This is a genomic window from Streptomyces sp. NPDC005262 (genome assembly GCF_042872425.1).
Taxonomy (GTDB): Bacteria; Actinomycetota; Actinomycetes; order Streptomycetales; family Streptomycetaceae; genus Streptomyces.
In genome coordinates this window covers 346,029-456,792 of the sequence record NZ_JBIAKK010000003.1, presented here as the reverse complement: position 1 = coordinate 456,792, position 110,764 = coordinate 346,029, and the positions used below count along the sequence as shown (strand labels likewise).

At 68.8% G+C, this 110,764-nt stretch carries 111 protein-coding genes, 4 pseudogenes and 1 riboswitch (2 of these 116 only partly in view); of the genes and pseudogenes, 51 read left to right on the top strand and 64 right to left on the bottom strand.

Annotated features, from left to right (window positions below; genetic code table 11):
- From ACFYP5_RS12010 to ACFYP5_RS11995, 4 genes are all read left to right on the top strand, one after another.
- Positions 1 to 341: the 3' portion of a LytR/AlgR family response regulator transcription factor gene (locus ACFYP5_RS12010; protein WP_389033909.1), read on the top strand. It extends 442 nt beyond the left edge of the window; only the last 341 of its 783 coding nucleotides appear in the window; its start codon lies off the left edge, out of view; the stop codon is at positions 339 to 341.
- A 62-nt stretch (positions 342 to 403) separates the two neighbouring features.
- Complete coding sequence (locus ACFYP5_RS12005) at positions 404 to 766, top strand: hypothetical protein (protein ID WP_052189755.1); 363 nt, start codon at positions 404 to 406, stop codon at positions 764 to 766.
- The gene (locus tag ACFYP5_RS12000; RefSeq protein WP_389033907.1) at positions 763 to 2,244 is read left to right on the top strand and encodes a cation acetate symporter; all 1,482 of its coding nucleotides are present in this window, start codon (positions 763 to 765) and stop codon (positions 2,242 to 2,244) included. The genes ACFYP5_RS12005 and ACFYP5_RS12000 overlap by 4 nt, the downstream gene beginning before the upstream one ends.
- Positions 2,245 to 2,306: 62 nt before the next feature.
- Positions 2,307 to 3,536 (top strand): sensor histidine kinase, encoded by a 1,230-nt coding sequence (locus ACFYP5_RS11995; RefSeq protein WP_389033905.1) that lies wholly within the window; start codon positions 2,307 to 2,309, stop codon positions 3,534 to 3,536.
- Positions 3,537 to 3,572: 36 nt separating this feature from the next.
- Here the strand turns inward: ACFYP5_RS11995 and ACFYP5_RS11990 are convergent, their stop codons facing one another.
- The gene (locus ACFYP5_RS11990; protein WP_389033902.1) at positions 3,573 to 4,106 is read right to left on the bottom strand and encodes a hypothetical protein; all 534 of its coding nucleotides are present in this window, start codon (positions 4,104 to 4,106) and stop codon (positions 3,573 to 3,575) included.
- Positions 4,107 to 4,234: 128 nt separating this feature from the next.
- Between ACFYP5_RS11990 and ACFYP5_RS11985 the strand changes: the two genes are divergently transcribed.
- Entirely contained in the window at positions 4,235 to 4,435 is a 201-nt protein-coding gene (locus ACFYP5_RS11985) for a zf-HC2 domain-containing protein (RefSeq protein WP_389033900.1), read from the top strand.
- Here ACFYP5_RS11985 and ACFYP5_RS11980 read toward each other — a convergent pair.
- A complete protein-coding gene (locus ACFYP5_RS11980; RefSeq protein ID WP_389033898.1) occupies positions 4,366 to 4,938 on the bottom strand; it encodes a sigma-70 family RNA polymerase sigma factor in 573 nt (190 codons plus the stop codon). The genes ACFYP5_RS11985 and ACFYP5_RS11980 overlap by 70 nt on opposite strands.
- A gap of 227 nt (positions 4,939 to 5,165) precedes the next feature.
- Positions 5,166 to 5,570 (bottom strand): glycoside hydrolase domain-containing protein, encoded by a 405-nt coding sequence (locus ACFYP5_RS11975; protein WP_389033895.1) that lies wholly within the window; start codon positions 5,568 to 5,570, stop codon positions 5,166 to 5,168.
- Positions 5,571 to 5,645: 75 nt separating this feature from the next.
- Between ACFYP5_RS11975 and ACFYP5_RS11970 the strand changes: the two genes are divergently transcribed.
- Positions 5,646 to 6,398, top strand: coding sequence for a hypothetical protein (locus ACFYP5_RS11970; protein ID WP_389033892.1), 753 nt, complete (start codon positions 5,646 to 5,648; stop codon positions 6,396 to 6,398).
- A 39-nt stretch (positions 6,399 to 6,437) separates the two neighbouring features.
- Here the strand turns inward: ACFYP5_RS11970 and ACFYP5_RS11965 are convergent, their stop codons facing one another.
- The 5 genes from ACFYP5_RS11965 to ACFYP5_RS11945 all read right to left on the bottom strand — a co-directional run bounded on the left by ACFYP5_RS11965 (position 6,438) and on the right by ACFYP5_RS11945 (position 9,647).
- On the bottom strand, positions 6,438 to 6,899 hold the full coding sequence (locus ACFYP5_RS11965; RefSeq protein ID WP_030923553.1) for a universal stress protein: 462 nt from the start codon (positions 6,897 to 6,899) through the stop codon (positions 6,438 to 6,440).
- Between the two features lie 202 nt (positions 6,900 to 7,101).
- Positions 7,102 to 7,755, bottom strand: coding sequence for a class F sortase (locus ACFYP5_RS11960; protein WP_389033889.1), 654 nt, complete (start codon positions 7,753 to 7,755; stop codon positions 7,102 to 7,104).
- Positions 7,756 to 8,026: 271 nt separating this feature from the next.
- Complete coding sequence (locus tag ACFYP5_RS11955) at positions 8,027 to 8,557, bottom strand: hypothetical protein (RefSeq protein WP_389033886.1); 531 nt, start codon at positions 8,555 to 8,557, stop codon at positions 8,027 to 8,029.
- 166 nt (positions 8,558 to 8,723) lie between these two features.
- Positions 8,724 to 9,500 carry a hypothetical protein gene (locus tag ACFYP5_RS11950; RefSeq protein ID WP_389033884.1) on the bottom strand — a complete coding sequence of 259 codons (777 nt, stop codon included), beginning with the start codon at positions 9,498 to 9,500 and terminating at the stop codon, positions 8,724 to 8,726.
- Positions 9,501 to 9,515: 15 nt separating this feature from the next.
- Entirely contained in the window at positions 9,516 to 9,647 is a 132-nt protein-coding gene (locus ACFYP5_RS11945; RefSeq protein WP_389033879.1) for a hypothetical protein, read from the bottom strand.
- A gap of 564 nt (positions 9,648 to 10,211) precedes the next feature.
- Between ACFYP5_RS11945 and ACFYP5_RS11940 the strand changes: the two genes are divergently transcribed.
- From ACFYP5_RS11940 to ACFYP5_RS11930, 3 genes are all read left to right on the top strand, one after another.
- A complete protein-coding gene (locus ACFYP5_RS11940; protein WP_389033876.1) occupies positions 10,212 to 11,189 on the top strand; it encodes an SCO0930 family lipoprotein in 978 nt (325 codons plus the stop codon).
- 202 nt (positions 11,190 to 11,391) lie between these two features.
- Positions 11,392 to 12,210, top strand: a complete 819-nt coding sequence (locus ACFYP5_RS11935; RefSeq protein WP_389033874.1) for an SAM-dependent methyltransferase — start codon at positions 11,392 to 11,394, stop codon at positions 12,208 to 12,210.
- A complete protein-coding gene (locus ACFYP5_RS11930; protein WP_389033871.1) occupies positions 12,207 to 14,381 on the top strand; it encodes a putative bifunctional diguanylate cyclase/phosphodiesterase in 2,175 nt (724 codons plus the stop codon). The genes ACFYP5_RS11935 and ACFYP5_RS11930 overlap by 4 nt, the downstream gene beginning before the upstream one ends.
- Positions 14,382 to 14,430: 49 nt before the next feature.
- Here the strand turns inward: ACFYP5_RS11930 and ACFYP5_RS11925 are convergent, their stop codons facing one another.
- On the bottom strand, positions 14,431 to 15,321 hold the full coding sequence (locus ACFYP5_RS11925) for a LysR family transcriptional regulator (protein WP_389033869.1): 891 nt from the start codon (positions 15,319 to 15,321) through the stop codon (positions 14,431 to 14,433).
- Between the two features lie 94 nt (positions 15,322 to 15,415).
- On the opposite strand from ACFYP5_RS11925, the gene ACFYP5_RS11920 reads away from it, so the two are divergent.
- The 3 genes from ACFYP5_RS11920 to ACFYP5_RS11910 are packed head-to-tail and all read left to right on the top strand — an operon-like array spanning position 15,416 to position 18,817.
- Positions 15,416 to 16,123 (top strand): succinate dehydrogenase, encoded by a 708-nt coding sequence (locus tag ACFYP5_RS11920; protein ID WP_389033867.1) that lies wholly within the window; start codon positions 15,416 to 15,418, stop codon positions 16,121 to 16,123.
- A 1-nt stretch (position 16,124) separates the two neighbouring features.
- Positions 16,125 to 18,074: a fumarate reductase/succinate dehydrogenase flavoprotein subunit gene (locus ACFYP5_RS11915; RefSeq protein ID WP_389033864.1), complete on the top strand. Its 1,950-nt coding sequence runs from the start codon at positions 16,125 to 16,127 to the stop codon at positions 18,072 to 18,074.
- Positions 18,071 to 18,817 carry a succinate dehydrogenase/fumarate reductase iron-sulfur subunit gene (locus ACFYP5_RS11910; protein WP_030980404.1) on the top strand — a complete coding sequence of 249 codons (747 nt, stop codon included), beginning with the start codon at positions 18,071 to 18,073 and terminating at the stop codon, positions 18,815 to 18,817. The genes ACFYP5_RS11915 and ACFYP5_RS11910 overlap by 4 nt, the downstream gene beginning before the upstream one ends.
- A gap of 93 nt (positions 18,818 to 18,910) precedes the next feature.
- Here the strand turns inward: ACFYP5_RS11910 and ACFYP5_RS11905 are convergent, their stop codons facing one another.
- Both ACFYP5_RS11905 and uvrA read right to left on the bottom strand, forming a co-directional pair.
- Complete coding sequence (locus tag ACFYP5_RS11905) at positions 18,911 to 22,096, bottom strand: glycoside hydrolase N-terminal domain-containing protein (RefSeq protein WP_389033861.1); 3,186 nt, start codon at positions 22,094 to 22,096, stop codon at positions 18,911 to 18,913.
- Between the two features lie 315 nt (positions 22,097 to 22,411).
- Entirely contained in the window at positions 22,412 to 24,835 is a 2,424-nt protein-coding gene (gene uvrA, locus ACFYP5_RS11900; protein WP_389033859.1) for an excinuclease ABC subunit UvrA, read from the bottom strand.
- Between the two features lie 172 nt (positions 24,836 to 25,007).
- On the opposite strand from uvrA, the gene ACFYP5_RS11895 reads away from it, so the two are divergent.
- Positions 25,008 to 25,496, top strand: coding sequence for a hypothetical protein (locus ACFYP5_RS11895; RefSeq protein ID WP_389034465.1), 489 nt, complete (start codon positions 25,008 to 25,010; stop codon positions 25,494 to 25,496).
- Positions 25,497 to 25,579: 83 nt separating this feature from the next.
- Here ACFYP5_RS11895 and ACFYP5_RS11890 read toward each other — a convergent pair whose 3' ends face one another.
- Entirely contained in the window at positions 25,580 to 25,795 is a 216-nt protein-coding gene (locus ACFYP5_RS11890) for a dodecin (protein WP_388738581.1), read from the bottom strand.
- Positions 25,796 to 25,997: 202 nt separating this feature from the next.
- On the opposite strand from ACFYP5_RS11890, the gene ACFYP5_RS11885 reads away from it, so the two are divergent.
- The 3 genes from ACFYP5_RS11885 to ACFYP5_RS11875 all read left to right on the top strand — a co-directional run bounded on the left by ACFYP5_RS11885 (position 25,998) and on the right by ACFYP5_RS11875 (position 29,178).
- Positions 25,998 to 27,254, top strand: coding sequence for an extracellular solute-binding protein (locus ACFYP5_RS11885; RefSeq protein WP_389033856.1), 1,257 nt, complete (start codon positions 25,998 to 26,000; stop codon positions 27,252 to 27,254).
- Between the two features lie 194 nt (positions 27,255 to 27,448).
- Entirely contained in the window at positions 27,449 to 28,330 is an 882-nt protein-coding gene (locus ACFYP5_RS11880; RefSeq protein WP_389033854.1) for a GNAT family N-acetyltransferase, read from the top strand.
- Positions 28,327 to 29,178, top strand: coding sequence for a lysophospholipid acyltransferase family protein (locus ACFYP5_RS11875; protein ID WP_389033852.1), 852 nt, complete (start codon positions 28,327 to 28,329; stop codon positions 29,176 to 29,178). Before ACFYP5_RS11880 ends, ACFYP5_RS11875 begins: the two co-directional genes overlap by 4 nt.
- On the opposite strand, the gene egtD is transcribed toward ACFYP5_RS11875, so the two are convergent.
- Genes egtD through egtA form a run of 4 tightly spaced genes read right to left on the bottom strand, consistent with a single transcriptional unit; the run spans position 29,121 to position 33,500 of the window.
- Complete coding sequence (gene egtD / locus ACFYP5_RS11870; protein WP_389033849.1) at positions 29,121 to 30,083, bottom strand: L-histidine N(alpha)-methyltransferase; 963 nt, start codon at positions 30,081 to 30,083, stop codon at positions 29,121 to 29,123. The two genes, ACFYP5_RS11875 and egtD, sit on opposite strands and share 58 nt — an antisense overlap.
- On the bottom strand, positions 30,080 to 30,835 hold the full coding sequence (egtC, locus tag ACFYP5_RS11865) for an ergothioneine biosynthesis protein EgtC (RefSeq protein ID WP_389033846.1): 756 nt from the start codon (positions 30,833 to 30,835) through the stop codon (positions 30,080 to 30,082). The genes egtD and egtC overlap by 4 nt, the downstream gene beginning before the upstream one ends.
- Complete coding sequence (egtB, locus tag ACFYP5_RS11860; RefSeq protein WP_389033843.1) at positions 30,835 to 32,169, bottom strand: ergothioneine biosynthesis protein EgtB; 1,335 nt, start codon at positions 32,167 to 32,169, stop codon at positions 30,835 to 30,837. Before egtB ends, egtC begins: the two co-directional genes overlap by 1 nt.
- On the bottom strand, positions 32,166 to 33,500 hold the full coding sequence (egtA, locus tag ACFYP5_RS11855; protein ID WP_389033840.1) for an ergothioneine biosynthesis glutamate--cysteine ligase EgtA: 1,335 nt from the start codon (positions 33,498 to 33,500) through the stop codon (positions 32,166 to 32,168). Before egtA ends, egtB begins: the two co-directional genes overlap by 4 nt.
- Before the next feature lie 149 nt (positions 33,501 to 33,649).
- Between egtA and ACFYP5_RS11850 the strand changes: the two genes are divergently transcribed.
- On the top strand, positions 33,650 to 34,486 hold the full coding sequence (locus ACFYP5_RS11850) for a TIGR02452 family protein (protein ID WP_389033838.1): 837 nt from the start codon (positions 33,650 to 33,652) through the stop codon (positions 34,484 to 34,486).
- 250 nt (positions 34,487 to 34,736) lie between these two features.
- Here the strand turns inward: ACFYP5_RS11850 and ACFYP5_RS11845 are convergent, their stop codons facing one another.
- From ACFYP5_RS11845 to ACFYP5_RS11835, 3 genes are all read right to left on the bottom strand, one after another.
- Entirely contained in the window at positions 34,737 to 35,222 is a 486-nt protein-coding gene (locus tag ACFYP5_RS11845; RefSeq protein ID WP_389033836.1) for a type II toxin-antitoxin system PemK/MazF family toxin, read from the bottom strand.
- Positions 35,223 to 35,361: 139 nt separating this feature from the next.
- A complete protein-coding gene (locus ACFYP5_RS11840; protein WP_389033834.1) occupies positions 35,362 to 36,891 on the bottom strand; it encodes a flotillin family protein in 1,530 nt (509 codons plus the stop codon).
- Between the two features lie 160 nt (positions 36,892 to 37,051).
- The gene (locus ACFYP5_RS11835; protein ID WP_389033831.1) at positions 37,052 to 37,270 is read right to left on the bottom strand and encodes a hypothetical protein; all 219 of its coding nucleotides are present in this window, start codon (positions 37,268 to 37,270) and stop codon (positions 37,052 to 37,054) included.
- A gap of 49 nt (positions 37,271 to 37,319) precedes the next feature.
- Here ACFYP5_RS11835 and ACFYP5_RS11830 point away from each other — a divergent pair, with 49 nt between their 5' ends.
- From ACFYP5_RS11830 to ACFYP5_RS11820, 3 genes are all read left to right on the top strand, one after another.
- On the top strand, positions 37,320 to 38,342 hold the full coding sequence (locus ACFYP5_RS11830) for a LacI family DNA-binding transcriptional regulator (RefSeq protein ID WP_389033829.1): 1,023 nt from the start codon (positions 37,320 to 37,322) through the stop codon (positions 38,340 to 38,342).
- Positions 38,343 to 38,462: 120 nt separating this feature from the next.
- Positions 38,463 to 38,789: a hypothetical protein gene (locus tag ACFYP5_RS11825; protein ID WP_389033826.1), complete on the top strand. Its 327-nt coding sequence runs from the start codon at positions 38,463 to 38,465 to the stop codon at positions 38,787 to 38,789.
- A 292-nt stretch (positions 38,790 to 39,081) separates the two neighbouring features.
- Positions 39,082 to 40,518: an aldehyde dehydrogenase family protein gene (locus ACFYP5_RS11820; protein WP_389033823.1), complete on the top strand. Its 1,437-nt coding sequence runs from the start codon at positions 39,082 to 39,084 to the stop codon at positions 40,516 to 40,518.
- Positions 40,519 to 40,596: 78 nt separating this feature from the next.
- Here the strand turns inward: ACFYP5_RS11820 and trxA are convergent, their stop codons facing one another.
- On the bottom strand, positions 40,597 to 40,971 hold the full coding sequence (gene trxA / locus ACFYP5_RS11815; protein WP_030933996.1) for a thioredoxin: 375 nt from the start codon (positions 40,969 to 40,971) through the stop codon (positions 40,597 to 40,599).
- Positions 40,972 to 41,086: 115 nt separating this feature from the next.
- Here trxA and ACFYP5_RS11810 point away from each other — a divergent pair, with 115 nt between their 5' ends.
- The gene (locus ACFYP5_RS11810) at positions 41,087 to 42,529 is read left to right on the top strand and encodes a dihydrolipoyl dehydrogenase family protein (protein WP_389033820.1); all 1,443 of its coding nucleotides are present in this window, start codon (positions 41,087 to 41,089) and stop codon (positions 42,527 to 42,529) included.
- 152 nt (positions 42,530 to 42,681) lie between these two features.
- Here ACFYP5_RS11810 and ACFYP5_RS11805 read toward each other — a convergent pair whose 3' ends face one another.
- From ACFYP5_RS11805 to ACFYP5_RS11785, 5 genes are all read right to left on the bottom strand, one after another.
- Positions 42,682 to 42,837, bottom strand: coding sequence for a DUF6131 family protein (locus ACFYP5_RS11805; RefSeq protein WP_389033817.1), 156 nt, complete (start codon positions 42,835 to 42,837; stop codon positions 42,682 to 42,684).
- Positions 42,838 to 42,990: 153 nt separating this feature from the next.
- Complete coding sequence (locus ACFYP5_RS11800; RefSeq protein ID WP_389033816.1) at positions 42,991 to 43,305, bottom strand: hypothetical protein; 315 nt, start codon at positions 43,303 to 43,305, stop codon at positions 42,991 to 42,993.
- Between the two features lie 256 nt (positions 43,306 to 43,561).
- On the bottom strand, positions 43,562 to 44,116 hold the full coding sequence (locus tag ACFYP5_RS11795; protein ID WP_389033814.1) for a hypothetical protein: 555 nt from the start codon (positions 44,114 to 44,116) through the stop codon (positions 43,562 to 43,564).
- Between the two features lie 180 nt (positions 44,117 to 44,296).
- Entirely contained in the window at positions 44,297 to 44,797 is a 501-nt protein-coding gene (locus ACFYP5_RS11790) for an Asp23/Gls24 family envelope stress response protein (RefSeq protein WP_389033812.1), read from the bottom strand.
- Positions 44,798 to 45,031: 234 nt separating this feature from the next.
- Positions 45,032 to 45,628, bottom strand: coding sequence for a histidine phosphatase family protein (locus ACFYP5_RS11785; protein ID WP_389033810.1), 597 nt, complete (start codon positions 45,626 to 45,628; stop codon positions 45,032 to 45,034).
- A gap of 127 nt (positions 45,629 to 45,755) precedes the next feature.
- Positions 45,756 to 45,904, top strand: a riboswitch (adenosylcobalamin (AdoCbl) riboswitch).
- 3 nt (positions 45,905 to 45,907) lie between these two features.
- Here ACFYP5_RS11785 and ACFYP5_RS11780 point away from each other — a divergent pair.
- Both ACFYP5_RS11780 and ACFYP5_RS11775 read left to right on the top strand, forming a co-directional pair.
- Positions 45,908 to 46,126: a CbtB domain-containing protein gene (locus tag ACFYP5_RS11780; protein ID WP_030980799.1), complete on the top strand. Its 219-nt coding sequence runs from the start codon at positions 45,908 to 45,910 to the stop codon at positions 46,124 to 46,126.
- A 28-nt stretch (positions 46,127 to 46,154) separates the two neighbouring features.
- Positions 46,155 to 46,928, top strand: coding sequence for a CbtA family protein (locus ACFYP5_RS11775; RefSeq protein ID WP_389033807.1), 774 nt, complete (start codon positions 46,155 to 46,157; stop codon positions 46,926 to 46,928).
- Positions 46,929 to 47,017: 89 nt separating this feature from the next.
- Here the strand turns inward: ACFYP5_RS11775 and ACFYP5_RS11770 are convergent, their stop codons facing one another.
- Positions 47,018 to 47,566, bottom strand: coding sequence for a GNAT family N-acetyltransferase (locus tag ACFYP5_RS11770; RefSeq protein ID WP_389033804.1), 549 nt, complete (start codon positions 47,564 to 47,566; stop codon positions 47,018 to 47,020).
- Between the two features lie 205 nt (positions 47,567 to 47,771).
- Between ACFYP5_RS11770 and ACFYP5_RS11765 the strand changes: the two genes are divergently transcribed.
- The 3 genes from ACFYP5_RS11765 to ACFYP5_RS11755 all read left to right on the top strand — a co-directional run bounded on the left by ACFYP5_RS11765 (position 47,772) and on the right by ACFYP5_RS11755 (position 50,292).
- On the top strand, positions 47,772 to 48,521 hold the full coding sequence (locus ACFYP5_RS11765; protein WP_389033802.1) for an SDR family oxidoreductase: 750 nt from the start codon (positions 47,772 to 47,774) through the stop codon (positions 48,519 to 48,521).
- 97 nt (positions 48,522 to 48,618) lie between these two features.
- Positions 48,619 to 49,515 (top strand): SDR family oxidoreductase, encoded by an 897-nt coding sequence (locus tag ACFYP5_RS11760; RefSeq protein ID WP_389033799.1) that lies wholly within the window; start codon positions 48,619 to 48,621, stop codon positions 49,513 to 49,515.
- A 33-nt stretch (positions 49,516 to 49,548) separates the two neighbouring features.
- On the top strand, positions 49,549 to 50,292 hold the full coding sequence (locus ACFYP5_RS11755) for a TetR/AcrR family transcriptional regulator (protein ID WP_389033798.1): 744 nt from the start codon (positions 49,549 to 49,551) through the stop codon (positions 50,290 to 50,292).
- A 124-nt stretch (positions 50,293 to 50,416) separates the two neighbouring features.
- On the opposite strand, the gene ACFYP5_RS11750 is transcribed toward ACFYP5_RS11755, so the two are convergent.
- Positions 50,417 to 50,773, bottom strand: coding sequence for a tetratricopeptide repeat protein (locus ACFYP5_RS11750; RefSeq protein WP_389033796.1), 357 nt, complete (start codon positions 50,771 to 50,773; stop codon positions 50,417 to 50,419).
- Positions 50,774 to 50,939: 166 nt separating this feature from the next.
- On the opposite strand from ACFYP5_RS11750, the gene ACFYP5_RS11745 reads away from it, so the two are divergent.
- Complete coding sequence (locus ACFYP5_RS11745) at positions 50,940 to 51,905, top strand: pirin family protein (protein ID WP_389033793.1); 966 nt, start codon at positions 50,940 to 50,942, stop codon at positions 51,903 to 51,905.
- 531 nt (positions 51,906 to 52,436) lie between these two features.
- Here the strand turns inward: ACFYP5_RS11745 and ACFYP5_RS11740 are convergent.
- Positions 52,437 to 53,393, bottom strand: coding sequence for a helix-turn-helix transcriptional regulator (locus tag ACFYP5_RS11740; RefSeq protein WP_389033790.1), 957 nt, complete (start codon positions 53,391 to 53,393; stop codon positions 52,437 to 52,439).
- Between the two features lie 192 nt (positions 53,394 to 53,585).
- Between ACFYP5_RS11740 and ACFYP5_RS11735 the strand changes: the two genes are divergently transcribed.
- Positions 53,586 to 54,791 carry an MFS transporter gene (locus tag ACFYP5_RS11735; protein WP_389033788.1) on the top strand — a complete coding sequence of 402 codons (1,206 nt, stop codon included), beginning with the start codon at positions 53,586 to 53,588 and terminating at the stop codon, positions 54,789 to 54,791.
- Positions 54,792 to 54,877: 86 nt separating this feature from the next.
- Positions 54,878 to 55,315 (top strand): GFA family protein, encoded by a 438-nt coding sequence (locus ACFYP5_RS11730; protein ID WP_389033786.1) that lies wholly within the window; start codon positions 54,878 to 54,880, stop codon positions 55,313 to 55,315.
- 42 nt (positions 55,316 to 55,357) lie between these two features.
- Here the strand turns inward: ACFYP5_RS11730 and ACFYP5_RS11725 are convergent.
- From ACFYP5_RS11725 to ACFYP5_RS11715, 3 genes and pseudogenes are all read right to left on the bottom strand, one after another.
- Positions 55,358 to 56,059, bottom strand: a pseudogene (locus ACFYP5_RS11725) (transposase); the annotation flags it as partial.
- Positions 56,060 to 56,226: 167 nt separating this feature from the next.
- Positions 56,227 to 57,135 carry an aminoglycoside phosphotransferase family protein gene (locus ACFYP5_RS11720; protein WP_389033784.1) on the bottom strand — a complete coding sequence of 303 codons (909 nt, stop codon included), beginning with the start codon at positions 57,133 to 57,135 and terminating at the stop codon, positions 56,227 to 56,229.
- Between the two features lie 1,237 nt (positions 57,136 to 58,372).
- Positions 58,373 to 58,819, bottom strand: coding sequence for an anthrone oxygenase family protein (locus ACFYP5_RS11715; RefSeq protein ID WP_389033781.1), 447 nt, complete (start codon positions 58,817 to 58,819; stop codon positions 58,373 to 58,375).
- A gap of 91 nt (positions 58,820 to 58,910) precedes the next feature.
- On the opposite strand from ACFYP5_RS11715, the gene ACFYP5_RS11710 reads away from it, so the two are divergent.
- Complete coding sequence (locus tag ACFYP5_RS11710) at positions 58,911 to 59,489, top strand: TetR/AcrR family transcriptional regulator (RefSeq protein WP_389033778.1); 579 nt, start codon at positions 58,911 to 58,913, stop codon at positions 59,487 to 59,489.
- A gap of 82 nt (positions 59,490 to 59,571) precedes the next feature.
- The gene (locus tag ACFYP5_RS11705; protein WP_389033776.1) at positions 59,572 to 60,258 is read left to right on the top strand and encodes a DUF1963 domain-containing protein; all 687 of its coding nucleotides are present in this window, start codon (positions 59,572 to 59,574) and stop codon (positions 60,256 to 60,258) included.
- Positions 60,259 to 60,429: 171 nt separating this feature from the next.
- Here ACFYP5_RS11705 and ACFYP5_RS11700 read toward each other — a convergent pair whose 3' ends face one another.
- A complete protein-coding gene (locus ACFYP5_RS11700; RefSeq protein ID WP_389033773.1) occupies positions 60,430 to 60,870 on the bottom strand; it encodes a DUF4259 domain-containing protein in 441 nt (146 codons plus the stop codon).
- Between the two features lie 274 nt (positions 60,871 to 61,144).
- A complete protein-coding gene (locus tag ACFYP5_RS11695; RefSeq protein ID WP_389033771.1) occupies positions 61,145 to 61,921 on the bottom strand; it encodes a DUF6928 family protein in 777 nt (258 codons plus the stop codon).
- A 604-nt stretch (positions 61,922 to 62,525) separates the two neighbouring features.
- On the opposite strand from ACFYP5_RS11695, the gene ACFYP5_RS11690 reads away from it, so the two are divergent.
- A complete protein-coding gene (locus ACFYP5_RS11690) occupies positions 62,526 to 62,681 on the top strand; it encodes a hypothetical protein (protein WP_389033768.1) in 156 nt (51 codons plus the stop codon).
- A gap of 737 nt (positions 62,682 to 63,418) precedes the next feature.
- Positions 63,419 to 64,876 (top strand): VCBS repeat-containing protein, encoded by a 1,458-nt coding sequence (locus tag ACFYP5_RS11685; RefSeq protein WP_389033766.1) that lies wholly within the window; start codon positions 63,419 to 63,421, stop codon positions 64,874 to 64,876.
- Between the two features lie 1,323 nt (positions 64,877 to 66,199).
- Here ACFYP5_RS11685 and ACFYP5_RS11680 read toward each other — a convergent pair.
- The 6 genes from ACFYP5_RS11680 to ACFYP5_RS11655 all read right to left on the bottom strand — a co-directional run bounded on the left by ACFYP5_RS11680 (position 66,200) and on the right by ACFYP5_RS11655 (position 70,124).
- Positions 66,200 to 66,583, bottom strand: a complete 384-nt coding sequence (locus ACFYP5_RS11680) for a DUF5958 family protein (protein ID WP_389033763.1) — start codon at positions 66,581 to 66,583, stop codon at positions 66,200 to 66,202.
- A 199-nt stretch (positions 66,584 to 66,782) separates the two neighbouring features.
- Positions 66,783 to 67,652: an IS5 family transposase gene (locus ACFYP5_RS11675; protein WP_389033761.1), complete on the bottom strand. Its 870-nt coding sequence runs from the start codon at positions 67,650 to 67,652 to the stop codon at positions 66,783 to 66,785.
- A gap of 737 nt (positions 67,653 to 68,389) precedes the next feature.
- A complete protein-coding gene (locus tag ACFYP5_RS11670) occupies positions 68,390 to 68,659 on the bottom strand; it encodes a barstar family protein (RefSeq protein WP_389033759.1) in 270 nt (89 codons plus the stop codon).
- Between the two features lie 199 nt (positions 68,660 to 68,858).
- Positions 68,859 to 69,080 carry a hypothetical protein gene (locus ACFYP5_RS11665; RefSeq protein ID WP_389033756.1) on the bottom strand — a complete coding sequence of 74 codons (222 nt, stop codon included), beginning with the start codon at positions 69,078 to 69,080 and terminating at the stop codon, positions 68,859 to 68,861.
- 191 nt (positions 69,081 to 69,271) lie between these two features.
- Entirely contained in the window at positions 69,272 to 69,538 is a 267-nt protein-coding gene (locus ACFYP5_RS11660; RefSeq protein WP_389033754.1) for a DUF6959 family protein, read from the bottom strand.
- Positions 69,539 to 69,839: 301 nt separating this feature from the next.
- Positions 69,840 to 70,124: a hypothetical protein gene (locus ACFYP5_RS11655; protein ID WP_389033751.1), complete on the bottom strand. Its 285-nt coding sequence runs from the start codon at positions 70,122 to 70,124 to the stop codon at positions 69,840 to 69,842.
- A 244-nt stretch (positions 70,125 to 70,368) separates the two neighbouring features.
- Between ACFYP5_RS11655 and ACFYP5_RS11650 the strand changes: the two are divergent.
- A pseudogene (locus ACFYP5_RS11650) lies at positions 70,369 to 70,605 on the top strand (GNAT family N-acetyltransferase); the annotation flags it as partial.
- 224 nt (positions 70,606 to 70,829) lie between these two features.
- Here the strand turns inward: ACFYP5_RS11650 and ACFYP5_RS11645 are convergent.
- Together ACFYP5_RS11645 and ACFYP5_RS11640 are read right to left on the bottom strand one after the other, a co-directional pair.
- Positions 70,830 to 71,432, bottom strand: coding sequence for a flavoprotein (locus ACFYP5_RS11645; protein ID WP_389033748.1), 603 nt, complete (start codon positions 71,430 to 71,432; stop codon positions 70,830 to 70,832).
- A 206-nt stretch (positions 71,433 to 71,638) separates the two neighbouring features.
- On the bottom strand, positions 71,639 to 72,385 hold the full coding sequence (locus ACFYP5_RS11640; protein WP_389033747.1) for a methyltransferase domain-containing protein: 747 nt from the start codon (positions 72,383 to 72,385) through the stop codon (positions 71,639 to 71,641).
- A gap of 601 nt (positions 72,386 to 72,986) precedes the next feature.
- Between ACFYP5_RS11640 and ACFYP5_RS11635 the strand changes: the two genes are divergently transcribed.
- A complete protein-coding gene (locus tag ACFYP5_RS11635) occupies positions 72,987 to 73,232 on the top strand; it encodes a hypothetical protein (protein ID WP_389033745.1) in 246 nt (81 codons plus the stop codon).
- A gap of 251 nt (positions 73,233 to 73,483) precedes the next feature.
- On the opposite strand, the gene ACFYP5_RS11630 is transcribed toward ACFYP5_RS11635, so the two are convergent.
- From ACFYP5_RS11630 to ACFYP5_RS11620, 3 genes are all read right to left on the bottom strand, one after another.
- Complete coding sequence (locus ACFYP5_RS11630) at positions 73,484 to 73,834, bottom strand: hypothetical protein (protein ID WP_389033743.1); 351 nt, start codon at positions 73,832 to 73,834, stop codon at positions 73,484 to 73,486.
- Between the two features lie 296 nt (positions 73,835 to 74,130).
- A complete protein-coding gene (locus tag ACFYP5_RS11625) occupies positions 74,131 to 74,418 on the bottom strand; it encodes a hypothetical protein (RefSeq protein WP_389033741.1) in 288 nt (95 codons plus the stop codon).
- Positions 74,419 to 74,574: 156 nt separating this feature from the next.
- Positions 74,575 to 74,709: a hypothetical protein gene (locus ACFYP5_RS11620; RefSeq protein WP_389033739.1), complete on the bottom strand. Its 135-nt coding sequence runs from the start codon at positions 74,707 to 74,709 to the stop codon at positions 74,575 to 74,577.
- A gap of 399 nt (positions 74,710 to 75,108) precedes the next feature.
- Here ACFYP5_RS11620 and ACFYP5_RS11615 point away from each other — a divergent pair, with 399 nt between their 5' ends.
- The 3 genes from ACFYP5_RS11615 (at position 75,109) to ACFYP5_RS11605 (ending at position 76,839) form a co-directional block, all read left to right on the top strand.
- Entirely contained in the window at positions 75,109 to 75,642 is a 534-nt protein-coding gene (locus ACFYP5_RS11615; protein WP_389033736.1) for a hypothetical protein, read from the top strand.
- Entirely contained in the window at positions 75,639 to 75,848 is a 210-nt protein-coding gene (locus ACFYP5_RS11610) for a hypothetical protein (protein WP_389033733.1), read from the top strand. The genes ACFYP5_RS11615 and ACFYP5_RS11610 overlap by 4 nt, the downstream gene beginning before the upstream one ends.
- A gap of 613 nt (positions 75,849 to 76,461) precedes the next feature.
- Positions 76,462 to 76,839 (top strand): hypothetical protein, encoded by a 378-nt coding sequence (locus ACFYP5_RS11605; RefSeq protein WP_389033731.1) that lies wholly within the window; start codon positions 76,462 to 76,464, stop codon positions 76,837 to 76,839.
- A gap of 354 nt (positions 76,840 to 77,193) precedes the next feature.
- Here the strand turns inward: ACFYP5_RS11605 and ACFYP5_RS11600 are convergent, their stop codons facing one another.
- The 3 genes from ACFYP5_RS11600 to ACFYP5_RS11590 all read right to left on the bottom strand — a co-directional run bounded on the left by ACFYP5_RS11600 (position 77,194) and on the right by ACFYP5_RS11590 (position 81,754).
- Complete coding sequence (locus tag ACFYP5_RS11600) at positions 77,194 to 77,976, bottom strand: MBL fold metallo-hydrolase (protein WP_389033728.1); 783 nt, start codon at positions 77,974 to 77,976, stop codon at positions 77,194 to 77,196.
- Positions 77,977 to 78,278: 302 nt separating this feature from the next.
- Complete coding sequence (locus ACFYP5_RS11595; protein ID WP_389033725.1) at positions 78,279 to 79,583, bottom strand: ThuA domain-containing protein; 1,305 nt, start codon at positions 79,581 to 79,583, stop codon at positions 78,279 to 78,281.
- 20 nt (positions 79,584 to 79,603) lie between these two features.
- Positions 79,604 to 81,754 carry an RICIN domain-containing protein gene (locus tag ACFYP5_RS11590; RefSeq protein ID WP_389034462.1) on the bottom strand — a complete coding sequence of 717 codons (2,151 nt, stop codon included), beginning with the start codon at positions 81,752 to 81,754 and terminating at the stop codon, positions 79,604 to 79,606.
- A 1,073-nt stretch (positions 81,755 to 82,827) separates the two neighbouring features.
- On the opposite strand from ACFYP5_RS11590, the gene ACFYP5_RS11585 reads away from it, so the two are divergent.
- Positions 82,828 to 83,778, top strand: coding sequence for an AEC family transporter (locus ACFYP5_RS11585; RefSeq protein WP_389033723.1), 951 nt, complete (start codon positions 82,828 to 82,830; stop codon positions 83,776 to 83,778).
- A gap of 162 nt (positions 83,779 to 83,940) precedes the next feature.
- Here the strand turns inward: ACFYP5_RS11585 and ACFYP5_RS11580 are convergent, their stop codons facing one another.
- The 3 genes from ACFYP5_RS11580 to ACFYP5_RS11570 are packed head-to-tail and all read right to left on the bottom strand — an operon-like array spanning position 83,941 to position 84,828.
- Positions 83,941 to 84,096, bottom strand: coding sequence for a hypothetical protein (locus ACFYP5_RS11580; protein WP_389033721.1), 156 nt, complete (start codon positions 84,094 to 84,096; stop codon positions 83,941 to 83,943).
- Positions 84,093 to 84,659, bottom strand: coding sequence for a hypothetical protein (locus ACFYP5_RS11575; RefSeq protein ID WP_389033719.1), 567 nt, complete (start codon positions 84,657 to 84,659; stop codon positions 84,093 to 84,095). Before ACFYP5_RS11575 ends, ACFYP5_RS11580 begins: the two co-directional genes overlap by 4 nt.
- A 7-nt stretch (positions 84,660 to 84,666) precedes the next feature.
- On the bottom strand, positions 84,667 to 84,828 hold the full coding sequence (locus ACFYP5_RS11570; RefSeq protein ID WP_389033718.1) for a hypothetical protein: 162 nt from the start codon (positions 84,826 to 84,828) through the stop codon (positions 84,667 to 84,669).
- 361 nt (positions 84,829 to 85,189) lie between these two features.
- Between ACFYP5_RS11570 and ACFYP5_RS11565 the strand changes: the two are divergent.
- Both ACFYP5_RS11565 and tnpB read left to right on the top strand, forming a co-directional pair.
- Positions 85,190 to 85,693: pseudogene (locus ACFYP5_RS11565) on the top strand (IS607 family transposase); the annotation flags it as partial.
- Between the two features lie 71 nt (positions 85,694 to 85,764).
- The gene (gene tnpB / locus ACFYP5_RS11560) at positions 85,765 to 87,219 is read left to right on the top strand and encodes an IS607 family element RNA-guided endonuclease TnpB (RefSeq protein WP_389033715.1); all 1,455 of its coding nucleotides are present in this window, start codon (positions 85,765 to 85,767) and stop codon (positions 87,217 to 87,219) included.
- Positions 87,220 to 87,370: 151 nt separating this feature from the next.
- Here the strand turns inward: tnpB and ribA are convergent, their stop codons facing one another.
- Positions 87,371 to 88,027, bottom strand: a complete 657-nt coding sequence (gene ribA / locus ACFYP5_RS11555) for a GTP cyclohydrolase II (RefSeq protein WP_389033713.1) — start codon at positions 88,025 to 88,027, stop codon at positions 87,371 to 87,373.
- Positions 88,028 to 88,241: 214 nt separating this feature from the next.
- On the opposite strand from ribA, the gene ACFYP5_RS11550 reads away from it, so the two are divergent.
- Together ACFYP5_RS11550 and ACFYP5_RS11545 are read left to right on the top strand one after the other, a co-directional pair.
- Positions 88,242 to 89,072: a creatininase family protein gene (locus ACFYP5_RS11550; protein ID WP_389033710.1), complete on the top strand. Its 831-nt coding sequence runs from the start codon at positions 88,242 to 88,244 to the stop codon at positions 89,070 to 89,072.
- Positions 89,069 to 89,974 (top strand): RibD family protein, encoded by a 906-nt coding sequence (locus tag ACFYP5_RS11545; protein WP_389033708.1) that lies wholly within the window; start codon positions 89,069 to 89,071, stop codon positions 89,972 to 89,974. Before ACFYP5_RS11550 ends, ACFYP5_RS11545 begins: the two co-directional genes overlap by 4 nt.
- Here the strand turns inward: ACFYP5_RS11545 and ACFYP5_RS11540 are convergent.
- The 5 genes and pseudogenes from ACFYP5_RS11540 to ACFYP5_RS11520 all read right to left on the bottom strand — a co-directional run.
- Positions 89,906 to 90,820, bottom strand: a pseudogene (locus ACFYP5_RS11540) (YbhN family protein); the annotation flags it as partial. The gene ACFYP5_RS11545 and the pseudogene ACFYP5_RS11540 overlap by 69 nt on opposite strands.
- A 29-nt stretch (positions 90,821 to 90,849) precedes the next feature.
- Complete coding sequence (locus ACFYP5_RS11535) at positions 90,850 to 91,818, bottom strand: SAM-dependent methyltransferase (protein ID WP_389033706.1); 969 nt, start codon at positions 91,816 to 91,818, stop codon at positions 90,850 to 90,852.
- A complete protein-coding gene (locus ACFYP5_RS11530; protein WP_389034459.1) occupies positions 91,815 to 92,897 on the bottom strand; it encodes a glycosyltransferase family 4 protein in 1,083 nt (360 codons plus the stop codon). Before ACFYP5_RS11530 ends, ACFYP5_RS11535 begins: the two co-directional genes overlap by 4 nt.
- Before the next feature lie 47 nt (positions 92,898 to 92,944).
- Positions 92,945 to 93,343, bottom strand: a complete 399-nt coding sequence (locus ACFYP5_RS11525; RefSeq protein ID WP_389033703.1) for a 6-pyruvoyl tetrahydropterin synthase family protein — start codon at positions 93,341 to 93,343, stop codon at positions 92,945 to 92,947.
- 114 nt (positions 93,344 to 93,457) lie between these two features.
- On the bottom strand, positions 93,458 to 94,465 hold the full coding sequence (locus ACFYP5_RS11520; RefSeq protein ID WP_389033701.1) for a zinc-binding alcohol dehydrogenase: 1,008 nt from the start codon (positions 94,463 to 94,465) through the stop codon (positions 93,458 to 93,460).
- A 113-nt stretch (positions 94,466 to 94,578) separates the two neighbouring features.
- Here ACFYP5_RS11520 and ACFYP5_RS11515 point away from each other — a divergent pair, with 113 nt between their 5' ends.
- Positions 94,579 to 95,337 (top strand): CDP-alcohol phosphatidyltransferase family protein, encoded by a 759-nt coding sequence (locus tag ACFYP5_RS11515; RefSeq protein ID WP_389033699.1) that lies wholly within the window; start codon positions 94,579 to 94,581, stop codon positions 95,335 to 95,337.
- A gap of 16 nt (positions 95,338 to 95,353) precedes the next feature.
- On the opposite strand, the gene ACFYP5_RS11510 is transcribed toward ACFYP5_RS11515, so the two are convergent.
- The 3 genes from ACFYP5_RS11510 to ACFYP5_RS11500 all read right to left on the bottom strand — a co-directional run bounded on the left by ACFYP5_RS11510 (position 95,354) and on the right by ACFYP5_RS11500 (position 99,433).
- A complete protein-coding gene (locus tag ACFYP5_RS11510) occupies positions 95,354 to 97,051 on the bottom strand; it encodes a phospholipid carrier-dependent glycosyltransferase (RefSeq protein ID WP_389033697.1) in 1,698 nt (565 codons plus the stop codon).
- Between the two features lie 136 nt (positions 97,052 to 97,187).
- A complete protein-coding gene (locus ACFYP5_RS11505; RefSeq protein WP_389033694.1) occupies positions 97,188 to 99,011 on the bottom strand; it encodes a sulfatase in 1,824 nt (607 codons plus the stop codon).
- A gap of 71 nt (positions 99,012 to 99,082) precedes the next feature.
- Positions 99,083 to 99,433 (bottom strand): hypothetical protein, encoded by a 351-nt coding sequence (locus tag ACFYP5_RS11500; RefSeq protein WP_389033691.1) that lies wholly within the window; start codon positions 99,431 to 99,433, stop codon positions 99,083 to 99,085.
- Between the two features lie 28 nt (positions 99,434 to 99,461).
- Between ACFYP5_RS11500 and ACFYP5_RS11495 the strand changes: the two genes are divergently transcribed.
- Positions 99,462 to 100,001 carry an ArsR/SmtB family transcription factor gene (locus ACFYP5_RS11495; RefSeq protein WP_389033688.1) on the top strand — a complete coding sequence of 180 codons (540 nt, stop codon included), beginning with the start codon at positions 99,462 to 99,464 and terminating at the stop codon, positions 99,999 to 100,001.
- On the top strand, positions 99,998 to 101,293 hold the full coding sequence (locus tag ACFYP5_RS11490) for an MFS transporter (RefSeq protein WP_389033685.1): 1,296 nt from the start codon (positions 99,998 to 100,000) through the stop codon (positions 101,291 to 101,293). The genes ACFYP5_RS11495 and ACFYP5_RS11490 overlap by 4 nt, the downstream gene beginning before the upstream one ends.
- Before the next feature lie 355 nt (positions 101,294 to 101,648).
- Here ACFYP5_RS11490 and ACFYP5_RS11485 read toward each other — a convergent pair whose 3' ends face one another.
- On the bottom strand, positions 101,649 to 103,256 hold the full coding sequence (locus ACFYP5_RS11485) for an MDR family MFS transporter (RefSeq protein WP_389033683.1): 1,608 nt from the start codon (positions 103,254 to 103,256) through the stop codon (positions 101,649 to 101,651).
- 56 nt (positions 103,257 to 103,312) lie between these two features.
- Positions 103,313 to 103,918: a TetR family transcriptional regulator gene (locus ACFYP5_RS11480; RefSeq protein ID WP_389033680.1), complete on the bottom strand. Its 606-nt coding sequence runs from the start codon at positions 103,916 to 103,918 to the stop codon at positions 103,313 to 103,315.
- Between the two features lie 152 nt (positions 103,919 to 104,070).
- Between ACFYP5_RS11480 and ACFYP5_RS11475 the strand changes: the two genes are divergently transcribed.
- Together ACFYP5_RS11475 and cpt are read left to right on the top strand one after the other, a co-directional pair.
- Entirely contained in the window at positions 104,071 to 104,613 is a 543-nt protein-coding gene (locus tag ACFYP5_RS11475; protein WP_389033677.1) for an FABP family protein, read from the top strand.
- 96 nt (positions 104,614 to 104,709) lie between these two features.
- Entirely contained in the window at positions 104,710 to 105,231 is a 522-nt protein-coding gene (gene cpt, locus ACFYP5_RS11470; protein WP_389034457.1) for a chloramphenicol phosphotransferase CPT, read from the top strand.
- A gap of 155 nt (positions 105,232 to 105,386) precedes the next feature.
- On the opposite strand, the gene ACFYP5_RS11465 is transcribed toward cpt, so the two are convergent.
- The 3 genes from ACFYP5_RS11465 to ACFYP5_RS11455 all read right to left on the bottom strand — a co-directional run bounded on the left by ACFYP5_RS11465 (position 105,387) and on the right by ACFYP5_RS11455 (position 109,010).
- Positions 105,387 to 106,445, bottom strand: a complete 1,059-nt coding sequence (locus ACFYP5_RS11465) for a phosphotransferase (RefSeq protein ID WP_389033675.1) — start codon at positions 106,443 to 106,445, stop codon at positions 105,387 to 105,389.
- 263 nt (positions 106,446 to 106,708) lie between these two features.
- Positions 106,709 to 108,082: an MFS transporter gene (locus ACFYP5_RS11460; protein WP_389034453.1), complete on the bottom strand. Its 1,374-nt coding sequence runs from the start codon at positions 108,080 to 108,082 to the stop codon at positions 106,709 to 106,711.
- Positions 108,083 to 108,344: 262 nt separating this feature from the next.
- Positions 108,345 to 109,010 (bottom strand): TetR family transcriptional regulator, encoded by a 666-nt coding sequence (locus tag ACFYP5_RS11455; protein ID WP_389033672.1) that lies wholly within the window; start codon positions 109,008 to 109,010, stop codon positions 108,345 to 108,347.
- A gap of 139 nt (positions 109,011 to 109,149) precedes the next feature.
- On the opposite strand from ACFYP5_RS11455, the gene aroQ reads away from it, so the two are divergent.
- The 3 genes in view from aroQ to ACFYP5_RS11440 are tightly spaced (at most 19 nt apart) and all read left to right on the top strand, a layout consistent with a single transcriptional unit that may run on beyond the window.
- A complete protein-coding gene (aroQ, locus tag ACFYP5_RS11450; RefSeq protein ID WP_389033670.1) occupies positions 109,150 to 109,620 on the top strand; it encodes a type II 3-dehydroquinate dehydratase in 471 nt (156 codons plus the stop codon).
- Positions 109,617 to 110,492, top strand: a complete 876-nt coding sequence (locus tag ACFYP5_RS11445; protein WP_389033667.1) for a shikimate dehydrogenase — start codon at positions 109,617 to 109,619, stop codon at positions 110,490 to 110,492. Before aroQ ends, ACFYP5_RS11445 begins: the two co-directional genes overlap by 4 nt.
- A 19-nt stretch (positions 110,493 to 110,511) precedes the next feature.
- A protein-coding gene (locus ACFYP5_RS11440) for a bifunctional sugar phosphate isomerase/epimerase/4-hydroxyphenylpyruvate dioxygenase family protein (protein ID WP_389033664.1) crosses the window boundary here: on the top strand, positions 110,512 to 110,764 show its 5' end (the start). Its footprint extends 1,523 nt past the window's final position; the window shows 253 of its 1,776 coding nt (coding positions 1–253); its start codon is at positions 110,512 to 110,514; its stop codon lies off the right edge, out of view.

Sequence of the window (110,764 nt, the reverse complement as noted above, 5' to 3'; positions counted from 1 at the left end):
ACACCGCCGCCGACCAGATCCCCGTCGAACTCGGTGGAGTCATCCGGTTCATCCCGGTCGACGACATCGCGTACGCCGAAGCGCAGGGCGACTACGCCCGGCTGTACACCGCCACCGGCAGCCACCTCGTCCGTATTCCCCTCACCACCCTTGAGGAGCGCTGGCGCTCGCGCGGCTTCGTACGCATCCACCGCCGCCATCTCGTCTCCCTCGCCCGCATCGACGAGCTGAGGCTCGACGCGGGCACCATGAGTGTCCGCATCGGCGCCGCGGAGCTCGCCGTGAGCCGACGCCACACCCGTGCGCTGCGCGACCTGCTGATGCGGCGGACCGGCCGCTGACCAGGGCCTACCCGGGTTCGAACCCTTCCCAGGGCGCCCCCGGATGCGTACACTCCGGGCCCATGTCCGCAGAGTCGACGCCCCGGCGTGAAGTGGTGACGGGGGAGCCCCGGCGGGTGCGCCCGCTGCCGCGCTACCGCACCCAGTCGGAGATCGACGAGCAGACCGCTCTCGGTGGCGCCTATGTCCGTTCGCTGATGCGCAGCCAGCTGCGCGCCGGGCTCACCGCCTTCAGTGTGCTCGCCGTGGTCGTCGGTACGCTCCCGCTGGTCTTCGAGGCCCTGCACAGCGCCGCCGTCGTATGGGCAGTCCTCGGCTTCGCCGCCTATCCGCCGCTGACCCTGATCGCCTGGTGGTACGTACGGCGGGCCGAACGCAACGAGCGAGACTTCGCGAGGCTCGTGGAAGGCCGCCCCGCGCAGTGAGCCGCACGTACGCGGTGGTGGCCGTGGCCGCCGTCGTTCTCACCACCCTTCTCGTCGGCGGTTTCGGGCTGCGCATCTCCCGTACGACCTCGGACTTCTACGTCGCCTCCCGCACCGTCCGGCCCCGGCTCAACGCCGCCGCGATCAGCGGGGAATACCTCTCCGCCGCCTCCTTCCTCGGCATCGCGGGCCTGGTGCTCGTGCACGGCCCCGACATGCTGTGGTACCCGGTCGGCTACACCGCCGGCTATCTGCTGCTGCTGGTGTTCGTCGCCGCGCCGCTGCGCCGCTCCGGGGCGTACACCCTGCCCGACTTCGCCGAGGGGAGGCTCGAGTCGCGGCAGGTGCGCAGGCTGGTGAGCGTCCTCGTCGTCGGGGCGGGCTGGCTCTATCTCGTACCGCAGCTCCAGGGCGCCGGGCTCACCCTGAAAATCCTGACCGGAGCGCCGGGCTGGCTCGGCGACGTGCTCGTCGCGTCGGTCGTCGTGACAGCCGTCGCCGCGGGCGGCATGCGGTCCATCACCTTCGTGCAGGTCTTCCAGTACTGGCTGAAACTGACCGCGCTCCTGGTCCCCGCGATCTTCCTGGTGCTGGCCTGGCACGGCAGCGGGCACCCCCGGGGCACCTTCGACGAGCAACTGTCCGTCTTCCGCGCGGACCACCCCCTGTACGCCACGTACGGGCTGATCATCGCGACGTTCCTCGGCACCATGGGGCTGCCGCACGTCGTCGTCCGCTTCTACACCAGCCCCAACGGCCGCGACGCCCGCCGCACCACCGTCGTCGTGCTCGCCCTCATCGGCGCGTTCTATCTGCTGCCACCCGTCTACGGAGCGCTCGGCAGGGTGTACGCCCCCGAGCTCATCCACGGTGGGGACGCGGACGCGGCGGTGCTGCTGCTGCCCGAGCGCGTCATCGGCGGGCTCGGCGGCGATCTGCTCGGCGCGCTCATCGCGGGCGGCGCGTTCGCCGCGTTCCTGTCGACCGCCTCCGGACTCACCATGGCCGTCGCCGGAGTCATCACCCAGGACGTCCTGCCGTCGCGCGGGGTGCGGCACTTCCGGCTGGCCACCGTGCTCGCCATGTGTGTCCCGCTGGCCGGTTCGCTGATGGTCAGCCGGGTGCCGGTGGCCGACTCGGTGGGGATGGCGTTCGCCGTGTCGGCGTCGTCGTTCTGTCCGCTGCTGATCCTCGGCATCTGGTGGCGGCGGCTCACCCCGCCCGGCGCGATCGCCGGACTGGTGCTCGGGGGCGGCTCGGCGTTCCTGTCCGTCGCCATCACCGTCAGCGGTGCGGTGCGTCCACCGGGGTGGCCGCACACGCTGCTCGCCTGGCCCGCCGTCTGGTCGGTGCCGGTCGGCTTCCTCGCGATGGTTCTGGTGTCGCTGGCCACGCCCGGCCGTATCCCGCCGGGGACGAACGCCGCGATGACGCGCTTCCACCTGCCGGAAGCGCTGATGCCCGGCAGACACCGATGACTTGGGGCCGCGATGACTGAGGTGCGCGATGCGCCGGGGGTCTCGACGACTGGGGGAAAGCCATGACCGGGGCCGGATACGCCGTACTCGTCCTGCTCGTACTTCTGCTGTTCGGCGGCGGCTTTCTGCTCGGCCGGCGTACCGCCCGCCCCGTTCGCACCAGCGACGTCGGCACCCCCGTCGAGCACGCCACCTTCGAGACCCTGCACACCGCCTCGCTGGCCGCGCCCCCGCTGCGCGCCGGACTCACCGAGGAGAGCGCCCGCAGGTCCGCCCGCAGGCTGCGCTCCCTGCTCGGCACCGACGCACTCTGCCTCACCGACCGGGACCGGGTGCTCGTCTGGGACGGCGAGGGCGACCACCACGGCAAGCACGTCATGGACCAGGTGCGGGGCCTCCTCGCGAGCGGCCGCGACACCGCTTTCCACAGCGACTGCGACGACCTCGACTGCCCGCTGCGCTGGGCCGTCGCCGTGCCCCTGACCGTCGACCACCGGGTCCTCGGCACCCTGATCGCCTACGCCCCGCGTGAGTCCGCGGTACTGGCCAGGGCGGCGGGAGAGGTCGCCCGCTGGGTCTGCGTACAGCTGGAACTCGCCGAACTCGACCGGTCCCGGACCCAGCTCATCGAAGCCGAGATCAGGGCTCTGCGTGCCCAGATATCCCCGCATTTCATCTTCAACTCCCTGGCCGCCATCGCGTCTTTCGTCCGCACCGACCCGGAGCAGGCCCGCGAGCTGTTGCTGGAGTTCGCCGACTTCACCCGGTACTCGTTCCGCAGCCACGGCGACTTCACCACCCTCGCCGACGAGTTGCACTCCATCGACCAGTATCTGGCGCTCGTGCGGGCCCGCTTCGGCAAGCGGCTCTCGGTCAGGCTCCAGGTCGCCCCCGAGGTGCTGCCCGTCGCCCTGCCGTTCCTCTGTCTCCAGCCGCTCGTCGAGAACGCGGTCAAGCACGGCCTCGAAGGCGCTGTCACCCTTCCCCGAGACCTCAGCTCCGCCCGAGCAGGGGAGACCCCGATCCGCATCACCATCAGCGCCCTGGACGCGGGCTCCGAGGCGGTGGTCGTCATCGAGGACGACGGCACCGGCATGGATCCCGAACGGCTCCGGCAGATCCTGCGCGGCGAGGGCGGCACCTCCACCGGCATCGGGCTGCTCAACGTCGACGAGCGGCTGCGTCAGGTGTACGGCGACGACTACGGGCTCGTCATCGAGACGGGGATCGACGCCGGGATGAAGATCACCGTGCGTCTGCCGAAGTACCGCGCCGGGGTGCACGGTTCGTGACCGGCATCACGAGCGACCCCCGCCGGGCAGCCGGCGTCAGTACAGGTGGATCGCCAGATGCCCGAGCGGCAGTCCCAGCTGCCAGGCCGGCGTCCACACCTGGGCCGTCTCCTCCGGCCACTCCAGGTCCTCCTCGACATCGACCGGCTCCCACGGCGCCGGACCGATCGCATCGAGGTCGGCCGCGAGCAGCTCGGTCTCCTCGAGCCACCGCCATGCGACCCGGGCCAGCGCCAGATCGGGGTCCGGTCCGCCCCGCACACCGTCCGGCGCCGGAGCCACCGCCAGGGCGTCGAGCTGCTCGCAGACCCATCTGCGCCAGGCCGTCCCGTACGCGGTCAGCAGCCGCAGCTCGTCCATCCGGGCCGCGGGCAGGGCATCGGCCACGCCGCCGTCGGAGAGAAAGATGGTCAGGGCGAGCGCATCGCGTCCCGCGCGGTACTCCAGCGTCGACGGTTCCATCAGATCGCCGGTCCGCAGCAGCTCATCGGCGATGTACTCGGCGTACATCCAGGCCATCGGGACCAGCAGCCCGCCCCCACTGGTTCCATCCGTACGTTCCGGACGCATCCCGTTTCGCCTCCTCCTCTTCTCGGCACCGGGCTACACGCAGCATTGAACCGGGGGAGCGCGCCCCGCGTGGCCAGAAGGACAGGATCCGTCGGACGGATCCGTCACAGAACAGACATGAGGTTGCGATGACCGCCGATCCCGGGGAGGGCCCGCATGTGCGGCAGCTGCTCGGCGCCTACGTTCTCGACGCGCTCACGACCGGGGAGACCCGTCGCGTCTGCCGCCATCTGCGGGAGTGCGACGGCTGTACCGCCGACTATGTGGAGGTCGCGGAGGCCGCGGCCCTGCTCGGCCTGGTCAGCGAGGAGGACCTGCTCGGGGAGTAGCCGGGCAGATTACGGGATAGCAGACGCAGCGCGTAGTACGAGCGGGACTTGACCGTGCCCGCCGGAATGCCGAGCACCTGCGCCGTCTCGCCCACGCTCAGCCCGCGGAAATATATCTGCACAAGCACCGCACGGTGCTCGGGGCTGAGCGTGCGCACCGCCTCACGCACATCGAGCGCGGCGACGGTGGACTCCGTGGAGTCCTCGCGGCCCGGGGCGCTCTCCAGCGCGATGTCGCCGACTTCGGTCGGCCGGGCCTGCCGGGACCTGCGCGCGTCGATCGCGAGGCGCCGCGCGACGGTGAAGAGCCAGGGCCGCATCGAGTCGTACGGACCGTCGAACGCCTCCGGGTGCTGCCAGGCCCGTACCAGCGTCTCCTGGAGGAGGTCCTCGGCCCGCTGCCGGTCACCGAAGGTCAGACCGAGCAGGAAGTGCAGGAGCGCGGGACCGTGTTCGCGCTGCAACTTCGCGAGGGCCTGCTCGTCGGTCGTCGTCGTGGTCATCGTGCACGCCCTTCCCCGCGGAGGCCCTTGCCGCCGCGCCGCTGCCTGCGCCGTATACGAACGCATTCGCGCCGAGACGAACAGGAGATGCACCGAGGCGTGCGACGAGCGGTCGCACGGAGCGGCGAATGGTGCGGTGAACGGTCGGGCGGACGCCGCACGGGCTCAGGGCCTTCGTCCGGACCCCCGGCCCGTCCTCGGCCGCCGCGGCCGAGGACGGGGCCCGGTCAGCGGGGCACCGGAGCCGGCCGTACGGCCAGCAGCCAGCCGCGTCCCGGAGCCACCGGTACCCGCTCGCCCGCCGCGAAGGGGCGTTCCGGCTGGAAGCCCTCGATCGCGGGCGCATACGCCGCCACCGGGCCGTCGGCGTCCGCCAGGACACACCCCACCGGTTCCGCCGCCCATGACGCGATCGCGGTCGTCGTCCCGCCGGGCCCCTCCCAGGTGGAGGCGAGGACATCGTCCCGGCCGGTGGACACGGGCGGTCCGTCCGCCCACCAGCCGGTGAACTCGGCTTCGGTGAGGCCAAGCTCGTCGAAGGCCCGCCATATCGGCCGCACATCGGTCATCGGGGCGCGCGCCGTCATGCCGAAGACCAGGCCCCGCCACGGGTTGCCGCCGCCCTCCAGCAAAAGTGGCGGCAGAACAAGGACGGCTCGCTCACCTTATGGCAGGAGACCGACGAGTACCCGGCGGCACTGGACTTCGTGCTCAAACTCAAGCAGGCCGGCGTCTTCTACCCGGGCGACCCGAAGATGGCCGACGCCTATCTGAAGATGGCGCAGGGATCCATCGGCGCCACTGTGTTCGCCAATCCGTCCGGCGGCCGCGCCAACCTCCGCACCAACGACCCGTCGCTCGCGGCGGAGATCCTGATCCCGTTCGCCGCGGGCGGCCGGCAGCCGAACCACCACTACCACCTGGGCACGATCGGCTACACCGCCGTCAAGAAGGGCAGCGAGAAGCGGGTACGGATGCTGCTCGGCGTGCTGAACTACCTTGCTGCGCCGGTCGGCAGCAAGGAGCGCGAGCTCCTGGAGTTCGGCACCGAGGGAGCCGACTTCACGTACGACGAGCAGGGCTTCCCGCAGCGCACCAAGAAGGGGAAGCAGCAGGTCGAGGGGTTCTACAGCGGACTGGCGACCGCGACGACCGCACCGTTCGCCCTGCTGCCCTCGGCCTTCCCCGGTACCCACGGCCCCGAGGACGTGAAAGCGACGTACGCCGTCGAGCAGAAGCTCATCGAGACCGCTGTCGCCAACCCGACGGTGGGCCACTACTCCGACGCGTACACCGAGCACTACGGGCGTATGTCGACCGAGGCCACCGACCTGGTCAACGACATCGTCAGTGGCCGCAGGAAGTCCGGCGAGTGGAAGCCGTTCTGGACCGAGTGGCGCTCCAAGGGGCTGGACCAGATGGCCCAGGAGTTCCAGAAGTCCATCGAGAAGAACGCCTGACGGCCCGGAAGGCGGGGCCGCCCCGCCACCGTCGGCCAATTACGGAACGACGGTGACGGGCCAGCGCCCCGCCTTCACCAGCCGGATCGCCACCGAACCGATGAACCGGTGCCCCGCCGACTCAGACGCGCCCACCACGACGGCGTCCGCCCTCAGTTCGTCGGCCGCGGTGACCAGCCCGTTGTACGGATCACCGCGGAAGGTGTGGAACTCCCAGCGCACATCCCATATGTCCTTCAGCCGCTCGGTCGCCGCACGGATCTCACTCACCAGACCCTCCGCGACCTCGCCGGTCGTGTCGGCGACCGGTGCGCCGAGCGCGGCACCCGCCGGCATCACGGGCTGCACATAGACGAGGGCGAGCAGGGCGTGCTGCCGGCGCGCCAGCCCGGCGGCGTACGCGGCGGCGCGCATCGAGGAATCGGACCCGTCGAGGCCCGCGACGATCACCTTCGGGCCGTCTGTGCCACGTTCGAACTGGTGGGGCTGCTGGTCTGTCACGGCAGTGAGGTTAGCCGCTCCCGGCGCCGCCCCCGACCCGGGCTGCCCCGCTGCCGGGTCCGGAGCCGCCGGTTACCCCGGGTGCGCTCCCTCCATCGGGTGCAAAGCCCTCCGGAGCGAAGGACGCTGCTCCCGACGACGGATGCGGGATCACGGTTCCGAACCGCGGCTGCGCGCGCGGCGGCGTCTGCTCGGCCTTGGATCAGAGGGTCGCGACCAGGCGGGCGAAGACGACGGCAGCGGCGTCGTGGCCGTCGGCTGTCGTGCAGCCGCCGTGGGTGATCAGCCGCAGCTCCGGCCTGCCGGTGCCGCGGTACACCCGGTCGCCGGGGAAGTCGGCTGTGGAGAGCACCTCGACTCCGTAGACCTCGAACACCGCGACCCCGTCGTCGTGCCGTGTCACCTCGATCCGGTTGCCCCGCCTCAGCGAACCGAGGCCGTGGAACACGGCTGGTCCCGCCATGGTGTCGACATGGCCGACGAGAACCGAAGTGCCCAGCTGGCCTGGCGAGACGCCGTCGCGGTACCAACCGGCGAGCTGAGGTTCCTCCGGAGGGGGTGCCCCGAGAGAGCCGTCCGGCTCCAGGTGCACATCGACGAGCGGTGCATCGACGCGGATCGCGGGGATGACCACGCGCGAGGCGAGGGAGTACGCCAGTGGCCGCACCGTGAGGTCCGTCGGAGGCGCACCGGGGGTGTTCTGATGGCGGTGGGCCGAGGCGGCGGCCGGCCGGGGCGGGGCCGGCGAGGGGTCCGGACCGTTCCGCACCAGGGCGAGACCGGTGAGCAGTACCAGGGCGATGGCGCCCCAGGGTGAGTGTCTGGTCCGCTCGACGCGCCAGTGGTCCCGGCCCATGGTTCTCCCTTCGTCGCGCGACAGCCCTTAGGAACGCTAGGCGCGCGGCGGCCGGGCGGCGATCAGGGAAGGGCGAATGGGTGGCCGGCCGAGAGGTTCTCCTCATCGGAGCCGGGACCGGCCGACGATTCTGTCCGCCCATCAGCTGTGGCCCCGTCAGATGAAGTCGCACTGATGTGATGTGCCGGATCATCGGTTCGATCTGCGCGTCGCCCCGGGTCCTGGACAAGGACCCGGGGCGACGCGCGTTCCACCGTCGGCCGGCGCCGTTTCAGTGGCGTCGGCTCTCCCTCCGCCGGGCCACCACGAAGAGCGTGCCGGTGGTTGCGACCACTGCCAGTGCGGTGCCGCCGACCACCTCCGCGGAACTCATCCGGCCGATGCCGCCGAGGCCACCCTGCACGCTGCGCGGCGCGATCGTCGTGGAGCCGGTGGGTGTGGGATTGCCGACGGAGATCGTGAGGCGGATCTTCGCCGTGGAGGTCGGGGTTGTATTGCAGATGAACGTCACCTCATAGGCAGTGCCAGGTTTGGCATCCCAGTCGACCGTGGCCGCGGCGGTGCCCCCGCTGGGAATGGTGATGCTGTCGAAGACCCCCGAACCGGCCGTCGCTGTTTTTGAGCACCCCCGGGCGGCCAGGGTGACCTGGCCGCCCGGCGCGACCACCGACGGGGCGACGATGGGTCGGGTCGCGCTGGGCGCCTCCCTCGACATCGCGGCGTGCGCGGTCGCGGCCGGAGCGGTCAGGGCGAGGGCGGTGGCGCCTAGCAGGGCGACGGGTGCGACACCTATGGGGCGCATGATGATTCCTCCGAGTCCCCGAGGAGCAGCTGCGGAACCGTTTCCCACAAAGCGTCAGATATGCACCTCGATGGGAGAAACGCTAGAAGTGCCGCATATCATGCGCGATCGGGGTCCGGCGAATGGGGCATGGGTGTCCCTCGGGCGGCGCACCCCCGTCGTGCCGTCAGGACGACGGCCCGCCCGCCGCGTTGGGGAACAGATCGAGGAACGGTGCCGCGGTGGCGGAGATGCCGCGGCCGAACGGTGAGTCGAAGTCCCAGATCAGGAAGAGAAGGAAGGCGATGAGCACGCTGAACAGCCCGGCCAGCAGCAGTTCCCGGAACGTTCTCCGGATCTGCAGGGTGAAGATCAGCCCGACGGTCACCAGCGCCCCGGTGATCAGGCCGAACCAGACGACGCCAGGCATGGTGGCGCCGGCGCTCTGGCCGCGGGAGCTGCGTGCGTCGTCGGCCGCGGCGACCTGGTCGACCAGTGGCTGATAAGCCTGCCCCTCGTGGTCGGTCCTCGGCCGGTAATCGGTGACATCGGCGCGTACCCGGCCGAGGAGTTCTGCGCCCCGGTCGGTGAGATCTCCGTGCTCGCTCATGGCCTGCCACTCGTCGTGGACGACATAGCCGACGTATGCGTCGACGTCGGCGCGGATCCGGGCGCGCACCTCGGCCGGGTAGACCGAGGAGCGGACGTTCACCTCGTGCAGGGCCTGCGCCTCCTGGCGTACGTACTCCTGAGCGGCGCTGCGGCCCTCCCAGACGCCCGCGATGGCGAGGCCGAGCACGATCGCGTACACCACACCGATCATCATCGTCATGTATTCGATGACGTCAGGGGTCTCTGACGGGTCGTCGTCCTCGGTGATCCGGCGGTTGTTGAGGACGGCGATGGTCAGCACGACGGCGCAGGCCGCGGCCATGGCGAGGGTGAGAACAAGCCATTCCGACATGGGCTTCTCCGTGGGTCATCGGGAGCGGGGACGTAGCACGGCGACGGCGAACACCGCGGGGGCGGTGATCAGCAGGGTGAGGGTGACCAGGGAGGGGCCGTGCTGCGGGACCTTGCGCGGCGGCCTGCGGTAGGCGGGTAGCGCCACCGGCCTGGGCGGGGGCGGCGTGGGGCGTGCGGAGGGCGGGGGCGGCGGAAGTGGCGGCGCCGGTGCCGGTGCCGGTGCAGCGGGTGGCGGTGGTGGGGGTGGAGGAGGCGGCGGTGGTGGGGGTGGAGGCGGAGGAGGGGGTGGTGGGGGTGGTGGGGGTGGTGGCTCGGGCCGGGGAGTCGGCTTGGGCACCGGGCCCGCCTGGCAGTGCCCGTCGCCCGTCGTGGCGACCGCCGTGGTCCCGCTGCCGTCCCCGATCGAGGAGTACGAACAGTTGTCGGCCGCCGCGGGCACCGGGGCGGCGAGGAGCCAGATGAGTGCGAGGGCTGCGGTGAGCCGCCCGACGAATGATCCGTACACGACGGGGAGCATGTTCCGGCTGGTGGGACCGCACGCGGACCGCGGTCAGGATTCCCCTGATGGAGGGGACCTGGGGCGCCGGGGGTTTGCGGCTCGGGAAAATTCTGCGGACGTGTTGAACAAAGAAGCACCCGCCGCCCGTACCTAGGGCCATGAACGACGCGGACGTGCGTCGCAACTGGCGACAGAGTTACGGGAGTTGACATGAATACCTGGCGGAACGCCTCGCTCGCGGTGACCGCGGCGGCCCTGTTGGCGCTGACGACGGCGTGCGGTCAGGACAAGGGCACCGAGTCCCCCAACGGACAGAACGTGGGCAATGCGAGCCCGGCCGGACAGGCGGGCAGCGGCTACGACACGGACAGCGGGTACGGCTCCGACACCGGCTACGGCTCCGACTCCGGGGCGCAGTCCGCCAAGTCGAAGCAGGCCGGGCAGCTCGCGGTGTGGGACAGCAAGAAGCTCGGCGAGGTGCTGACGGACAGCGAGGGATTCACGCTCTACCGCTTCGACAAGGACACCGCGAGTCCGCCGAAGTCCAATTGCGAAGGTGACTGCGCGAAGATCTGGCCGGTCGTCCCAGCGGGCAATGTCACGGCCGCCGCCGGTACCGATGACGCACTGATCGGCAAGGTCACCCGCGCGGACGGCACCCAGCAACTCACCATTGCGGGATGGCCGATGTACCGGTATGCGAAGGACGCCAAGCCCGGCGACGCCAATGGGCAGGGCGTGGGAGGCACCTGGTTCGCCTCCGCTCCGAACGGCAAGAAGGCCGCGGTGAACGCCGACGGGCCGGCCGGTGGCGAACAGGCTGATCTCGCGGGACTTTCGGTGCGCAAGGACCCGGAACTCGGGAACATCGTCGTCGACAAACGCGGCATGACGGTCTACCGGTTCAAGAAGGACAGCGCCTGGCCGATGAAGTCGGCCTGCACCGGGGCCTGCCTCTCGAAGTGGCCGGTTGTCGCCCCATTGGCCAAGAATGATGTCTCGGGTGTTACCACCAAGGGATTTGTCACCTTCAATCGGCCCGACGGACTCAAGCAGCAGGCCATCGACTGCTGGCCCATCTATACGTTCTCCGGTGACACGAAGCCCGGTGACACCAACGGGCAAGGTGTGGGGGGCACATGGTACGTGGTGTCGCCCGAGGCAAAGCTCGTGGGCGCCCCGAAGTAACCTCACAACAGCCGTTCCGGACCGGCCCGTCGCTGAATGTCACACTTAGCGACGGGCCGGTTGCACATGCCACTGGTGTGTGACCAATAACGGACCGCTAATTTCCGTTTCCGCTCGCTCTCCTGGCGGTCGATCAGTAGCCTCTGGTCCACACTGACCATGAACATGGCCGGATCGCCGTGGCGACTTGTTGGAGACATCGATGGAGCGTCCCGCCTGGGCACCGCAGGGCATTGACATATCGGTGCCGAGCGTGTCACGCATGTATGACTTCTATCTGGGCGGATCGCACAATTTCGAGGTGGACCGGGAAGCGGCCCGCAAGGCCATGGAGTTCATGCCGGGACTCCCCAAGATCATGCAAGCCAATCGCGCCTTTATGCGCAGGGCCGTGCGTCATGCGGTGAGTGAGGGCATCACTCAGTTCCTGGACATAGGTTCCGGCATACCGACCTTCGGCAATGTCCATGAAATCGCCCAGGCGGCCGACCCCGAGGCACGGGTCGCCTACGTCGACAACGACCCCGTTGCGGTCGCGCACAGCCAGGCCGTACTCGAGGGCAACGACCGGGCGGTGATCGTCGCTGCCGATCTTCGGCGCCCGCCGGAGATCCTGAAGAGCCGTGAGATCACCGAACTCCTCGACATGGACCGTCCGGTGGCGCTTCTGCTCGTAGCCGTCCTCCACTTCATCGAGGACGCCGACGACCCGCAGACGGCCCTCGCCGAACTGCGCGACGGGCTCGCACCCGGCAGCCTCGTCATCATCACCCACGCCTCGTACGAGGGCATTCCGCTCACCCAGGAGGAGGCGGGAGGTGCGGTCGGCGTCTACCGGAACATCCGTAACCCGCTGATCATGCGGTCGCGCGACGAGGTCGCCAGGTTCTTCGAGGGTTACGAGATGGTCGAGCCCGGTCTCGTGGCGATGCCGGAGTGGCGTCCGGACACCTCCGTGGTGCAGGAACAGGAAGACCCGTATGCGTTCTCGGGCTTCGCCGGAGTGGGACGCAGGGCGTGAGCACTCCCGCCCAGGCGTCCGACGCACCGGACGCGGAGCCCGACGGTCCCGAGGACCGGCTCCGAAGATTCGCGACGATCTGGAGCCGGGCCACCTTCCCGTCGACGGCCACCTCGATGACCCGTCCGGAGTTCGAGCAGCACCTGCTGCCGCTGGCCCGCAGACTGAGTGACATCCTGCACGCCCGGCCCTTCGACGCGGCGCCCGCGAACAAGGTGGGGGCCGCGCTCGTCGACGCACACTGCACCGACCCGGAGGCGCTCAGCTCCACGCTCGGCGTCGTCGACTCGTACCTGGTGCTCTACTGCGGCGGCAACGGACCGGTGGCGCTGTCGACCGAGGACAGCCGGGCCCGCTGCGCACGCATGCAGCACGCCCTCGCGGGCGGCTTCACCCAGGCGCTGCGCGAACGGACCCTTGCCGAACAGGAGGCCATCGCCCGCTCGGCGCTGACCGCCCGTTCCAACGCCGAACAGGCCCTGCACGCCACGGAGGCCCGCTTCCGCGCCGTCTTCAAGGACGCCGCCGTCGGCATCGGGATCGCCGACCTGGAAGGCAACGTGCTGGAGGTCAACGACACCCTGACCCGGATGTTCGGCGGGCTCGACCTCCATGTCCGCGGCCACAAGGTCAACGAGTGGGTCCATCCCGAGGACTCGCCGTACGTGTGGAAGTACTACGAGGAGCTGGTACGCGGCGAACGCGAGCACTACCGGGTCGAGAAGCCGTACTACCGCAACGACGGCACCGTGCTGTGGACCAACCTCACGGTGTCGCTGCTCCGCGACCCCGAGGGGCGGCCGGAGTATCAGCTGGCACTGATGGAGGACACCACGGAGCGTCGGCTGCTCAACCTGCGGCTGCGCTACGAGGCCACCCACGACGCGCTCACCGGTCTGCCCAACCGGACGCTGTTCTTCGAGCGGCTGGAGAAGGCGCTGTCCGCCGCCGACGGCAGCCGCTTCGGCCTCTGCTACCTCGACCTCGACGGTTTCAAGGCGATCAACGACAGCCTGGGCCACGCGGCGGGGGACCGGCTGCTCGTCGAGGTCGCCGACCGGCTGCAGAGCTGTGCGACCGCGCCCGGCGAAATGGTGGCGCGGCTCGGCGGCGACGAGTTCGTGGCACTGACCACCGGCCCCGGCACCGAGGAGAAGGTCGATGAACTGGCCAGCCGGATCCTCGGCGTACTCGCCACCCCGATCCGGCTCGACGGCCGCGAACTGACGGTGCGTGGCTCCATCGGTGTCGTCGAAGGACCGGCGGGCGAACGCACCGCCGCCGAAGTGCTGCGCAGCGCCGACATCACGATGTACCGGGCCAAGTCGGCGGGCGGCAACCGCTTCGAACTCGCCGACGCCGAGGCGGACGCCCGCGCCATCACCCGGCACGGGCTGACCACCGCACTGCCCGCGGCCCTGGATCGCGGCGAGTTCTTCATCGAGTACCAGCCGCTCGTGCATCTGGGCGACGGTACGGTGCACGGTGCGGAGGCCCTGGTGCGCTGGTGCCACCCGCAGCACGGCGTGCTCGGACCGGACCGGTTCATCCCGCTCGCCGAGCACACCGGGCTGATCGTGCCGCTCGGGCGATGGGTGCTGGAGGAGTCCGTACGGCAGGCCAACTCCTGGCAGGAGCGGCACAGTGACGGCGGCCCGCTGCGGATCAACGTCAACCTGTCGCCGACCCAGCTGCACCACCCGCAGCTGGTCGCCGAGACGGTCGACGTCCTGGAGCGTTCGGGGCTGGAGCCGAGGGCGCTCTGCCTGGAGGTCACCGAGTCCGCGCTCATCGGTGCGGACGACGATCTGCTGAAGCCGCTGCGCCAACTGGCCGAAATGGGCGTGGACATAGCGCTCGACGACTTCGGCACGGGGTACTCGAACCTGGCGAATCTGCGTCGGCTGCCGGTGAGCGTGCTCAAGCTGGATCGTTCCTTCACCCAGGGCATGCAGCAGCATCCGGCGGACCCGGTCGACCTGAAGATCGTCGAGGGGATCGTGTCGCTGGCGCACAGCCTGGACCTGGCAGTGACGGTGGAGGGTGTGGAGACGGGCGCCCAGGCGGAGCAGCTGCGGAAGCTCGGCTGCGACACGGCGCAGGGCTGGTACTACGCGCGGCCCGGTGCGCCGGACCGGATCCACTCCTTGCTGCTGGCCGACGCGGTCTGAACGGAGGGACGGACCACCGGTTCCGTCCTCAGCCGCCGGACGGGCTTGATCACCCCGTCCGGCTGGCCAGCAGTACCTTCTGCAGCTCCCGCGCCGCCCGTGGCGGCGCCACGTCACTGCGGTGCGCCAGCGCGATGGTGCGCCGCAACCCCGGCGGGGCCAGCGGCGTCGTCCGCAGATCGCTTCCCGCCCGCGTCGCCACCATGCTCGGCACCACCGCCACCCCGAGCCCCGCCCGTACGAACCCGAGCACCGCGTCCATCTCGCCGCCCTCCACCGTGAACGACGGCTCGAAGCCCTCCGCCCGGCAGGCAGCCACCGTCAGTTCCCGCAGGTCGTAGCCGTGCCGGAACATCACCAGCGGCTCGCCCTCCAGATGCGCGATTCGTACGCTTCCGCCCCTTCCGGGCCGCGGAGCCTCCGCCGCCGACACCACCACCAGGTCCTCCTGGAGCAGCTCCACCGTCGTCAGCGCCGGAGACGCGGCAGGCAGCGGCAGCACCACAAGTGCGAGATCGAGCGCGCCGCGCGCCAGCTCCCGTACGAGGTCGTGTGAGCCGCCCTCCTCCAGCAGCAGCTGGATCCCCGGATGCCGGTCGCGGAAGGCGCGCAGCACGTCGGGCAGCAGCCCTGTGCAGAGGCTCGGCGTCGCGCCCAGCCTGACCCGGCCCCGACGCAGCTGGGCCAGCTCCTGCACCTCGTGGCGGGCGGTGTCGGCGTCCGCCAGGATCCGGCGGGCGAGCGGCAGCAGCGCCTCGCCGGCGTCGGTGAGCGTGATGTTGCCGCGGGCCCGGCTGAACAGTTCCGCCCCCAGCTCGTTCTCCAGGGCCCTGATCTGCTGGGAGAGCGACGGCTGGGAGACATGCACCTCCTCCGCGGCGCGGGTGAAGTGCCGCGCCTCGGCGACGGCCACGAAATACGTGAGCTGCTGGAATTGCATACACGCAGTATAAGCCCGCGATAGGCAAAGCCTATGGATATGAGCCGTACCATGTCTTGGACTGATGAGGTCCTTCCGTCCTAGCGTCGTGTCCATGGCATTGGCAACCCGGACGGACCGACGGCCGTCCATGACGCGCACGCTCTGGGACTCGTCCGTCGGCAAGAAGGCGATCATGGCCGTGAGCGGCCTGATCATGCTCCTCTACTTGGTCGTTCACATGGTGGGCAACCTGAAGATCTTCTTCGGGTCCGGCGAGTTCAATCACTACGCCCACTGGCTGCGGACCCTGGGCGAGCCCTTCCTGCACTACGAGTGGGCCCTGTGGATCGTCCGAGTGGTGCTCGTCGCGGCCGTCGTGCTGCACGCCACCTCCGCGTACCAGCTGAGCCGTCGCGACATCAGGGCACGCCCCAGCAAGTACGTCCACAAGAGACCCCGCGCGAGCTATGCCACCCGGACCATGCGCTGGGGCGGGATCATCCTCGCCCTGTTCATCGTCTGGCACGTCCTCGACCTGACCACGGGCACCGTGCACGCCGACGGATTCCAGCCCGGGCATCCGTACCAGAACGTCATCGACACCTTCTCCACCTGGTACGGCAACGTCATCTACATCGTCGCCATGCTCGCCATGGGACTCCATGTCCAGCACGGCTTCTGGAGCGCCGCACAGACCCTGGGCGCGGGCAGAGCGACCCGCGACCGTGTTCTCAAGACCATCGCCAACGTCCTCGCACTGGTGCTGACGGTGGGCTTCATCTCCGTACCCGTCGCCGTCATGACCGGAGTCGTGAGCTGACATGACCGACTACTCGCACTACGAGACCGGTGCACCCGTCGTCGACACCAAGGCCCCCGAGGGCCCCGTCGCCGAACGCTGGGACACCCGCCGCTTCGAGGCCAAGCTCGTCAACCCGGCCAACCGGCGCAAGCACACCGTCATCGTCGTCGGCACCGGCCTGGCCGGCGGCTCGGCCGGGGCGACGCTGGCCGAACAGGGCTACCACGTGGTCCAGTTCTGCTTCCAGGACTCGCCCCGCCGCGCCCACTCCGTCGCCGCCCAGGGCGGTATCAACGCCGCGAAGAACTACCGCAACGACGGCGACTCGATCCACCGGCTCTTCTACGACACGGTCAAGGGCGGCGACTTCCGCGCCCGGGAGTCCAACGTCCACCGGCTCGCCCAGATCTCCGTCGAGATCATCGACCAGTGCGTCGCCCAGGGCGTGCCCTTCGCCCGCGAGTACGGCGGTCTGCTCGACAACCGGTCCTTCGGCGGCGTCCAGGTCTCCCGTACGTTCTACGCCCGCGGCCAGACCGGGCAGCAGCTCCTCCTCGGCGCCTACCAGGCGCTGTCGCGGCAGATTGCCGCCGGCAACGTCGAGCTGCACGCGCGGACGGAGATGCTCGACCTGATCATCGTCGACGGGAAGGCCCGGGGCATCGTCGCCCGCGACCTGGTCACCGGAAAGATCGACACGTACTTCGCCGACGCCGTCGTGCTGGCCAGCGGCGGCTACGGCAACGTCTTCTACCTGTCGACGAACGCCATGAACTCCAACGCCACCGCCATCTGGCGCGCCCACCGGCGCGGCGCGTACTTCGCCAACCCGTGCTTCACCCAGATCCACCCCACCTGCATTCCGCGCACCGGCGACCACCAGTCCAAGCTGACGCTGATGAGCGAGTCGCTGCGCAACGACGGCCGGATCTGGGTCCCGAAGGCCAAGGGCGACAACCGGCCGGCCAACGAGATCCCGGAGGACGAGCGCGACTACTACCTGGAGCGCATCTACCCGGCTTTCGGCAACCTCGTTCCGCGTGACATCGCCTCGCGCGCCGCGAAGAACGTCTGCGACGAGGGCCGCGGCGTCGGCCCCGGCGGCCAGGGCGTCTACCTCGACTTCGCGGAGGCCATCCAGCGGATGGGCAAGGCCAAGGTGGAGGAGAAGTACGGCAACCTCTTCGATATGTACGCGCGGATCACCGCGGAGAATCCGTACGAGACCCCGATGCGGATCTACCCCGCCGTGCACTACACGATGGGCGGACTCTGGGTCGACTACGACCTGCAGACCACGATCCCCGGGCTGTTCGCGATCGGTGAGGCCAACTTCTCCGACCACGGGGCCAACCGGCTCGGCGCCTCGGCGCTGATGCAGGGGCTCGCCGACGGCTACTTCGTTCTGCCGTCGACCATCAACGACTACCTGGCCCGCAACCCGCACCACGACGAGGTCGACGGCTCGCACCCGGCCGTGGAAGAGGCCCTCGCGGAGACCGAGGACCGGCTGAACCTGCTGCTCGCCGTCGACGGCGACCGCACTCCCGATTCCTTCCACCGGGAGATCGGCGAACTCATGTGGGAGTACTGCGGCATGGCCCGCACCGAGGCGGGGCTGCGCAAGGCACTCGACCGGATACCGCAGATCCGCGAGGAGTTCTGGCGCCGCATCAAGGTCCCCGGCACCGGTGACGAGTTCAACCAGTCCCTGGAGAAGGCCAACCGCATCGTCGACTACCTGGAGCTCGCCGAGCTCATGTGCCTCGACGCCCTGCATCGCGCCGAGTCCTGCGGAGGCCACTTCCGCGAGGAGTCGCAGACCCCGGACGGCGAAGCCGCCCGCCAGGACGAGGAGTTCTCGTACGCCGCCGCGTGGGAGTTCAGTGCCACCGGCGAAGCCCCCGTCCTGCACAAGGAAGACCTCGTCTTCGAGTACGTCCACCCCACTCAGCGGAGCTACGCATGAAGCTCACCCTGCGCGTCTGGCGCCAGAAGAACGCCGACGCCCCCGGCGCCATGTCCACCTACCAGGTGGACGGCATCTCGCAGGACATGTCGTTCCTGGAAATGCTCGACACCCTCAACGAGGAGCTCATCCTCACCGGAGACGATCCCGTCGCCTTCGACCACGACTGCCGGGAAGGCATCTGCGGCGCCTGCAGCCTCGTCATCAACGGCGACGCCCACGGCCCGGAACGCACGACCACCTGCCAGCTCCACATGCGGTCCTTCCAGGACGGCGACACGATCGACATCGAACCGTGGCGTGCCTCGGCCTTCCCGGTCGTCAAGGACCTGGTCGTGGACCGCTCGGCCTTCGACCGGATCATCCAGGCGGGCGGCTACATCTCCGCCCCGACCGGCACCGCACCCGACGCCCATGCCACCCCTGTGCCCAAGCCCGACGCCGACTTCGCGTTCGAGCACGCCGAGTGCATCGGCTGCGGCGCCTGCGTGGCGGCCTGCCCCAACGGCTCGGCGATGCTCTTCACCTCGGCGAAGATCAACCACCTCAACGTCCTGCCACAGGGCGCCCCCGAGCGCGAGACACGAGTGCTCGACATGGTCGACCAGATGGACAGCGAGGGGTTCGGCGGCTGCACGCTCACCGGGGAGTGCGCCACGGCTTGCCCGAAGGGCATCCCGCTGCCGTCGATCTCGGCCATGAACAAGGAGTGGCTGCGGGCGACCCGCAAGGTGCACCGCTAGGGCCTGTTCCGGTGTTCGGTCGGCACAGCCGGTGATGAGACCGGCTGTGCCGACGACCCGGGGTGCGCTGCCTCGGCCGGCGGACGGCCGGCGTCAGGGCTTGATCGGCTTCACCTTCGTGTCGACGCCGTTCACCCGCACGGTGACGTTCCCCCGGTTCCGCGCCCGGTCGGCCACGATCCTGTAGGACGTGACCTTCCCATCGCGCCATTCACAGCGGACCTCGTAGCCGCCGCGGGCGCGGAGCCCGGTGAAGGAACCCTTGGCCTTCCATTCCTCCGGCAGGGCGGGCAGCAGGTGGATGACGCCGTCGTGGCTCTGCAGGAGCATCTCCGCCACGGCGCCCGAGATGCCGAAGTTGCCGTCCATCTGGAAGGGCGGGTGGTTGCAGAACATGTTGGGCAGAGTGTTGTAGGTCAGCAGTCCGCGCAGCATGATCCGGGCGCGGTGCCCGTCACCGAGGCGGGCGAAGAGGGCTGCCCGCCAGGGCCAGGTCCACGAGCGGCGGCTGTCGCCCGACACCGTGGCGGCCGTGAACGGGACGCCTTCCTTCTCGCCGCACCGTGCCTTGAGCGAGACGAGGGCGGCGGCCGCGAAGTCGGGCGTCCTCGGGGTGATCTGGCGACCCGGGTAGACCGCGAAGAGGTGCGAGGTGTGGCGGTGGATGTCGCTGGGGCTGTCGATGTCCTCCTGCCACTCCTGCAGTTGACCCCACTGGCCGATCTTGTTCGGCGCGAGGCGCGCCTGCATGTCCATGACCTTGGCCCGGTAGTCGGCATCCGCGTCGAGTGCCGCCTCGCAGTCGAGGTAGTTCTGGAACAGGTCCCAGATGATCTGCTGGTCGTACATGACGCCGTCCTCGCGCGGCCCGTGCTCGGGGGACCAGCCGTTCGGCGCGACGAGGAGTCCGTCCTCGCGCTCCTTGAGATGGTCCTCCCAGAACTCGCAGATCTCCTTGATCATCGGGTAGGCGACGGTGCGGAGGTGGACCAGGTCCTGGGTGAACGCCCAGTGCTCGTAGAGGTGCTGCGCGTACCAGGCGCTCGCGACGGTGTTCCACTCCCAGGCGTTGCCGCCGAAGATGCTCTGGCTGGTGCGGGCGGTCCAGCCGCGCGTGTCCTTGCCGAAGGCGTTGCGGGTCGCCACGCGGCTCGGCACCGCCACCTGTTCGACGAACCCGACGAGTGCCTCGTGGCACTCCGACAGGTTCGTCGTCTCGGCTCCCCAGTAGTTCATCTGGACATTGATGTTGGTGTGGTAGTCGGAGGCCCACGCCGGCGCGTCGCTGTCGTTCCAGAGGCCCTGGAGGTTGGCCGGCAGCCCCTTCGGGCGCGAGGAACTGATCAGCAGGTACCGGCCGAAGTCGAACATCGTCTGCTCGAGAGTCGGGTCCTCCCCGCCCGCCGCGTAGCGCGCCAGCCGGGCGTTGGTCGGCAGGGCGACGACGGCGTCGTCGGAGGTGCCCCAGGCGACGGAGACGCGGTTCATGAGGGTGCGTATCTCGGCGGTGTGCTCGTCGCGCATCCCGTCGTACGCCCGGGCGGCCGCCTTGTCGAGCGTCGCGGCGACCACCGGTTCCGGTTCGGCTCCGCGCCACCCGGCGGCGGCGTCGAGTTCGTAGTCGGTGCGGGCGTCGAGGAGCAGGGTCAGGGTCGTGCAGCCGGAGAACCGGAGCACCGACCCGTCGGTGCTGAAGTCGCCGTCGGTGTGCACGACCTGGACGGCGCACGCGTGCTTGAGGCCGTTGCCCATGACACCGTTGAAGGCCATCCGCCGGGCGCCGGCGTCGACGGTCGTCGGGGCCTCCTGTCCGGACGTCAGCGAGATCGCTCCGGAGAGTCCTCGGTCGCCGTCCGACGTGTACCGGAAGACCATGACGTCCGCGGACCGGCTGGCGAAGGCTTCCCGCAGGACGCGCCGCCCCGGCTCGACGAAACGGGTGACATGGATACCCTCGAAGAAATCCAGGGCGCGCCGGTAGTCGACGAACGTGGACTGCATGCGCGTGTCGAACCCCTTGCCTTCCAGCGCGACCTCCGCGATCTGGAAGCCGGTGGACGACTCGCCGGGGGTGAACGTGAGCCGGTAGGTGCGGTAGGCCGTGCTGTCGGTGATCCGGAAGGTCCGGCTCTCGCCGCGGCCGGCGAAGGGCGCGCCGGGGTTCTGCGTGTCGAGCGTCACCCAGTCCTGCCCGTCCTGCGACGCCTCGAGCGCCCATCGCCGGGGGTCGTCGTGCGGACGGTCCGGGGCCGCCGTCAGTGTGTACGAGGTGACGGCGGTCGTGGTGGACAGGTCGGCCTGCCAGACGACCGCCGGGGCGACGGCGTCGACCCGCCAGACCGTGGCCGGGTCGCGGTCCACCGAACTCGAGATGTCCGTGGCCCGACCGGATCCCTCGGAGTGCCCGCTGGGCGACGACAGGTACATCGAGCCACCCCCGTCGAGGTCGACGCCGGACAGACCGATCTCGCTCACCTGGAAGTGGCTGACCCCTGCTTCGGGAACGAAGTCGAACCGGTAGAAGCGGTAGGCCGCGGTGTCGGCACAGGTGAATTCCTTCGTCTGGTACCGGCTCTCGAAGGGCGTCGCCAGAGTGCGGCTGTCGAGTCTGGTCCAGGTGGCGCCGTCGGCGGAGCCGGAGAACGTCCACTCCTGCGGGTCGCGCTGCGGCACGTCGTTGGCACTCGTCAGACGGTAGGACGCGACCTCGACGGGGTCGGGGAGTTCGACCTGCCACTGCACCTTCGAGCCCGGCCCCTCGATGCACCACTTGGTGCTCGAGTTGCCGTCGTAGGTCTTGTCGACGCCCTCGGTCGAGGAGGTACGGTACGGTCCCCCCGGGGCCGTGACCTTCGCACCGCGAGCGAAGGTGACGACGACATCACCGAAGTTCCGGTACGAGCCGAAGCCGGTCATGCCGGTGTCGAAAGCGCTGTCCGGCTCGCCCGCGAGAGCGTTGTCGTAGTTGTTGACCCCACCCCAGAGACTCTGCTCGTTGAACTGGACACGCTCCTCGAAGGGGTTGGCGAAGAGCATGGCGCCGAGCCGGCCGTTGCCGATAGGCAGGGCCTGCGACTGCCAGTCCATGGCGGGGACCGCGTACTTCAGCGCCTTGCGCGACAGGGTCGGCCACTGGACGGACGCCGGCGCGGCGGCCCCGGCGGCGACGGCCTGTCCCACAGGGATCCCCCCGGTCAGCTGAGTGATCAGCGGTGTGAGGGTGAGCGCACCGCCGAGCTTGAGAATGCTTCGTCTGTGCGGTTGGGGTTCATCGGTCACGAGAGACCTCCTGGCCCATTGATCGGTTCTTTAACGGAGAGATGGCGGAGATGCGCCGACGTACGCCGAGGGCGAGGTCATTTCATCGGATGACAGATCGGATGTCTAGAGTGTGCGGCGCTGTCTCTGCTGGGTGCCCCTCCCTAGGGGGCCGGACTCCGTGGGCCCTGCCTTCGGTGTCACGCTGCGGCGCTCGGAAAGGCGGTGCGTTGATGCTTTCGGACGTGGCCCGGTTGTTGACGGAGCGCGCGTCGGCGGCGGTGAAGTCTCGGCCGGACCGTAGGCGTGGAACCAGGGGAATTACCTGATGATTCGTCAGGCCGACCTGAGGGCGGTCGCCAGGTACGGCGCGGTCCGACTGTCCGTCGCCCCGGCCACCTCCGTGGGCGTCCCCACTGCGACGATCCGGCCGCCCCGGTCCCCGCCGCCGGGACCGAGGTCGATCACCCAGTCGGCGCCCGCGACGACCGCCATGTCGTGCTCCACGACCACCACCGTGCTGCCCCCGTCGACCAGCCCGTGCAACTGCCGCATCAGCACCTCGACATCGGCCGGATGCAGACCCGTGGTCGGCTCGTCCAGCACATACAGGGTGTGACCGCGGCGGGTGCGCTGCAGCTCGGTGGCCAGCTTGATCCGCTGCGCCTCACCACCGGACAGCTCCGTCGCCGGCTGCCCCAGCCGCAGATAGCCGAGCCCGACATCGAGCAGCGTCCGCAGACTGCGCTCCGCGGCGGGCGTCCCCGCGAAGAAGTCGGCCGCCGACTCCACCGTCAGGTCCAGCACCTGCGCGATGTTCAGCCCGCGCAGAGTCACCTCCAGCGTCTGCTGGTTGTACCGCGCACCGTGACAGTCCGGACAAGGCGCATACGTACTCGGCAGGAAGAGCAGCTCGACGGAGACGAATCCCTCGCCCTGGCAGGTCTCGCACCGCCCGCCCGCCACATTGAACGAGAACCGCCCCGCCCGGTAGCCGCGCTCGCGCGCCATGTCGGTCGCCGTGAACAGCTTCCGTACGACATCGAAGAGCCCGGTGTACGTGGCCAGGTTGGAGCGCGGCGTACGGCCGATCGGCCGCTGGTCGACCTGGACGAGACGGTCCACCGCCTCCAGCCCGAGCGCCGATGCGCATCCAGGCAGGGGCCGCTCGGCGGGGAGATCGGCGGCGATCGACGCCTGCCGGTCGGCGAGGGCCCCCGCGAGCACCTGGCCGACCAGGGTCGATTTGCCCGAGCCGGAGACACCGGTGACCGCCGTGAACACCCCGAGTGGGAACTCGGCGTCGACTCCGCGCACATTGTGCCGGTCGACACCGATCAGTCTCACCCACCCGGAGGGCTTACGCGGCTCCCGCACCGGCACCGGACCCCGGTCGAAGAGGAACCGTCGCGTCGCCGACTCCAGCACGTCCGCGAGCCCGGCCGGGGGCCCGCTGTGCAGCACCCTGCCCCCGTGTTCGCCGGCCAGTGGCCCCACATCGACCAGCCAGTCCGCCTGCCGCACCACATCCATCTGGTGCTCCACGACGAAGACCGAGTTCCCGGCCTCCTTCAGCCGTCCGAGAACCGCGAGCAGTGACTCGGTGTCCGCCGGGTGCAGGCCGGCCGACGGCTCGTCCAGCACATAGACGACCCCGAACAGTCCCGACCGCAGCTGGGTGGCGAGCCGCAGCCGCTGCAGCTCGCCGGAGGACAGCGTCGGAGCCGTACGGTCGAGGCCGAGATAGCCGAGACCGAGTTCGGTCACCGTCTCGATCCGCGCCAGCAGATCCGCCGTCAGCACCCGCGCGGTGTCGTCGCCGCCCGCGGCCGACAGCACTTCGGCGAGATCCGCGAGGGGAAGTGCGGCCAGCTCGGCGATCGTACGGCCCGCGAAGGTGACGGCCATCGCCTCCGGGCGCAGCCGGCTGCCGCCGCAGACCGGGCAGGGGGCGCTGGTCAGGAAGCGCTCGGCCTTGGCCCGCAACGTGCGGCTCTTGGAGTCGGCGAAGGTGTGCATCACATAGCGCCGCGCACTCATGTACCTGCCCTGGTAGGGGCGCTGGATCCGGCCCGCGTCACGCACCGGATGGACCGTCACCACCGGTTGCTCGTCGGTGAAGAGGATCCATTCCCGGTCGTTCGCGTCCAGCTCGCGCCACGGCCGGCCGATGTCGTACCCCAGGGTGTCCAGCACATCGCGCAGGTTCTTGCCCTGCCAGGCGCCCGGCCAGGCCGCGATCGCACCGTCGCGGATCGACAGCGACGGGTCGGGGACGAGCAGCTCCTCCGTGGTGCGGTGGATCAGGCCCAGCCCGTGGCACGCGGGGCAGGCCCCGGCGGCGGTGTTCGGCGAGAAGGCGTCGGAGTCCAGCCGCTCGGCGCCGGCAGGATACTCCCCGGCACGTGAGAACAGCATCCGCAGCGAGTTGGACAGCGTGGTGACCGTGCCCACGGAGGACCGGGCGCCTGGCGCGGACCGGCGCTGCTCCAGGGAGACCGCGGGCGGCAGCCCGGTGATCTCGCCGACCTCGGGCGCGCCGACCTGGTGGATCAGCCGGCGGGCGTACGGGGCGACGGACTCGAAGTAGCGGCGCTGAGCCTCGGCATAGATCGTCCCGAAGGCGAGCGAGGACTTCCCCGAGCCGGAGACGCCCGTGAAGACGGTGAGGGTGTCGCGCGGGATGTCGACCTGGACGTCCCGCAGATTGTTCTCGCGGGCGCCGCGCACCCGAACGTACCGATCGTGGGGGGTGGGCATGCGCGGCGGGACTCCGTACGGATCGGGACAGGGCTGGCACCTGAGGGCAAACAGCACGATCCTAGGCGTCGATGGTGGCCGGGCCCGAGAGGAGGCCTGCCGCAAGCCGTGCCGAGCGGCCAGGGAGCCCGGAGGTGTGGACGCGTTGATCGCCGCCCAGGACACTGGAGGCGTGATGGACGACGCCCGGCCGCTGGCCGTATTCGACCTGGACGGCACGCTCGCGGACAGCGGCCACCGGCAGCACTTCCTGGAGGGAGCCCGGCGTGACTGGGGTGGCTTCTTCGCCGCAGCCGTCGACGATCCGCCGCTCGACGAGGGCGTGCGGCTGGTGCTGAGCAGCGCCGAGGAGTGCGAGATCAGATATCTCACCGGACGGCCCGAGCGCTGCCGCCGCGACACCGTGGCCTGGCTGGAGGAACAGGGCCTGCCCGAGGGGCGGGTGTACATGCGCCGCAACGACGACCGCCGGCCGGCCCGCCACACCAAGCTGGAGATCCTGAAGCGGCTGGGCCGGGAACGTGACGTGCGGATGCTGGTCGATGACGACGAGCTGGTCTGTGACGCGGCCGAGCAGGCCGGGTTCGCCGTGGTGCGGGCCCGCTGGGCGGTGACCTCGCCTTCGATGCGGGACGCGCAGGAGCGCGAAGGGCGTACCTGACGCCGTCGAGCCGACTCGGCGGTCACGTCGCGCCGGCTCGGCTGTGCGCGTCGCGTCGGCTGGGCTGTGCGCGTCGCGCCGGCTCAGCTGGGCTCGTCGAGCCGGAAGCCCACCTTCAGGCCTACCTGGTAGTGCTCGATCCGGCCGTCCACGATCTGCCCGCGCACCTGGGTGATCTCGAACCAGTCGAGATTGTGCAACGTCTCCGAAGCCCTTGCGACGCCCCTGCGGATGGCGTCATCGACGCCTTCGTGGGAGGTTCCTACGATTTCGGTGACCCGATAGGTGTGGCTTGACATCGTGTGTCTCCTTTCGTCCTTACCACGGTGCCCCATCCGGCCCTGGTGCGCGAGGGGTCGGGGTGGAGAACGTGTCGTGAACTGGCCTTGACCAAATTGAATGGTCCATACCAAAATCCAGCCACACCCGTGCGAGCACCGCCCGCAGTCCCCCCACATCGGGTCCTGTACCAGTCGTGCTGTTTCGCAGAAGGTGACCCCTGTGAAGAACCGTGTACTCATCGGCGCCGTCGCGCTCGTGTCCACCGTTGTACTGGGTGGCTGCGGCTATCTCCCCGGCTCGGGTGGGTCCGGCGACAAGAAGGTCACGATCTGGCTGATGAAGGACAGTGTTTCCGCCGATTTCCTGGACCGCTTCACGAAGTCGTACGAGGACGAAAACCCCTCCATCGAACTGGAGTTCAAGATTCAGAGCTGGAGTGGAATCGGCCCCAAGGTCACCGAGGCCCTCAAGGGCGAGGACACCCCGGACGTCATCGAAGTCGGAAACACCCAGATCGCCCAGTACGCGGAGAGCGGCGGTCTGCGCGACCTCACTCTCGAATCGATGCGTGACCTCGGCAGCGACGACTGGCTGCCCGGCCTCGCCGAGCCGGGCAGCATCGAGGGCATTCAGTACGGCATCCCCTGGTACGCGGCCAACCGCGTGGTGATCTACAACAAGGACCTCTTCGAGCAGGCAGGCATCAAGAACCCGCCGAAGACCCGGCAGGAGTGGGTCGAGAACAGCCGGATGCTCAATCGGGAGGGCAACCAGGGCATGTATCTCGCGGGCCAGAACTGGTATGTACTCGCCGGGTTCATCTGGGACGAGGGGGGTGACCTGGCCAACGACAACGGCGGCGAATGGGAAGGCGCTCTGGACACTCCCGCCGCACTCAAGGGCATGGCCTTCTACAAGGAACTCCAGTCGTACGGCAACGGCCCCAAGGACGCCGACGAGGAAAAGCCCCCGCAGACCGACGTGTTCGCCAAGGGCGATGTCGCGCAGATCATCTCCGTGCCGGGCAGCGCAAAGCTCATCGAGCAGAAGAACCCCGAACTCAAGGGGAAACTCGGATACTTCCCGATACCCGGCAAGACCGCGATGAACCCCGGCTCCGTATTCACCGGCGGTTCCGATCTCATCGTTCCGGAGAAGGCGTCCGAGCGCAGCGCCGGTATAGACGTGGTCAAGGCGCTCGCGGGCGAGAAGTGGCAGGAGGACCTCGCCAGGACGATGAGTTACGTACCGAACAAGCCGACCCTCGCCCGTGTCATCGAGGGCGAGGAGGGCACCGCCGCCATGGCCGCGGGCGCCAGGCGTGGGCGTGCCACTCCCAGCTCGCCCCAGTGGGCGGCGGTCGAGGCCGAAAACCCGATCAAGCCGTACATGACAGCTGTCCTGCAGGGCCGCGACCCGCTGGAAGAGGCCAGATCCGCTTCGGAACGGATCACCGCCGAGCTCGCGGGCAGCTGAGGGGCACCTTCGATCGGTGAACGGCAGGGGCCCGGTCAGCCGTCCGACACCTCGGGATTCAGCCGTCGCACATCCAGGCTCTCCGCAGTGGTCATGTCGAATCCAGCCGGTCACGGAAGAAGTAAGGGGCCGGGCCGTCGCAGCAGTGCGGCAGCCCGGCAGCCGCCCTTGCCGATCCGTCCCCGGAGACCGTCATGAACGCGCTGCCCACCCCACCACTCGTCGCCGGACCGCTCACTGCCACCCCTCCCGTACCGCAGCAGCCCACTCCGGTGCAGTCCACACCGGCGCCGTCCGAGGCCCCGGCCCCGCCGCTCTACCGGGTCTCCCTCGCCGTCAGCCAGGAAGACGTGCGCGCCGCACAACGGCTGCGTCACCAGGTCTTCGCCGGTGAACTCGGCGCCCGGCTCGACGGCCCCGAACCCGGCCTGGACAGCGACGCCTTCGACGCGTACTGCGACCACCTGCTGGTACGGGAGGTGGCGAGCGGAGACGTCATCGCCACGTACCGGCTCCTGCCGCCCGAGCGGGCCCGGATCGCCGGCCGTCTCTACGCGGAGAGCGAATTCGATCTCGGCCGGCTCGGCCCGATCCGCGACGACCTGATCGAGGTCGGCCGCTCCTGCGTCCACCCGGCCCACCGGGACGGCGCCGTCATCGCCCTCATCTGGGCGGGCCTCGCCCGCTACATGGAGCGCAGCGGGCACAACTGGCTGGCCGGCTGCTGCTCGATCTCCCTGGCCGACGGCGGCGTGCTGGCCGCAGACTCATGGGACACCGTGAGGACGAAGTACCTGGCACCCGAGGAGTACTGGGTCACCCCGCACCGCCTCTGGCAGCCCACTGCCGCCACCCGCCCCACCGGAGTGGGTGCCGCCGGTGGGACCGCTGCGCGCCCGGGGCTCGCCGCCCTCCCGCCGCTGCTCCGCGGCTACCTGCGGCTCGGCGCCTGGGTCTGCGGTGCGCCCGCGCACGACCCGGACTTCAACGTCGCCGACCTCTACGTACTGCTGTCGCTGCGCCGCACCGACCCGCGCTATCTGCGCCACTTCCTGTCACTCGCTCCGCTGACATGAGCGTCTGGCTGCCCACGGCACCCTGCACCCCGCACACCTGCGCCGGTCACACCGGCCCCGTGCGCGGCCGGCTCCTGGCCTCGGCCCTGCTGGTCGCGGGATGCACCTTCGTCCTCGTCGGCGTGGTGTGCTTCCCGGCCGTGCTGCTGCTTGGCCAGGTACCGCGGGACCGGTTGATCCGGTGGTGGGCGTACGGGGTGGTCCGTGCGTTCGGCGTACGGGTCCGGGTGACCGGCGGGCCCCAGCCGCCGCCGGCCGGGGAGGCGCGCGCCGGCGCACTCGTCGTCGCGAACCACATCTCGTGGCTGGACATACCGCTCGTCGCCGCCGTGCTCCCCGGCCGGATGCTCGCCAAGAGCGAGATCCGGCGCTGGCCGGTGCTCGGCGCGCTCGCCGCCATCGGCGGCACGCTGTTCGTCGATCGCGACCGGTTGCGGGCGCTGCCCACGACCGTGCGCGACATCGCGGGGGCGCTGCGCGGCGGGTCACGGGTGGTGGTCTTCCCCGAAGGCAGCACCTGGTGCGGGCGCGGAACCGGCGGCAGGTTCCGGCCCGCCGCGTTCCAGGCCGCGCTCGACGCACACGTCGACGTCCGCCCGGTACGCATCACCTACCGCACCGCGCGGCCGGACGGGCCGGCAGCCGGCGCCGCCGCCTTCGTCGGGGACGATCCGCTCACCACCTCACTGTGGCGCGTGGTCACGGCGGCCGGACTGACCGCAGAGATCCGCGTCCTGCCGCCGATCCCCGCGGGCACGCTGCCCGGCCGCCGTGCGCTCGCCCGTGCCGCTCAGACCGCCGTGGCCAGCGACAGTGCGAAGCGGCCCGCGGAATCCGTCCACCACTGACTCAGCGTCAGCCCCGCCGTGGCGAGCTCGCCCCGGATCCCCTCCTTGCGGAACTTCGCCGACACCTCCGTGCGCAGGCCCTCGCCGGCCTCGAACGGGACCACCAGATCCAGCCCGGGGATCTTCACCGTCAGCGCTCTGCGGGCCCGCAGACGCATCTCGATCCACTCCTGCCGCCGGTCCCACAGCGCCACATGGTCGAAGTCGGCCGGGTCGAAGTCCGCGCCCAGCTCCCGGTCGACGACGGTCAGTACGTTCTTGTTGAACGCCGCCGTCACTCCGGCCGCATCGTCGTACGCCGCGACCAGCACCTCCTCGTCCTTCACCAGATCCGTGCCGAGCAGCAGCGCGTCGCCCGGCGAGAGCAGCGACCGCACGGACTTCAGGAACACGGCCCGCTCGTCCGGCAGCAGGTTGCCGATCGTGCCGCCCAGGAACACGACAAGTCGCGGTCCCGGCGTGTCGGGCAGCACGAGCTCGCCCGTGAAGTCGGCGATCAGGGCGTGGATCGAGAGGTCCGGCCGTTCGGCGAGCAGCGCCTCGGCCGCGCCTCGCAGCGCACTCTCGCTGACATCCACCGGTACGTAACTGTGCAGTCCGGGCAGGGCGTCGAGCAGGTGCCGGGTCTTCTCCGACGAGCCGGATCCCAGCTCGATCAGGGTCTTCGCGCCGGACGCCGCGGCGATCTCCGGCGCGCGGGCGACCAGGATCTCCCGCTCGGCGCGGGTCGGGTAGTACTCGGGGAGCCGGGTGATCTCCTCGAACAGCTCGCTGCCGTGCGCGTCGTAGAACCACTTGGGCGGCAGCGTCTTCGGGTGCCGGGTCAGACCGTGCAGTACATCGGCGCGCAGCGCCGCGTCCGTCGCGTCCACCGGCAGGGTGCGGGTCAGCAGAAAGGGACTCACTCGGTGGGCTCCTTGAGCGGGGTGAGCAGAACGTCGGCGCGGGTCGCGACCAGCAGAGTGCGGTCCGGGACCTCTCGCCAGTGCGGATCGTCGTCGTAGGGTTCCGAGGCCACGACCGTGCGGTGGCCCGGTTCGGTCAGGTACCACAGGGTGTCGCCCCAGGCCGTCGCCACGATCGTCGTACCGTCGGTGAGCAGCAGGTTCAGCCGCGAGCCGGGCGCCGCCTCCGCGACCTCGCGCACCGTGTCGGCGACCGCCTGGGGCACGTCGTCGCCATCCGCGACCCGGTGTCGTACCAGCGCCCAGATCAGAGCCGAGTCGCAGCGGGCTGCAAGAGCGAGGAGTTCGGCCGGAGGCAGCGTGGCTGCGAGCTGCGCCAGCGATCCGGGCCATCCCTTCACCGCGCCGTTGTGGCTGAACAGCAGCCGCCCCGCGGCGAACGGCGCAGCCGCAGCCTCACCGTCCGCGTCCCTCTCGGTGGCGTCCCGGACGGCGGCGAGCAGCGCCGTGCTGCGTACGACTCTCGCCAGATCGTCGAACGACTGGTCGGCCCAGATGGGTCCCTGACGCCGGTAGCGTCCCGGGACCGGGTCGCCGTCCGCATACCAGCCCACACCGAAGCCGTCCGCGTTGACCGTGCCGTACTTCTGCCGGCGTGGCTCCCAGGACTGGCGGACCAACGCGTGGGGCGGCCGGGTCAGCAGCTCACCGAGCGCCACGGGTGGCCCCAGATAAGCAATATGGCGGCACATCAGATATCCCTCGCGGTACGGAATCCGGAGAAGATCTGGCGCCGCACCGGAAGGTCCCAGTTCCGGAACGTGCCCCGGCAGACCACGGTGTCCACGGCGAACGAGCCGCCGCGCAGCACCTTGTGGGCGGGCCCGAAGAAGACCTCCGAGTACTCGCGGTAGGGGAATGCCGAGAAGCCCGGATAGGGGAGGAAGTCGCTCGACGTCCACTCCCAGACATCGCCGATCAACTGCCCTGCTCCGAAAGGTGACCGACCTGCCGCGTACGCCCCGGCAGGTGCGGGCCGCAGATGGCGCTGGCCCAGGTTGGCCCGCTCGGGGGACGGGTCCTCGTCGCCCCACGGATAGCGCCGTGAACGCTCCGAAGCCGGGTCGTGGCGCGCCGCCTTCTCCCACTCGGCCTCGGTGGGCAGCCTGCGGCCCGACCAGCGGGCGTACGCGTCCGCCTCGTACCAGCTGACATGGAGCACCGGCTCGTCGGCGGGCACCGGCTCGGTCACCCCGAAACGGCGGTGCAGCCACTGGCCTCCGTCCCGGTGCCAGAACTGCGGGGCGGTCAGCCGGTGCTCATGGATCATCGCCCAGCCCTCAGGGGCCCACCACCGCTGATCGGTGTAGCCGCCGTCCTCGATGAAGCGCTCGTACGCGCCGCAGGTGACCGGCGCCGTGTCGATGAAGAACCCCGGCACCTCACGCACATGGGCGGGGCGCTCGTTGTCGAGTGCCCACGGCTCGGTCGACGTACCCATGGTGAACGGGCCGCCGGGAACCATGACTTCGGCGGGCAGTGAGGCCGCGTCGGTGGGCCGCGGCGGCTCCGGTGCGGTGAGTACGGCCGGACCGGATCGCAGCTGATGGGTGATGAGCATCGTCTCGTCGTGCTGCTGCTCGTGCTGGGCGATCATCCCGAAGGCGAAGCCGGCCTCCACGAGTGGGCGGTCACCGACCAGTGCGGTGCTCTCCAGGACGTCCAGGGCCCTGCCGCGCACCTCCGCGGCATACGAGCGTGCCTCGGCGGGCGGGAGCAGCGGAAGAGAGGGGCGGCTGGCCCGCGGATGCTCGAAGGCGTCGTAAAGACCGTCGATCTCGGGGCGCATCGCCTCCCGCCCGGCGACGCCGCGCAGCAGCCACAACTCTTCCTGATTGCCGATGTGCGCGAGGTCCCAGACCAGGGGCGACATCAACGGCGAGTGCTGGGCCGTCAGTTCACGGTCGTCGACGCTGTCGGTGAGGAGCGTGGTGCGTTCCCGGGCGGTCAGGAGCGCGGCGAGAGCGCGCTGCCGCAGCACCTCCGCATCGAGGTCGGGCGTCGGGGTTGCGGGGGATTCAGTCATGAGCGGGCTTTCCTTCCCTCATCCGGACGGAGCGCCGTGGGCGCCGCATGCACCGAGGGCATCGTGAGTAGTTCGGGCAGATCGTCGGCCGGACATCGGCCCCGGGCGACGAAACGGTCGTGGAAGACCGCCACCGCCTGCTGAACGGCATCGGACGCACCCAGCCGGGGCAGAGCCTCCAGTGCCACTTCGAAGCAGGTCGCTGCCGTCACCCGCAGTTCCGGGTCGGCCAGGCCGTCACGGGCGGCGCCGACCCAGAGCGGATTGCGCGGAGCGGACCGCGCGCCTGCTGTCTCAGCCAGAGGTTTGACAGTGCGGTACACGGTCTCGGCAGCCTCCGGGTCGTCGAACAGGGCGGTGGTGACGGCGAGCGGCACAAGCCATCCGTCGTCACCGAACTGTGCGTCGATCATGCGCAGTTCGAGATGTCCGCGCGGGCGAGCCGGCGGAAACAGAGTGGTCATGTGGTACTCGAGATCGGCGCGCGTCGGCGGCCGCGGCGTACCTGTACGGATCCAGTCCCGGAAGGTGAGACCGACCGGCACGGCCCACGGCACCTCGTCGCTCCGGATGCACATCACCGGGGCGTCGAGCACATGCGTGGTCCAGTCGTCGCGCGGGGCGGAACGGCCCGGCGGTGCCAGGCTCCTCACCGGATCCAGGTCGGCCCACAGCGACTGACGGGTGGACCGCCAACCCGTCGGCCGGCCCTCCCGGTACGGCGAGTTGGCGAACGCCGCCACCAGCACCGCACCCAACAGATGGACCAGCTGCCAGCGCCGCCCGTAGCCGAGCGGCCCCGGCTCCTCCTCGCCGGCGTCCAGACAGACCTGGACCGACGCGGTGGAGCACATCATGGCGCGACCCGCCGGTCCCGACCGGTCGAGCGAGGCCTCCAAGGCGTCGTAGCGGGGCTCGTGCAGCAGACGACGTGGGGGATGCCAGGGATCGACGCCGAGACCGACCGGTACGAGGTCCAGCCGGCCGAGCGCGGCACGTACGGCGGCCAGGTCGGAGGCCATGGCATCGATACAGGCCATCAGGGAGTCCGCCGGCTGCGAGCTGAGCTCCAGCTGTCCGCCGGGTTCGAACGTGAGCGCCGCACTCAGCGGCAGCGCGCCCACGGCGGCGACGGCCGCGTCGATGCGGTCGCGGGCGACCGGGGTACGGGGCCGGTCACGGTCGTGAATGAGCCATTCGAGCTCGACACCGACCGTCCTGGGCGGACCGGTCTTGAAGCAGATGCATCGCAGTAAATCCTCCGCCTCGCCCTCACCGAGAGGGCGGTCGTAATCGGTCGGACCGTGGCCGACGGGTGCGTCCGGTGACATGCCGGGGCCTCCTTTTTCGGTACGTCCGTACCACCCAAACCCTTGCAGGGAGATCGCACAAGGGTGCCTTTGCGCGGCACATAATCCCGTTGCGCAGGGAGCGCAGAAGCGTCGATCATGCCCCGTATGCATCACACGGGGGAGTGCCGATGAGCGCACGGCTGCGCGCCATCGCGACAGAGACCGAGTCCATCGTCGAAGCCGGGCTCTACCGCACGCCCGAGGGGCGTGAGATCAGTATTGAGCGCAGTCTGGCCGCCGCGCTCTCCGGGACCCGGCTGTACGGGCCCGACCCGGTGCCCGTCGCCGCACTCGACACCGACCGCACCGCGGTCATCGAGGTGACCGGCGAGAGCAGCCTGCAGGCGGCGCACCGGATGACCGGCGAAGGCCCCGGCAGGATCGCCGTCCTGAACTACGCCTCCGCCCGTAACCCGGGGGGCGGCTACCTCAACGGCGCGCAGGCCCAGGAAGAGGCCCTGTGCCGCTGCTCCGCGCTGTACGCCACCCTGCTGCGGGCCCCCGACTACTACGCCCACCACCGCGCTGAACGCAGCGCCTTCTACACCGATCGGGTGATCCACTCGCCCGGCGTTCCGGTGTTCCGTGACGACCGGGGACGACTGCTGGACACCCCGTACACCGTCGGCTTCCTCACCTCGCCGGCGCCCAACGCCGGAGTGATCCGCAGCCGGACGCCCGAGGACGCCCACCGGATCCCCGCGGTGCTCGCGTCCCGCGCCGAGCGGGTGCTGGAGGTCGCCGCCGTGCGCGGGTACCGCAGGCTCGTGCTCGGGGCCTGGGGCTGCGGCGTGTTCATGAACGATCCGGCGCAGGTGGCCGGCACGTTCCGGGCGCTGCTCGCCGACGGGGGCCGGTTCGCCGGCCACTTCGAGCAGATCGTCTTCGGCATCCTCGACCGCAGCCGCACGGCGGACACGCGTGACGCGTTCGCCCGGACGTTCGGCCGCGAGCCGCAGACGTGACCGTGACGTTCGGCCGGGGGAGTGGCGGCCGACCACAACGGTCACGTTGAGCCGGAGGAGTGAGCACCTACCGTGACGGCTCACGTCGGACCGGGGCGGTGGATACCGGCCGTGAGGGTGACGTCGAGCAGTAGGGGCGGGCGCCGACCGTAACCGTCAGGTCGAGCTGGAGGGATGGGCGCCGGCCGTGACGGTGTCGAGCCGGAGAGCCGACGTCAGCCGCCACGACCGGTGGGCCGGGCCTCGTCGGTCAGCTCCAGCCGTAGCGCTCCCGCAGCCGCCCGACGACCAGATCGAACCGGTCCCGGTCCAGCGCGCACGCCTCGCGGCGCATCCCGTCCTCATGCACCCGCAGCACTCGGTCCAGATCGACCCAGGACGGCCGGCCCGAGCTGTCCCACGGCCCGGCGCCGAGGGCCACCCACTCGCGCTCCCTGTCGTGCTGCTTGCTGGAGAGCTGCACGGCGAGCAGTGTGCCCGCCGCCTCGCGTGCCACCACGAGCACCGGGCGGTCCTTGCCCCGGCCGTCGTTCTCCTCGAACGGCACCCAGGTCCAGACGATCTCGCCGGGGTCGGGATCGCCGTCACGGTCGGGGGCGTACGAGGTACGGACCTGGCCCACATCGTGCGGGTCGGCCTCGGCGGTGGCGGTCGGACCGGAACGGCCGGGGAAGTCGGCCGAGCCGTCGGTGCTGGTCATGCTGAATGTGCCGACTGAACGGTGAGGGATCGTCATCCGGACACCGTAGAACGTGTACGACGCATTCCATGGAGCCGGGTCCGCCGGACACGCAGCGGACCGGGAAGGACGACGCCGATGCGCTGCGGAGGGCACCGGGCGCGCCGTGCGGCTCGACGGGGCAGCACATGGCCGGTCAGGAGGGTGCGCCGCCCTGCTGGCCACCCGTCACCGGAATGTGCTCCTTGCGCGGCGCGGGCGGGACGGTGGGCGCGACACCGTTGACCGGGGGCGCAGCCTCCGTCCCGCCGTCGCTGCGGCCGTCGCCCTGGCTCATCGTGGACAACAGCTGGCGGGCCAGGCCCAGCCCCGTACCACCCATCGTCAGGGCCTTCGCGAACATCTCCGACATGCCGTCGGCCCCGTTCAGCAACACCATGTGATCGACGCTGCTGAAGGCGCCTGCGCCGGCCTCGACGATCTCCGGCCACCTCTCCGCCAACTGCTGTGCGACCACAGCCTCCTGATTCTCGGCCAGGGCCGCGGCCCGTGCCTTGATCGCCTCCGCCTCGGCCAGACCCTTCGCCCGGGTCGATTCGGCCAGCGCGAGCCCCTTGGCCTGCGCCGCCGCAGCCTCCGCCTCACCGGTCGCCCGGGTCGCCGAAGCGGCGGCGGTGCCACGCGCCTTGGTCGCCTCGGCCTCGGCGATCGCCGCCGTCTTCACCCGGTTGGCCTCGGCGACGGCGGCGAGCTCCGTCTCCTTCGCATGCGCCTCGGCGGCCGAGATCCGGGCGTCGCGCTCGCCCTCCGCCAGCGTGCGCTTCTCGTACGCCTGGGCGTCGGCGGGCTTCCGTACGTCGGCCTGCAGCTGTTGCTCGCGCCGCTGGGCCTCCAGCTCGGCGACCCGGGTCTCCTGGACCACGACCTCCTGTCGGGCCGCCGCGTCGGCGAGCGGACCTGCCTGCCGGGACTTGGCCGCGGCCTTGTCCCGCTCGGCCTGGTAGCCGGCCTGCAGGATCTCGCTGTCGCGGGTCGCCTCCGACATCCGGGCGGCGGCCTGCTGCTCGGCTTCGGTCGCCCGCCGGTTGGCCTCGGCCTGCGCGATCCGGGCATCCCGCTGTACGGCGGCGGCATGCGGCATGGCGAGATTCTTGATGTACCCGGTCGGGTCCTCGATCTCATGGATCTGCAGCGAATCGACGATCAGCCCGAGCTTCTCCATCTCGCTGCCGCACGCCGCCCGGGTCTGACCGGTGAGCTTCTCCCGGTCCCGGATCATGTCCTCGACCGTCAACCCGCCGACGATGGAACGGAGATGACCGGCGAACACGTTGTGCACCCGCTCCGACATCATCTTCTGCTGGTCGAGGAAGCGGCGGGCCGCATTGGCGATCGACACGAAGTCGTCGCCCACCTTGAAGATGACAACACCGCGCACCCGCAGAGGAATCCCCTGATGCGTGACGCAATCGACTGACAGTTCCGTCTCGTTGAGATCGAGAGACATCTTCCGCACCGCTTGCACACCGGGCAGGACGAGCGTGCCGTGCCCGGTGACGATACGGAACCCCATGCCCTGGCCAAGACCTTCGGTCTTGTGCTTCGAGCCCGATATGACCAGTGCTTCGTTCGGCTCGGCCACTCGCCACATCAGCTTGAACAGGCCGATCAACACAATGATGGCGGCGAGAACCAGCCCCGCCGTGACGCCGATGACCATCGGCATGCGCCCCCTTATCGCAGTGCCCCGTCGGCACTGCTGAACAGGGGGAGTCTTCTCCTGCGGGCGACGGCGGAGAAGAGGTGTGCAAAACCTTGCCGCATTCTTGACTGGCGCGGACCCGACGCCTGTGCGTCACACACCTCACGTGTCCTGCGCGTGCACGTCAGCTGTCGTACGCGCGCGCCACATACACCGTGCGCGGCGGAAGATACTCGATCACCGTCACCACCGTGCCCGGCTCCATGCGGTCCTGCGGTGAGGACGGGTACGCGAGGAAGTGCTCGGCGCCCCCGCGAATCCGTACGATCACCTCGCCGACCAGCCCCGGCCCCACCGTCCCGGTCACCCGGCCGAGCAGTCCCACCATCGACGAGTCATCCATGCCCCGGAGCGTACCCACGCAGGACCGGTCTGGAAGACTGCCCGACGCCATGAGCCAGTTACCCGAGCAGCCCTCCGAAGGTCCGGTCCCGACGAGCGCCGACGTGGCGCGACTCGCAGGAGTCTCCCGGGCCACCGTGTCGTACGTACTCAACAACAACTCGAGCGTGCGGATCAGTGATCCGACCCGTCGTCGGGTCAGGGAAGCAGCCGGCGAACTCGGCTACGTGCCGCACGCGGCGGCCCGAAGTCTGCGCGCCGGACACACCCGGATGGTGCTGCTGCCCACCGGTGGCCATCCGGCCGGACCGCTCCACCACCACTTCTTCCATGAGCTCGAGTCCGGCCTGCGCCGCCTCGACTACACCGTGGTCCAGCACGGCAGCCTCGGTCTGGACGCCCATGAGGCCGTCCGTGCCTGGGCCGAGCTGCGCCCCGTCGCCGTCGTCGCACCCGGCGGGATCGCCCTCACCCCGCAGGGCATCGCCGTGCTCCGGCGTTCCGGGGCCAGGGCGGTGATCACCCTCGGCCCGCAGCCGGTCGACGGTGCCCACGCCCTGGTCATGGACGAGCGGGAGGTGGGCAGTTGTGCAACCACGCATCTTCTGGAGCGCGGCCGCCGCCGGATCGGAGTGGTCATGCCCGAGGAACGGGGTGTCGGCGTGTTCGCCGAACCCCGGCTGGCCGGAGCCCGGCGGGCCGCGGCCGATGGCGGAGCCCGTATCGAACCGCTGCCCCTGCGGTACGAGGAGGAGTCGGCCGCCGTCCTCGCCGCGCGGTGGCGGACGCTCGGACTCGACGCCGTGTTCGCGTACAACGACGACTACGCGATGCTTCTGATGCGGGCGCTCCAGGACGCGGGCATCGACGTGCCCGGCGAGACCGCGGTGATCGGAGCCGAGGATCTGATGCTGGGCAGGCTGCTGAGGCCCCGGCTGAGCAGTGTGCGGATGGAACTGGCGACGGCGCAGCCGCTGGCCGATCTCGTCGACCGACTGGTACGGAACCCGGGGAGCGAGCCCGAGCGTCACGACCTGCTGAGTGCGCGGGCGATCCACCGCGAGTCGAGCTGAGGCGGCGGGGTTAGGTCGCCGGGCTCATCGGCGACAGCGCACGGGGTGGCCTGGCCCGGCGCTGCAACACGGCAGCGCGGCAACGTGCGCGCCGCGCGTCGCTTGCTTAGCGTCATGACCATGAGCTATCCACAGAGTTACGAGATCTTGCTCGTCCCCGGGTTCGCCGGCACCACGACCGGACCGGCCGAAGCCACCGAGCGCCCGGAAGCCACTGCCGAGACCGAGCACACCGAGGCTCCCGAGTCCGTCGCCGCCATCCGCTCGGCCGTCGTGGAGGCCACGGGCGAGACGGGGGCCTCGGGCTACCCCCGGTACGCCGGGGAGGGCATGGTGGCGGACATCGATCCGGTGACCCGGACCGTGGAGGCCCTACTGATCGACGGTGCCGAACTGGACTACGGCCTCTCGGTCAGGGTCTCGGAGCGGCAGACCCGAGGGGGCTGAGCCGGGACGCAGGAAACTTTCTTCTGCCGATGGAGAGTTGGGAGGGTTCCCTCGCTGCGTGACAGCAGCACGGAACGTCGGGTGCAAAAGGGAGCAGCAGTTCGATCAATTCCCTTGTCGGTGGGTGCCGCGTGGCTACGATGTTGCACGTTCAACCGAGCGAGGTCACGTTCGATCGCCGGACGCGGCTCGCACGGTTGCGCCGGATCGCGTCGTCCCGCGAAGCCGCGGCCGTACCCCGGCGCCCCACCGCATGGGACCACCCCTCGAACCGATCGACTGGAGAGTCTTCATGTCCCTGCTCGACCCCAAGGCCTGGCAGTCCCGCACGCTCGCGGGAGGTGAGTCGGACGTCGTCGAGCCGGCCACCGGCGAGGTGCTCGGACGAGTCACCCTCGCCGCGCCCGAGGACATCGCCGTGGCCGCCCGGTCCGCGGCCGCCGCCCAGGCCGCATGGTCCCGCACCCCGCACTTCGTCCGTGCCGCGGTCCTGCGCCGGGCCGGCGACCTGTTCACCGCGCACGCCGACGAACTGCGCGAATGGATCGTGCGGGAGTCGGGCTCGATCCCCGGCAAGGCCGACTTCGAGCTCCACGTCGCCGCCCAGGAGTGCTACGAGGCCGCCGCGCTCGCATCCCGGCCGACCGGTGAGGTACTGCCCAGCGAGGACGAGCGTCTCTCCTACACCCGGCGCGTCCCGGTCGGCGTCGTCGGCGTGATCGCCCCGTTCAACGCGCCGCTGATCCTCTCCATCCGGTCCGTCGCCCCCGCACTCGCCCTGGGCAACGCGGTCCTCCTCAAGCCCGACCCGCGCACCGCCGTCTGCGGCGGACTCGCGCTGGCGGCGGTGTTCGCCGAGGCCGGACTCGACGAACGCCTGCTGCACGTCCTGCCCGGCGGCGCGGAAGCCGGACAGGCACTGGTCGCCGACCCCCGCGTGCCGGTCATCTCCTTCACCGGCTCCACCGCGGCGGGCCGCGCCGTCGGCGAAGCTGCCGGACGGCTCCTCAAGCGAGCCCACCTGGAGCTCGGTGGCAACTCTGCCCTCGTCGTCCTGGAGGACGCCGACCTGGAGGGCGCGGTGGCCCAGGCCAGTTGGGGCTCGTTCTTCCATCAGGGCCAGATCTGCATGACCACCGGCCGGCACCTCGTACACGCTTCGCTGCTCGACGAGTACGTCGAACGGCTCGTCGCCAAGGCGGACGCGCTGGCGGTCGGCGACCCGCACCGTGAGCAGGTCCACCTGGGCCCGATCATCGACCGCGGCCAGCTCGGCAAGATCCACCGACTGGTCGAGTCGAGCACCGCAGGTGGCGCGAGGCTCGCGGCCGGTGGTACCCACCGCGACCTGTTCTACCGCCCCACCGTCCTCACCGACGTCGACGACCGTACGCCCGCCTACGCGGAGGAGGTCTTCGGCCCGGTGGCCCCCGTGCGGTCCTTCGAGACCCTGGACGAGGCCGCGGCGCTGGCCGCCGACAGCCCGTACGGACTCTCCCTCGGCATCGTCACCCGTGACACCACGCTCGGCCTGGAACTCGCGGACCGGATCCCGACCGGCATCGTCCACATCAACGACCAGACGGTGAACGACGAGGCGGTCGCGCCCTTCGGCGGCATCGCCGCGTCCGGCACCGGCGCACGGTTCGGCGGCGGGGCCAACCTGGAGGCCTTCACCGAGCTGCGCTGGACGACCGTGCGCCACGAACCGGCCGGCCACCCCTTCTAGGTCCTGTCCGCCTCCGCAACGCCAGGAGGGCCCGGCCATCGGCCGGGCCCTCCTCCACCCGCAGTTCGGGCGCGCAGACTACTGCTGCTGCTCCTTCTGCTGGTTCTCGATGGACTTGCGCACCTCGTCCATGTCCAGCTTCCGGGCCTGTCCGATGACGTCCTCCAGCGCAGCCTCCGGCAGCGCCCCGGGCTGGGCGAACACCGCCACATTGTCCCGGACGATCATCAGCGTCGGAATGGACTGGATCTCGAAGGCCGCCGCCAGCTCCTGCTGCGCCTCCGTATCGACCTTGGCGAAGACCAGGTCGTCGTGGCGCTCGGACGCCGCGTCGTAGACCGGCGCGAACTGCCGGCACGGGCCGCACCAGGAAGCCCAGAAGTCGATCAGGATGAACTCGTTCTCGCTGACGACCTGATCGAAGTTTTCTTTGGTGAGCTCAACGGTGCTCATGCTTCTGTACCTCTTCCTGTGCCCGTTCGGACCTCTACGGGACAACGGTGACTTCCTTTGCGCTATTCCGCCTGCCCATGTGGCCGCAGCCCACACCCCCCACCAGACTGTCCCCATGACAGATGCTGATGCGGTGAAGAACGCCGAATACGACGTCGTGGTGATCGGTGCGGGGCCGGTGGGGGAGAACGTGGCGGACCGCACCCGCGCGGCCGGGCTGAGTACGGCGGTCGTCGAGGTGGAGCTGGTCGGCGGCGAATGCTCCTACTGGGCCTGTATTCCCAGCAAGGCCCTGCTGCGCCCGGTCGTCGCCCGTGCCGACGCGCGCAGGGTCCCCGGCCTCAGCGACGCCGTACAAGGCCCGCTGGACACTGCCGCGATCCTCGCCCACCGTGACTGGTACGTCTCGGACTGGCACGACGACGGGCAGGTCGCCTGGCTGGAGGGCGTCGGTGCGGATCTCTACCGGGGCCAGGGCCGTCTGGCCGGTACGAAGCAGGTCTCCGTCACCGCTCCCGACGGCACCGAACACCGGCTGACCGCGCGGCACGCCGTCGCCGTCTGCACCGGCAGCAGCGCGGTGATTCCCGACCTGCCCGGAGTCGCCGATGCCCGCCCCTGGACCAGCCGGGAGGCCACCGCCGCGAAGGAGGTTCCGGGCCGCCTGGTGATCGTCGGCGGTGGGGTCGTCGGCGTGGAGATGGCCACCGTCTATCAGGCGCTCGGGGCCCAGGTCACGATGCTGATCCGTGGCAAGGGCCTGCTGCCGAAGATGGAGCCGTTCGCCGGTGAGCTGGTCGCCGAGTCGCTGACCGAGGCCGGAGCCGACATCCGTACTGGCGTCTCGGCCACCTCCGTCGACCGCACAGCGCCGGATGGCCCCGTCACCGTCGAACTGGACGACGGCGAGCGCATCGAGGCCGACGAGATCCTCTTCGCCACCGGCCGTGCCCCGCGCACCGACGACCTCGGGCTGGAGACGGTGGCCCTGAAGCCCGGATCCTGGCTTCCGGTCGACGACAGCTGCCGTGTGGAGGGCAGCAACTGGCTCTACGCCGTAGGCGACGTCAATCACCGGGCGCTCCTCACCCATCAGGGCAAGTACCAGGCCCGTATCGCGGGTGCCGCGATCGCCGCCCGCGCCCAGGGCGCCCCGCCGGCGACCGGGCGTTGGGGCGCCCACACCGCGACCGCCGACCATGCGGCGGTCCCCCAGGTGGTCTTCACCGACCCGGAAGCCGCGTCCGTCGGTCTCACCCTCGCCGGGGCGGAGCGGGCCGGCCATCGTGTACGCGCCGTGGACTACGACCTTGCCGCGGTCTCGGGCTCCGGCCTCTACGCGAGCGGTTACCGGGGCCGTGCCCGCATGGTCGTCGACCTCGACCGGGAGATCCTGCTCGGCGTCACCTTCGTCGGGCCCGGCATCGGCGAGCTGTTGCATTCGGCGACCGTCGCGGTCGCGGGCGAGGTCCCCATCGACCGGCTTTGGCACGCGGTCCCTTCCTTCCCCACGATCAGCGAGGTCTGGCTGCGCCTGCTGGAGACGTACCGCGGCTGAGCAGGGACGGTGAGCCGACGGGCGGCGGAACGGATCCCGACGTGACCGAGCGCCCCCGGGATCCGTCGCCCCCGTGTATCCGCAGGTTGCACCTGCGTCCCGAGGTGCGGACGGGCGGCGGCGAGCTCGTCGGGCGAAGCATCTCCCGGTTCTCACCAGTAGTGGCGCCGCCCGCCCATCCCGTGGCCGACAGCACCGAGAATCCACAGGATCGCGCCGATCACCACGAGGACGACGCCGATGGTCCACAAGATGGAAATGCCGGCCACCAGCCCGATCACGAGAAGAATGACTCCGAGGACGATCATTGCGTCCCCCAACCTTTCAGGGCCACCTTCGAGTACGCGCGCGAGCGTGCTTCTCCACGTGGCCGACGACTGCATCGCTCACACGGCCGTCCAGGGTCAGGAGACCGTGGCCCGGACCGCAACCGATCACGCCTGCCGATACCTTCTTCGCGATCAGGCGCTGAGCAGACGGTTGAAGAACGAGCGGTAGCGCTGAAGCGCTATGCGCAGATCCTCGGTGAGGACCTCCTCCCCCCGGCCCCACTGGCTCTCGAGCCCTTCCTTGCGGGATGCGAACGACCGGGCCAGCGTCTGCATGACCTCGGCGACCAAGGCGTCGGCCGTACGGACGGCATCCTGCGGATCGTCTACGAAGGCCGTCTGGACGGCCTGCCATTTGGACTTGAAGACCTCGGCTTCCTCGGGACCGAGAAGCGGCTCGTTCTCCTGGTCCTGCTCCGGCGCCGAAGCGTGCGGTGTACCGGCCACGGGCTGCTCCGGGGACGGGGAGCCCTCAGCGGCGTCCACAGTGGGCGAGGGAGCGTCCGCCGCTGCCGGCGGTGTTCCACGTTCTGCGTCTCGGTCGTCCCGAGGCCGGGCGAGATCCTCGGTGCTGAGTCCCGCGTCGGTCGCGCTGCTGTGGTCGCCTGCTCCACTGTGTTCGCGCTGCATGCTTGTTCACCTCGTCCGATTGGGTTTCGACGGGCTCTCGATCCGTGGCCCGCCGGTATACGCCGGCGCCGGGTCAAGCGTGTTGCTGCCCCGGCCTGTCGCCGTTGGTGAGCAGGTCGTCGAAGAGCGCGCGGTAGTGCACCATCGCGCCCCGCAGCTCCTCGGTGGTCGTCTGCCGGCCGCCGGCTCGTGCGTTGACTTCGTGGGCGGCCCGGTAATGCTCCAGCGTGCGCCCGTGTGCGACCGACAGGTCCTTCACCTGCTGCTCGTAGCCCTCGGTCGGGTAGCCACGTTCGTGCATGAGCCGGGTCACCAGCTGGTCCGCCTCACCGACCGCCTCCTGCGGACGGTCCACGAAGTGCTCCTGCACGCTGTTCCATTCCTGCGCGTACTGCTGACGGGCAGTCGAGGGCAGCGGCTTCACATCGAGGTCGTCGTGGCGTTGCTCGCGGTCGCGCAGATCACGCTCCGCCGCCGTGCGGCTGTCACCGGCCTCGACAGCGCGCTCGTACTCGGGTCCGAAACGTTCTTGCAGATGCCGCCGCCGAATGGCGAGCCGGACAATCACCGCGATGGCGACGAGCACTACCACCACTACGACGATGGCGACAATGATTCCCGTGGACATGTGGTCCTCCGATCGAGGGCAGCCCCATCCCCCGTCATGTGCGCTTCCCCCGTCATGTGCGGCTGCCTCAGTGGCCCGGCACCAGGCGGATATCCGATGGACCTGGGGAAACAGCCGAGGTTTCAGGCCGACGACACGGCCGATGGTCACCCATTTCGCGCGACCCGGTACGGCGAACCACTACACGACTCGCCTCTCCGGCTCCTGCTCCTCTTCCTCCTCGTCGGGCAGCTTCACGTCGGTCACCGTGATGTTGACCTCTACGACCTCCAGACCGGTCATCCGCTCGATGGCGGCGATCACTTCGGTCCGGATGTCGCCCGCGAGTTCGACGATCGGGAAGCCGTACTCGACGATGATCGACAGGTCGACCGCGGTCTGGACCTCGCCGACCTCGACCTTGACGCCGCCGGTGACGGACCGACCTCCCGCTCCGGGCACTCGCTCCCGCACGGTCCCCATACCGCGGCTGAATCCTCCGCCCATGCCCTGGACTCCGGGCACGCTCCGGGCCGCCAGCCCGGCGATCTTCGCCACCACGCCGTCGGCGATCGTGGTGCGCCCCCGTACCCCGGGTTCCGTTCGACGGCTTTCTCGGCGGTTTTCGCCCGATCCCGCCCCGTGCGTGGACTCGGACGGGCGGGTGGTCTCGGTCCGGCTCGCCTGCGTTTGATCGGTCATGCTCGGTCGCCCTTCCCATGAGGAGGTGGGCTCGATCGCCTTGGCCATCTTACGTACGATTTGTCCACATTGCCTGGCCGGAAGGGTCCGCGGCCGGGCCCGCCGCGGAGGGGAACGGGTCCTTGTGTGTGGGGGGCCTCGTGCGCCCGCCCTCCGACCGGGGCGGAAAGGCGAGAACCCATGGTGGAGCGGCGTAGGTGATCCCGCGAGCTTTCACGGAGACGACTGCCCCGGCTACCGTCCGTGCGCAGCTGGGGTCTCGTCGGTTCCGGGGCTCAGGGGCCGCCCGCAACGCAGATTCCAGCGCCCGGACCGACCGCTGAGCTCGGTCAGCGTCAGCGGAGCGACGTCCAACCGCCAGAAGGCCTGCGGCGGAAGGCCCAGCGCATGCACGATCGCGGCCCGCACCGCCGCGGGTTCGACCACGGCGAGCACGCTACCGTCATCGGCACCCTCCCCATGCAGTGAATCCAGCCAGCCGCCTACCCGGGCATGCAGATCCAGTAGCGACTCACCGTCGTGCGGGGCCGCCGAGGGGTCGGACAGCCAGTTCGACACCGCCTCCGGCTCGTCCCGGCTCACCTCCGCCAGCCGTTGTCCGCGCCAGCGCCCCAAGTCCCAGCGGCGAAGGGCGGGTTCGGGCTTCGATCGAAGCCCCAACGCCTCGGCGGTCCCGGTGCAACGCTCGTCCGAGCCGTGCACCCGGTGGTCGGCGGCAGGCACCTCGGCCGCGACCGCACGCGCTCGTCGGACGCCGGACGCGTCGAGCGGGGTGTCACCGTCGAAGCGGGCCTCGCGCAGCGCCACGTTGAGCGCCGGTGAGATCAACATCACCCGTACCGTGAACACCCGCGTCAACTCCCTGAACTGTGGCCTCTTCAGTAAGCACACCATGGCATCCAGGGCTGAGGGGTGGGCAGATGGTGCCATGGCGGCAGGGTGCTCCCAGACGGTATGGTCGCGACGAACATGACGACGGTGTGATGGAAGTCCGGTGAGAATCCGGCACGGTCGCGCCACTGTGAACCCGTATCCGTACGGGAAGTCAGACCCAGCACTGTCGTCTCAGGCACCACGATCGGGACGCGTGTTCCCCCAGGAGGTTCTGCCATGGCACAGACTGCTGCCCCCGCCGCCGTCGCATCACCCGCCATCACCCCCATCTCACTGAAGGCCATTGCCCCTTGGGCGGTCTTCTTCGGCATTCTCATGCTCGTCCTGCTGTACTTCGTCGGTGCCGAGCAGGGTGCCACCGCGGTCATCTCCGGCGAGGGTGTCCACGAGTGGGTCCACGACGGTCGCCACCTGCTCGGTTTCCCCTGCCACTGACCCACCGCGCAAGCCAGGGGAACCCCTCATGAACTCCATATCTGTCAGAGCCCTGCTGGTCCGCGGCATGCTGGCGGGCCTCGTCGCGGGTGCGCTCGCACTTGCCGTCGCCTACTTCCTCGGAGAGTCGCGGGTCGACGCGGCGATCGCCCTCGAAGAGGCGCACAGCCACGACCACGGCGGCGGCGAGGAACTCGTCAGCCGTGCCATGCAGTCCACGGCCGGCCTCGCCACCGGTGTCCTCGTCTTCGGCGTGGCCATCGGCGGCATCGCCGCGCTCGTCTTCTGCTACGCCCTCGGCCGCATCGGCACATTCGGCCCCCGGGCCACGGCCGCACTGATCGCGTTCGGCGCCCTGCTGACCGTGTATGTCGTGCCGTTCCTCAAATACCCGGCCAACCCGCCGGCCGTCGGCAACCCCGACACGATCGGCCAACGCACCGCCATGTTCTTCCTCATGGTCGCTCTGAGTGTGCTGCTCGCCGTTGCGGCCGTCATCCTCGGCAAGCGGCTGGCTCCTCGCCTGGGCAACTGGAACGCGACGATTGCCGCATCGGCCGCCTACGTCCTCGTCATCGGGCTCGCCTACGCCTTTCTGCCCTCGTTCAACGAGGTCGGCAAGGACTTCCCGGCAAGCCTGCTCTGGGAGTTCCGCCTCGCCACCCTCGCCGTTCAGGCCACGCTCTGGACCACTTTCGGTCTGGTCTTCGGCTACCTGACCGAACGGCTGCTGGTGCCGGCACCGCACCCGGTCCCGGCGGGGGACGGCACCGCGTCCCGCACGGCCACCGCTGCCGGCTGACCGGCCGAAACACCACTACGACCGAACCCGCCAGGAGCCGCCTGGCGGGTTCAGCCGTGGGAGGGGTCGAGACGCCCGGGTACCCGGCGTCATGATGGACGTCGGGCGGAGACCTGGGGAGAAGGCGCGTACCCGTCGGCTCCGTCCGTCGCCGTCGCTCCGCCCCCGCGTTCGGCCGCCCAGTCGATCCGATAGTGCCTCAGCAGGTCTTCCTCCCCGACGAAGCGCATACCGGCCGCTGCCATGACGTGCTGGGACGCGACGTTGTCGACGTCGGCGTCGCCCCTGACCGACGCGACACCCGCGGCCCGGGCGAACTCCAGCAGCGCGCGCAGAGCCTCGGAGGCGTACCCCTTGCCGCGCATCGCCGGTATCAGGCCGTAGCCGATCGTGACCTGCCCCCGGTCGTCCGGGGCACCGTGGAAACCGACTCCGCCGATGGCGTGCCCGTCCTCCCGGAGGCGGATCTCGTACGCGCCGAACGGGTGGGGATTGCCGGTGTCCGCGCAGTGTTCCAGGAAGTGCCTCGCGCCCGCCCTGTCGCCGTCGTTGGGATAGTCAGGTGCCCATAGGGCGTCCGGCCAGGGACGGCCTTCCACTACGTACTCGGCCTCGACCGGGGTCAGAGGGTGGAGCACGAGCCGCGTTGTCTCAAGAGCTTCCATGACTCGTCGGACTATCACGGCGGCAAGCCTCGACGCATCGGAATTTCGACGGACCGAAGCGTGGTAGCAACGATCCTAACGTTGCTACGTAAAGAGTGTAGCGACGCTACTCAAATGCTGTTAGCGTTGCTCCACCGGAAGCGGACATCACCGCACCCCTTCGAGCGGGAGCAACGCCTTGACTGAGCAGACCACCACCACCGCACGCCGGGTCGCGGTCGTCACGGGAGGATCCAGGGGCATCGGCCGGGAGAGCGCCGAGCGCCTGGCTGCCGACGGATTCGCCGTCGTCATCAACTACGCGGGCAACCGGACCGAGGCCGAGGCCGCCGTCGCGGCGATTGCCGCCGCAGGTGGCGAGGCGATCACCCACCGTGCGGACGTCGCCGACGAGGCCGCTGTGGCGGCGCTCTTCGATGCGGCGGAGGAGACCTTCGGGGGAGTCGACGTCGTCGTCCACGCCGCGGGCGTCATGACGCTCGCACCACTCGTCGACATGGATCTGGCGGGGCTGGACCGGATGTACCGCACCAACATCCGCGGCACCTTCGTCGTCGACCAGCAGGCGGCCCGCCGCCTGCGCGGCGGCGGAGCGATCATCAACTTCTCCAGCTCCGTGCTCTCGCTGGCCCTCCCCGGCTACAGCGCCTACGCCGCCACCAAAGGCGCGGTCGAGGCCATGACCCTGATCCTGGCCCGCGAACTGCGCGGCAGGGACATCACGGTCAACGCGGTGGCCCCCGGGCCGACCGCCACCGCTCTCTTCCTCGACGGCAAGGACGAGGCGGTCATCGAGAAGCTCGCCGGCCAGGCGCCGCTGGAGCGCCTCGGGACTCCGCAGGACATCGCGGAGGTCGTCGCCTTCCTCGCCGGTCCCGCCCGCTGGGTCAACGGTCAGGTCGTGCGTGCCAACGGCGGCATCGTCTGACCCCGCCCGCTGCGGCCGGAGACTGCCGCCGCTACGACCGCGTCACCTCTTCCTTCTCTTCTTCTCCTTCACCGACCGAAAGACCGAGGACTGAGTCATGAGCAAGACCATCGTCATCACCGGCGCGGGATCCGGCTTCGGTGCCCTGTCTGCCCGCGCTCTGGCAGACGAGGGCCACACCGTCTTCGCGGCCATGCGCAACACCACGACACGCAACGCCGCACGGGTGGCCGAGGCGGTGGCGTACGCCGCCGAGCACCAGGTGGACCTGCGGACGGTCGAACTCGACGTGCTGTCCCAGGAGTCGGTGGACGCCGCAGTGGCCACCGTCCTCGCCGATGCCGGCCGGCTGGACGTGATCATTCACAACGCCGGACATATGGTCACCGGCCCCGCCGAGGCGTTCACGCCCGAGGAGCTCGCGGCGGTCTACGACACCAATGTGCTCGGCACCCAGCGCGTCAACCGGGCAGCCCTCCCGTACCTGCGCGCCCAGGAAAGCGGACTGGTCGTATGGGTGGGGTCCACGTCCACCAGAGGCGGCACCCCGCCCTATCTCGCCCCGTACTTCGCGGCCAAGTCCGCCATGGACGCGCTTGCCGTCTCGTACGCCGCCGAGCTGGCCCGCTTCAACATCGAGACCACCATCGTCGTACCCGGCTCCTTCACCTCCGGCACCGACCACTTCGTCACCGGCGGCCACCCCGCCGACCTGACCGTCGTCCCGGCGTACGAAGAGCGCTACGCAGGGATGATGGACCAGGTCTCCGAACGCCTGGCCGCTCTCGCGCCCGCCGACGCCGACGCCTCCCAGGTCGCCGACGCCATCGTCCGGGTGGTCGGGACGGAGCACGGCAAGCGCCCCTTCCGGGTCCACATCGACCCCGTCGACGACGGCAGCGAAACGGTCAGCGCCGTCGCCGACCACATACGCTCCGAGTTCCTCACCCGCATCGGCCTCGACGACCTGTTGGTTCCCCGTGCAGCGCGCTGACCTCCGCGTGCTCCCCTTGATAGCGTCCGTTCGATGAGCACTCGTGCACGCATCCTGGAAGTGGCGGCCGCCCTGGTCGCGAAGTCGCCGGACGGGGGCATCTCCACCCGGGCCGTGTGCGAGGCCGCGCAGGTGGGGGCGCCGGCCCTCTACCGGTACTTCGGTGACAAGGAAGGACTGCTCTCGGCCGTCGTCGATCACGGCTTCGATGCGTACCTGGCTACGAAGCGGGAGCGCGGCGACACCGCGGACCCGGTCCAGGACCTGCGCGACGGCTGGGACAGTCACGTCGAGTTCGCCCTGCGCAATCCGAACTTGTACCGACTGATGAATTCCCCCGCCATGCGCACCCCGCCGGCCGCGGCGCTCGAATCGCATCGGATCCTCACCAGGGACCTGGAGCGGGCCGCAGCACAGGGAAGGCTGCGGATTGCGCCCGAGCAGGCCGCCCAGATGATCATGTCTGCCAATGTCGGCGTCGCGCTGATGCTGGTCGCCCGCCCGGCGACGTTCACCGACGACGGCATTTCCGTCCGGGTACGCGATGCGGTGCACGCGGCTGTGTTCGTACCCGAAGCGAGCGGCAGTCAGCCGGAGGACGCGGGTGAGGCGCAACTCCCCTCCACCGCCAACCGGCTGCGGGCCCTGTTGCACGCCTCTCCTCACGCCGGACTCAGCAAGGCCGAATCGGCCCTGATGACCGAATGGCTGGTGCGCGTGACGAACGCTGCGGGAAGCCGGGCCGCGGACGACGCGGAAACCGATCGCTCCGGCTGAGGCGCCGAACCCTGAGGGGCAGGATGCCGAAGGCCGGTGACCGCCCGGCGACGCCGGCCCCCGACAGCGCGCCCGGTCGACTGCCTCCTGCATCCGCCCACGGGCCACCCGAAGGCGCTCCGCCTCAGATGTCCGAGTCGTCCCCGAAGTCCCCGGACATCGCCGCCGCCATCCGGAGGTGCGGCGTCGCCTCGGCCTGCCGTCCCTGCCGCTCCAGCGTGCGGCCGAGCATCAGCCGTGCGTAGTGCTCGACGGGGTCGCGCTCCAGTACAGCCCGCAGTTCCGTCTCGGCCTTACCGAGCCGTGCCGAGTGGTAGTAGGCACGGGCCAGCAGCAGCCGCGGGGCCACCTGCTCCGGCGCTTCCTCGACCAGCCCACCCAGGATCCGGGCCGCGGTGAGGTACTCCTTCGCCTCGAAGAACATCCGGGCGCGGTCCCAGCGGTCGGCTGCGGTACCGAACTCGAAGTAGCTGTCGTTCACTTGTCCTCCTCGGTCGCGACCATCCCGGTTCCTGCCGGTCGAGCGTCCGCTCGTCCGCCCAGCCGTTCGTTCGCCGTTGACAACACAGCATAATGGTTGAACATTCCACTAATATTTCGGCGTGGGTATCGATCACCCACGCCCGCACGGGAATAGGTTGAGCGCCATGAGTAATCTCGATCGCCAGGCCGCACTCTCCGTCTGTGGAGGGCGGGGTTTTGTCGTCGCCGAGCCGGTGCGTGAACTTCTCGCCCCGCGCCACGTCCAGCTCGGCGAGTCCACCGAGGTCCGTCGGTTGCTGCCCAATCTCGGCCGGCGCATGGTCGGAGCCTGGGCCTTCGTGGATCATTACGGCCCCGACGACATCGCCGACGAGCCCGGGATGCAGGTCCCCCCGCACCCCCACATGGGTCTGCAGACGGTCAGCTGGCTCCATGAGGGCGAGGTGCTGCACCGCGACAGCCTGGGCAGTCTGCAGACGGTCCGCCCGCGCGAACTGGGGCTGATGACCTCCGGCCGGGCGATCAGCCACTCCGAGGAGAGCCCGAAGCCGCACGCCCGTCTTCTGCACGGCGCCCAGCTCTGGGTGGCCCTGCCCGACGCGCACCGGCAGGTCGAGCCGCACTTCCAGCACCACACCGAGCTGCCCACCGTCATCGCGCCCGGCCTCACCGCCACGGTGATCCTCGGCGAACTCGACGGCGCCACCTCACCCGGCACGGCTTACACCCCGATCGTCGGCGCAGACATCGCTCTGACGGACGGCGCCGAGGCGCGACTGCCGCTCGACCCCGACTTCGAGTACGCAGTGCTGTCGATGTCCGGCGAGGCGGAGGTCGACGGCGTGCCCGTGCAGCCCGGATCGATGCTCTACCTCGGCTGCGGCCGCACCGAACTCCCTCTGCGTGCCGCCTCCGACGCGGGCCTCATGCTTCTGGGCGGTGAGCCGTTCGAGGAAGAGATCGTCATGTGGTGGAACTTCATCGGCCGTTCCCACGAGGAGATCGAAGAGGCCCGGAGGGACTGGATGGAAGGGGCCCGCTTCGGAGAGGTGAAGGGCTATGACGGCGGACGGCTGGCCGCCCCCGAACTGCCGCCGGTGGCACTCAAACCGCGGGGGCGGGTGCGCTGAGCTGGGGTGCCGGCAGGCGCGACAGGCGCGGCCTTCGTCGTACCGGGCGACTGTTGTCCCGAGTGGTGCCCGAGCCTGGTCGTGCGGTGCCCGGCGTCGGACCGGTCTCTGCCCTCGGCAGGCCGACCGCCTCGCCGCAACGCAGGCTCCGGAAGACCGGGTGCGAGTAGTTCAGCGACAGGAAATCCCGGCGAGATTGATCTTGCTGGGATTCCCCTGCTTTGCAGGGCTTCGAGCCGGCGGGCGATGGCGCCAGTGGGGGTTCGAGCGAGCGGCTCCACAGAGCGATCTTCAGAAACCGAAGGCGGGCTCAATTGGTCAGATCGCCCCCGTTGAATCCATGGCCTTGACCGTCGGTGGTGTCCGCATCAGAACGGGGGCGGCCCGGCCGTGGCACCTTGGACCGGGTTCCACGATACGCAGGGCGGTCGAGGCTTCCTCGATACTGTACGAACCCGACAGTCCCGACCCGGATCACGATGCCCTCGTCGGACGGCCGGAGATCACACATCGATCACCGAGACTCAGCGTTCACCCGTCGGCGGACCGTTCTTGGGTTGCGTCTGCTCCCCAACTGGCCAGCAGGCGCAATGCCTGCTCGGACGGCGACCCGGGTTCGGCGTGGTAGGTGCTCAGGGACTGGTCCTGGTCGCCGGGGAGTGCGAGCGTCTCGTAGCGCAGGGTCAGGTCGCCCACGAGCGGGTGCGTCAGGCGCATGGTGCCGTGGGTCTTCCTCTTGACGTCGTGCGCGGCCCACAGCTTGCGGAAGTCCTCGCTTTTCATGGACAGTTCACCGATCAGTGACGCGAGCAGTGCGTCGTCGGGATGCAGACCCGCCCACAGCCGCAGTTGTCCCACCACGTCGTGGGCCTTGGTGTCCCAGTCCGTGAAGAGCTTGCGGGACGCGGGGTCGAGGAAGGTGATTCTGGCCCAGTTCCGGTCCTGCGGAGCTCTGGCTGCCCAGTCACCGAAGACGGCGGAGGCGGTCTGGTTCCATGCCAGCACGTCGGATCGGCGGCCCCATACGTAGGCCGGTACGCCCTCCATGGCCGTCAGGAGTTCTCGTACCTCGGGTCTGACCTGCTGGCGTGGGGGTTCGACGCCTTTCGCGAAGTGTTGTTTGAGCTGAGCCAGTTGCAGAAGGTGGGCATGCTCGGCGTCGGAGAGCCTGAGGACGCGGGAGATGGCATCCACCACTTCGCGGGAAGCGTTGCGCGCGTTCCCCTGTTCGAATCGCGTGTAGTACGCCGCGCTCACTCCGGCGAGCTGTGCCAGTTCCTCGCGTCGCAGACCCGGGACACGGCGCCGTCGGCTGTAGTCGGTGAGCCCGACGTCGGCCGGCTTGAGGCGATCCCGGCGGGTACGCAGGAACTCGCTCAGTTCCGCGCGTGGGTCGAGGTCCTCGTGCGGCTGCTGCTGAGGTTCTGCTTCCGGGGCCGGCTTCGCAGCCCGGGAACCGCCGGTATGGGCGGCGTGGTGGGTTGCCATGTTTCGAGTATTGCTTGATTTGTGCAGCTCAGCCTGTCCCTGTCAGTGATAGCTCCACGTGACGTAGACGAAGTGAGTGTCTGGCTAACCCCGCGCGCTCGATGGACTCTCGAATCGTCCTGATCGACGGCTTCGTCTCTCGTCAGGCATCACTCGCCCGGAAGGGCTCCCCCACCGCCCCTGGAACAGCACATGACCGACACTGTCACCACAATCCCAGCACCGATTCAGACGACTGCGCGGCAGAATCGCCTGCCGACAAGGGCCCTGCTCGGCCTCTTTCTGGCCGGGTTCATCAGCATCCTCACCGAATGCCTGCCGGCCGGTCTGCTGCCGGAGATGACCCGCACGCTGGGCACGAGCGTCTCGCTGACCGGCCAGACGGTCACGCTGTACGCGCTGGCCACCGCCCTGGGCGCCATCCCGCTGGCTCGATTCACCGCCACCTGGCGGCGCAAGCACGTTCTACAATTCGCCCTCGCCGTCGTCGCCGTCTCGAACGCGCTCACCGCGTCGTCCAGCGACTACACGCTGACGATGGCGCTGCGCTTCGTCGCGGGTCTGGGCACCGGACTCATCTGGCCGTTGCTCGGCGGCTACGCCGCCCGCCTCGCCCCGCAGGGACGGCAGGGCCGCGCCATTGCTGTCGCCCTGGCCGGAACCCCGATCGGACTGGCTCTCGGAATCCCGCTGGGGACGCTGCTGAGCAGCATCGGCGGCTGGCAGCTCGCCTTCTACGCCTCGGCCGCCGTGACAGCCCTGACCATGGCCTGGGTACTGGCGGCCGTCCCGAACCTGCCCGGACAGCCGGTCCAGAGCCGTATCCGGCTCTCGGAGGTGCTGGTCATCCCCGGGCTGCGGCCCATCCTGTTCGCACTGGCCACCTACATGATCGCGCACAATCTTCTCTACACCTACGTCACCGACCTGCTCTCTCACGTCGGGATGTCGGGCCGGACCGGCTGGGTGCTGTTCACCTTCGGTGTCACCTCCGTACTCAGCGTGCTCGTCGTCGGCGCAAACATCGACCGTCACCTGCGCACGCTGGTGGTGGTCAGCACCGTGGTTTTCGGGGCCAGCGTGCTCGTTCTGGGCGTGGTGTCGGGGGTGCCGATCCTGGTCTATGTCGCGGTCGCGGCGTGGGGCTTCGCGTTCGGCAGTTCCCCGAGCCTGTTCGTGGGCGCGGCGATCAACGCGACCCGGGATGCCGCTGACATTGCCCAGTCGATCACCATCACGGTGTTCTCCGCCTCCATCGCCGTCGGCAGCTTCCTGGGCGGTCTGCTGATCGCCGGGCTGGGCACCGCCTCGATCACCTGGGCCGCACTGATCCTCCTCATCGCCGCGGCCGCCACCGTCATCGCCGGCAAGAAGCGGGCCTTCCCCACAAGCGTCTGATGCCGCGCACGCACCCCTGTTTTGCCCACTCGAAGATCCACCAGCCGGTCAGAAGCCCGCGACCCGAAATGAAAGCGACCCAGAGAATGAGCACCACCGATCTGATGCCCAGCCACCACGCGCGCACCGGACACTGCCTGTGCGGCTCGATCAGCTACCGATTTGATGCAGAACCCGAGGCCGTCATCGTGTGCCATTGCGGCCACTGCCAGCGTCACACCGGCTCCGCATTCTCGGTGAACGTCCTTGTGGCACGCGATGCCCTGGACATCAAGGGGACGCCCAAGTCGTACCGGACCACCGGTGTCGAGAACGGCAACCCGCGCGACCGGCTCTTCTGCGGCGACTGCGGCACTCCCATCCTCACCGTCCTGCACGAACGGCCCGATCTCATCATCGTCAAGGCCGGCACCCTCGACGACCCCACAGGCCTGGAGCCGGCCGCTGAGGTGTGGCTGAGCCGCGCTCAGGACTGGATCGCCCCGGCCGAGCACCGGGCGCAGTTCGACGGCGACGCGAAGTAGCGACGCAATCAGACATCACAAGGAGCGCAGCATGAGCTTTCGGACGATCAACGCGCGTATGCCACGGCGGGCACAGTCGCGCAGCAGGTCAGCCCAGGAGTCACCGGATTCGCGACAGCTGTCCTTGAGCGCGACGAGTTCCTTGCTGCCGTCCGCGCGCACGCCCACGAGCACGAGCACGCACGCCTTGGCCTCCTCCAGACGGACGTTGAGATGGATGCCGTCGGCCCACATGTACACGTGGTCGACCTCCGCCAGGTCGCGGTCCATGAAGGCGGCGTGGTCGGCCTGCCACTGCAGCATGAGCCGGGTGACCGTCGCGGGTGAGAGCCCGGCCGAACCGCCCGGTAAATGCTCCAGCGCCGGCACGAAGTCGCCGGACGGCAGGCGGTGCAGGTAAAGCAGCGGTAGTACCTCGCTGACCTGCGGGGTCTTGCGGCACCACGGTGGAAGGATCGCCGAGGAGAACCGCTTGGGCTCGCCCGTCGCTTCATCGAGGCGCTCGTCGTTCACCCGCGGCGCCTTCATCTCCACCACCCCGGCCGCGGTGGTGACCATCCGGGGACGGTGATTACCGTTGCGGACTACGAGCCGTCGGCCGTGCTCGTCGCGCTGGTCGGCCAACTCGGCTATGCAGGCGTTGACTTCGGCCTCCAGCGCGGCGGCTGGCGTCGTTCTTGCGCCCTCCCGGACGATCTCGCCGAGCGGGGAGGAGCCGTTGGCGGTGGTGCCGTCGTCGTTCACGACGCTGAGCGCGGACGTGCCTTCCCGACCGGTGCTGTGAACACCGGTCCTGCTCGGTGACCCATCGATCAATCACCCGGGAAGGTACGTCCTCCCCAGCTCGATCCACAGGTCTTGAGCATTGCTCTGCGCGCGCACAGAAGCCGGGTCGGGCCAAGGGAGGCCACTCAATGCGCAGTGGCGTCTGTGAGGATTGCCTGAAGCCGTGCTCTGCACTCGGCGACGAAGGCAGGGTACGTGTGCCAGTAGTAGGAAATCCCACTGACGCCGACCGCGATCGCCCAGGCGCGGGCGCGGGTCCAGGTCAAATCGTCGAGGTTCAGGGTGTCCCAGTAAGCCTGTCGTGCTTGTGGCGGCAGGTCCCAGACCGTGGAGTGCTCGGCGTCGGCAAGGCCGACCGAGAGCCCTCCGAAGTCAATGACTGCGTGGAGTTTACCTTCCCGGACCAAGAGGTTGGTCGGCTTGAGGTCGCCGTGGAGCCACACTTGAGGTCCGGAGGACTCGGGCAGTGCGAGCGCAGCTCGCCACAACTGTTCCAGAGTGTCAACGTCGAGCTCGGCACCCACGGTGGTTCGGCAGTCGTCGAGACACCTGCTGATCCAGGGGTCGCATAGTCCCAGGCTGCCTCCGCGGTACCAGCTGAGGCCATCCGCGCGAGTCGCCCCCATGAGGTCGATGCGGTGGAGCTCCCTCACGACCGCCGCCAGGTCGGTTCCGAAGGCGGGCCAGTCCTGAACGGTGTCAGGGCCTGCCTCGTCGCCGTCAATCCAGCGGTAGACCGACCAGACCAGTGGGAAGGCGTCGGCGGGCGTCCCGGCGTGGACGGGCTCGGGAATCGGACATGAAAGGAGGGGTGCCAGACGCGGAAGCCATTCTTGTTCCTTCCGCACGGAATTTCCGTTGTCGGCGGTCCGTGGAAGTCGCACGAGCAGGTCATCGCCCAGTCGGTACATGGTGTTGTCCGTGCCCGCGCCCGCGGGCGACAACAGTAGGCCGGCCCACTCTGGGCGCTGTGCCTTCAGTAGTGATCGGACCAGCGTCTCGTCGACTGGGATCTCATTCTCGTGAAGCGTCACGTCGGAAGTCTCATCGATGGAGGGAGCAGGAAGCCAGTGACTTTTCGTCAGCGGTGGTCGTGACCCTCGAAGATCTCAGACTGATGACGCCAAGAGCCGTATGGGGGAAGCGGCGAAGCGGTCTTCGAGCATCCGTCCCGCACCGAAGCCCAGCCGGGCGCCGGCTCGCCCGGCCAGCGCGAGCCCCACTCGCTCCAGGGCGTGGTTGAGCCGCGTGGTGAACCGCGCGTGCGGGAGCCGCCGACCGGGAGAACGGCTCGGCGAACGTCCGGCGCCGGCAGTCCGCCGATCCTCAGATGAAGCCGTCTCCTCGCAATCGAACATCGGGGTAACGCTCTGCGATGACTTCCCCCGTGTGGGAGGCCCTGCGTCCGCTGGAGTTGGGCCTGCGCGAGGCGGAGCAGGTGGTCCGTGCGCGCTACGAGGTCCTTGGCGATCGCGTGCAATACAGACCGCCGGATCCGCTCGACGTCCCCTCACTTGTGGCCCGTGCCGAGGCCCTTCCGGGCCGGGTGACCGCCGTTGAGGCTCTATGGGACGGCGATACCGTCCACGACTGGTTCGTGCTGCTGGTCGCGATCCTGGACCACCCAGCCGGGTACTGCCGCAGCCGAGGCGGGCCGGGCCCTGGCCGACCACCTCGGAGTGCCGTTCCACTTCGCCTCCCCGCAGCCCCCGACGACGAGGCCCCGCGCTGGCGGACGTTCCAGGAACTGTCCGAAGGTCGTGATCAGAGCCATCGAGGGGGGATTGCCGGCGACGCACCGGAGTAGCCCGACAGCCGGGTGCGTCCCATTGTCGTGAACATCAACCGACGACAGATGCGGATGCCTCTCACAACCGTGAACAACTGAGTTCACCACTCGTACTCGCACTGATCAGGCTCTGGCTCAACTCCGTCGAGCGTCACCCATAGTTCCGAGGAATCCCGGCCGATCATGTATCGGCTGGCGTAGGCCCTCGCGCTTCTGACATGGTCAGACCGTATGGATTGCATTTTCTGCCGCTTGATCCGCGACGGCTCCGCTCGGTGGGTGATCCGCGGATCCGTAGCCACGGCGTTTGCTCCGCTGAACTCCCTCGCGCCAGGGCACACCGTCGAGCATCGTGTCGCGGGGTGGTGATCCGACAGGCCACGGAGATTGGTGGTGCGGGGGGTTGGCCCCGCAACTCCTCTCATCGCTGGTCATCCAACTGCGTCGTGCGCGCGGCCCCTGCGCGGTCTCGGCCCGCGGGTTCAGGCGAGGGCGGCGACCAGCAGGGCGAAGGCGGCGATGATGACGGCGACACGGACGTAGTGGAAGCGGTCCCAGCGGTTCATCTGCTGCTTCCAGTCGGCGGGCAGGCCGTCGGCGGTCCATGTCTTGACCCGGTTGTTGATCGGGACGAGCAGCAGGATCGACATGACCACGCTAAGGATCAGCAGTGCGGCGGCGGTGACGACGAGGCCGGCGCCGTGGTGGTGCCATCCGGCGATGGCCCAGACTGCGGCGAGGACGAGCGAGCCGATGTACCAGAAGGGCATGACGGCGCCGAGCAGCCGGGCCCCGTGTGTGCGACCGCGCAGGCCGTTGTCGCCGGGGAGGCCGTCGAGGATCGGGTTGACGAAAAAGGCGACGGAGAACTCCACCCCCACCATCACGCCGACAGCCACGGTGGTGAAGACCTCGAGTGCGTTGAGCATGATGACTCCTCCTGGGATCTAGCGTCGCTAGGTAGTGAGGCAACGCTAGTACTACTGCCGCTCGTTTGTCTAGCAGTGCTAGGATCGAATCATGTCGGTACAAGAACGCAAGGAGCGCGAACGGGCTGGCCGTGAACGCCTCATCGTGGCGACGGCCCGCGAACTCGCCGAGCAGCAGGGCTGGGACGCGGTCACCACCCGCCTGCTGGCCGAGCGCATCGAGTACAGCCAGCCCGTCCTCTACAGCCACTTCCGCGGCAAGCGCGAGATCATCGGCGCCGTCGCCCTCGAGGGCGCTGCCGAGATGGCCGCGACGTTGCGGGCCGCGGCCTCCGCCGCGGACGGCCCGCGCGCGCGGGTCACCACCCTCGCCCGCGCCTACCTCGACTTCGCCGAACGCAACCCGGCGGTCTACGACGCCATGTTCCAGCTCGACGGCGGCCTCGCGTTCGCGAAGGAGGACACCCCGGAGCCCCTCAAGGACGCCTTCGCCGCCCTGGTGGAGAGCCTCGGCGAGGTCGCCGGGGACGGCGTTCACCCGGCACTGTTCACCGAGGTGTTCTGGGCGGCGCTGCACGGGCTGGCGACCCTGACCCGGGCGGGACGGCTGCCGCCGGGGGACTCGGAGCGGAGGGTGGATCTGCTGGTGGACCGGCTCGCCATGGTCTGACGCAGCGTCCGGCCGGGCAGCCGGGGTCTTTCGGCCCGAGACCCCTCGTCCGCGAACGCGTCCTCCTCATCGCACTTACTCGATGAGGTGTCGGTGGGCTGTCATAGGGTCCGATCCCATGACGACGTTGATGACATACGCGGGACCAGGTGAGCCCGACGCACTGATTACGCGCACGGGAGGGACGCCGCTGGCCCCCGCAGGGGCGGCATGGCCCAGCTGCGCGAAATGCAGTGGGCCGATGCAGTTCCTGGCCCAGATACTCATCACTGGCCTGGGCCGCCCGGTCGGCGATGCCGACACTCAGGCCGACCGCGTCATGGCGATCTTCATGTGCCAGAACGATCCCGGCATGTGCGACGAGTGGAGCCCGACGGCCGGCAGCAACCGCGCCCTGCTCTACACCTGTGACGTACTGCAGCCGATGGCCGCACCCGGGCCGAATGAGGACGTACTCCGCCTCGGGGCTGTCAACGCCGTGACCCTGGTGTCCATACCTGATGCCGACTACTTCAGTGCGCGCGAGGAGTGGGGCAAGCACAGCGGAAACGGTCTGGAGAACGTCCTGGGGCAGCTCGGCGGGGAACCCGACTGGCTGCAAGGCGACGAGACACCCACATGCTCGACCTGCACCCAGCCCATGATCCTGGTTGCACAACTCGAGGAGGGACCGGATCACACCACAGCGATGAACTTCGGCGGCTGCGGCAGGGCGTTCGCCTTCGCCTGCGTGCCTTGCACCCAGGCCGCCTTCCTTTGGCAGTGCTGATCACCACGGACGGAGAGCCAGGTCGCTCAGCCGACCCCCAGGCATGGCCGCTCGCTCGTGGACCTCATGATCACCCTCGCGAAATGTGTGCCGGAACCCGAGAACGGACGGCGAATGTTCACCACTTCGGGTTCTGGCTCAACTTCTGTGGTGCGTGACTGTGAGTACCGACTAGATGTCGAAGAGGGCTTCCTCTTGTGGCGGGATCGGGGGGTCCAGGAGGTTGCGAATGCGGGTGATGTCCTGGCGCCACTTCGACCAGTTCGCAGCTTCGGCCCACAGCTCGGCGAGTTCAGACCGCTCGGAGACCACTTGGTCCAGAGCGTCGACGGCAAGCATTCGAAGGTCTGCGGGCAACTCCGGTAGTGGCTCTGATGGGCCATAGTTCGAACACGCTGGCTCGCCTTCATGGTGCTGTGCGACAACCAGGGCAGCTGCGGTCACTGCCCGCTCGCCGTCGTAGATTTCCAGGTAGTCCTCCGCTGGGTCGGCGGCGCGTTTGAGCGCGCCGCGGATCATGGATTCGCGTTCTTCCAGCGTTGCCTCGTCCAGATCGCCCCCGAAGTCCGCCGCGGTGTCGTTGTCGAAGGGGCCGATGTCCCAGGTGCCCATATCTCTCCTCGCGTGACGTTCCGGGGATCGTGGCACTGGCCACCGACAGTGAGGTCAAGAGGCAAGCAGCACCCGCTTGCGCAGGAGCTTGAAGCCGGCGCGCCGCCAACCGCTTCTGTTCGTGCTTGTTGCGGACCTCAGTGGGCGGTCGACCAAGGGGCAGGGGTCGTTGGCCGACACTGACACCCCCGTGATCGACCTGATATGGATAGGGCCACAGGTTCAAAACCTGCGGCGAGCCGGCTCGCCCCTTGTTCGATGAAACGGCATGGCTTCATTCGCCCCTGCGGGAGCTGGGGGTGTCCCGTTCGACCAGCAAGCCGTCGGGTTCCATCGTGTAGAACTGGGGCGGCTCCATCGCTTCCACGGCCCTCCGCAATTCCGCTTCCTCCTCGGCAGGGTCGGGACCGTTCGGGTCCCTCACGCGAAAACCGTGAAGTTCGATGTTCTCCGCGTCGACGTCCCCGGGCTCCGGCATCCCCTCCTGGATGAAGCCGCAGAGTGCACGCAGCGCGTCCTCGCCGAGCTCCAGAGGATGAAAGGGCAAGGCGTACGGCTCCTCTTCCTCACCCGGCCACGGAATGACGTCCGCGGGACGGTCCCCGGCCCAGTAGGGGAGTTCGAAGGAGAGTGGTTCCCCGATGTTCTCGATTATCCCGTCGTCCGGTGACAGGCTCAGGGACCGGATGAGACGTCCGTCCTCCCAGACAGCGAACGCCAACCAGTCGACCACGCTGTGCATGGCGTGCAGGACCAGCCGTCGGCCGGCACTCGCCGCGACGAGATGCGAGGGCAGCTGTGACGGGGAATCGATCATCACGCGCCGATCGCAGACGATCTCCACGCCGGGCCAGCTCGCCGCATAGGCCGTTCCATCCGGGGGGTACACGCCCCCGTACAGGTCCGAGCTGTCACGCCCCTCGATCTCGCAGCTCGGATTCAGACGCCGCATCATGATCGACGTCTGCTCCAAGTCCGCCGTCCCCACGTGCCGCAGGAGGCCGGGCACATCGCCGTCGGCGTACACGAGCAGACCGGTCTTGGCTCCCACGGCCCCTCCTCAAACTCAATGCTCAAATCGTCGCTGCACCGTATCCCCCCGCTCTGACACAGGAGCAGCGTCATCGTCAGCGCGGCCACTCCGGGCCGTGCGAGGCTGCTCGGCACTGCGACGCGGGCGCACTTCAGCAGTGCCCCGGCTTCCTGACATCACCGGCTGACACCGACGACGGTGGACACACGCAACCAACCATGCCCTGTGTCAAACGGCGGCCCAATACAGGGGACTTGGCTCCACGCAGGACTCCCGGTCGAACTCGTAAAGCGGTGTTCGGGGAACGCCGGGGCCTGCTCAAGCTGGGGGTGGCTAGGCTCAGACTCGTGACCAAGGACGCCCGCCTCATGGCGAACCACCGAGTCGTAGCCTGTCCGCCTCATGTGGCCTGCGTGATCAACACGTCGGGTGATGACAGAAGGGGGGCGGCGTGCGGGCACTGAGGAAGCTCTTCAAGACGCTCGGGAGCACCCACCACGCACCCGACGACGAATCATTTGCAGCGAACGCACCTTGTGAGTGCTCACCGAGGTGGCCGGCGCTGGAGACCACGGCAAATGACTACGTGATCCGTGCGGTGCCGTCCTCGCACTACAGCATCATGACGAACCCCGAGATCGGGACATTCGTCGCCCGGTGCACCGGATGTCACGCCAAGTACCCGCACCCGTGGGTGCTGGACGTGAACGAGCCGATGCCCTACGCCTGGGCGCGAGAGTCCGACGAGCCGACTCGTCAGGAGCGTCCGGATTCCTGACATCAGCGGCTGACACCCACGAGTGCGAATCTCGCCGGTCGACGCTGAACGTCTGTGGCAGGCCAAAAGGGGAACGTAGCGTGTTGAACGAGGGCCACGAGTCGTCGTGATCGACCTGATCAGGATGAGGCCGGATGGAAAAGTTCAGCGGCTTGCGTGCAGGACGCTGACCGATGGGTGCGCAACCAGCCATGCATCGTGATCTTCATCGTGGACTGATACTCGGTAGGTGGACGTACGGGTAAAGACCTTCGTGGCTGAGGCCAGAAGCCGATTCGGTGTCGCCCTGGAGGGGTTGGGGTTCGCCAGTCCGGAGGCGGGCCAGAGCCGGGACGCGTATCCGCTGGTGATGCATGTCCGGTACCACCGGGGTGATGTCACCGTCGAGACGTCTTTGGTCTTGGCGTATGCCGGTGAGGAGTGCGTGCGCACGTCGCTGCTGTGGGCCGGGGATGCTCCGAACCGCGCTCGCCGTGTCACGGTTGGCGAGGACACCGCTCACACCGCCTATCAGATGCGACGGGCTCTTGATAAGCATGCTCGAGCCGCCCCCGATCTGATCACCCGCCGAAATCGCAGTGGCTGAAGCGACACTTCGGGAACACTGGGACGCTGCTTCAATCGTCTCAAAAGGCTTCTACGGTATCCCCGCCCGACCACAGCGCCCCGGGCGCCTTTAGAATCCGTCGCGATGTTTGGGTGCACGGGAAGTGTGCCCGGGGTGGAGGGGACTCAACATGAGAATGAACGGTGTTCTCACCGGGCGCAGGTGGAGAGCCGCCGCCCTTCTGGTCGCCGGTCTGATCGGCGGCACGTTGCTGCCGGCTACACCCGCGGCCGCCGTGCACGGGGCGGTACCCGGTGACTTCAATGGCGATGGCTACCGTGACGCCGTCCTGCCCGCCCCCGGCGCCGATGTGGCGGGCAAGGAGGCGGCCGGTGCGGTCGTCGTGATGTACGGGTCGAAGTCGGGGCTGTCGACGACCAGGCGGAAGATCATTACGCAGAACACCGCCGGTGTGCCGGGCACCGCCGAGGCGTACGACCGGTTCGGTGCCGCCACCGCCACGGCGGACCTGAACCGCGACGCGTATGCGGACCTGATCGTCTCGTCGCCCTACGAGGGCACGGCCCAGGGGATTGATGCCGGGGCAGTGACGGTGCTGTGGGGGAGCAGCGCCGGCCTCACCACAGGAACCAACTTGCCGACACCGGAGAGCGATCCGCTGTACTACGGCCTGGACCTGGCTGCTGTCAGCGCCGGCCCGGGAGTGAAGACCGAAGTCCTGGCGGGCGGCTGGCACGGGGCCGTCCGCTTCACTGGCCCCTTCAGTCGCACCGGCTCGTTCGGCAACGCGGCAATGCCGGCGGACATGTCCTGGGGCGAGTCTGTGGCGCTCGGCGACTTCAACGGGGACGGCGCCCAGGAGCATGTGAACGTCACCTACCGCTACGGTGGTCTCTCCGGTGGCGTGGTCTCCGTGAACCCCGAGAACTACGTTCACACGCCCGGTGTGTCACCCGGTCTCCAGAAGGGCAACGGCCTTATCTCCGCCACCGGCGACCTCAACGGCGATGGATTCGCCGATCTCGTGGTCGGCGACCCGGACGAACCCGAAGTCGCCGGGGTCGACGGTGCGCTCGGCGGTCGCATCCTGGTCTGGTACGGCTCGACGCTCGGCATCGCGGCCGACGCGGCCCCCGTTCAGATCACGCAGAACACCGGAGGCGTCCCCGGCGGCAGCGAGAAGTACGACGCCTTCGGCGGCGCTTTGGCGGTGGCCGACCTTGACCGTGACGGGCTCGCCGACATCGTGGTCGGGGCGCCGTACGAATCCATTGGCAAGGTCGGCCGGGCCGGGCAGGTGACCGTCATCCCCGGACGGCGCACGGGCGCCCTCGGTACCGGGGCGTACGCTTTCAATCAGGACACAGCAAGTGTCCCCGGCGGGTCAGAGGTCGACGACTTCTTCGGTACGACGGTCGCCGCAGGTGACGTGAACAAGGACGGCCAAGCCGAGTTGTTCGTCGGAGCGGCCGACGAGAACAACTCCACGGGCGCCGTTTGGGTCCTCCCCGGCGGAACCTCCGGACCAACAGCCGCGGGCAGTCGCATGTTCACCGCGTCCTCCGTCGGCCTCACCCAGCAAAACGGCACCCTCCTGGGCGGCAATGGGCTGCTCTGGGTGATGTGACACGCCATACGGGCGGTAATCCCACCAGTCAACAATGCTGTACCGCCCGTAGTTGCCCAGACGATGCCACAGGTCAGGTACACGGTGCTACACCGCGCACCACCTGGGGCGGACAGCCTCGGTCAACGGGGGCTGGACCGCAACGGCACCGGCCGCACCGGAAGTCGAGAGGAGATTGCCGAGGCTCCTCGGGGCCCCGTTCCCAGTCGTGATGATCTGTGACGTGCTGACCGTCGTACCCATTCTTGCCATCTTCGCGTTGGGAGCGATTGCCGCCCGGGTCAAAGGGACCTGACATCCAAAGCTGACATCAACGGCGATGGACAGTGATGGCGTCGGGCGGCCACCCGACCGTGGGGGCCGACATGAAGGGACAGGTCGATGAGCGCGCTGCGAACACACCGACAGGCGCGAACAGCGGCGATCGACGCTGGACCTCGGTAGACAACCAGTCGAGGCAAAAGGCGGATTGGCCGAGGTCGACGTCTCCCCTTGATCGACCTGAGAAGGATGAGGCCACAGGTTCAAATCCTGCTGCCGCTGGGGGCCGGGCTCTCAGCCTGAGATATCGGGCTTTCTGACTTGGCTCGACCATTTGAGCCCCCACCGACCTCAGCCCATCTACGTGCGATCGGTATGCCGTCCGAGTACCTTGAGCCGTCAGCCGAGGGGGAATCGTGAAGTACGCAGTCGTCGAAGAGCAAGGCCAGGGAACCTACTGGCACGATCCCAGCCCCTACGTTGCCAAGCTCCCCCGAGCTCCTGCCAGCACTCCCACCTGGAGCGCGTGCCTTCGCCTCGCATCCGGAGCACTACGACTTTTCCGCATCTCGCTGCGTGAAGGACCTGAGGCCCCGGGCGCTGCCTCCCAGCGCCGATTCCCCAGAGCAGTACGAGATCCGCTTCACCTGGCCAGGATGTCGGGATGACGTGCTCACGATTCGCTATAGCGGGGTCAGAAGCGTTGAGGTCGCGGATGACGACGGGGGTCCGATCGAGCTGTCGGACTTCAACACCGTGCGCCTGGACGAAGTTCTGCCACATGAGGCCGGATGCAGTCACGAGCTGAGGTTGACGACCGGCACAGTGCGCATCGTGTGCGCGGATCTCACGGCAGAGTGGGTGCCTGGCGCCAGCGCCTGAGGCGTGCCCCTTGCGTGCCCGGTCCGACGGGGACGAGGGGGGAACCGCGGGGAGACGCGGCAACACCACCGCTCCATCGCAGGTCAGCGAAGAGGCAGGTAGGCCCGAACCCGCATCCGGGATCTTCCAAACTAGGGCTTCAGACACCAGGGCGCCGCCGCTGCTTCCCGATGCCGGGCGCTACGGCTGGGCGGAGAACTGGTGCCACTCATGACTGCACCCACCGGCGCAGTACAGCGCCCGCTTACGGGTATCGGCGATGCTGAAGAGGGCGACAAGCAGGCGAAATGACTTCGTGAGTTCGTACGCCGGAAGTTGAGCCATCCCGAAGCGCCACTTCGTAAGCATGACCGCGGGCGTGTGAGTGGGGCGAATGCCAGAGCGCGCGATGCTCTCTGGGACATCGTCCTCGCGAGCGCGAGCCTGACCGCAGAACAGCACCAGGGCATGCACGGCCTTGCGCTTGTCATCCTCTGACAGGTTCTCGAACCACTCGACCCCCTTAGCCGTCGATCTGAGACCTTGTGCGAGTTCGTTCAGGATCACCTCATGCGCGTACAGCACAGCTTTACCCCTCCCGTGCGACCAGGCCGACGGTACCCTCGTTGGCACCAGCGAGTAGCACCGTTTTGGGGTGCCCCGCGTGCCCCTTGCGTGCCCGAACGAGCGGGAAGCCACGGGGAACACCAGGCAATCACGGGGCCGGACACGCTGACGGCCCCTGACCATTGATCCTGGTCAGAGGTCGTTTTGTTCCGTTGTTTTATCCCGGAATCAGCCGTTTGATCTGTGGTGTCGGGTCACACCAGGTGATGGTGTTCTCGCTGGTGAGGCGGCGGGTCATGAGGTCGGTCATGGCGATGTGGATCATGGCTTCGGAGCGGGCGGGCAGGGTTTCGTAGTCGCGGGCGAGGCGGCGGTGGAGCATGAGCCAGCCGTAGGTCCGCTCGACCACCCAGCGTTTCGGGATCGGGGTGAAGCCCCTGGTCCCGGGGGTGCGGGTGGTGATTTCCATGTCGATGCCGAGGGTGGCTGCGTGCTCGACGAGGTGCTGGCGGTAGCCGCCGTCGACCCAGACCTTGCGGATGCCGGGATGTTCGGCGGCGATCTGGTCGACAAGCCGGCTGCCGGCGACGGAGTCCTGCACGCTCGCCGCGGTGACCAACACCGCGAGCAGGAGGCCGATGGTGTCGGTGACGATGCTCCGCTTCCTGCCCACGATCTTCTTGCCTGCGTCGATGCCCTGGCTGGTGGCGTGGACGCTGGTGGAGGTCTTGACGCTCTGCGCGTCGATCACGCAGGCCGACGGTTCGGCGTCCCTGCCTTCCTTCTGCCGCAGCAGTTGCCTGAGTAGGCCGTTGAGCTGGGCGAACACGCCTTCCTGCTGCCACTTCGTGAAGTAGCCGTAGACCGTGTTCCAGTGCGGGAAGTCGTGCGGGAGGTAGCGCCACTGGACGCCGGTGCGGTCCACGTACAAGATCGCGTCCATGATGTCGCGCAGGTCGTGCACGGGCGGGCGGCCGAAGTCCAGCGCCTTGCCGCGGCGCTCGAAGCGCCAGGCCGAGAGCACCGGCTCGATCAACTCCCAGCAGGCATCGGACAGATCACTCGGATACGGTCGTCGCGCAGTCATGCTTCCGGCGTACCGCTGAGGGCCGAGTGCGCCCAGGCGCACAACAATGACGGCGGAAGCACACAGCCACGAAGGCCGGGCATCCCGGGATGAGACAAGCACAAGCTGCATCCCGCCCGAGCTGTCACCCCAACCGGCCCACAGACCCCAACCGCACCTGCCATCTCTTCCGCATCGCAACCCCGCACTCTAAGAATCGCCACATAAGTAAGCGGTACAGATGAAAACGACCTCTCAGAGGCCGTTTCGCCTGGCGGTGGGTGTGGGATTTGAACCCACGGTGACTCGCGCCACGACGGTTTTCAAGACCGTTCACGGGTTGTGCGCGGCCGGCGCAGGCAGGTCTCCACTTAGCCATCAACAGGGCCTGACCGCCGGTTGGGCCACGGGTTGGATACCGGACCACCCCCAGGCAGGGTCAGGGATGCAGCTGCACTTCAGAGCTGAATACCTCGCTACCAACCACGCGCCGCCGATCCTAGCCCCTCGCACTGACAAGCGTATCCATGACCGGCGACCAGGCCCGCGCGGGCTGCCTTTCAGGTCGGCGCACGTCGTATTGCGGCAGGAGAACCGGGAGGCGGTCCCGATTGGATCAGTGATGCGGTACAGCAGCGAAGTACAGCAACCACCGCAACCGCAGCCGCTCATCACCGACCACCAGCACACGGGCGACCAGCCGAGCAGACCGCAGTGACCGTCGCGCCCATAGTTCGCATCGAGGGGCTTACGGTGCTCTACGTGTACTGGGCGAGGAACTGCGGCCGGTACTGCTGCTGATACCGGGCGAGCCCCTGTCGGAGCATGGTGGCCCCGCGCGGGACATGGTTGTTCAGGTGGTCCCAGCCTACGAAGCGCAGATGGTCTGGGATCTGGACCAGGCCGGTGATCGCGTCCCAGAATGCGGCCCAGTTCATGCCGTAGAAGCCAGGGAAGTTCAGTGCCTGGGCAAGTGCTGCATGGAGTCCGCGCTCGTCGGTCACAGAACTGACGTCGATGGTGAGCATGCTTGCGATCCTTGCATGTACCAGCAGAGGCCTGCGTGCCAGATCCGTGCCAGAACGAGCGGCCAGCCCCGGTCAATCGGGGTGCGTCAGGGCGCAGGCACGCGTCGTCGGGCTCAGTGCCGTCGTGCGCCTCTTGACCAGCTCAAACGAGTGAGTGACCGCTGCCAGGCTTACAAGGCAGCGCTCCACCCTCCCAAGCTCAAGCGAAGGGTGAAATCTGCCGGCTCCCCAAGTGCTCGAGTGTGGCTTCAACGCACGCCTCGGCGGACGACAGGTCAGCCCTGAAGAACCCCTCCGCCCCCAGAGCGCCGCCGGAGACGATCACCATCCAACGGTGCCCCTGTCCACGCTCGCCATCAGCCTTGAAGACCACCGAGCATCCTCGCTCGGCCAACCACTCCATCAGTTCCACGACGTCCACGACCGCCCTCCCAGGCCCGTCGAGGACGAACCGTAGCGCACCGGATTGGCACCAGAATGACCGGTCAACAGCGGTCACCACGAGCCACTCAGACACTACTCAGCTCACTCTAGATGGGGCCGTTTCCCCAGGTCATCGCCTCAATTGCTCTCAAGCGATCAGTGATTCCCAAGCTCAGGGCGCAGGTACGGTCAGTACGGTCGAGGGATCTCGTGCGCGTCCAACGCCGTGGAGTAGCGCATCAGCAGCGCGTCGAGGTCGGCCAGGAGAAGGCCGGCGGTTTCGCGAGCCCCGGCTGCGTCGCCCTGATCGAAGGCTTCCACCACCTCAGCAACGTCGCTGCGAAGGATGGACAGTGAGTCGCCCTGGATCAGTAGACCGAAGAAGCGTCGACCGGGCAGGCGCACCACAGCGTTGTTCCCACCGTCCGTGAGCAGCTCGGCCTCAACACGTTCCATGGGGCCATCCAACCTGACATCACCAGGTGACATCAACGGCACCAAAACGGGAACGGCGTTGCGCGGTCGCGAGCGGCCAGGCCGCGCGCGGCCGAGTGCTCTGTCGGGCACACCCGATCGATCTCCTAAAGCGGATGTCATCGCACCACGGAGCGCCCTACCGGGGCCGTCTCGGGGCCGTGGAAGGGCGCTCAACGATGACCAACGCTGAGAACTGCAGACAGCTCAGCAGCAGGTCACAGCGTTGGTTGTCTCCACGATGATCCCGCCAAGTGTCAATGATCCATAGAGTGGCTGCATGTCAATGACGGAGCTCCAGCGCATCGCCGCCTTCCGGTTGTCCTTCGCACGACGTCAGGCCGCTGTCGTAACCGAGGTCTCCGGTGGTGTGGTGGTCCTGGACCAGGAGTACGCGGCATCGTACGAACACAACCAGCTCGTCGTCGAAGGGGCGCCGGCTCCCTCCGAACTCCTCGCGCTGGCCGAGACCGCCCTTGGCCACTTGCGCCACCGCCAGATCACGATCCTCGACGACAACGCCGGTATCGTCTGCGCGCCCGTCCTCACCGCAGCTGGCTACACCCACGCGACCGAACTTGTCATGACGTACTCCGGTTCTGCGACCGTCCCCGACTCGCCCGCGCAATCGGTCGCTCTCGCCGAGCTGCGACCCGCTCTGGTCCGCCAACTCCGGATCTGGATGCCCCAGGCAGAGGATGCCGTAGTCCGCCAGCGCCGACCGTCGGACAGCCCGGCTCCGCGGTGCCGAGCAGGTCCGCTTCCTCGCTGTCCGCGACGAGAACGGAGCTGTCGGTTCCTGGGCCGATGTCTACCTCGACGCGGCCCAGGGAATCGCCCAGATCGAGGAGATCATCACCGCAGACACTCACGTCCGGCGCGGCTACGCACAGACCATCCTCGATGTCGCTCTGCAGCACGCTTCGGACTGCGGCCTGGTCTTCCTCCTCGCTGACCCTGACGATTGGCCACACAACTGGTACATCCGCCGTGGCTTCAACCCGATCGGCCGCTTCCACATATTCACCCGCACGGAGGCCGACAGCTGAGCCGTGATCGACCTGATGAGGATGCGGTCAGACCGCAACGTGCCGGCGGGGCGCCACCTCCGACCGTTCTCGTTAGAGCTACGAAATCAGAGGTTCCCCGTGCCACAACCGCGCCAGATCGGGCGGGGACTCACGGGGAACTGCGGCTGCTGGCGGTGGCCGAAGCCAGTAGCCGCCGAAGTCGGCATTGCGCAGGTCAGACCCCAACTCGCCCCACCACGCTCCTAAAGCGGGTGTCGAGCAGCCCGGGCTGTCACGTGCTGGATGGACTCAATGATCGCGGTCCAGGGGAGCTGTCGAACTGCTGGCCCTTCGCAGGGTTCATAGAGCGGCCAGACGTCAGGACCATGGATGAGCTCAGCGTCCGCCTTCCGTAGGGCCCTGACATGCCCGTCCCACGCTGGGTGCCGTACGTGCGCTGCGTTGACCCGCGGGAACACCACGACCGGAACATCGATTGTGCCGAGTGCCTCGCTTACTTGCGTCAGTGCTTGGTTGTCGGCGGTGCCCGTTGCGAGCTTGGCAACACAGTTCGCGCTTGCGGGGGCGACGACGTAGCAGTTGGCGACCGGGTGTGGGCGAGCCTCGCTCGGTAGGCGAGGCGTATCCCGGACTGGGAGGCCGGTTACGGCTTCCAGTCGGTCCAGCTCGCCGTTAGCCCTCAGCAATTGGCCGGCATTCGGGGTCAGGGTCACGGCTACCTGCCAGCCGAGGGCGATCGCTGGCTCGACCAGGCCGGTGCGGAGTTGCTCGACCCCATCGGCTGCCGTGCCCACGACTCCCAGCACTCCGCGGCTGCCTGCACTCACGGTTCCACCACCCGGCATCGGTTCATTCCCTCGGCCAGCAGTACAGCAGAGAGGTACTGCAACCACAGCGACTATCAGCAAGCGTCGTTCAACAGGTGACGATCACGCGCCAACCCGCTGGTTTCGTACACCTAGCGACAGCGTTTGCGCCAGCGGCAGTTTGACTAATTGGTCCACTGGGATATGCCGTCAGGGGAAGGTCGTGAGCCTGGCGCAGTGCTGTGTCAACGGGTAGCAACGGCCAAGCTGACCACGTAGTTCTCCTCGACCGTTCCGTTCGGGAAGACCTCGGCGAGGAGGTCGCGTTCCTGGGCAAGGAACGTGTTGGTCGCTTCCTTGCCGAGAACGAGGAAGTCGGAGTAACTGGAGAGGTTGGCCAGATGCTTATCGAGAGGAACGCTCCGGGTCCACGGCACGTGCCGATGGACGAAGTCGAGTTCGGAGGGCAGTCCGCGGAATCGAGCCATGGGGTCGGGGGCGCTGTCGTCGGCACCGAACAGGCGACGCAGGCGGGTGTCCTGGTTGGCAATCCACGGAACAGTGCTGTCTGAGTCGTTCCACCAGAGGGCGAGTGCACCACCGGTGCGAAGGACTCGGAGAGCTTCCCGTACGGACTTGCGCTGATCGGTCCAGTGCCAGGCTTGGGCATACGTGAGGATGTCGATGGAGCCGGAGGCCAGCGGCAGGTTGTTGCCGTCACCCATCACGAGCGGGACTTCAGGCAGGGCAAGGCGGAACTGCGAGGCCATTCCGGGGCCGGGCTCGACCGCGATTACGTTCGCACCGCGGGTGCGGAGGAGCTTCGTCGCGAGTCCGGTGCCGGCTCCGACGTCCGCGACACGGGCGCCCTTCAGGGGGCAGTCGGTGAGTTCCTCGACCGCGTCGAGCAAGGCAGGCGGGTATGAAGGGCGGTTCGCCGCGTAGCTGGCAGCAGCCAAGTCGAACGAGCGGGCCTGTGAAGTGGTCGTCATGCGAACATTCTTGACGGGCTAAAGGTGTTTAGCGTTGCACTTTGTGCCTTTTCTTCGACGGCAAGTAGTTACTGGGGACGTCGGCGGGTGCGCCTGCGTGGCGGCTCGCCTCCCCATTCGTAATGGCTAAGGGCTGTCCCGTAATCCCTGGTGGATCAGCGCGCGGCGTCAGATGCGGTGCATCGCAAGGCGGAGGGGCGTCATCGTACCGGGCGTATTCGGGCGTTCCGACAACGCAGCGAGGTGCCGTAGCTGTCCTCGCGCGCCCGCCAGGGATTACGGGACAGCCCTTAGTTGACAGCGGCATGACTGATCGTCCGCATGACGTCGGCAGGCCAGACCAGGTGGTAGGCCACCGCATGGTCCTCGTCGGCGAGCAGGCCCTCAAGGTGTTGCCACGACTCCGAGAGCTGCCCGATCGTTACTGTTCTCAGCTCGTTGGGGACGTCGTACAGAAAGGGGAGGGCGCGGGTTGATGCAGATCAAGAAGCAGTGCGTACCGCTCTGTGAGTTGTTCGGCGGCTCAGGGGGCGCCCTGGGCCGCCGAACGAGATATGCGCATTGGTCGCGCTACAGTGCTGGTTCTCGGAGGGGGGCGGCGATGGCCGAGAAGCGCGGTGGAGGCCGGATATACGGCCTGTGGATCACGATGATGATCTTCATTTCTGGGAGGGCTGTCATCTGGCCGCACCTCGAAGGCCACCGATTTGCTCAGGACGTAGCGATCTTCGCGTTGATGTTGCTGGTGTACCTGTTCGGGTTCGCCGGCGGAAGTCGGTCCACCACTGCGAGTGGCCACAATCCCCCAGGGCGCACGACTGACGCGAGAGAAGATCCGTCGGCCTGAGCAGGCATTTCGTCAAGACCGCACGCGCAGCTGACATCAAAGGCTGACACCGACAAGCGCGAACAGGAGCGGTCGATGCCGAACCTCAGCGGACCATCAGCCGAGGCTCAGAACTGGTTGGTCGGTGTCGAAGGTCCGACATGATCGACCTGATAAAGATGAGGCCACACCTTCAAGTCTGCGGCCGGGCCAAAACGAGGAAGGCGCCAGTTCGACGCGCCAAGGAAGACCTCGTGCCTCAAGATCGTGGACTAGGTCTGGGGCGGAGCCGGACGCTCGTACCCGAGGACGTCGTAAATCCAACGGTCGAAGTACCGGGCCTCGGCATCTCGGTCACCCTCGATGGTCAGCCACTCACGAGCGGCCGTGATCATGCGTGTCTCGGCTTGATCCGTTTCCGCAGGCCGGAGCTCGACCCAATCGGTCAGCGCGCCCCAGATGAGATGGAGCGAAATGCATGCTTCGTCACCGTCATCCCTTGGCCACTCACGCGTAGCGAGACCCCAGATCTCCAACGCCGCATCATACGGTGAAGCCTTGCCGTTCAGGATGGCTGCTGCATGCGCTCTGACCGCGGCGCGAAAGGCCTCCGAGTCCTCCATGATCTAGAGAATAGGGGCGCGACCCGCCTAGCCTGTACGGACAGAAACACAGCAACCTCGGCGACCGCACGCGATCGTCCAGTACCGCGAATGCCCTCGCGGCCAACCGGCCAGACCTCAGCGACCTCCACGCCCATAATTCGCATCGAGAGTTTCATCGTGCCCGCCGCGTGCCCGTTCGGAGGGGTCGCAGCGGGGACTCACGGGGAAGAGCGGCGCCAACTTCGCTCCGGAGCAGGTCAGGGAGTCGCCAGGCCAGCGGCCGTCCGCGTACGGGATCTTCCGAACTGGGGCAACTATTCGGCCCCGGATGTACGAGTCCTCCAGTAGGCCATGAACTCCATGCCGAACCCGACGACGGCGAGGACGACACCCGGCCAGAAGAACGAGAGATGTCGTTCCACTCCGCCAAACAGCATCAGGTCAACGCCCAGGACGGGGAGAAGGATCCCACCAGCGGTGTACCAGTGCCCTTTGCGCGCCTGGTTGATCGCCGAGGCCACACCGAGTAGCAGGATCACGCCGAACACTGCTATCCACATGGCGAGATCCTCCCAGAAGATGATCTCCCTTACAACGGGCACAGTCGGCACGGCGCCTGACGGGTAGGCGTGTCATCCGACATCTACGACTAACATCAACGACAGCAGACAGGAGCGGCGTTGGACGGCCGTGAGGGTCCGTTCCCGCGCGAACGACGGCTGTGCAAGAGCCGTCCGCGCGAACTCCTGAAGCAGCTGTCAGGCGGGCAGCCAATCGCCGATGATGCGCTCACGAGCGATGACGTGGTGGAGTTCCTGCGAGCGCGGCTGGACGGGGTGGCCGAGCTGGCCGGCCGATGCCACGGCGATGACTGCGGACAGTGGACCGCCCACGGAGACACTGTTAACCACGGTCACGGCGGTACGCGTCTTCCCACCCCGATCCCGGCTGTTTCCGCAGTTCAACAGGTCTTACAAAGCGAAGCCACTCGTGATTCCCAAGCTGAGGGTCCACTCACTCGTACGGCCGCCGAAGCTCCTGCGAACAGGCATGTGCAGTCTGTCGCGCGTGCCTCGCAAGAACCCAGCGGATCACAGGGCACACCCCGGGATACGCTCGCGGCTTGGCATGGGTCGGCCACTTTATTTCGGGGAAATTGTGAGGCTTTCAGCGCGTGGTTCCGTACCGCGCAGAGTGACGAGCATGGCGTTCGCTGCCGTGCTGATCGCTGGGGGAATGGTTGCCTGCGGAGGGGCGCCGCGGGTGATTCCGAGACTGAGGACTCGCCCAAGGTGACGCCCGCAGCGGCCGTGGCGAAGGCGGCGACGAACTCCGAGGACATCACATCGCTCCACTATCGGATTACCGGGACCGTGCCGGCGAAGGGCCGTCTGGAGGCCGAGGCCTCCATGAACACGGAACCGCTGGCCATGAGTATGAAGATGACCGCTGCGGCCTACCAGGGCGGGGACGGCCAGCTGGAGATCCGGTTTGTCGACAAGGTCATGTACGTCGGCGGCCATGCGGTCCATTTCGAGAAGCTGAACGGCAAGAGCTGGTTCAGCGCTGCGCCGGCCGTATGGGGGCGCGACACCATAGACAACCAGTCCTACGGCGTGCTGCCCAGTCAGCTTCAGCCAAGTCCGATTCTGCAGTCCACGCTCCTGGCCGGGTCCAAGAACCTGCGACTGATCGGGGCCGAGACGGTCGACGGCACCAGGGCCATGCACTGCAGGGGAACGGTCAACAGCGAGGGCCTGATTCGCGAGCGCCTGGATCAGTTCATGGGGCTGGAAGTCTCCGACCCGCTAACCATGGACCTGTGATAGACCGCGACGACCGCACCAAACAGTTCCGCCTGCGGGCGGAGCATATCGACCTGCTTGCTGGCACCGGAGACGGGCCGCTCGACCTGACCATCACCTTCCTCGACATAAATCAGCCCGTGACCATCAAAGCCCCGCCGGCCGAGGACACCGCCCTCTCGCGGACGCCGCGCAGGAAGGCTGAGCGTCACCTGGGCAAAGGGTGAACGCCTGACACGCTGGCACCGTCTCAGTCAGCGCCGTTCACGGGCGTTCAGACGAGGCCCGATGCCGCCGCCGCATCGGCAACCAACCGGCCTTGAACGCAGGTGAACGCTCCTGCACGCCGCTCCGCAGGCCATCAACGCAGTGGGAACGCGTGTTGAGGGGCGTAAGTACGACCCAATCCGCTTGACATGGTTAAACCGTCGTGAGGTGATCTGCCCACGCTGATCCACTGGGGGGAAGTTCTTGTGTCGTACGTAACCGTGACGCTTGCCGGCGCCGACTCACCGAGTGAGCATCTTCAACTCGCCGCCTTCACGGCGATGGCCGCGGTCGTCTTCATATGGTTGGGGCGAAGACAACGCCGCACCGGGCGCAGCCTGCTTGCCCCGAACGAGACGGTGAGAGTGGGGAATCGACTGATTCCACCGCCGCCGCCGAGCCGGGGCCGCCGCGTCGCCGGGACTGGATGGATCGGGGTCGGGAGTGTCTTCGTCCTGCCGGCGGTGTTCAACTTCGTGGCGGCGATCCACGCTCTTGTCGGCTAGGAGCTGTCCGGCCGATGGAGGATCGGTAGCCCGGGTGGGGTGTCTCTACGTCCCACAGTCTTCGCTCATGACCACCGCTGAGTCCGGAGCTTCTTCGAGTGCGGCTCTTGAGGAGTACCTGTCCTTGATCGATGAGCTGCTCGCACAGCCTTTCCCGGAGACGGACTTCTACGACAACACCGGGTGTGGTGGCCGCCAGCATCGTGTACGCATCCTGCGGGCCAGTCAGGAGGCCGATCCGGACGAGCAGCTCGCCTGCGTCTGTGCCGTCGAAGAGCTTGCGGAGCGCCGCCGGGGACGCGGTCAGCCCTTCGATCATGTGCTCGCGGCTGTGGAATTGCCACCTCACAGCAGTGGCACGAGGTCGGTTTCGATCACGTCGAAGCGGGGCCGGCGGTCCAGGTGGATGAATCCCCGCATCTGGAACCTGTTGATCAGCAGGTGAAGCCGGTTGTGCATTGTGCAGGGGCGGGGCCACGACGTCCGTCGTATCGGAGTTCGCAGCGCACAGCACCATGCGGGCGTCATCGACCATGACCGACGGTCACCGACTTTTTGGACGCGATACCAACCGCCGACCGAGCGCCCTCGCGTTCGCCTGCAGCCTCGGCATGAGCAACACGACCCTCTGCCTTCGCTACTCCGACCTGGTCCAAGAGATCTTCGCCCACCGGACGATCTCCAATGACGAAGCGGTACGTGAGCCGCCAGCCCAGGACGCCGTGATCGCTCGCGACGCCAAGCTGCGGAGGTCTGATTCAACTCATCGAACAGCTTGGCCCAGTCGTCCCGGAGATGCTCAGCCCAGGTCCAGGCGGTCGGCCAGTCCTGCGGCGGTGAAAGCGGCCACCAGTTCCTCTCGGCCCTCGGTGAAGTGGGCCCAGCTGTCGTAGTGGACGGGAACCACCCGGCGGGCGCCGAGAATCGTGGCGGCCTCGGCGGCCTGGGCGCTGTCGAGGACGATGCACGCTCCGGCGAACAGGTTGGGGAAGCGGGGAGCTCCGGCGAAGAGGATGGCGGTGTCCACCGGGGCGAAGCGCTCTGCGATCTCCCTGACCGCGTCGAGCGAGGCGTTGTCGCCGCTGACATGGACGGTGGGCAGCCCATCCCCGGTCAGGACGAAACCGACGACCTGGCCGGTGACTGCTTCGACCTCCTCACGCGGTCCGGGGCCGTGGATGGCGGGCACGCCGGTCACGGTGATCGTGCCGCCGCCGGGACGGTCCAGCTCGACCGACTCCCAGTCGGTCAGCCCCCTGGCACCCTTCCCCAGGTGCTGTCCGCCGCCGGGTGTGGTGAGGGTGAGAGGGACGTCGGCGAGCAGGGCACGGCCGGAGTGGTCGAGGTTGTCGGGGTGCTCGTCGTGGGAGAGCAGGACCACGTCGATGCGACCGAGGTCGGCGGGGCGGCCGGAGGAGGGGGCCGTCTTGGTCAGCCGTCGGCCGTCCGGCCTCGGGTAGTCGCCGGGTGCGTCGAAGGTCGGGTCGGTCAGAAAGCGAAGCCCGGCGTACTCGAAGAGGGCGGTCGGGCCGCCGAATACGTGTACGGGCACGTGCTCGCTGGTGCGGCTGAAAGCAGACATGAAAAAGACAGTAGGCCCCATACCGCGTCACTGTCAGAAACGACCGTCGATGGGCCAAGGCCTCGGCGGCACAGCATTTGCCCGCCCCGACCAGCAGGTCCTCGGCATGGGGGTCCCCATGCCGAGGACCTGCTGGTCCAGGTGAGCGTCGTCCGTAAGGCCGTCGAGGGAACGACGGGCAGACATCCACGAAGTCATCCTCGAACTGGGTGCCGGCGGCTCCTGCGCGTGCCGTCGTGAGAGCGGTCGGTGCCCCTCGCCGCGGATCAGCGGCGAGGGGCACTGGCTGGCAGGTGGAGCGGTCAGGGCTGGGCTGTGAGCGTGAAGCTCTGTGCGGAGGAGCCGTCGCAGGGTCGCTGGGTGAGCTGGACACCGTTCGTCGAGGAGCTCGCGGAACTCAGGCACTGGCCGCTGTGCCGGGCGGTGAAGTGGTAACGCCCGCTGCTCTCCTTCACGGGCTGCCATTGCTGGTTCTGGCCGCCCCCGTAACTCCACAGCTGGAGTGGTGCGTTGTCGGTGGTCGAGCGGTCGGTCACATCGATGACCTGTTGCGGGTTCCCGCGAATGGTGATCCGGGTGTATCCGCCGTCGGTCGAGCGGAACTGGAACTGCTGTGCCAGGGTCCCGTTGCAGGAGTACTGCTGGATCGCCGTCCCGTTCGCCGTGGCGGCGGAACGGGCGTCCACGCAGGTGCCGTTGGCCGCGTTCGTCAGCGAGTACCAGGCGGTCTCGGAGATCTGGTCCGCCGGTGGCACGGTGCCTCCGGCCCCGCCCAGCCACTTCAGCCCGTCGAGCAGGAAACGGTTCTGTGTCTCACTGGCGAACGTCGACGACAGCGCGGTGTCGGATGCGTAGTCCATCGCGTTGTGACCGAAGTTCGCGTACAGCATCTTGTACTTCGTGTTGCTCCAGAGGATCGGGTAATAGCCGCTGTACCAGGTCTGGTTGGGGTCCGTTCCCAGCGGGAAGCTGCTGGGGTCTATCGAGGCGAGAATCTTGATGTCCGGATTCTGCCGCAGGTCGTTGGACCAGCTGTACCACTCGCTGACCGACGAGGTGAAGGTCGCGGGCAGGCCCGTGGTGGACGGGTGAGTGCGGTCCTCGACCTTCAGGACGGCCGTGGTCGGACCCCAGGTGTTGGACCTGAAGGTGCCGCTGCCGAGGAACTGGTTGTGGTACCACGGCCAGGACTGTGCGTCCGTCGTGAAGGCGGAGACGTGGAAGCCCATCCAGGCGCCGCCACCGCGCATGTACTGCTCGAAGCCGGTCCGCTGGGCGGCGGTCTGCGGTAAGTCGTCGAGGAACAGGACGACTTGGTAGGCGTTCACGCCACCGTTGCTGAGCAGGTCCCAGTTGTTGCTGGCCGTGTAGGTGAAGCCGTTCTGCGCGGCCTGCTCGGGGAACCAGTCGTTGGCCTCGTGGACGAAGCTGATGTGCGCGGCGTCCCAGGTGCCGTTGTAGAGGGCGAGCACCTTGAACGGCGTTGCCGTTGTGCTCGCCCGGGCGTCGGGCGGTGCCGCCAGACCGAGCAGCGTCGCCAGGAGGACGAGGACCCACAGGGTCGCACGCGCCGGACCGGATCTGCTGATGTCCGTGCTGATGTCCATCGACGATCCTTCCTTGATCATCAGGGGTAGCTGACGAGGTTGGCGACGTTGGTGGTGGAGTTGGACGGGCCACCCCGGTCGTTGACGACGTGCCGGATCGTCCCGGTGCCGCCCAGCGAGACCGTCACCATGTCCTTGAAACGCACATTCGCGTTGTTGGGCGCCTCGATGGCGTGCTCGGCGGTGACACTCGGATTGACGTTGAAGTAGCAGTAGCTGCCGAATCCGTACACCTGATGACTCGTTACGGAGTCGGCGACCTTGTAGGCGGCGTAGCCCTGCGTCGAACCGTTCATCCAGGAGGCCTGGTTGGGCGGGTCGTACGGCATCTCGTTCTGGTAGAAGTACGTGCGGCCGCCGTTGCCGTTCCAGATGGTCTGGTGCTTCTGGTAGTGCTCGACGAACAAGCCGTACATCGTCACGTCGTCACCGTTGACGACGAGCCCCGTGGCTCCGGTGTTGCTGGTCCAGCCCACGCCACTGCCGTGGTCGGCGCGCCACAGCCACAGATGGTCGCCGATGACGCCGTTGCTGTTGATGGTCAGGCTGGTGGTGGCCTTGCCGATACCCGCGCCGCCGATGCGGAAGAACACGTCGTGCAGGGAACTGGGGTCGGCGCTGTGGTCGGCCGACGATCCGCTCGGCCCCATCTCCAGGAGCTGGGACGAGTTCGTGGTGCCGGCGTCGATCAGCAGTCCGGCCAGCTGGACACCGTTCACGTCGGCGACCGTCATGGGGGTGATCCCGTTGTCGGGAATGAGGGTGGCCAGGCCGAGGCCCAGGACCACGGTACCGGCCCTGGTCACCTTGAGCGTCTGGTCGAGGTGGTAGACACCCGGTGTCACCAGCAGGTTCTTGCCCTGGGCGAGCGCGTCGTTCATCTGTGCGGCCGTCGCGCCCGGCTTGACGATGAAGAAGTCGGCGAGGGGCACGGACGTGCCTGCGGGCGTGCCCGAACTCCAGGAGGTTCCGGACGAGTTGGTGCGTACGGCGGGCACGAACACCTTGTAGGCGCCCGACTGGTCGACGTACAGGAAGGGCTTCTCGCGCGACACGGGGGTCTGGTCGACCGTGGTGTACGGCGGGCTCGGGAAGCTGTTCGCGGGAGCGTTCCTGGCGCCGACGTAGACCATGTTCCAGTTGGAACCGGTCCAGCTCGACCATTCGGTGTTGCGTGACAGCCACTGCTGCTGCGAACCCGAGTTGACCTGACCGTCGATCTTCGTGTCGGCCATGTAGCCGCCGCTGGACCAACCGCCGTCGTCCAGCCGGAGGTTGCCGCGCAGATGCATCCGGCGGTACGGGGCGGCCTGCGACACCGCCCAGCGGTCCGTGCCGGAGGCCGGGGTCACGGACAGGTTCTCCGCCGACCGCCAGAAGTTCTGGGTGGCGTTGCCCTGGAACCAGTCCGCTTCGGCGTGAACCGCACCGCGGATGGTGACGTCGTCGGGAGAGAGGCCGAGCCCCGCGACCTGGGTGTAGAAGCCGACATTGGCATCGGCGTCGTAGGTGCCCGGCTTGAAGAGGAATGCCTTACGGGCGGTGCCGAACTGGTTGGTCTCCTGCTGGGCGAAGGCCGCATTCAGGCTGCTCTGGATGGTCGCAGCGGGTGTGGACGGGTCGAAGACGGTGACATTCGGGCCGAGGTCCGGTGTCCCGGGCGGCTGTTGGGGATCCGCGGGGTTGACGCGGAAGGACTGGGCCGCGCTGCCGTTGCACGTGTACTGCTGGAGTTGCACGCTGTCCGCGGTCGATGCGCTCGGCACGTCCAGGCACTTGCCACTGTTGCGGTTGACGAAGTGGTACGCGCCGCTGGATTCCGCCACTGCCTGCCACTGTTGGTTGTTTCCGCCGCCGTACGTCCACAGCTGCACGAGAGCGCTGTCCGCCGTCGAGACGTCGGTGACGTCCCAGACCTTGGTGGCGTCGGTGCGATTGCCGACCTGGGTGAATCCGCCTGAGGTGGCAGCGAGCTGCCATTGCTGGGCCTGGCTGCCGTTGCAGGCGTACTGCTGGACGACGGTTCCGTTCGCCGTTCCCGCGGCGCGCGCGTCGACGCACTTGCCGCTGCCCACGTTGACCACGGTGGCCCAACTGGTCGGCAGCGCGGCGGCCTGTGCGGTCGCCGTGTCCTGCGAGGCGGCCGCGACACCGGTTCCGGTCGTGGCCACGAGGGCGATCAGAGTGAGGAGCTTCGGTATCCGGCGACGGCCGGTTTCTCTCTTGGATCCGGGCACGATGGGTCTCCTGTGCGGGTGGGGGGGGTCGGGGTGCGGGGGTGGGAGCGGCGGACGTGTCCGTCAGCCGGTGACTCCGGAGCAGGATGCGAGTGCCGCTGTCGAGAAGGTGGCGCGCCGCGTCGTGGAGTGCGGCAGGGGATGTCCGGCCATCGAGGGGTCACAGCCTTTCGTGCGTGGCCGACGGTGGGGGGTCGGAGCGTGGCGCGCAGGTGCAGGCATCGGGACGGAAGATGCGTGACCGTCCAGACATGTGAACGTCGAGTGCATTCATGGAGCGGTGGTGATCGGTGAACCTAAAGGTCTGAACCAGGCACGTCAAGATGTGAAGCAAGGAGACGCCGTAATTGGCCTACATGTGCAAGGAGTTGAACGCACGGCGGCGTCGGTGGATCCGTGTCGTCGACGGACGTGTGTGGTGCCGGCGGCACCCGTGTCCGCGGTCGGAGTGCCGCCCCGCCATCGCGGCCCCGCGGAACTCCTGGCGGAAAGATCGCCCGCGCCTCGGCCCGCCAGGTGCCTGCGCGCATCTTCCGTCCGGCGGCATCAGGGCGGGAACCGCCCGCTCGGCGCCCCGCGTTCACCCGCGACCTCGTGCACGCCCCGGCTCGCCGGCCGCCGTGCGCTCCGTCGGGGCCGGCATCGCCACGATCCGAAACCGGCTCGGCGCCGTGGCGGCCTACCGCCCGAGGTGCGACATGGAGCTGACGCGGTACCTTCCCCGGACGCGGGCCCGGGAGGGTCCACCGGCTCCAACTCTTCGCCACCCTGCTTGCCCCACAGCGAAGCTGACGCCTCATCCGGCCCGCTTCGATCCCAGGATCGCGTCCGGCGTCCACGTCGGCCTGTTCGCCCATGGATGTCGCGACTGCGACCGGTCTGCGGCGCCCTGCCCGGCAGTTCGACCGCCGGGCGAGCACGTACGGGCGGCCCGTACCGCACATTCATAGAAATATGAGGGAAAGTCATTATCCATAGCGATTAATGCAGAAGTCTATAGTTTTTGCATGGTGCACGAGATCGCGACGGCCCTGCTCCCCGTCTTCTTCGCCCTCGCCCTCGGGTTCGGCGCCGGCCTGCGGGGATACGTCGACAACCGGGACGTTTCCTCGATCAACAAGCTGGTCATGGATTTCGCCATCCCGGCGTCGCTGTTCGTGTCGATCTCCTCCACGGACCGGTCCGACATCACCGCGCACGCCGGGTACATCGTGGTGACTGTCGTCGCCCTGGCTGTCGTGTACGCCGTGACTCTGGTGCTGCAGCAAAGAACGTTCGGGCTGCAGAAGGCGGAGGCCGCAGTGCAGGCCCTCACCGTCGCGTTCCCGAACTATGCCTCCATCGGCCTCGCGTTGTCCGCCGCCGTGGTCGGCGCCCGTGGGGCCATCGCCGTCGCCATCGGCCTCGCGGTAGGGGCTGTGACGATCGTGCCGTTCAGTCTGGCCCTGCTGGAGGACTCCAAGCTGGGCCCGGATGCGCCGGGGTCCACTCTCTCCCGGTTCGGCGGCGCATTGGGCAAGTCGGTGCGCCGGCCCATTTTCTGGGCCCCGATGCTCGCCATCGTGCTCGTGCTCAGCGGCGTGCACATGCCCGAACTGGTCGAGAAGACACTGATGCCCATCGGTCAGGCCGGTGCGGGTGCGGCCCTGTTCCTCACCGGACTACTGCTCTCCGCGCAGAAGGTGTCGTTCGGGCCGAACGTGGCGTACGGCATCGTGGTGAAGAACGGGCTCATGCCGCTGTTCGTCTGGGGGCTGTGCCTGCTCCTCGGCCTCGACAGGCTCAGCACCACGGAGGCCGTGCTGCTCACCGCCATTCCCAGCGGATTCTTCGGGCTGGTATTGGGCGCGCCCTTCGGAGTGCAGTCCAGGGTTGCCGGATCGACTCTGATGCTCTCGACGGTCGCGGGTATTGCCTCGCTGTCCGTGGTGATCGCCCTGCTGCCCCAGCACGTATGAGCCCGGGAACTAGCCGTGGTCGGCCACCCGCTCGGCGACGGTGTACGCCTGGACCGACCAGCCGGGTTGGGCTGCTGGAGTGTCCTGGCGCGGTACGTGCCGCGGCCCGGCCGAGGAGGTGAACCGGTCCCGTTCGTGCAGGTAGGGATGGTGGGCGATGCCTCATCCGGTGATGACCGCGCTGGGCACAGCAGGTGCGTCTGCATCGGGGAACCGCCGGACCGGGTTGGCGACGCGGATGTCCACCACCGGCCCGCGGTCGGTGGAACAGGCACTGCTCGACGCTGCCGGAATCCCGCCCGCGTACTCGTCGGTCATGAGCCCAGGGTGTGCCGGAGCGCGGCGCCGCACTCCCGTACTCCCGCGCGGATCCGGCCGCCGTGATCGCGCGGGCCAGGTTCCAGGCCCCGGACGACGGCGGCGGTCACCAGCGCGTAGGCCACGTGCGGAACGATGTCGGCGACCCAGTCGGAGCGTGACCACGTGCGCGGGTCGGTCACGCGCAACACGGTCATCGGGCCGTTGGTCCCGATCAGCGCCCCCGTCGTTGCCGCGGCGGTCAGGACCGCGTTACTCGGCCGCCAACCACAGGACAGAGCGAGCCCGAGCACGGCGCCCATCCCCACACCTGCCGCCACACCGGTCAGGGGGCCCAGACCGCTGACGCGGTTCTCCCGTGCGTTCTCGTCGCCCGGGATGCGAACGTGCAGGATCTCCGACAGCCGCTCCACGGTGACCTCGGGTGTCGTACTCGCTCCTCGGCCGCGGATCACCATGTCGAGGTACCCGACCGTGTCCAGGACCGTGCACCCGGCAGCGCCCGCGGCGGCCCCGGCCAGGAGGCCACGCAGGTGCCGGGCCGGACCACTCATTCCTGTCATAGGCCGCTCATCCCTTCACGGAGTCCAGCAGCGGGGGGGCAACCTCCGCAGGTGGTCCGGGCATCTTTGTGCGGACCACCATCACCGTCACCGAGGTGAGGTGCTTCAGCAGGTGAGGCAGCCGGCCGGCGGTGTTCTCGTACGGGCAGGAGGCGGTCCGCGTCGCCATGGATGAGGAGGGCACTGTGCTCACGACGGCAGCTGCCGGCTGCATACCGTCTCAGTAAATACACCGAATGACTCGCTCCGCCACCGGAGCCTCGGCTTCGGACCGGGCGGATCCGTGAAGGCAAGCGTCGGCAGCGAACCGGTTCTCCACCACCTGTACTGCGGTGGATGTCCCTGCCGACAGTCGGTTTCGACTACCCCTGCTGTCCCCTCGGTGGCAGCTGGTAGACGGGGACGGGTGCCTGGTTCGCGGGGTGGTCGCCCCGACGAAGGAGGGCGATTCCTTGACCCGGGGGAGGGTGAACAACAGTTCCCACTTTTTTCAGTGGGTATCCGTCATCCTCAGTGAATACCCTGATGTCGTGAAGCTTTCCGAGTGGGCAGCGCGCAACGGCGTGCACTACCAGACCGCGTGGACCTGGGCGAAAGAGGGCCGTATGCCGGTCCCGGTCGTCCAGACGCCGTCGGGTACGTGGCTCGTGACCGAGCCTGCCCCGCCGGCTGCGGGACGGGTCGTGGCGTACTGCCGTGTCTGGTCCGGTGACCAGAAAGCGGACCTGGAGCGTCAGGTCGCCCGGACCGTGCAGGGCGCAACGGCTCAGGGCCTCACGGTCGCTGACGTGGTGACGGAGGTCGGCTCCGGCTTGAACGGGCGCCGCCGCAAGCTGCACCGGCTGCTCGCTGACCCGGGTGTCGGCACGATCGTGGTCGAGCACCGCGACCGCCTTGCCCGGTTCGGCGTCGAGCACCTCGAAGGAGCCCTCTCGGCCTCCGGGCGACGCCTGGTCGTCCTTGACCCGGCGGAGACCGCTGACGACCTCGTACGGGACATCACCGAGGTCCTGACCTCGATGTGCGCACGCCTGTAAGGCCGCCGCTCCGCGAAGAATCGCGCCGCCCAGGCCATCGCCGTCGTCACCGGCCCGGATGTGGCCGGATGAAGAAGTTCAAGCCGCAGGCCGGCTTCAACGTCCTCGCGCACAAGCTCGCGCTGGACCCGAACGCCACGGCCAACCGCCACCTGCACTCGCATGGAGGTGCCGCGCGGGCCGCGTACAACTGGGCGGTCGCGTACGTCACTGCCGTGTGGTGCCAGCGTAAGGCCGAGCAGTCGTACGGAATCCCCGAGGACGAGCTGACTGAGTGGCGGTCGTGGACGCTGCCCTCGCTGCGGAAGGCGTTCAACGAGGACAAGCGCACCAACCCGCGCTTTGCCGGCTGGTGGGAGGAGAACTCCAAGGAGGCATACAACACCGGTCTGGCAGGCGCGTCGGCCGCGTTCGATAACTATGCGAAGTCGAAGAGCGGCAAGCGCAAGGGGCGCAAGATGGGCATCCCCCGCTTCAAGGCGAAGCGGAAAGCGCGCCTTGCCTGCCGGTTCACTACCGGCACGATCCGTATCGAGCCTGACGGCAGGCATATCACCCTGCCCAGGATCGGCAGGGTCCGCCTCCACGAGGATGCCTCCCGCCTGCGGGCCCTCGCCGACGCCGGGAACATGCGGATCCTGTCCGCGACCGCACGTCTTAACCGGGGGCGCTGGTTCGTGTCGTTGCAGGTCGAGGAGAAGCACGAGCTGGTCAAGGTTGCCCGTCCGGATGCGGCGGTCGGCGTCGACCTCGGCATCAAGACCCTGGCAGTCCTCGCGGACAGCGACGGTGCCCTCGACGCAGAACCCAACCCACGCCACCTCGACCGCGCGCAGAAACAGCTGCGCCGCGCCAGCCGTGCCGTCTCCCGCCGCCGCGGCCCCGACCGGCGCACCGGGCAGCAGGCGTCGAAGCGCTGGGAGAAGGCCAGTCAGGCGCGGAATAAGATCCATCACCGGGTCGCGAACCTCCGTGAGGACACCCTCCACCAGATGACGACCCGCCTCGCCTGCGAGTACGGCACGATCGTCGTCGAAAACCTCAACGTCGCCGGAATGGGCCGCAACAGGCGCCTGTCCCGCCGCGTCGCGGACGCCGCGTTCGGCGAGATCCGACGCCAGCTCACCTACAAGACCCGCCGGCGCGGCACGCGACTCATCGTCGCCGACCGCTGGTACCCCTCCTCGAAGACCTGCTCCCGCTGCGGTGCGGTGAAATCCAAACTGCCCCTCAGCGTGCGCCTCTTCGAGTGCGAGAACTGCGGCCTCGTCCTTGACCGGGACGCGAACGCCGGACACAACCTGGTCGCTCTCGCGGCCCGTATGACAGGTACCGGAGTGGCCGGAGACCTGGACCTCGCCAAGGCGAAGTCGAAGCCCCGTGGAGCCGACCGGAAGACCCGCGTCACCCGACCGCGCCGCAAGGCCCGGACGGGGCGGGCAGGTGGCGCGATCCCCAGCCCCCGGGCCGGGAAGGAAACGGGAGACCGTCAACAGGACACCAGCGCGCAACTCACGCTCTGATGACCCGTTACGGACCATTCCGGCGGAAACATCGGGATTGCTGAGATCGCTTGATGATCAAAGCAACGGGCTACGACAGCCTGCCGTCGCCCCCGGAGGCTGCTGTACGCCTCTGCACGGGCTGCGCCGCGCACCGGGCTCCGCCCAGGCGTCAGGTCCGGTCGACCCCGCCTTCCAGATGCGGCAGATGATGGCCAAGGCGCTCTCGCTTGGTCCGCAGGTAGACGAGATTCTCCTCACGCGGCTCTGTCAGCAGCGGAACCTGTTCGGTGACCTTGATGCCGTGCTGCAGCAGCGCTTCACGCTTGCGTGGGTTGTTCGACAGCAGCCGCACGGACCGGACCCCGAGGTCGTGCAGAATCTCCGCCGCCACTTGGTAGTCGCGGGCGTCGACCGGGAGCCCGAGCGCGATATTCGCCTCGACCGTGTCAAGTCCCTCGGCCTGGAGCTGCATCGCTCGGAGCTTGGCCAACAGGCCGATTCCCCGGCCTTCGTGACCTCGCAGGTAGATGAGTACGCCGCGTCCTTCGCCCACGATGGCGCGTAGTGCCGCGGACAGTTGGTCCCCACACTCGCAATGGTTGGATCCAAAGGTGTCTCCGGTCAAACACTCCGAATGTACCCGGGTGAGCGCACCGTCTCCCTCGATGTCGCCGTATACCAGCGCTATTTGTTCATCGCTGCGATTGTGATCCCAGTAGCCGACGGCACGGAAAACGCCGTGCTCGGTCGACAGCTGGACAGTTGTCGCTCGTTCAGCGCCTGTTGAACGCGCGCTGTCGCGGTGTGCGCCATCGCTCTCTATCATGGCCCGATCATATCGGGTAGCCTTGGCCGATGGGCCGGAAGTCGATGACGGGAGGACAACTGGTCCGCCAAGTCATCGTGTTCGACTTATGAATGCATAGACTTTGCGTAGCCTGCTCTCGGGGGCGCGTACGGAACTTCCGTCCGTGTGCTGTCCAATTCGGACCGGCCGGTGGTCGGATCTCGTGGCGCGAAGAAGGAATGAGTCGGGAAACATGAGTGAACGCCGAGGGCGCACGCGGATACCTGATCTGTTGTCACTGGACACGACGACGGCGGATGCGGGAGCCGGTCGGGCTGGTGTCGCAGTTCTTCCCATCGGCAGCTTCGAGCAACACGGGCCGCATCTGCCCCTGATGACCGATACGGTCGTGGCCTGCGCCATCGCCCGGGAGATCGCCGCCTCGCACGCGGTGCACCGTCTGCCCCCGGTGACGATCTCCTGCTCGCACGAACACGCCGCCTGGCCGGGAACGGTGAGCATTTCCGCGACCACCTTGTGCGCCGTTGTCCGGGACATCGCCGAATCGCTCCGTCGATCCGGTATCAATAATCTGGTTCTGATCAACGGACACGGTGGAAACTATGCACTGCGCAACGCAGTTCAGGAGTCCGCGGGGACGGGGACTCGCATGGCGCTTTTCCCCGGGCCGACCGACTGGGACAGGGCGCGGGACGTGGCCGGCCTGAGCACGTCTTCGTACAGCGACATGCATGCGGGAGAATTGGAGACGTCCATCCTGCTGCATGTGGATCCGGGAATGATCCGCCCCGGTTATGAGACCTCAGATTTCCTCGCCGACGATCGGAAGCATTTGCTCACTCTCGGCATGGAGGCCTATACGGAATCCGGTGTGATCGGCCGTCCTTCCTTGGCATCCGCCGAAAAGGGAAAGCAGTTGCTGACCGGTCTCGTCGATTCCTTCGCCGAATACCTCTCGCTGCTGGCGCCGGATGAGCTCCTGGTTCCGGCGGAGACCGGATCCCGGCCGTCCGGTGCCGAGGAAGGCCGGCCGTCGGCCATCGTCCGGCGGGGAACGCGGTGACCGGTCGCTCGGCGGAACAGCGCGACGGCGTGCTTGATGCGGCGGAAGCCTGGGAGCGGCTGCGCGGTATCCGGTCCGGGGCGGACGCCGAGGCTGCCGGACTGATCCGGGGGACTGACGGCCGACACCGGTGGGGGTGCGCCTCGCCCGAGGCGGACATCCTCGCCGACCGTTATCTGCCGTTCTGTCTGGGCGGTCCGCGCTTCGCCATCGCGCAGCTGGGACAGAGCCTGGACGGATTCATCGCGAGCCGTACCGGAGACGCCGACTATGTCACGGGCACGGAGGACCGCGACCATCTGCACCGCCTGCGTGCCCTCTCCGACGCGGTGGTCGTCGGTGCCGGCACCGCCGTCGCGGACGATCCCCGGCTGACGGTCCGTACCTGCACGGGTGGCAACCCGGTTCGCGTCGTCCTCGATCCGCACCGCCGGGTTCCGCTCCGCCACCGAGTGTTCAATGACGGGGCAGCACCCACCCTGTGGGTGGTGGGCGCGGACAAGGAGCGGGGGCAGGCCGTTCCGGCCATGGAGGGCGTCGACATACTGGCCCTGCCCGACACCGCTGCGTTCGCCCCTCGACGTCTGCTGCGGGAACTCGCGCGACGTGGGCTGGGCCGCGTGCTTGTCGAGGGCGGCGGAATCACCGTGTCGCGCTTTCTCCACGCGCGGGCGCTGCACCGCCTCTACCTCACAGTGGCACCGGTCCTGCTCGGCGACGGAGTCCCGGGGCTCGGCTTCCCCGGCCCGGCGCTGATGCGCGATGCGCTTCGCCCGCCGACCCGGCGCGCCGCTCTCGGCGAGGACACTCTCTTCGAGCTCGATCTGCGGACCACGCATACCGGTGAACCAGTGGGTGACGAGCACGCCGATACCGGGCAGGCTCGCGACGAAGGTGAGTAGTCCATACACCACGGCGACGGTCAGCCCCTGCGCGGCACTCATCCCCGCAGCTCCGAAGGCCCATGCGGTGACCCCCTCCCTGGGCCCCCAGCCCCCGACGTTCAGCGGCAGCGCCATGGCGAGGAGGGCCAGCACCATCAGCGGCACCAGTTCCGTCGCCGGCGCCGTCGATCCTGCGGTTCTGGCGGCGAGAAGGAACATGCCGAGATGTCCCGCCAGCACGGCAAGGGACGAGATCAGAACCCCCGGCCAGCTTCCGCGGGCGAGCAGTCCGAGACGCGCTTCGGACACCGTGGCCCGAACCGCACGGTGCCACCGGGATGTGCTCCGCTTCCCGCGGAGCCGGACAGCACCCACGATCACCAGCCCGGACATCACGAGGAGAGCGGACAGGACACCCGGAGCAGTGGCGGTCCGCTCGGTGAGATGGCCGACCCTGTCAAGTGCCAGGGAGGGCCGCGTGAGCAGGAGCGTCACGCCGACTGCGGCAAGGACCACTTGGCCCGCAACGCGTTCGAGGACGACGGTGCGGACCCCCCGGCCGACGTCACCCGCACTCTGCCCGTGCCGCACGCCACGGTGTACGTCGCCGAGTACGCCACCGGGCAGCGCCGCGTTCAGGAAGAGAGCACGGTAGTAGTCGGCGACGGCCCGGCCCAGCGGCAGCCGCACATTCAGCCCTTTGGCCACCAGGCACCAACGCCACGCACTGCACACGGTGGTGAGCATGCCGAGACCGAGAGCGGCCAGGAGGGTGGGGCCGTCGATCCCGCGCACGCCGTCCAGGATGACGGCGGTGCCCTGCCACCACAGCATCCCCACGACGATGACCGTGCCGGCGAGCATGCCGAGACGGGCCCGCACGACCCGCGGCGTCACGAAGACCCACCCGTCGGCCCGGGCAGGGCCAGCACATCCCTGTGATGCACCACGACCTGCAACTCGCCTGCCCAGCACTCCGCCAGGCGGCGCCTCAGATACGCATCCGCACGCTGTGCGAGGCCCGGCCGCTGGTCACGAGCGGCGCCGACCCAGCCCCGAAGCCACTCCGCGGTCAGCGCGGACTCGCAGGAGCCCAGGTCCCGGCTTCCGGATCCGTACGGATCGACCTCCTGCGTCCGGCGCGACGCGTCGCAGGGCAGCGAACGAGGACCGGAACCGAGCCGCCACGGGCTCGCGTGGTCTCGCACGGTCAGGCCATGACGTGCGAAGGCTTCGGAGGCTGCCGCGACGGCGTCGGGCCCGAGGAGCCGGCGGCCCCGGTCCACGCGGCGCTGGTGGGCGTTGAACGCGTGCAGGATCTCGGCGTCCAGCGGGTCTGCCGGGGTGAGATGAACCCTTCCCACCACGGAGAGCGACAGCAGCGCCGGGCAGCCGGCCCCGGCGCAGGCCGCGGCCAGTCCGTTCAGCTCTTCGCGGGTGAGCAGGTCCAGCAGAGCGGAGGCCGTCACCAGCGAAGTGCCTGACAGGACGTTCGCGGTCAGCCGCGCGACATCGCCGCGTTCCGTTGCGACGGTGACGGGACTGCCGTCGGCGGCCGTGCGAGGCATTCGAGCAGCGGCCAGGTCGAGCAGATCCGGGTCATGGTCGTGCAGGATCCAGTGCTGGGGACCGTTCAGCCGGGGAGCGAGCCAGCGCCCCATGGAACCGGTGCCGCACCCGAGATCGCGGATCACCGAAGTCGAGCGCCCTGGCGCCGGTTCCGCGCCACCGGGCCCACCGGCTGCGGCCTCCAGATGCTGCCGCAGCGGGCCGAGGAGTCCGGATGCGCGGGCGGCCGCATCGGCACCTTCCCGCAGCGCCAGCCACTGCGGGGCGAAGCGAGTCGCACCGGTCCCGGTCACGTCGCCTCCAGAGGTTCCCTGCGAAGTTCTTCCAGCACCGCGGCCAGACTGCGCGAGGTGGTGTCCCACCCGGCCAGCGCGGTGCGCCGAGCCATGGCGGCCTCCTTCGAACGTCGGCGTTCGGCCGGCTCACCGAGCCAGAGGCGCAACGCCGAGGCGAATGCTGCCGGGTCCTGCGGTGGCACCAGGATGCCCGGCACGCCCTTGCCGGGTGCGAGTCCGACCGCTTCCGGGAGTCCACCGACCGCCGTCGCCAGTACGGGGACGCCGCGGGCAAGAGCCTCCGTCGCCACCATGCCGTACGTCTCGGCGTGCGAGGCGAGCAGCAGCAGGTCGGCGCCGGCGTAGCTCGCGTTCAGCTCGGGGCCTGTCCGTGGGCCGACAAGGTGTACCCGGTCGCCGAGGCGGTACCGCTCGATCAGTTCCCGGAGCCGGGTGACGTAGCCGGGATCCTGGCCCAGTCCGCCGACACAGACGCAGTTCCACGCAAGGTCTTTGACGGCCGCGAGGGACTCCACCAGCTGGAGCTGCCCTTTGCGCGGAGTCACAGAGGCCACGCAGAGCAGGCTCGGGGTGCAGCCGCTACCGGTTGCGGTACCGGCGGCGAGAGGTTCCGCGTCGGCTCCGGGGGCGGCGACGTGGACCCGGCGGGGGTCGAGTCCGTGGTGGGCCACGAGCCGGGCGGCCGCCCAGTCGCTGGTCGCCACGACCGCCGCCGCGGCCTGCAAGGTCCTGCGCTCTCCGGCGTTCAGGGCTGCGGCCACGCCCGGGGCGGTGCCTGTCTCGTCGCCCAGCGGCAGGTGGACGAGCACCACCAGGCGCAACCGTTCGGCTTCGGGGACGACGATGTCGGGGACGGCGCAGGCGACGATTCCGTCGAGGAGGACGACGGCGCCGTCCGCCGACTCCCCGAGCACCCGGGCCAGTTCCGCACGCGCGGTGGCCGGGGGCTGCGGCCAGGCGCCCGCGACGGCGTACTCGTGGACCTGCCAGCCGATCCGGGGCAGGTCCCGGCACACTCTGCGGTCGTAGGTGTTGCCCCCGCTCGGTGCGGACGGATCGTCGACGCCACCGGGCATCACCACGATGACCGAGGGCCCGGTCGTCGTGGTGGCAGCCGCGGGGTTCACAGGAGCCGCTCGTAGCTCGCCCACGCGATGTGTGATTCGTGCAGGGTCACCGTGATGCCGGTCAGGCCGTGTGCGCCCTCGCCCAGTGCTCCGGCGCGAACCTGGTCGGCCAGACGGTCGGCGATGACCTTGGCCAGGAATTCCGTCGAGGTGTTGACGTTCGCGAACTCGGATTCGTCATCGAGGTTCCGGTAGTTGAACTCGCCCACCACGCGTCTGAGTTCAGTGGTGGCCAGCCCGATGTCGACGACGATGTTGTCGGCGTCCAGCTCGGGACGGCGAAAGGAGGCGTCCACCACGTACGTCGCTCCGTGCAGACGCTGCGCGGGACCGAAAACCTCCCCGCGGAAACTGTGGGCGATCATGAAGTGCTCGCGGACGGTGACACTGAACAACGGCTGTGACCTCCTGGTCCGACCCATGTGGCCGCTCGCGGCCCTTGTCGTTCAGTACGGCTGGAACATGCTGTGCGTTCAGCAGGTCCCGACAGGTTCCATGGCGAGTTTCGTTCAACGCTCAGCCGTGACCCGTGACACTGGGGTCGTGTCGTACAGCACGCGGTGGCACAACCCGGGAAGATCACCCCTGCCGATCCTGACCAGCACCGACGGCAGCTCCTCGAAGGCGCATTCGTCGGTGATCAGCGCGTCGAAGGCGGGGTCGGCGAGCAGGTCGAGCGAGAGGGCGAGCCGATCGGCGAAGGTGCGGCGGGAGCTCCGGGCCGGAGACACGGTCCCCACTTGGCTGCCGCGCAGGACCAGACGACCGGAGTGGAAGGCCTCCCCGAGCGACAGGCTGACTCGCCGGTCGCCGTACCAGCTCAGTTCCAGGACCGTGCCCTCCGGGGCGAGGAGCTCCAGCGAGCGGGTGAGCCCACCTTCGGTGGCGCTCGCGTGGACCACGAGGTCGCAGTCGCCCAGGGCATGTTCGGGGAGCGCGAAGTCGACGCCCAGCGCTCCGGCGACGGCGGCGCGGGTGGGATCGGAATCGACCAGCTGGACGCGGACGGCAGGGTACCGGGCCAGAAGCGCGGCGACGGAGCATCCGATCATGCCCGCTCCGACTACGGCGATCCGGTCGCCAATCAGCGGTGCGGCGTCCCACAAGGCGTTCACAGCGGTCTCCACCGTTCCGGCCAGCACGGCCCGCCCGGCGGGCACGGTGTCCGGCACCGGGGTCACCGCACTCGCAGGGACGACGTACCGGCTCTGGTGCGGGTAGAGACAGAAGACCGTACGGCCCACGAGGTGCGCCGGTCCTTCCTCGACAAGGCCGACGTTGAGATAGCCGTACTTGACGGGACCGGGGAAATCGCCGTCCTGGAACGGCGCCCGCATCGCGGTGTGCTGACTCTCCGGCACTCCGCCGCGAAAGACGAGGCTCTCGGTGCCACGGCTCACGCCGGAGTACAGCGTGCGCACCACGACGTCGTCGCCCGCCGGCTCCGGCAGCGGAACGTCCCGTATCTCGCCGTGGCCGGGGGAGCGGAGCCAGAAGGCGCGTGCGGTTCGCTCCATCGGTGACCTCCTGCTGAACGCTCGGGTGATGGTTTACGTTCTGATGATCGTGAGACCGCGTAAACGTATGCGGTTCTCGGCGAATGTGTCACACAGCAGGAGGGCGGCGCGCGGTGACCCGGAGCAGCACATACAGAACTCGTCTGCTGCGCCCGGAGCCGGCGTCGGGGGCAGCCGGGCAGACACTGCTGCTGGTCCTTCTCGGCATGACGGCCGGGCTGGGAGCCGCGGGATGGCTGACAGGCCTGGTCTTCACGGCCGGCGTCTGGATCGTCCTCACCCGGGCACTGGACCAGGCGGGCAACAGGCCCTTCGGACCTGCCAACACAGTCACCCTGGCCCGCACGACGCTCGTCGGGGGTGTGACCGCGCTGGTCGCTGATTCCTTCGTGAGCCGACCGCCGGTCGCGGTCCTGGTCGCGCTCGCCACGGTGGCGCTGATCCTCGATGCAGTCGACGGCCAGGTCGCCCGGCGCACCGGGACGGCGTCCTCCCTGGGGGCACGCTTCGACATGGAAGTCGACGCCTTCCTCATTCTGGTGCTCAGCGTCCACGTCGCCACATCGCTGGGCGCATGGGTGCTGCTGTGCGGGGCCATGCGCTACGTATTCGTCGTGGCGGCCCGGGTGCTGCCGTGGCTGCGTGGGCCCCTTCGGCCGAGCATGGCCCGTAAGACGGTGGCCGCCCTGCAGGGGATCGTTCTGCTCGCGGTCGTCGCCGGAATCATCCCGCGGGTGCCCGCGTATGTCGCCGTCCTCGTGGCGCTGGCGTCGCTCGTCTGGTCCTTCGCGCGTGACATCACGTGGCTGTGGTGCGTCAGGTCCCGTGAGAACGCGACGGAGGTCCGGGACACGATGCTCGAAAACGCATGATCGCTCCCTTGCCCGGTCACGTCGTGGAACGGTCGTGAGCGACCTCTTCGCGCTGCGGCCACATCGCCCGGAGTGCCCCGTGCAGGCGCGTCGCCCGGCGGTAGATCGTGATCGAGTGGCCCACCTCGTCGATGCGCACGCTGGTGTCGATCAGCGTCGCCAGTCGGTCGTCGGCCTTGGCGACAGAGGAGTCCGACACGACGAGGAGCCCGTGAACCTCGCTCGGGGGAACCTTGCGCGGGTCGGACGCGTCGATGCCGTAGAAGGAGGGCACGCCGCTGCCCTTGTAGACGAGCCAGATCTTCTCGTCCGGGTACCGCTGCCGCAGACGGGCGGCCAACCGGCCCAGGTCCTGACCCCAGTCGACGTTCGAGTCGTGCAGACGCAGGTGAGTCCTGGCCGGGCCGCCGAACGCCTCGTTGGAGTACGGCAGGTAGTACGGGTACGTCCGCAGCGAACTCACCGCGACGAACAGGATCAGCGCCGCCGACGCGATGTGCGCCGACCGCCGTCGGAAGGCGGTCACTCCGGCCGCGGCGACTGCCAGGAACATCGGCATGAAGAGGGCGTACCGCACGCCGAGATCGCGGGACCCGGTCATGGCCGCGGCCAGCAGCACCACCGTCGGGACCAGCACGTACGGTGCCGCGGACCGCAACCGGGGCACCGTCACGGTGGCGACGGCACCGGCCGCCCACAGCGCGAGCATGCCCAGCGGCGTCTTTATCAGCAGCGCGGTCGGCAGGTAGTACCACAGCGATCCGTGGTAGTGGCGGCCGAACAGGAAGCCGCTCCACGTCATGTCCTCGAAGCCGAACTGGATGCGCATGCCGTCCCGGTACGGCTCCGGGAACGGGAGCCGGTCGACGACATGTGCGCGCAGCCCGTGGGCGACCGGCAGGTTCTCGGGACCGGCCCATCGCAACTGCGGGTCCACGGCGAGGTAGGTGGCCCACACCACGGCGATCGCGACCAGCGCCACCACCGATGCGGCGGCCAGGCCGAGCACGAGAAGCCGCGTCCGCCCCCGGGGGCCGGCGTGGTGCGCCCGCCCGGCGTGGCGGACCGACAGGACGACGAGGAGCAACAGCACCGGAACCGCGGGCAACGCGCTCATCTTCGTGGCCACGGCCGCGCCGAGCGCCACTCCGGCGAGCGGGAGGCAGAGGCGAGGCCGCCGCCGTGCCCGCCACAACAGCCAGACCGACGTCAACAGGAAGCCGGCCGCCGGTACGTCAAGTGTGGCCAGCGAACCGTGCGCGATGACGTCGGGCGAGAACGCGTACAGACCGAGCGCCACCAACCCGCCCACGGGACCGGCGAGGTCATGGGCGAACGCGAGGACGACCAGCCCGAACAGCAGCGTCAGCACGATCACCGGCAACCGCGCCCACAGCATCAGACGCCACGGATCATTTCCCGATTCGTACAGGAGGTGCCGTCCGAGCTCCGTCTGATCGCCGGCGAAGGCGCGGTCGAGGTGCGCGTCGGCGAAGGCCGTCCCCGACGCGATGATCAGCTTGCCCAGCGGCGGATGCTCGGGGTTGTACCGCAGGCTGTGCTGCTGCAGGTAGACCACCGCCGTGCCCACGTACACGGGCTCGTCGATGGTCGGGGTCTGCTTCACGGCCGTCGTGACCATCGCGACCGCCATCTCGGCGAGGAGCACGACCACGACGAGCGCGAACAGCCACCGCTGGTGTCTCCGCAGCATTTCGCCTGCTCGAGCGGCCTGCCGCATCAGTGCGTGAACCTTCCGTTTCTGTCGCGCATCCTCCGTGACGTCGACTGCGCTGTGGCGAGCCGACGCGACGTCATGGCTCCGCCTGGTCCAGTGCCGATGCCTCTGGTCACCGGGTCGGCGAGGACGGATCGGGGCCCGGCTGCGGACCGAAGGCGGTCAGGAAGCGGTCGCGGAAGGTGTCCATTCTCCAGACCGGAGCTGACGGACCGGGCTTCAGACCGTCCTGCCAGCCCCAGCCGGAAATGTGGTCCAGCACGGCCGGATCGTGGGCGACGATCGCGACCGGTACGTCCCGGCCGAACTTGCCGCCGGTCACGGTCGTCACCGGCTGATGGTCGCCGAGGAAGACGAGCACGGTGTTGTCGTCGCCGTACTTCTCCACGTAGGAGATGAGACTGTGCAACGAGTATTCGATGGCACGCCGGTACTCGGTTCGCACCTGGGCGGGGTCCCGCCACACTTCTTCGGGGTCCTTGCCGGCCTTCTTCATGGCGTCGTACGCCGAGCCGTCACCGACCTCGTCCCAGCCGATCATCTTGGGGATGGGTGCCCAGGGGTTGTGACTGGAGGCGAGAATGATCTCCGCCATCAAGGGGTCACGGCCCGGCTTGCCGTGCTCCAGGCGTTCGAATGCGGACAGACTGTACTGGTCGGGTACGGGCGTCCAGCTGAACTTCGGCCCCTTGTAGCCGAGCTGCCGGGAGTCGTGCACGTTGTCGAGGCCGAAGAACTTCCCCTCCGGCCAGGCCCGGGTGACGCCCGGCATGATGCCGACCGTCCGCCAGGCGTCGGCGCGTCGGAAGGCGCCGGTGAGGGTCAGGCGGTTGCTCGAGGTGACGCTGCGATAGCGCTGCTGATTGTCGATCCACAGGCCTGACATGAAGGTGGTGTGGGCAAGCCAGCTACCGGCGCCCGTCGTGGGCGAGGTGAGCCAGCCGCTTCGCGAGGAGAACCCGGCCGCGCTCAGCCGACTGGTCCCGTCCGCGAGCACCGCGTCGACCTGCGGCGCCATCGCCGGGTCCTCGACTGCGGAGCGGCCGTAGCTTTCGATGAAGGTGAAGATGACGTCCTTGCCGCGCAGCCCGGACAGCAGCTGGTCGGCCGGGGTGTCGCCGAAGGCATCGACGGCAGACTGCTTTTCGAACTCCCGCTCATCCTTGAAGCTTGCCCGCACCGAGTCGGCGCGGTCCTCGACGAGGGTGGCCGAGTTCCTGGAGGCGACCGGCACGCCGGCGATCTGCGTGCCGAGCGCCGTGAAGGTGATCCAGGCGGTCCCGAGCACCAAGGTGGTACGGGTGGCCACGGCGTTGTGCCGGACCAGGAGGCGGCTCAGCCGGACCACAGCCAGCGTCATGAAGGCGAGCAGGGCGAGAGCGAGGGCCGCGACCCCGATCAGCGCACCGATCGCGTCGGCCTGGCCGACCGAGTCCCTGAGGAAGGCTTCGGCGTCGTCGAGCAGGATCCAGTCGAGAACCGGATCGAACGGCCGGTCGAGACTCGCGTAGAAACCCATGTCGAGGAACTTCAGGATGGTCAGCAGACCGAGGCCCACCCCGGCGAGTACCGCCACCACCCGCCGCGGCTTCGGCGGCAGGACGAGCAGTACGGCGACGCCGAGGATCCCCTCCACCGGAATGCGGGCGAACGCACCGGGCGTGATTCGGCTGACCTGGTTCGGCAGGAGGAGAGCGAAGAGCACGAGCGCGGCGGCCAGAGCGGTGGTCACCCACGCCACGCTGCGCACCGCGGCCGGGTGCCTTTCCCGCCGGCCGCGGGCGACGGCCTCGCCGGGGTTGTCATTCGTGGCGACGGCCGGGCCTGCGGCGTCACGGTCCGGGACGTGCTCCGGGGATCCGCCCCGTGTCGGGCCCTCCTCCGTGCGTGCGCTGTCCGTTCTGGGCGGGACCGGAGCGCGGTCAGGGTGCGACACCCGATGATCCTTCCATGCGAAGCCAAGTGGTGGCACGGCGGACCAGGTTGGGGGCCGGGTTCCGCCACCCATCATGTACGGCTCGGAAGCGGCTCCAGTTCAAGCAAGCACTGCGGTCGTGTGGTCGGGATCGACGCGTCGTCGGTTCGGGGCATCCGGTCCGCCGGCGCAGTGCCGCGCCAGCTCGAAGCCCCCACACCGCGCAGCTCGCACAGGTCCGGGATGTGGTTGTAGAGCGTGCCCGGCGAGACGCCGAGCAGCTTGGCGATCGAAGTGATCGAGCGGCCCGGGTCGGGCAGCAGGTCACGGGCGGCCCGGATGATCTCCTCCGTGGCGACGCCGGGGCGTCCGCCGACCCGGCCGCGGGAGCGGGCGGCTGCGAGGCCCTCCCTGATGCCGTGCGTGCGAATCCCCTTGCGCAATGGTCAAGGATCGTTGACCATTGCTCTCGTGCCTACCGATGATCTTCCCGAGACGTTTCACGTCACCACGGACGAGCAGCTGCGTGCCGTCTCCAATCTCACGCGCCACCGGATCATGGCCGTGCTCCGCTTCGAGCCGGCGACGATTACGCAGATCGCCGAGCGGGTGGGCCTTGCGAAGGGGAGTTCCAGCTATCACGTGCGGCTGCTGGAGCGGGCCGGCCTGGTGAAGGTGGTGCGGACGCGGAAGGTCCGGGGCGTCACTGAGCGGTACTACGCCATGGCCGCCCGGTCGATCGCGCTGCCGGACCCGGGCGAGGGAGGGCCGGATGTGCTGATGCGGCATGCGGTGGCGGACCTGGAGGCGGCGCCGGCGGACGGCGAGCGGCACGTGCGGATGGCGCATCTGCGGCTCACCGAGGAGCAGTTCGCGCAGCTGGGAGCGCGGCTGCAGGCACTGGCGGACGAGTACCGGGAGCTGTCCGATCCGTCGCTGCCGGACGCGTCACTCGTCTTCGCACTGTTCCACCCGGCGCCGCGGGAGCAGGCCGAGGGGGGCACCAAGTGACCTCAGGCGTTCGGAAGTTGCCGACCGGGTTCGGACGGCTGTGGACCGCGCAGACGGTGTCCTCGCTCGGCGACGGGGTGACCCAGGCCGCGCTGCCGCTGATCGCGTTGACGTTGACGCGGGATCCGATGGCGCTCGCCGTCGTCACGGCCGCAGGGACGCTGCCGTGGCTGCTCTTCGGGGTGCTCGGCGGTGCGCTGGTGGACCGCTGGGACCGCCGGCGCACGATGTGGGTCGCGGACGCGGCGCGTGCGGTGCTGCTCGCGATACCGGCGGCGGCGGCCGCGCTCGACGTGCTGAGCATTCCGCTGCTCGCGGCCGTCGCCTTCCTGCTCGGCCTCGGCGGGCTCTTCTTCGATACGGCCGCCACGGCCTTCCTGCCGGATCTGCTCCGCCGCGACCCCGCGCTCCTGGAGCGCGCCAACTCCCGCCTGCGCGGCGCCCAGACAGCCATGTCCGGTTTCGTGGGGCCGCCTGCGGGCAGTACGCTGCTCGCGCTCGGGCGGGCGGTTCCGCTGCTGGCCGACGCGGTGTCGTTCCTGCTCTCCGCGCTGCTCGTCCGTACGCTGCCCGCCATGCCCCGCCCCGTGCCGGAGGTCCGCGAGTCGCTGCTTCGGCAGGCGCGGGCCGGGGCCTCGTACGTCTTCCGGGACCGGGTGCTGCTCGGGCTCGCGCTCCGCCCGGCGGTGGGGAATATCGCCTTCCTCGCTGTGGAGACCGTCCTCGCCCTCTTCGCGCACGACCGCCTCGGCATCGACACCTACGGCTTCGGCCTGCTCCTCACGGCGGAGGCCACCGGCGGTCTGCTCGGTGCAGGCATCGCCTCCTACCTTGGCCGACGACTCGGCACCGGCACCGCGCTGACCTGCACGGCCGCAATCGAAGGGCTCGCCATCCTGGGCCTTGCCGCTGCCCCGAACCCGTACGTGGCGGGGCTGGCGCTCGCCGTCTGCGGGGCCGGCATGGGCGCCACGATGGTGCTCGGGCCCTCCCTCCGCCAGGCGATCGTCCCGGCCCACCTGATGGGCCGGGTCGCCTCAACCTCCCGCATGCTGGCCATGTGCGCCGCCCCCGTCGGGGCGTTCCTCGGTGGCTGGCTGGCCACCACGTACGACATCCGCACCCCGCTCTACGCCGCCGCCGGCCTCCTCCTGGCGATGACGGCCGTCACGGCATCCATGACCAGCAACCGCCGGGTCGAAGCGGCGCTGCGTGCCGCTGCCCCGGCCGGCGGTCCGGACCACCCGGCATCCCAGGATCCCGCCCAGGAGAGTGCACCCGACTTGTTGTGACGCCTGCCGCGAAAGGGTCACACAAGTCGGGTGCCAGGCCCCCGCGGGCGCGACGAGTGGCCGGGGCGGGTCGGATGCGCCGGCCGTCAGTCCTCGTCGTCCTCGGCGGCGTCCGGGTCCCGTAAGGGGCGCAGGCCCCGGCCGGGGCCGCTGGCTTCGATGTTGAACAGGTAGCGGCCCACGCAGCGGCATTTTCTGTACCGCAACTACTTGCGCCCGGTACCCCTGGGCGAGCAGGAGCCTGGCCGCCGTACCCGTGACATCCTCACGCGGACGCGTCGTGCTTGTCCGCGGATTCTTTCCGGGCACGGCGGCTCTCCTCCTCGAACTCGGTGAACCTGCCGCGGTGGCGCGCTCAGTGCGTCGGGGCGGCAGGCGCCTTTGCCGCGGCGGCGTTCTCCTCCGCGAGCCGTTCCATGCCGCTCTGCGTCTTGAGTGGCTTCTCCTTGATGAACAGCACCGCGATCAGCGCGAGGAACGCGAAGGGGGCTCCGATCAGGAAGACATCCGCGGTCGCGACCCCGTACGCATGCTCGACCACCTGCCGGGCCGGTTCGGGAAGGGCGGCGAGGTCGGGGACGCCGTGCCCGGCGCCCCCGTTGTCCGCCGCCCCGCCGAAGCCCTTCTCCATCTCGCTCGCCACCCGGTGGCTGAGCACGGCGCCCAGCGCGCTCGTGCCGATCGCCCCGCCGAGGCTGCGGAAGAACGAGAGCACCGAGGTCGCAGCGCCGAGCTCCGACGCGGGCACGTCGTTCTGAGCTGCCAGCACCAGGTTCTGCATCAGCATGCCGACGCCGACGCCGAGCACCACCATGTAGACGCTGAGCAGTCCGAACGAGGAGTCCGCGCTGATCGTGGCCAGCAGGCCCATGCCCGCGGTCATGATGATGCCGCCCGCGATCAGGAAGCCCTTCCACTTGCCGCGGGCGGAGATGATCTGCCCGGCGACGGTCGTGGAGAGCATCAGACCGAGGATCATCGGCAGGCTCATCAGACCTGCGATGGTCGGCGACTTGCCGAGCGAGATCTGGAAGTACTGGGAGAGGAACACCGTGCCGCCGAACATGGCCACGCCGACGAGCAGGCTCGCCACGGTCGTCAGCGCAACGGTGCGGTTGCGGAAGATGTCCAGCGGGATGATCGGTTCCTGGACCCTGGATTCGACCAGTACCGCTGCGACCAGCAGGACCACGCCAGCGGAGACCAGAGCGACGGTCTGCCACGACGCCCAGTCGAAGCGGTTGCCTGCGAGGGTCACCCACAGCAGCAGGGCGCTGACCCCGCTCATGATGAGCACGGCACCGAGATAGTCGATCTTCACCTCTCTGCGGACCGTGGGCAGCTTCAGGGTCAGCTGGAGCAGCACGATCGCAAGCAGGGCGAACGGCACGCCGATGAAGAAGCACCAGCGCCACCCCAGCCAGGAGGTGTCCACGAGCACGCCGCCGATGAGAGGTCCCGCTACGGTGCCGACGGCGAAGACGGCGCCGAAGATGCCGGAGTAGCGGCCGAGTTCACGCGGCGGAATGACCGCCGCCATCACGACCTGGGCGAGCGCGGTGAGACCGCCCGCGCCGATGCCCTGCACCACACGGCTCACGATGAGCAGGCCGACGCTGTGCGAGAAGCCGGCGACGAGCGAGCCGGCGATGAACATCGAAAGAGAAAGCTGGATGAGCAGCTTCTTGTCGTAGAGGTCGGACAGCTTGCCCCAGATCGGGACGGTCGCCGTCATCGCCAGAAGCTCGGCGGTGACCACCCAGGTGTACGAGGACTGGCTGCCGTGCAGATCGGCAATGATCCTGGGAAGGGCGTTGGAGACCACTGTGGAGGCCAGGATGGCCACGAACATGCCGGCCATCAGGCCCGATATGGCCTGGAGTATCTGACGATGCGTCATGGCCGGTGCGGTCCCGTCGGGCGCACCGGCGGTACCGGTTTCAGGTGTGACGGCAGCGGTCATCGGCTGACGTTCCTCATTCTCTGGTGAAGGACCCCCGGTGGGGGTTCGGATGTGCTTCAGTCGCTCAGACCGTGAGCCAGCGAGGCGAACGCCTCGCTGTAGATGCTCTGGAACGTGCGGGTACGGCCGGAGGCCACCCAGAGCTCGACGGCGGCGCGCACGGCAGCGATCGTCACGTGCGTGAGAAGCCGGGGGTGGAGATCGGACTCGGGATCCTGGCCGAGGCGCTCGGCCACGACAGCGACCAGTGCGCGTTCGTCGGCGCCCTGGGCGGCCAGGAATCCGGGCAGCAGCGAAGGACTCTTCCTGAGCGCGGCCGTCTGGAGCTCCCAGCGTTCGTGATCCTCCTCGATATGGGCGAGTTCCTGACCGATCGCCTCGCGCAGAGCATGGAGCGCCGAGAGTTCCTTCGGTGCGTTGAGCACCGCCCGACGGGCTCGCTCGGCGGTGTCGGGGTCGGGTCGGGTGACCGCGTCTTCCAGACACGGGAAGTAGTTGAAGAAGGTGCGCGCGGACACGCCGACTGCATCGGTGACCGCTTCCACGGTCACGTTCTCGATTCCGCGGTCCGCGGCCATGCGTAGGGCCACGTCCGCGAGGGCGTCACGTGTCGCACGCTTCTTGCGTTCGCGCAGCCCGAGTGGCATGTCGTCGGCCTCCATGAAGGTGCATGGTATGCAAATTTGCGTGCTGTGCAAAATTCTGCGAACGAGATTGCCGCGCCCCCGCCACGCGTTGCGGGATCTTCCGTCGCCGAGCGGGACAGCCCTTAGGCTTCGACCCGGCACCGGCCCCGATCCCAGGAGCGCATACCGTGTTCGACCCCGCAGCGGAGCCCCCGTACCCCGATGGCCACCGACCGGACGAGGAGCCCGCGCCGCACGCACTGCTGTCGCCCGTGATCGGGCTCCTGGGCACCTGGCGCGGCCGAGGACGCGGCGGATACCCGACGCTGGCCGGGGACTTCGAGTATGCGCAGGAGGTCACCTTCAGCCACGACGGCCGCCCTTTCCTTCGTTATGAGGCCCGGGCCTGGCTGCTCGACGCCGACGACGCACCGCTGCGGCCGGCCGCCCGGGAGAGCGGCTGGTGGCGTCTCCAGCCCGACGGCCTCGTGGAGGCACTCATCACCCAGCCCACCGGCATCGCGGAGATCGCGGTCGGCCGTGCGGCCGACAACATGGTCGACCTCTCCACCCACGAGGTGGCTCGCACGCCCACCGCCAAGGAGGTCGATGCCACCCGCCGCCGTTACGCCCTGACCGACGACGCCACGCTCACGTTCGTCCACGACCTCGCGGCAGTCGGCCAGCCGTTGCAACACCATCTCTCGGCACGGCTGCGACGCAGGGATTAGGCCGCGCCTGCGTCATGTGTACGGGGGATCTCTGTCCGTCGAAACCCGTTTCGGTCGTCGCCGAGGTGCCTCTAATGTGGCGCGGTGATGACTCAGATGATCGTTCTCAACGGTGGATCCAGTTCGGGGAAGTCCGGGATCGCCCGGTGTCTGCAGGCGGTGCTGCCGGATCCTTGGCTGTCCTTCGGGGTCGACACACTGATCGAGGCGATGCCCGCGTCCATGCAGACGTCGGATGAGGGCATCGTGTTCGCTCCGGACGGTGAGGTGATCGTCGGTCCTGAGTTCCGGACGCTGGAAACGGCGTGGATCGAGGGGCTTGCCGCCATGGCCCGCACGGGTGCGCGGATCATCGTTGATGAGGTCTTCCTCGGCGGAGCGGCGTCCCAGCAGCGGTGGCAGCAGGCGCTTGGCGGGCTGCAGGTGCTGTGGGTGGGTGTCAGGTGCGACGCCACGGTTGCCGCCGGTCGCGAGATCGCGCGTGGTGACCGGGTTGCCGGGATGGCGGTGTCGCAGGCGGACGCGGTCCACCGGGGCATGTTCTACGACCTGGAGGTGGATACGACGCATACCGGGTCGATGGAGTGTGCGCGGACCATCGTCACCCAGGTCAAGTGACCGACAGCCCGGATGCCTGCTGCCCCTTCCGCGTTGCCGGGCCGGTCGGACAGCCGCGGTGAGGGAGCGTCCGCCACAGCCTGTGCCTTCTCCGTGATCCGCCCACTCCGGTCCGCGAGTCCTTCGCCGCCACGCTCCTCGACCGCGTAGGACCGTCAGTTCCAGGGGCGGTTGTCCTGCGTGGGCAGCGGACGCAGTGTGGGCCAGCGTTCCAGCAGGCGTACGGCCATTTCCGCACTGAGGTGACCGAGTGCGTGCAGCTCGTCGTGGTCGCGGGTCTGGCCGGCGACAAGGCCGAGCCGATGGACGAGGCGCTCCCGAGCGGAGACGTAGCCCCACTCGAAGTCCTCAGCCGGTACCCGTGCGAGGTGGTCCACCGACTGGCGGTGGGCGCGTTCGACCAGCGCGTCCCCTCGGATCAGCCAACCGGCGCAGGCGTCGGCGAGGTCCCCGGGGACGTCCGTGCCGGTGAGGCTCCGCCAGGTGGCACGGTAGACGTCCTCGACTTCCGCAAGCGGCGTGCCGGTTACCGACATGGCGCACCAGCAGGTCGGGAATCCGATGCGGTAGTAGGCGAGTTCGACGAGGCCGTTGCCCAACGACGCGTTTTCGAAGTCGACGAAACGGACGCCGGTGGCGCTGTGCAGGTCGTTGCCGGGGCAGGGGTCTCCGTGGAGCAGCGCATGATGGGGCGCCGGGTCCAGCCGGTCGATCAGGGCGGCGAGTTCGTTCGGCACCGCCGGTGGGACGGGGACGTCGAGCGCTTCGGCGAGGGCGATGAAGGACTCGGCGTCGGCGGCCGTCGGTCCGGACCAGGTGGGGAGCGTGCCTGTGTCGGCCGGCCCGGTGAGTGAGTGCAGCCGGGCGAGGGCTTCGGCATGGCCGGGCATCCAGTCGTCAGCCGCTACGAGACTGTCCAGGTGCTCCAGGACCATCACTCGGGACGCCGGGTCCGTTCCGAGCAGCGCCGGCGCGACGTTCGGCCGGCTGGCCCGCGCGGCAAGCCGCAGCGCGGCGACCTCCCGCGCATAGCGCGCATCCCCGTCGGGCCCGGTGCCCCCTCCGTCGGCGATCTGTTTGACGATCACCCGGCCACCACCGCGCAACTCGACCCGCCACACCCGGGATCGCGGACTGCTGTCCAGCAGCGTGGCCTGCGTGGGGGAGCCCACTACGGAGCGCAGCTCGTCGCTGATCGGCACCTGGTTCGACATGATGGTCAGCCTAAGGGCTGTCCCGTAATCCCTGGTGGATCAGCGCGCGGCGTCAGATGCGGTGCATCGCAAGGCGGAGGGGCGTCCTCATACTGGACGTATTCGGGCGTTCCGACAACGCAGCGAGGTGCCGTAACTGTCGTCGTGCGCCCGCCAGGGATTACGGGACAGCCCTCAAGGGCTGTCCCGTTTGACAGGACCGTGGGAGGTTCCGAGGGCCGACCGCCAGGAACCTCCCATGCCGCGCCCAGGAGGAACCCCGCCTACCGCTGCTCGAGTTGTGCAGACGTGCTCCGAGGAGTTGTGGTATCCGCGGCCAAGGTGCCTGGGTGCAGACCGAGTTGCTCGGACGGAACCCTGTGCGTCTCCCGTGCGGTGATCCCGGCGATGACGGGCGGGATGCACAACACGGCGCCGAACAGTGCCACCGCGAACCAGTCGTCGCCTGCGGGGCCTGCGATATGCGCGGCGTACGTCACCGCGAAGCCGGACAGAGCGAATCCGATCTGGGTGCCGACCGCCATGCCGGAGAGTCGGACCTTGGTCGGGAACATCTCGCCGTAGAAGGCGGGCCAGATGCCGTTCGCCGCACTGTAGACGACGCCGAACGTGAAGACGCCCACCACGAGGACCAGCGGGAACTGCTTGGTGGAGATGGACCAGAGGTACAGGGACATCATGACCGCGCTGCCGGCCGCTCCGATGAGGAAGACCGGTTTGCGGCCGATGCGGTCGGAGAGACGGGCCCAGAGCGGTATCGCTCCGAGGGCGACGACGTTGGCGAGCGCCCCGGTCCACAGCATGCCCGTGCGACCGAGGCCGACGGCGTCGCTGGTGGCGTACGCCAGCGCCCAGACCGTGAAGAGCGTGCTCACCGATGCGACGAGTGCGCCCGCGACGACCCGCAGTACGTCTGCCCAGTGGTCCCGGAAGAGCACCAGCAGGGGCAGTTTGGCGACCCCCTCGGCGTCGGCCTGCTGCTCGAAGGCGGGTGTCTCCCTGAGGTTGCGACGGATGAAATAGCCCACGACGGCGACCACGGCACTGAGCCAGAAGGGCACGCGCCATCCCCAGCCGAGGAGTTGGCTGTCCGGGAGCTGAGTGATGGGGATGAAGACCAGGGTGGCGATCAACTGGCCCGCCTGCGTTCCGTTGAGGGTGAAGCTGGAGAAGTAGCCACGGCGGTGGGCAGGCGCGTGCTCCAGACTCATGGAGCTGGCGCTGGCCTGCTCGCCCGCGGCCGAGATGCCCTGGAGGACGCGGAGCAGCACGAGCAACAGCGGTGCCGCACCGCCGATTTGGTCACGAGTGGGGAGACAGCCGATGAGGAAGGTTGCCACGCCCATCATGACAAGGGTGGAGAGCATGATTTTCTTGCGTCCGAGGCGGTCGCCCAGATGTCCGAGGAAGAGGGCGCCGACGGGGCGGGCCGCGTAGGCAACGCCGAAGGTGGCCAGCGAGAGCAGCGTCGCGTTGGCCGGATCGGACGTGTCGAAGAAGATCTTGGGGAAGATCAGTGCTGCCGCGCTGCCGTAGATGAAGAAGTCGTAGTACTCGAGTGCGCTGCCGATCCAGGCTCCGAGTGCCGCTTGTCGGGGCTGGGCCTGCGGGGGAGTGGCGGGGCCGGGGCCTGCCACTTCGTGGACGGTCACGTCGAACTCCTTTGTGGACGTTCCCTGCTGCCGGGTGCGGGTGCGGGTGCGGGTGCGGGTGGGGGTGGGGTGTGGGTGGGAACCCGCGATGGAGGCTGCCCGTAGACGCGAGGTGACCGCGACGCTATTTAACGCACTAGATAGTTCATACGGGAGTTGGCTAGGGATCTTGCGGCAGCCCCGCGTACCTGTCAAGGGTGTGCGCGCACGCGATTGCCTCCCCGCCCGGGCGGGGAGGCGCCAACCGCTATCCCTCGGCCCGCTCCGCCGTCAGGTAGGCGATGATCATGTCTGCGAGCATGTTCCGGTAGTGATCCCGCCGGTCGGCCGCGACCAGGTCGCGGCCGAACAGCGCGCCGAAGGTATGGCGGTTGGAGACGCGGAAGAAGCAGAACGAGCTGATCATCGCGTGGACGTCCACGGCATCCGCGTCGGCGTGGAACAGTCCCGATGAGCGGCCGGCGTCAAGGATGCGCTGCAGTACCTCGGTGGCGGGGGAGCCCAGTCGGCCGAGTTCCTCGGAGCCGATGATGTGCTCGGCCTCGTGGATGTTCTCGATGCTGACCAGGCGGATGAAGTCCGGGTGCGCCTCGTGGTGGTCGAAGGTCAGCTCGACCAACCGGCGGGTCGCGGCGACGGGGTCCAGGTGCTCCACGTCCAGTGAGCTTTCCGCCCGGCGGATTTCTGCGTACGCCCGCTCCAGTACGGCGGTGAAGAGTTGTTCCTTGCTGCCGAAGTAGTAGTAGATCATCCGCTTCGTGGTGCGGGTGAGTGAGGCGATCTCGTCGACCCGGGCCCCTGCGTAGCCGGCGCGGGCGAATTCCGTGGTCGCCACCTCCAGGATCTCGGCTCGGGTGCGAGCCGCGTCGCGAGTGCGCTCGGCGGACCCTGTCGGCTCGTTGGCGGCGGCCATCCGGCTCCTCTGCTGGGGTGATCGGGATGTTCCCGTGATTGTAGGAGCAGGGCGGGCCATGGGTTCCGGCGCAGGGGTTCTCGCCGTGCAGACTTGTTGCTATAACTAACGTACTGGTTCGTACATTGACGGAGGTGTGATGAGTCAGGACGCCAAGTCGGCCACAGGCCGCGTGCTTGTTCTCAACGGCCCCAACCTCAACCTGCTCGGATCGCGGGAACCGGCGGTCTACGGCGAGGAGACCCTCGCCGATGTGGAGGCTCTCTGCCGAGATGCGGCCGCCGCACACGGCCTTGAGGCGGACTGCAGGCAGACCAATCACGAAGGCGTTCTGATCGACGCCGTCCACGAGGCGCGCAGCGCCCACTGCGGGATCGTGATCAATCCGGGCGCCTACAGCCACACGTCGGTCGCGATACGGGACGCCCTGGCCGCCGCGTACCTGCCCGTGGTCGAGGTGCACCTCTCGAACATCCACCGCAGGGAGTCGTTCCGCCACCACAGCCATGTGTCGGCCGTCGCCGACGCGGTGATCTGCGGCGCCGGATCCCATGGGTACGCGCTCGCTCTCGCCCATCTCGCCCAGCTTGTGAACAAGGAGACCCGGTGAACCGGACGACGTATCTCGTCGGACTGATCGGTGCAGGCATAGGTCCTTCCCTCAGCCCCGCCCTGCACGAGCAGGAGGCCGACCGTCAGGGACTGCGTTACGTGTACCGGCTCATCGACCTGGACACCCTCGGTGTCGCTCCCGAGAAGGTGGGGGACATCGTGCGGGCTGCCCGTGATCTCGGCTACGACGGGCTGAACATCACCCATCCGTGCAAGCAGCTGGTCATCCCGCACCTGGACGCGCTCGCCCCGCAGGCGGAAGCGCTCGGCGCGGTCAACACCGTCGTCTTCCGGGACGGTCGCGCCACGGGCCACAACACGGACGTGACCGGATTCGCGGCCTCGTTCGCCCGCGGTCTTCCCGATGCGCCGATGGAGCGGATCGTCCAGCTGGGCGCGGGAGGCGCCGGAGCGGCCGTGGCCCACGCGCTGCTCACCCTGGGCACCGGGCGCCTCACCGTCGTGGACACCGCACCGGCCCGCGCCGCAGCCCTCGCCGCCACGCTCAACCAGCACTTCGGCGCCGGGCGCGCGGTGGCGGGGGGCCCGCGCGACCTCCCGGCTGCCATGGCTCACTGCGACGGCTTGGTGCACGCAACGCCGATGGGTATGGCCGCCCATCCCGGAGTCCCGCTCCCCGCCGAGCTCCTGCATCCCACCCTGTGGGTCGCGGAAGTGGTCTACCGGCCGCTGGAGACCGAGCTGTTGACCACTGCCCGGGCCTTGGGCTGCACGACATTGGACGGTGCGGGTATGGCAGCGCTCCAGGCCGCCGACGCCTTTCGGCTGATCACGCGCCGTGAACCCGACTCCGCACGGATGCTCGCCGATATCGCGGAACTCGCCAAGGACCCCGGTCCCCGCATCTGAAGTCCGGAAGAGGCTCACCATGCGTACATCCATCGCCACCGTCTCGATCAGCGGAACGTTGACCGAGAAACTCAACGCCGCGGCCCGTGCCGGATTCGACGGCGTAGAGATCTTCGAGAACGATCTGCTCGCCAGCCCTCTCACGCCCGAGCAGATCAGGGACCGCGCCGCCGATCTGGGGCTGGTCATCCACCTCTATCAGCCGATGCGTGACATCGAGGGTCTGCCCGCCGACGCATTCGCACAGAGCCTGCGTCGGGCCGAGCACAAGT

Bases quoted from the DNA above. Each gene is read 5' to 3' on its own strand.
- ACFYP5_RS11630 (WP_389033743.1), bottom strand. From the start codon at position 73,834: ATGGAGGACTCGGAGGCCTTTCGCGCCGCGGTCAGAGCGCATGCAGCA.
- ACFYP5_RS11465 (WP_389033675.1), bottom strand. From the start codon at position 106,445: ATGTCGAACCAGGTGCCGATCAGCGACGAGCTGCGCTCCGTAGTGGGC.
- ACFYP5_RS11510 (WP_389033697.1), bottom strand. From the start codon at position 97,051: ATGCTGCGGAGACACCAGCGGTGGCTGTTCGCGCTCGTCGTGGTCGTG.
- trxA (WP_030933996.1), bottom strand. From the start codon at position 40,971: ATGAGCACCGTTGAGCTCACCAAAGAAAACTTCGATCAGGTCGTCAGC.
- ACFYP5_RS11980 (WP_389033898.1), bottom strand. From the start codon at position 4,938: ATGACCACGACGACGACCGACGAGCAGGCCCTCGCGAAGTTGCAGCGC.
- uvrA (WP_389033859.1), bottom strand. From the start codon at position 24,835: ATGCCCACCCCCCACGATCGGTACGTTCGGGTGCGCGGCGCCCGCGAG.
- ACFYP5_RS11760 (WP_389033799.1), top strand. From the start codon at position 48,619: ATGAGCAAGACCATCGTCATCACCGGCGCGGGATCCGGCTTCGGTGCC.
- ACFYP5_RS11780 (WP_030980799.1), top strand. From the start codon at position 45,908: ATGGCACAGACTGCTGCCCCCGCCGCCGTCGCATCACCCGCCATCACC.
- ACFYP5_RS11995 (WP_389033905.1), top strand. From the start codon at position 2,307: ATGACCGGGGCCGGATACGCCGTACTCGTCCTGCTCGTACTTCTGCTG.
- ACFYP5_RS11530 (WP_389034459.1), bottom strand. From the start codon at position 92,897: ATGCCCGGTGGCGTCGACGATCCGTCCGCACCGAGCGGGGGCAACACC.
- ACFYP5_RS11675 (WP_389033761.1), bottom strand. From the start codon at position 67,652: ATGACTGCGCGACGACCGTATCCGAGTGATCTGTCCGATGCCTGCTGG.
- ACFYP5_RS11485 (WP_389033683.1), bottom strand. From the start codon at position 103,256: ATGACCGCTGCCGTCACACCTGAAACCGGTACCGCCGGTGCGCCCGAC.
- ACFYP5_RS11795 (WP_389033814.1), bottom strand. From the start codon at position 44,116: ATGTCCACGGGAATCATTGTCGCCATCGTCGTAGTGGTGGTAGTGCTC.
- ACFYP5_RS11775 (WP_389033807.1), top strand. From the start codon at position 46,155: ATGAACTCCATATCTGTCAGAGCCCTGCTGGTCCGCGGCATGCTGGCG.
- ACFYP5_RS11910 (WP_030980404.1), top strand. From the start codon at position 18,071: ATGAAGCTCACCCTGCGCGTCTGGCGCCAGAAGAACGCCGACGCCCCC.
- ACFYP5_RS11785 (WP_389033810.1), bottom strand. From the start codon at position 45,628: ATGTTGATCTCACCGGCGCTCAACGTGGCGCTGCGCGAGGCCCGCTTC.
- ACFYP5_RS11580 (WP_389033721.1), bottom strand. From the start codon at position 84,096: ATGACCGACGAGTACGCGGGCGGGATTCCGGCAGCGTCGAGCAGTGCC.
- ACFYP5_RS11950 (WP_389033884.1), bottom strand. From the start codon at position 9,500: ATGTCGGAATGGCTTGTTCTCACCCTCGCCATGGCCGCGGCCTGCGCC.
- ACFYP5_RS11520 (WP_389033701.1), bottom strand. From the start codon at position 94,465: ATGGAGCGAACCGCACGCGCCTTCTGGCTCCGCTCCCCCGGCCACGGC.
- ACFYP5_RS11570 (WP_389033718.1), bottom strand. From the start codon at position 84,828: ATGGCGACGCGGACCGCCTCCTGCCCGTACGAGAACACCGCCGGCCGG.
- ACFYP5_RS11705 (WP_389033776.1), top strand. From the start codon at position 59,572: ATGAGGTGTCGGTGGGCTGTCATAGGGTCCGATCCCATGACGACGTTG.
- ACFYP5_RS11985 (WP_389033900.1), top strand. From the start codon at position 4,235: ATGACCGCCGATCCCGGGGAGGGCCCGCATGTGCGGCAGCTGCTCGGC.
- ACFYP5_RS11730 (WP_389033786.1), top strand. From the start codon at position 54,878: ATGAGCACCACCGATCTGATGCCCAGCCACCACGCGCGCACCGGACAC.
- ACFYP5_RS11890 (WP_388738581.1), bottom strand. From the start codon at position 25,795: ATGTCAAGCCACACCTATCGGGTCACCGAAATCGTAGGAACCTCCCAC.
- ACFYP5_RS11940 (WP_389033876.1), top strand. From the start codon at position 10,212: ATGAATACCTGGCGGAACGCCTCGCTCGCGGTGACCGCGGCGGCCCTG.
- ACFYP5_RS11840 (WP_389033834.1), bottom strand. From the start codon at position 36,891: ATGCCGATGGTCATCGGCGTCACGGCGGGGCTGGTTCTCGCCGCCATC.
- ACFYP5_RS11810 (WP_389033820.1), top strand. From the start codon at position 41,087: ATGACAGATGCTGATGCGGTGAAGAACGCCGAATACGACGTCGTGGTG.
- ACFYP5_RS11875 (WP_389033852.1), top strand. From the start codon at position 28,327: ATGAGCGTCTGGCTGCCCACGGCACCCTGCACCCCGCACACCTGCGCC.
- ACFYP5_RS11455 (WP_389033672.1), bottom strand. From the start codon at position 109,010: ATGGCCGCCGCCAACGAGCCGACAGGGTCCGCCGAGCGCACTCGCGAC.
- ACFYP5_RS11920 (WP_389033867.1), top strand. From the start codon at position 15,416: ATGGCATTGGCAACCCGGACGGACCGACGGCCGTCCATGACGCGCACG.
- ACFYP5_RS11755 (WP_389033798.1), top strand. From the start codon at position 49,549: ATGAGCACTCGTGCACGCATCCTGGAAGTGGCGGCCGCCCTGGTCGCG.
- ACFYP5_RS11575 (WP_389033719.1), bottom strand. From the start codon at position 84,659: ATGACAGGAATGAGTGGTCCGGCCCGGCACCTGCGTGGCCTCCTGGCC.
- ACFYP5_RS11825 (WP_389033826.1), top strand. From the start codon at position 38,463: ATGAGCTATCCACAGAGTTACGAGATCTTGCTCGTCCCCGGGTTCGCC.
- ACFYP5_RS11805 (WP_389033817.1), bottom strand. From the start codon at position 42,837: ATGATCGTCCTCGGAGTCATTCTTCTCGTGATCGGGCTGGTGGCCGGC.
- ACFYP5_RS11710 (WP_389033778.1), top strand. From the start codon at position 58,911: ATGTCGGTACAAGAACGCAAGGAGCGCGAACGGGCTGGCCGTGAACGC.
- ACFYP5_RS11955 (WP_389033886.1), bottom strand. From the start codon at position 8,557: ATGCGCCCCATAGGTGTCGCACCCGTCGCCCTGCTAGGCGCCACCGCC.
- ACFYP5_RS11830 (WP_389033829.1), top strand. From the start codon at position 37,320: ATGAGCCAGTTACCCGAGCAGCCCTCCGAAGGTCCGGTCCCGACGAGC.
- ACFYP5_RS11745 (WP_389033793.1), top strand. From the start codon at position 50,940: ATGAGTAATCTCGATCGCCAGGCCGCACTCTCCGTCTGTGGAGGGCGG.
- ribA (WP_389033713.1), bottom strand. From the start codon at position 88,027: ATGATAGAGAGCGATGGCGCACACCGCGACAGCGCGCGTTCAACAGGC.
- egtB (WP_389033843.1), bottom strand. From the start codon at position 32,169: ATGACTGAATCCCCCGCAACCCCGACGCCCGACCTCGATGCGGAGGTG.
- ACFYP5_RS11685 (WP_389033766.1), top strand. From the start codon at position 63,419: ATGAGAATGAACGGTGTTCTCACCGGGCGCAGGTGGAGAGCCGCCGCC.
- ACFYP5_RS11595 (WP_389033725.1), bottom strand. From the start codon at position 79,583: ATGGACATCAGCACGGACATCAGCAGATCCGGTCCGGCGCGTGCGACC.
- ACFYP5_RS11640 (WP_389033747.1), bottom strand. From the start codon at position 72,385: ATGACGACCACTTCACAGGCCCGCTCGTTCGACTTGGCTGCTGCCAGC.
- ACFYP5_RS11820 (WP_389033823.1), top strand. From the start codon at position 39,082: ATGTCCCTGCTCGACCCCAAGGCCTGGCAGTCCCGCACGCTCGCGGGA.
- tnpB (WP_389033715.1), top strand. From the start codon at position 85,765: ATGAAGAAGTTCAAGCCGCAGGCCGGCTTCAACGTCCTCGCGCACAAG.
- ACFYP5_RS12005 (WP_052189755.1), top strand. From the start codon at position 404: ATGTCCGCAGAGTCGACGCCCCGGCGTGAAGTGGTGACGGGGGAGCCC.
- ACFYP5_RS11605 (WP_389033731.1), top strand. From the start codon at position 76,462: ATGACCACCGCTGAGTCCGGAGCTTCTTCGAGTGCGGCTCTTGAGGAG.
- ACFYP5_RS11835 (WP_389033831.1), bottom strand. From the start codon at position 37,270: ATGGATGACTCGTCGATGGTGGGACTGCTCGGCCGGGTGACCGGGACG.
- ACFYP5_RS11635 (WP_389033745.1), top strand. From the start codon at position 72,987: ATGGCCGAGAAGCGCGGTGGAGGCCGGATATACGGCCTGTGGATCACG.
- ACFYP5_RS11880 (WP_389033854.1), top strand. From the start codon at position 27,449: ATGAACGCGCTGCCCACCCCACCACTCGTCGCCGGACCGCTCACTGCC.
- ACFYP5_RS11850 (WP_389033838.1), top strand. From the start codon at position 33,650: ATGAGCGCACGGCTGCGCGCCATCGCGACAGAGACCGAGTCCATCGTC.
- egtA (WP_389033840.1), bottom strand. From the start codon at position 33,500: ATGTCACCGGACGCACCCGTCGGCCACGGTCCGACCGATTACGACCGC.
- ACFYP5_RS11585 (WP_389033723.1), top strand. From the start codon at position 82,828: ATGGTGCACGAGATCGCGACGGCCCTGCTCCCCGTCTTCTTCGCCCTC.
- ACFYP5_RS11915 (WP_389033864.1), top strand. From the start codon at position 16,125: ATGACCGACTACTCGCACTACGAGACCGGTGCACCCGTCGTCGACACC.
- ACFYP5_RS11960 (WP_389033889.1), bottom strand. From the start codon at position 7,755: ATGGGCCGGGACCACTGGCGCGTCGAGCGGACCAGACACTCACCCTGG.
- ACFYP5_RS11935 (WP_389033874.1), top strand. From the start codon at position 11,392: ATGGAGCGTCCCGCCTGGGCACCGCAGGGCATTGACATATCGGTGCCG.
- ACFYP5_RS11660 (WP_389033754.1), bottom strand. From the start codon at position 69,538: ATGGAACGTGTTGAGGCCGAGCTGCTCACGGACGGTGGGAACAACGCT.
- ACFYP5_RS11480 (WP_389033680.1), bottom strand. From the start codon at position 103,918: ATGGAGGCCGACGACATGCCACTCGGGCTGCGCGAACGCAAGAAGCGT.
- ACFYP5_RS11715 (WP_389033781.1), bottom strand. From the start codon at position 58,819: ATGCTCAACGCACTCGAGGTCTTCACCACCGTGGCTGTCGGCGTGATG.
- ACFYP5_RS11925 (WP_389033869.1), bottom strand. From the start codon at position 15,321: ATGCAATTCCAGCAGCTCACGTATTTCGTGGCCGTCGCCGAGGCGCGG.
- ACFYP5_RS11600 (WP_389033728.1), bottom strand. From the start codon at position 77,976: ATGTCTGCTTTCAGCCGCACCAGCGAGCACGTGCCCGTACACGTATTC.
- aroQ (WP_389033670.1), top strand. From the start codon at position 109,150: ATGAGTCAGGACGCCAAGTCGGCCACAGGCCGCGTGCTTGTTCTCAAC.
- ACFYP5_RS11845 (WP_389033836.1), bottom strand. From the start codon at position 35,222: ATGACGATCCCTCACCGTTCAGTCGGCACATTCAGCATGACCAGCACC.
- cpt (WP_389034457.1), top strand. From the start codon at position 104,710: ATGATCGTTCTCAACGGTGGATCCAGTTCGGGGAAGTCCGGGATCGCC.
- ACFYP5_RS11690 (WP_389033768.1), top strand. From the start codon at position 62,526: ATGACGAACCCCGAGATCGGGACATTCGTCGCCCGGTGCACCGGATGT.
- ACFYP5_RS11735 (WP_389033788.1), top strand. From the start codon at position 53,586: ATGACCGACACTGTCACCACAATCCCAGCACCGATTCAGACGACTGCG.
- ACFYP5_RS11550 (WP_389033710.1), top strand. From the start codon at position 88,242: ATGAGTGAACGCCGAGGGCGCACGCGGATACCTGATCTGTTGTCACTG.
- ACFYP5_RS11645 (WP_389033748.1), bottom strand. From the start codon at position 71,432: ATGCCGGGTGGTGGAACCGTGAGTGCAGGCAGCCGCGGAGTGCTGGGA.
- ACFYP5_RS11790 (WP_389033812.1), bottom strand. From the start codon at position 44,797: ATGACCGATCAAACGCAGGCGAGCCGGACCGAGACCACCCGCCCGTCC.
- ACFYP5_RS11670 (WP_389033759.1), bottom strand. From the start codon at position 68,659: ATGCTCACCATCGACGTCAGTTCTGTGACCGACGAGCGCGGACTCCAT.
- egtC (WP_389033846.1), bottom strand. From the start codon at position 30,835: ATGTGCCGCCATATTGCTTATCTGGGGCCACCCGTGGCGCTCGGTGAG.
- ACFYP5_RS11740 (WP_389033790.1), bottom strand. From the start codon at position 53,393: ATGGCAACCCACCACGCCGCCCATACCGGCGGTTCCCGGGCTGCGAAG.
- ACFYP5_RS11700 (WP_389033773.1), bottom strand. From the start codon at position 60,870: ATGGGCACCTGGGACATCGGCCCCTTCGACAACGACACCGCGGCGGAC.
- ACFYP5_RS11990 (WP_389033902.1), bottom strand. From the start codon at position 4,106: ATGCGTCCGGAACGTACGGATGGAACCAGTGGGGGCGGGCTGCTGGTC.